At 69.5% G+C, this 109,582-nt stretch carries 115 protein-coding genes and 1 tRNA gene (1 of these 116 cut by a window edge); 34 read left to right on the top strand and 82 right to left on the bottom strand.

What is annotated here, in order from left to right:
• From VEA98_RS11215 to VEA98_RS11095, 25 genes are all read right to left on the bottom strand, one after another.
• On the bottom strand, positions 1-401 hold the 5' portion of the coding sequence (locus VEA98_RS11215; protein ID WP_324814257.1) for a phosphatidate cytidylyltransferase. Its footprint begins 412 nt before the window's first position; 401 of the gene's 813 nt are visible here — the first part of the coding sequence; the start codon lies at positions 399-401; its stop codon lies off the left edge, out of view.
• Complete coding sequence (gene uppS, locus VEA98_RS11210; RefSeq protein ID WP_324814255.1) at positions 401-1,156, bottom strand: polyprenyl diphosphate synthase; 756 nt, start codon at positions 1,154-1,156, stop codon at positions 401-403. Before uppS ends, VEA98_RS11215 begins: the two co-directional genes overlap by 1 nt.
• Before the next feature lie 32 nt (positions 1,157-1,188).
• Positions 1,189-1,746 (bottom strand): ribosome recycling factor, encoded by a 558-nt coding sequence (gene frr, locus VEA98_RS11205; protein WP_324814252.1) that lies wholly within the window; start codon positions 1,744-1,746, stop codon positions 1,189-1,191.
• Positions 1,747-1,775: 29 nt separating this feature from the next.
• The gene (pyrH, locus tag VEA98_RS11200) at positions 1,776-2,519 is read right to left on the bottom strand and encodes a UMP kinase (RefSeq protein WP_324814250.1); all 744 of its coding nucleotides are present in this window, start codon (positions 2,517-2,519) and stop codon (positions 1,776-1,778) included.
• Positions 2,520-2,571: 52 nt separating this feature from the next.
• Entirely contained in the window at positions 2,572-4,245 is a 1,674-nt protein-coding gene (locus tag VEA98_RS11195; protein WP_324814247.1) for a ribonuclease J, read from the bottom strand.
• Positions 4,242-5,024: a type III pantothenate kinase gene (locus VEA98_RS11190; protein WP_324814947.1), complete on the bottom strand. Its 783-nt coding sequence runs from the start codon at positions 5,022-5,024 to the stop codon at positions 4,242-4,244. Before VEA98_RS11190 ends, VEA98_RS11195 begins: the two co-directional genes overlap by 4 nt.
• The gene (locus VEA98_RS11185; RefSeq protein ID WP_324814245.1) at positions 5,021-5,770 is read right to left on the bottom strand and encodes a biotin--[acetyl-CoA-carboxylase] ligase; all 750 of its coding nucleotides are present in this window, start codon (positions 5,768-5,770) and stop codon (positions 5,021-5,023) included. Before VEA98_RS11185 ends, VEA98_RS11190 begins: the two co-directional genes overlap by 4 nt.
• Positions 5,771-5,777: 7 nt before the next feature.
• Positions 5,778-7,232, bottom strand: coding sequence for an NADH-quinone oxidoreductase subunit NuoN (nuoN, locus tag VEA98_RS11180; RefSeq protein ID WP_324814243.1), 1,455 nt, complete (start codon positions 7,230-7,232; stop codon positions 5,778-5,780).
• Positions 7,233-7,239: 7 nt separating this feature from the next.
• On the bottom strand, positions 7,240-8,718 hold the full coding sequence (locus tag VEA98_RS11175; protein ID WP_324814945.1) for an NADH-quinone oxidoreductase subunit M: 1,479 nt from the start codon (positions 8,716-8,718) through the stop codon (positions 7,240-7,242).
• Positions 8,719-8,729: 11 nt separating this feature from the next.
• Positions 8,730-10,808 carry an NADH-quinone oxidoreductase subunit L gene (gene nuoL / locus VEA98_RS11170; RefSeq protein ID WP_324814240.1) on the bottom strand — a complete coding sequence of 693 codons (2,079 nt, stop codon included), beginning with the start codon at positions 10,806-10,808 and terminating at the stop codon, positions 8,730-8,732.
• 2 nt (positions 10,809-10,810) lie between these two features.
• Complete coding sequence (gene nuoK / locus VEA98_RS11165; RefSeq protein ID WP_324814238.1) at positions 10,811-11,119, bottom strand: NADH-quinone oxidoreductase subunit NuoK; 309 nt, start codon at positions 11,117-11,119, stop codon at positions 10,811-10,813.
• Positions 11,119-11,745: an NADH-quinone oxidoreductase subunit J gene (locus tag VEA98_RS11160; RefSeq protein WP_324814235.1), complete on the bottom strand. Its 627-nt coding sequence runs from the start codon at positions 11,743-11,745 to the stop codon at positions 11,119-11,121. Before VEA98_RS11160 ends, nuoK begins: the two co-directional genes overlap by 1 nt.
• Positions 11,746-11,819: 74 nt before the next feature.
• Positions 11,820-12,311: an NADH-quinone oxidoreductase subunit NuoI gene (gene nuoI, locus VEA98_RS11155; RefSeq protein ID WP_324814232.1), complete on the bottom strand. Its 492-nt coding sequence runs from the start codon at positions 12,309-12,311 to the stop codon at positions 11,820-11,822.
• Entirely contained in the window at positions 12,311-12,535 is a 225-nt protein-coding gene (locus VEA98_RS11150; RefSeq protein ID WP_324814229.1) for a hypothetical protein, read from the bottom strand. The genes nuoI and VEA98_RS11150 overlap by 1 nt, the downstream gene beginning before the upstream one ends.
• Positions 12,532-13,608 (bottom strand): NADH-quinone oxidoreductase subunit NuoH, encoded by a 1,077-nt coding sequence (gene nuoH / locus VEA98_RS11145; protein ID WP_324814226.1) that lies wholly within the window; start codon positions 13,606-13,608, stop codon positions 12,532-12,534. Before nuoH ends, VEA98_RS11150 begins: the two co-directional genes overlap by 4 nt.
• Before the next feature lie 6 nt (positions 13,609-13,614).
• Entirely contained in the window at positions 13,615-15,660 is a 2,046-nt protein-coding gene (nuoG, locus tag VEA98_RS11140; protein WP_324814223.1) for an NADH-quinone oxidoreductase subunit NuoG, read from the bottom strand.
• Positions 15,660-16,157 carry a hypothetical protein gene (locus VEA98_RS11135; protein WP_324814219.1) on the bottom strand — a complete coding sequence of 166 codons (498 nt, stop codon included), beginning with the start codon at positions 16,155-16,157 and terminating at the stop codon, positions 15,660-15,662. The genes nuoG and VEA98_RS11135 overlap by 1 nt, the downstream gene beginning before the upstream one ends.
• A gap of 2 nt (positions 16,158-16,159) precedes the next feature.
• The gene (nuoF, locus tag VEA98_RS11130; protein ID WP_324814216.1) at positions 16,160-17,473 is read right to left on the bottom strand and encodes an NADH-quinone oxidoreductase subunit NuoF; all 1,314 of its coding nucleotides are present in this window, start codon (positions 17,471-17,473) and stop codon (positions 16,160-16,162) included.
• Positions 17,474-17,476: 3 nt separating this feature from the next.
• A complete protein-coding gene (locus VEA98_RS11125) occupies positions 17,477-17,743 on the bottom strand; it encodes a hypothetical protein (protein WP_324814213.1) in 267 nt (88 codons plus the stop codon).
• Positions 17,740-18,402: an NADH-quinone oxidoreductase subunit NuoE gene (gene nuoE, locus VEA98_RS11120; RefSeq protein ID WP_324814210.1), complete on the bottom strand. Its 663-nt coding sequence runs from the start codon at positions 18,400-18,402 to the stop codon at positions 17,740-17,742. The genes VEA98_RS11125 and nuoE overlap by 4 nt, the downstream gene beginning before the upstream one ends.
• On the bottom strand, positions 18,402-18,590 hold the full coding sequence (locus VEA98_RS11115; RefSeq protein ID WP_324814208.1) for a hypothetical protein: 189 nt from the start codon (positions 18,588-18,590) through the stop codon (positions 18,402-18,404). The genes nuoE and VEA98_RS11115 overlap by 1 nt, the downstream gene beginning before the upstream one ends.
• On the bottom strand, positions 18,587-19,852 hold the full coding sequence (locus VEA98_RS11110) for an NADH-quinone oxidoreductase subunit D (RefSeq protein WP_324814206.1): 1,266 nt from the start codon (positions 19,850-19,852) through the stop codon (positions 18,587-18,589). The genes VEA98_RS11115 and VEA98_RS11110 overlap by 4 nt, the downstream gene beginning before the upstream one ends.
• The gene (locus tag VEA98_RS11105; protein WP_414642176.1) at positions 19,852-20,448 is read right to left on the bottom strand and encodes an NADH-quinone oxidoreductase subunit C; all 597 of its coding nucleotides are present in this window, start codon (positions 20,446-20,448) and stop codon (positions 19,852-19,854) included. The genes VEA98_RS11110 and VEA98_RS11105 overlap by 1 nt, the downstream gene beginning before the upstream one ends.
• Before the next feature lie 23 nt (positions 20,449-20,471).
• A complete protein-coding gene (locus VEA98_RS11100; protein ID WP_414642172.1) occupies positions 20,472-21,125 on the bottom strand; it encodes a NuoB/complex I 20 kDa subunit family protein in 654 nt (217 codons plus the stop codon).
• A complete protein-coding gene (locus VEA98_RS11095) occupies positions 21,095-21,472 on the bottom strand; it encodes an NADH-quinone oxidoreductase subunit A (protein WP_324814201.1) in 378 nt (125 codons plus the stop codon). The genes VEA98_RS11100 and VEA98_RS11095 overlap by 31 nt, the downstream gene beginning before the upstream one ends.
• A gap of 262 nt (positions 21,473-21,734) precedes the next feature.
• Between VEA98_RS11095 and VEA98_RS11090 the strand changes: the two genes are divergently transcribed.
• Positions 21,735-21,811, top strand: a tRNA-Asp gene (locus tag VEA98_RS11090).
• Between the two features lie 76 nt (positions 21,812-21,887).
• Here VEA98_RS11090 and VEA98_RS11085 read toward each other — a convergent pair.
• On the bottom strand, positions 21,888-22,247 hold the full coding sequence (locus VEA98_RS11085; RefSeq protein ID WP_324814199.1) for a hypothetical protein: 360 nt from the start codon (positions 22,245-22,247) through the stop codon (positions 21,888-21,890).
• 240 nt (positions 22,248-22,487) lie between these two features.
• Between VEA98_RS11085 and VEA98_RS11080 the strand changes: the two genes are divergently transcribed.
• The 3 genes from VEA98_RS11080 (at position 22,488) to VEA98_RS11070 (ending at position 26,058) form a co-directional block, all read left to right on the top strand.
• Positions 22,488-24,071: a DEAD/DEAH box helicase gene (locus VEA98_RS11080; RefSeq protein WP_324814197.1), complete on the top strand. Its 1,584-nt coding sequence runs from the start codon at positions 22,488-22,490 to the stop codon at positions 24,069-24,071.
• A gap of 111 nt (positions 24,072-24,182) precedes the next feature.
• The gene (locus VEA98_RS11075) at positions 24,183-25,241 is read left to right on the top strand and encodes a GGDEF domain-containing protein (protein ID WP_324814195.1); all 1,059 of its coding nucleotides are present in this window, start codon (positions 24,183-24,185) and stop codon (positions 25,239-25,241) included.
• A gap of 31 nt (positions 25,242-25,272) precedes the next feature.
• On the top strand, positions 25,273-26,058 hold the full coding sequence (locus VEA98_RS11070; protein ID WP_324814193.1) for a lysophospholipid acyltransferase family protein: 786 nt from the start codon (positions 25,273-25,275) through the stop codon (positions 26,056-26,058).
• On the opposite strand, the gene VEA98_RS11065 is transcribed toward VEA98_RS11070, so the two are convergent.
• From VEA98_RS11065 to VEA98_RS11005, 13 genes are read right to left on the bottom strand one after another with little or no spacing between them, the layout of a single operon-like run.
• The gene (locus VEA98_RS11065; protein ID WP_324814191.1) at positions 26,048-26,416 is read right to left on the bottom strand and encodes a TfoX/Sxy family protein; all 369 of its coding nucleotides are present in this window, start codon (positions 26,414-26,416) and stop codon (positions 26,048-26,050) included. The two genes, VEA98_RS11070 and VEA98_RS11065, sit on opposite strands and share 11 nt — an antisense overlap.
• A gap of 3 nt (positions 26,417-26,419) precedes the next feature.
• Entirely contained in the window at positions 26,420-27,226 is an 807-nt protein-coding gene (locus VEA98_RS11060; RefSeq protein ID WP_324814189.1) for a MetQ/NlpA family ABC transporter substrate-binding protein, read from the bottom strand.
• A gap of 14 nt (positions 27,227-27,240) precedes the next feature.
• On the bottom strand, positions 27,241-27,906 hold the full coding sequence (locus VEA98_RS11055; RefSeq protein ID WP_324814187.1) for a methionine ABC transporter permease: 666 nt from the start codon (positions 27,904-27,906) through the stop codon (positions 27,241-27,243).
• Entirely contained in the window at positions 27,906-28,895 is a 990-nt protein-coding gene (locus VEA98_RS11050) for a methionine ABC transporter ATP-binding protein (RefSeq protein ID WP_324814184.1), read from the bottom strand. The genes VEA98_RS11055 and VEA98_RS11050 overlap by 1 nt, the downstream gene beginning before the upstream one ends.
• Entirely contained in the window at positions 28,895-29,290 is a 396-nt protein-coding gene (locus VEA98_RS11045) for an iron-sulfur cluster assembly accessory protein (RefSeq protein ID WP_324814181.1), read from the bottom strand. Before VEA98_RS11045 ends, VEA98_RS11050 begins: the two co-directional genes overlap by 1 nt.
• Positions 29,291-29,297: 7 nt before the next feature.
• Complete coding sequence (locus VEA98_RS11040) at positions 29,298-29,693, bottom strand: SUF system Fe-S cluster assembly protein (RefSeq protein WP_324814179.1); 396 nt, start codon at positions 29,691-29,693, stop codon at positions 29,298-29,300.
• Positions 29,690-30,928: a cysteine desulfurase gene (locus VEA98_RS11035; protein ID WP_324814176.1), complete on the bottom strand. Its 1,239-nt coding sequence runs from the start codon at positions 30,926-30,928 to the stop codon at positions 29,690-29,692. Before VEA98_RS11035 ends, VEA98_RS11040 begins: the two co-directional genes overlap by 4 nt.
• On the bottom strand, positions 30,907-31,935 hold the full coding sequence (sufD, locus tag VEA98_RS11030; protein WP_324814173.1) for a Fe-S cluster assembly protein SufD: 1,029 nt from the start codon (positions 31,933-31,935) through the stop codon (positions 30,907-30,909). The genes VEA98_RS11035 and sufD overlap by 22 nt, the downstream gene beginning before the upstream one ends.
• Complete coding sequence (gene sufC, locus VEA98_RS11025; RefSeq protein WP_324814171.1) at positions 31,932-32,681, bottom strand: Fe-S cluster assembly ATPase SufC; 750 nt, start codon at positions 32,679-32,681, stop codon at positions 31,932-31,934. The genes sufD and sufC overlap by 4 nt, the downstream gene beginning before the upstream one ends.
• A 2-nt stretch (positions 32,682-32,683) precedes the next feature.
• Complete coding sequence (locus tag VEA98_RS11020) at positions 32,684-33,067, bottom strand: hypothetical protein (RefSeq protein WP_324814167.1); 384 nt, start codon at positions 33,065-33,067, stop codon at positions 32,684-32,686.
• Positions 33,064-34,533 carry a Fe-S cluster assembly protein SufB gene (gene sufB / locus VEA98_RS11015; protein WP_324814164.1) on the bottom strand — a complete coding sequence of 490 codons (1,470 nt, stop codon included), beginning with the start codon at positions 34,531-34,533 and terminating at the stop codon, positions 33,064-33,066. The genes VEA98_RS11020 and sufB overlap by 4 nt, the downstream gene beginning before the upstream one ends.
• 3 nt (positions 34,534-34,536) lie before the next feature.
• Positions 34,537-35,676, bottom strand: a complete 1,140-nt coding sequence (locus VEA98_RS11010) for a cysteine desulfurase family protein (RefSeq protein ID WP_324814161.1) — start codon at positions 35,674-35,676, stop codon at positions 34,537-34,539.
• Complete coding sequence (locus VEA98_RS11005; protein ID WP_324814158.1) at positions 35,673-36,140, bottom strand: Rrf2 family transcriptional regulator; 468 nt, start codon at positions 36,138-36,140, stop codon at positions 35,673-35,675. The genes VEA98_RS11010 and VEA98_RS11005 overlap by 4 nt, the downstream gene beginning before the upstream one ends.
• Before the next feature lie 161 nt (positions 36,141-36,301).
• Here VEA98_RS11005 and VEA98_RS11000 point away from each other — a divergent pair, with 161 nt between their 5' ends.
• The gene (locus VEA98_RS11000; RefSeq protein WP_324814154.1) at positions 36,302-36,952 is read left to right on the top strand and encodes an alpha/beta hydrolase; all 651 of its coding nucleotides are present in this window, start codon (positions 36,302-36,304) and stop codon (positions 36,950-36,952) included.
• 4 nt (positions 36,953-36,956) lie between these two features.
• On the opposite strand, the gene VEA98_RS10995 is transcribed toward VEA98_RS11000, so the two are convergent.
• Complete coding sequence (locus tag VEA98_RS10995) at positions 36,957-38,159, bottom strand: DUF1343 domain-containing protein (RefSeq protein WP_324814151.1); 1,203 nt, start codon at positions 38,157-38,159, stop codon at positions 36,957-36,959.
• On the bottom strand, positions 38,156-38,686 hold the full coding sequence (locus VEA98_RS10990; RefSeq protein WP_324814149.1) for a DOMON-like domain-containing protein: 531 nt from the start codon (positions 38,684-38,686) through the stop codon (positions 38,156-38,158). Before VEA98_RS10990 ends, VEA98_RS10995 begins: the two co-directional genes overlap by 4 nt.
• 51 nt (positions 38,687-38,737) lie before the next feature.
• On the opposite strand from VEA98_RS10990, the gene tyrS reads away from it, so the two are divergent.
• The 4 genes from tyrS (at position 38,738) to VEA98_RS10965 (ending at position 42,798) form a co-directional block, all read left to right on the top strand.
• Complete coding sequence (gene tyrS / locus VEA98_RS10985; protein ID WP_324814147.1) at positions 38,738-39,997, top strand: tyrosine--tRNA ligase; 1,260 nt, start codon at positions 38,738-38,740, stop codon at positions 39,995-39,997.
• A 3-nt stretch (positions 39,998-40,000) separates the two neighbouring features.
• Complete coding sequence (locus VEA98_RS15255) at positions 40,001-40,894, top strand: redoxin domain-containing protein (protein WP_414642175.1); 894 nt, start codon at positions 40,001-40,003, stop codon at positions 40,892-40,894.
• A 199-nt stretch (positions 40,895-41,093) separates the two neighbouring features.
• Entirely contained in the window at positions 41,094-42,245 is a 1,152-nt protein-coding gene (locus tag VEA98_RS10970; protein WP_324814144.1) for a M23 family metallopeptidase, read from the top strand.
• Positions 42,229-42,798 carry a polymer-forming cytoskeletal protein gene (locus VEA98_RS10965; protein WP_324814141.1) on the top strand — a complete coding sequence of 190 codons (570 nt, stop codon included), beginning with the start codon at positions 42,229-42,231 and terminating at the stop codon, positions 42,796-42,798. The genes VEA98_RS10970 and VEA98_RS10965 overlap by 17 nt, the downstream gene beginning before the upstream one ends.
• Positions 42,799-42,952: 154 nt before the next feature.
• On the opposite strand, the gene prfB is transcribed toward VEA98_RS10965, so the two are convergent.
• The 4 genes from prfB to VEA98_RS10945 form a co-directional block, all read right to left on the bottom strand.
• A protein-coding gene (gene prfB, locus VEA98_RS10960) for a peptide chain release factor 2 (RefSeq protein WP_324814138.1) occupies positions 42,953-44,075 on the bottom strand; the annotation gives its coding sequence in 2 pieces (ribosomal slippage) (positions 42,953-44,005 and positions 44,007-44,075; 1,122 coding nt in all).
• Between the two features lie 159 nt (positions 44,076-44,234).
• A complete protein-coding gene (locus VEA98_RS10955; RefSeq protein WP_324814136.1) occupies positions 44,235-46,655 on the bottom strand; it encodes a penicillin-binding protein 1A in 2,421 nt (806 codons plus the stop codon).
• A 31-nt stretch (positions 46,656-46,686) separates the two neighbouring features.
• Complete coding sequence (locus VEA98_RS10950) at positions 46,687-47,427, bottom strand: exonuclease domain-containing protein (protein ID WP_324814133.1); 741 nt, start codon at positions 47,425-47,427, stop codon at positions 46,687-46,689.
• Positions 47,428-47,474: 47 nt separating this feature from the next.
• Positions 47,475-48,668: a PepSY-associated TM helix domain-containing protein gene (locus tag VEA98_RS10945; protein ID WP_324814131.1), complete on the bottom strand. Its 1,194-nt coding sequence runs from the start codon at positions 48,666-48,668 to the stop codon at positions 47,475-47,477.
• 146 nt (positions 48,669-48,814) lie between these two features.
• Here VEA98_RS10945 and VEA98_RS10940 point away from each other — a divergent pair, with 146 nt between their 5' ends.
• Positions 48,815-50,206, top strand: a complete 1,392-nt coding sequence (locus VEA98_RS10940) for a tetratricopeptide repeat protein (RefSeq protein WP_324814128.1) — start codon at positions 48,815-48,817, stop codon at positions 50,204-50,206.
• Between the two features lie 34 nt (positions 50,207-50,240).
• Here VEA98_RS10940 and VEA98_RS10935 read toward each other — a convergent pair whose 3' ends face one another.
• Entirely contained in the window at positions 50,241-51,458 is a 1,218-nt protein-coding gene (locus tag VEA98_RS10935) for an N-acetylmuramoyl-L-alanine amidase (protein ID WP_324814125.1), read from the bottom strand.
• A gap of 441 nt (positions 51,459-51,899) precedes the next feature.
• Here VEA98_RS10935 and VEA98_RS10930 point away from each other — a divergent pair, with 441 nt between their 5' ends.
• The 3 genes from VEA98_RS10930 to VEA98_RS10920 all read left to right on the top strand — a co-directional run bounded on the left by VEA98_RS10930 (position 51,900) and on the right by VEA98_RS10920 (position 56,780).
• Positions 51,900-54,485, top strand: coding sequence for an Rne/Rng family ribonuclease (locus VEA98_RS10930; RefSeq protein ID WP_324814123.1), 2,586 nt, complete (start codon positions 51,900-51,902; stop codon positions 54,483-54,485).
• Between the two features lie 61 nt (positions 54,486-54,546).
• Complete coding sequence (locus VEA98_RS10925) at positions 54,547-55,956, top strand: M48 family metalloprotease (RefSeq protein WP_324814120.1); 1,410 nt, start codon at positions 54,547-54,549, stop codon at positions 55,954-55,956.
• Positions 55,957-55,973: 17 nt separating this feature from the next.
• Positions 55,974-56,780, top strand: coding sequence for a thioredoxin domain-containing protein (locus VEA98_RS10920; RefSeq protein WP_324814117.1), 807 nt, complete (start codon positions 55,974-55,976; stop codon positions 56,778-56,780).
• On the opposite strand, the gene VEA98_RS10915 is transcribed toward VEA98_RS10920, so the two are convergent.
• On the bottom strand, positions 56,777-58,477 hold the full coding sequence (locus tag VEA98_RS10915) for a hypothetical protein (protein ID WP_324814115.1): 1,701 nt from the start codon (positions 58,475-58,477) through the stop codon (positions 56,777-56,779). The genes VEA98_RS10920 and VEA98_RS10915 overlap by 4 nt on opposite strands.
• Before the next feature lie 114 nt (positions 58,478-58,591).
• Here VEA98_RS10915 and mutL point away from each other — a divergent pair, with 114 nt between their 5' ends.
• Complete coding sequence (gene mutL / locus VEA98_RS10910; RefSeq protein ID WP_324814113.1) at positions 58,592-60,457, top strand: DNA mismatch repair endonuclease MutL; 1,866 nt, start codon at positions 58,592-58,594, stop codon at positions 60,455-60,457.
• On the opposite strand, the gene VEA98_RS10905 is transcribed toward mutL, so the two are convergent.
• Genes VEA98_RS10905 through VEA98_RS10890 form a run of 4 tightly spaced genes read right to left on the bottom strand, consistent with a single transcriptional unit; the run spans position 60,454 to position 63,778 of the window.
• Positions 60,454-61,485, bottom strand: coding sequence for a Kelch repeat-containing protein (locus VEA98_RS10905; RefSeq protein ID WP_324814111.1), 1,032 nt, complete (start codon positions 61,483-61,485; stop codon positions 60,454-60,456). The genes mutL and VEA98_RS10905 overlap by 4 nt on opposite strands.
• A 44-nt stretch (positions 61,486-61,529) precedes the next feature.
• Complete coding sequence (rsmD, locus tag VEA98_RS10900) at positions 61,530-62,102, bottom strand: 16S rRNA (guanine(966)-N(2))-methyltransferase RsmD (protein WP_324814108.1); 573 nt, start codon at positions 62,100-62,102, stop codon at positions 61,530-61,532.
• Positions 62,103-62,157: 55 nt separating this feature from the next.
• The gene (locus VEA98_RS10895; RefSeq protein WP_324814106.1) at positions 62,158-62,832 is read right to left on the bottom strand and encodes a lysophospholipid acyltransferase family protein; all 675 of its coding nucleotides are present in this window, start codon (positions 62,830-62,832) and stop codon (positions 62,158-62,160) included.
• Positions 62,813-63,778 (bottom strand): phosphatidate cytidylyltransferase, encoded by a 966-nt coding sequence (locus VEA98_RS10890; protein ID WP_324814102.1) that lies wholly within the window; start codon positions 63,776-63,778, stop codon positions 62,813-62,815. Before VEA98_RS10890 ends, VEA98_RS10895 begins: the two co-directional genes overlap by 20 nt.
• A 68-nt stretch (positions 63,779-63,846) precedes the next feature.
• Here VEA98_RS10890 and VEA98_RS10885 point away from each other — a divergent pair, with 68 nt between their 5' ends.
• Together VEA98_RS10885 and VEA98_RS10880 are read left to right on the top strand one after the other, a co-directional pair.
• Entirely contained in the window at positions 63,847-64,206 is a 360-nt protein-coding gene (locus VEA98_RS10885; protein WP_324814100.1) for a hypothetical protein, read from the top strand.
• The gene (locus VEA98_RS10880) at positions 64,203-64,862 is read left to right on the top strand and encodes a CDP-alcohol phosphatidyltransferase family protein (protein ID WP_324814098.1); all 660 of its coding nucleotides are present in this window, start codon (positions 64,203-64,205) and stop codon (positions 64,860-64,862) included. The genes VEA98_RS10885 and VEA98_RS10880 overlap by 4 nt, the downstream gene beginning before the upstream one ends.
• Here the strand turns inward: VEA98_RS10880 and VEA98_RS10875 are convergent.
• Positions 64,859-66,397: a pseudouridine synthase gene (locus tag VEA98_RS10875; RefSeq protein ID WP_324814096.1), complete on the bottom strand. Its 1,539-nt coding sequence runs from the start codon at positions 66,395-66,397 to the stop codon at positions 64,859-64,861. The two genes, VEA98_RS10880 and VEA98_RS10875, sit on opposite strands and share 4 nt — an antisense overlap.
• Here VEA98_RS10875 and tadA point away from each other — a divergent pair.
• On the top strand, positions 66,386-66,859 hold the full coding sequence (gene tadA / locus VEA98_RS10870; protein ID WP_324814093.1) for a tRNA adenosine(34) deaminase TadA: 474 nt from the start codon (positions 66,386-66,388) through the stop codon (positions 66,857-66,859). The genes VEA98_RS10875 and tadA overlap by 12 nt on opposite strands.
• Before the next feature lie 43 nt (positions 66,860-66,902).
• Positions 66,903-67,307 carry an MliC family protein gene (locus tag VEA98_RS10865; protein WP_324814090.1) on the top strand — a complete coding sequence of 135 codons (405 nt, stop codon included), beginning with the start codon at positions 66,903-66,905 and terminating at the stop codon, positions 67,305-67,307.
• On the opposite strand, the gene VEA98_RS10860 is transcribed toward VEA98_RS10865, so the two are convergent.
• From VEA98_RS10860 to VEA98_RS10850, 3 genes are read right to left on the bottom strand one after another with little or no spacing between them, the layout of a single operon-like run.
• A complete protein-coding gene (locus tag VEA98_RS10860; RefSeq protein ID WP_324814088.1) occupies positions 67,304-67,891 on the bottom strand; it encodes a GNAT family protein in 588 nt (195 codons plus the stop codon). The two genes, VEA98_RS10865 and VEA98_RS10860, sit on opposite strands and share 4 nt — an antisense overlap.
• Complete coding sequence (gene aroB / locus VEA98_RS10855) at positions 67,888-68,997, bottom strand: 3-dehydroquinate synthase (protein ID WP_324814086.1); 1,110 nt, start codon at positions 68,995-68,997, stop codon at positions 67,888-67,890. Before aroB ends, VEA98_RS10860 begins: the two co-directional genes overlap by 4 nt.
• Positions 68,994-69,572 carry a shikimate kinase gene (locus tag VEA98_RS10850; RefSeq protein WP_324814084.1) on the bottom strand — a complete coding sequence of 193 codons (579 nt, stop codon included), beginning with the start codon at positions 69,570-69,572 and terminating at the stop codon, positions 68,994-68,996. Before VEA98_RS10850 ends, aroB begins: the two co-directional genes overlap by 4 nt.
• A 110-nt stretch (positions 69,573-69,682) precedes the next feature.
• Between VEA98_RS10850 and VEA98_RS10845 the strand changes: the two genes are divergently transcribed.
• From VEA98_RS10845 to VEA98_RS10830, 4 genes are all read left to right on the top strand, one after another.
• A complete protein-coding gene (locus tag VEA98_RS10845; RefSeq protein ID WP_324814081.1) occupies positions 69,683-70,594 on the top strand; it encodes a tyrosine recombinase in 912 nt (303 codons plus the stop codon).
• 84 nt (positions 70,595-70,678) lie between these two features.
• A complete protein-coding gene (locus VEA98_RS10840) occupies positions 70,679-71,629 on the top strand; it encodes an acetyl-CoA carboxylase carboxyltransferase subunit alpha (RefSeq protein WP_324814078.1) in 951 nt (316 codons plus the stop codon).
• Between the two features lie 88 nt (positions 71,630-71,717).
• Positions 71,718-72,287, top strand: a complete 570-nt coding sequence (locus VEA98_RS10835) for a response regulator (protein WP_324814074.1) — start codon at positions 71,718-71,720, stop codon at positions 72,285-72,287.
• A complete protein-coding gene (locus VEA98_RS10830) occupies positions 72,284-72,766 on the top strand; it encodes a chemotaxis protein CheE (protein ID WP_324814073.1) in 483 nt (160 codons plus the stop codon). The genes VEA98_RS10835 and VEA98_RS10830 overlap by 4 nt, the downstream gene beginning before the upstream one ends.
• On the opposite strand, the gene VEA98_RS10825 is transcribed toward VEA98_RS10830, so the two are convergent.
• The 16 genes from VEA98_RS10825 to folE form a co-directional block, all read right to left on the bottom strand.
• On the bottom strand, positions 72,763-74,655 hold the full coding sequence (locus tag VEA98_RS10825; protein ID WP_324814070.1) for an ABC transporter ATP-binding protein/permease: 1,893 nt from the start codon (positions 74,653-74,655) through the stop codon (positions 72,763-72,765). The two genes, VEA98_RS10830 and VEA98_RS10825, sit on opposite strands and share 4 nt — an antisense overlap.
• Positions 74,656-74,699: 44 nt before the next feature.
• Positions 74,700-75,350, bottom strand: a complete 651-nt coding sequence (locus VEA98_RS10820) for a squalene/phytoene synthase family protein (RefSeq protein WP_324814069.1) — start codon at positions 75,348-75,350, stop codon at positions 74,700-74,702.
• The gene (locus VEA98_RS10815) at positions 75,343-75,966 is read right to left on the bottom strand and encodes a hypothetical protein (protein ID WP_324814066.1); all 624 of its coding nucleotides are present in this window, start codon (positions 75,964-75,966) and stop codon (positions 75,343-75,345) included. Before VEA98_RS10815 ends, VEA98_RS10820 begins: the two co-directional genes overlap by 8 nt.
• Before the next feature lie 145 nt (positions 75,967-76,111).
• Complete coding sequence (gene secF, locus VEA98_RS10810; protein ID WP_324814063.1) at positions 76,112-77,083, bottom strand: protein translocase subunit SecF; 972 nt, start codon at positions 77,081-77,083, stop codon at positions 76,112-76,114.
• On the bottom strand, positions 77,083-78,675 hold the full coding sequence (gene secD / locus VEA98_RS10805; protein WP_324814059.1) for a protein translocase subunit SecD: 1,593 nt from the start codon (positions 78,673-78,675) through the stop codon (positions 77,083-77,085). The genes secF and secD overlap by 1 nt, the downstream gene beginning before the upstream one ends.
• 32 nt (positions 78,676-78,707) lie before the next feature.
• Positions 78,708-79,013, bottom strand: a complete 306-nt coding sequence (gene yajC, locus VEA98_RS10800) for a preprotein translocase subunit YajC (protein ID WP_324814939.1) — start codon at positions 79,011-79,013, stop codon at positions 78,708-78,710.
• Positions 79,014-79,142: 129 nt separating this feature from the next.
• Positions 79,143-80,231 carry a peptidoglycan DD-metalloendopeptidase family protein gene (locus tag VEA98_RS10795; RefSeq protein ID WP_324814057.1) on the bottom strand — a complete coding sequence of 363 codons (1,089 nt, stop codon included), beginning with the start codon at positions 80,229-80,231 and terminating at the stop codon, positions 79,143-79,145.
• Between the two features lie 209 nt (positions 80,232-80,440).
• A complete protein-coding gene (locus VEA98_RS10790) occupies positions 80,441-81,085 on the bottom strand; it encodes a protein-L-isoaspartate(D-aspartate) O-methyltransferase (protein ID WP_324814054.1) in 645 nt (214 codons plus the stop codon).
• Complete coding sequence (gene surE, locus VEA98_RS10785) at positions 81,082-81,873, bottom strand: 5'/3'-nucleotidase SurE (RefSeq protein WP_324814052.1); 792 nt, start codon at positions 81,871-81,873, stop codon at positions 81,082-81,084. Before surE ends, VEA98_RS10790 begins: the two co-directional genes overlap by 4 nt.
• 10 nt (positions 81,874-81,883) lie before the next feature.
• On the bottom strand, positions 81,884-82,264 hold the full coding sequence (locus tag VEA98_RS10780; protein ID WP_324814051.1) for a hypothetical protein: 381 nt from the start codon (positions 82,262-82,264) through the stop codon (positions 81,884-81,886).
• Positions 82,265-82,452: 188 nt separating this feature from the next.
• Positions 82,453-83,955 (bottom strand): serine--tRNA ligase, encoded by a 1,503-nt coding sequence (serS, locus tag VEA98_RS10775; protein ID WP_324814050.1) that lies wholly within the window; start codon positions 83,953-83,955, stop codon positions 82,453-82,455.
• 521 nt (positions 83,956-84,476) lie between these two features.
• Positions 84,477-85,256 (bottom strand): thiazole synthase, encoded by a 780-nt coding sequence (locus VEA98_RS10770; RefSeq protein WP_324814049.1) that lies wholly within the window; start codon positions 85,254-85,256, stop codon positions 84,477-84,479.
• 64 nt (positions 85,257-85,320) lie between these two features.
• Entirely contained in the window at positions 85,321-85,761 is a 441-nt protein-coding gene (locus VEA98_RS10765; protein ID WP_324814047.1) for a DUF2231 domain-containing protein, read from the bottom strand.
• A 3-nt stretch (positions 85,762-85,764) separates the two neighbouring features.
• Entirely contained in the window at positions 85,765-86,109 is a 345-nt protein-coding gene (locus tag VEA98_RS10760) for a hypothetical protein (RefSeq protein WP_324814045.1), read from the bottom strand.
• Positions 86,110-86,185: 76 nt separating this feature from the next.
• A complete protein-coding gene (locus VEA98_RS10755; RefSeq protein WP_324814043.1) occupies positions 86,186-86,893 on the bottom strand; it encodes an RNA polymerase sigma factor in 708 nt (235 codons plus the stop codon).
• Positions 86,894-86,951: 58 nt separating this feature from the next.
• Positions 86,952-87,584, bottom strand: coding sequence for a GTP cyclohydrolase I FolE (gene folE, locus VEA98_RS10750; RefSeq protein ID WP_324814041.1), 633 nt, complete (start codon positions 87,582-87,584; stop codon positions 86,952-86,954).
• Between the two features lie 139 nt (positions 87,585-87,723).
• Between folE and VEA98_RS10745 the strand changes: the two genes are divergently transcribed.
• Entirely contained in the window at positions 87,724-89,259 is a 1,536-nt protein-coding gene (locus VEA98_RS10745; protein ID WP_324814038.1) for an FAD-dependent oxidoreductase, read from the top strand.
• Positions 89,260-89,334: 75 nt separating this feature from the next.
• On the top strand, positions 89,335-90,885 hold the full coding sequence (locus tag VEA98_RS10740) for an MFS transporter (protein WP_324814035.1): 1,551 nt from the start codon (positions 89,335-89,337) through the stop codon (positions 90,883-90,885).
• Between the two features lie 5 nt (positions 90,886-90,890).
• Here VEA98_RS10740 and thiS read toward each other — a convergent pair whose 3' ends face one another.
• The gene (gene thiS / locus VEA98_RS10735) at positions 90,891-91,088 is read right to left on the bottom strand and encodes a sulfur carrier protein ThiS (RefSeq protein WP_324814033.1); all 198 of its coding nucleotides are present in this window, start codon (positions 91,086-91,088) and stop codon (positions 90,891-90,893) included.
• A gap of 100 nt (positions 91,089-91,188) precedes the next feature.
• Between thiS and aroQ the strand changes: the two genes are divergently transcribed.
• Genes aroQ through aat form a run of 4 tightly spaced genes read left to right on the top strand, consistent with a single transcriptional unit; the run spans position 91,189 to position 94,258 of the window.
• Entirely contained in the window at positions 91,189-91,656 is a 468-nt protein-coding gene (gene aroQ / locus VEA98_RS10730; protein WP_324814030.1) for a type II 3-dehydroquinate dehydratase, read from the top strand.
• A 19-nt stretch (positions 91,657-91,675) separates the two neighbouring features.
• On the top strand, positions 91,676-92,188 hold the full coding sequence (gene accB, locus VEA98_RS10725) for an acetyl-CoA carboxylase biotin carboxyl carrier protein (RefSeq protein ID WP_324814027.1): 513 nt from the start codon (positions 91,676-91,678) through the stop codon (positions 92,186-92,188).
• Positions 92,189-92,205: 17 nt separating this feature from the next.
• Positions 92,206-93,558 (top strand): acetyl-CoA carboxylase biotin carboxylase subunit, encoded by a 1,353-nt coding sequence (gene accC, locus VEA98_RS10720; protein ID WP_324814025.1) that lies wholly within the window; start codon positions 92,206-92,208, stop codon positions 93,556-93,558.
• Positions 93,559-93,562: 4 nt separating this feature from the next.
• Complete coding sequence (gene aat / locus VEA98_RS10715; RefSeq protein WP_324814022.1) at positions 93,563-94,258, top strand: leucyl/phenylalanyl-tRNA--protein transferase; 696 nt, start codon at positions 93,563-93,565, stop codon at positions 94,256-94,258.
• Here aat and VEA98_RS10710 read toward each other — a convergent pair.
• A complete protein-coding gene (locus VEA98_RS10710) occupies positions 94,225-94,911 on the bottom strand; it encodes a DUF2155 domain-containing protein (protein ID WP_324814019.1) in 687 nt (228 codons plus the stop codon). The genes aat and VEA98_RS10710 overlap by 34 nt on opposite strands.
• A complete protein-coding gene (locus tag VEA98_RS10705; RefSeq protein ID WP_324814937.1) occupies positions 94,896-95,288 on the bottom strand; it encodes an NADH:ubiquinone oxidoreductase subunit NDUFA12 in 393 nt (130 codons plus the stop codon). The genes VEA98_RS10710 and VEA98_RS10705 overlap by 16 nt, the downstream gene beginning before the upstream one ends.
• Positions 95,289-95,489: 201 nt before the next feature.
• Between VEA98_RS10705 and VEA98_RS10700 the strand changes: the two genes are divergently transcribed.
• From VEA98_RS10700 to VEA98_RS10690, 3 genes are all read left to right on the top strand, one after another.
• Entirely contained in the window at positions 95,490-97,886 is a 2,397-nt protein-coding gene (locus tag VEA98_RS10700; protein WP_324814016.1) for a TSCPD domain-containing protein, read from the top strand.
• A gap of 64 nt (positions 97,887-97,950) precedes the next feature.
• Positions 97,951-98,442 carry a pentapeptide repeat-containing protein gene (locus VEA98_RS10695; protein ID WP_324814013.1) on the top strand — a complete coding sequence of 164 codons (492 nt, stop codon included), beginning with the start codon at positions 97,951-97,953 and terminating at the stop codon, positions 98,440-98,442.
• Positions 98,443-98,516: 74 nt separating this feature from the next.
• The gene (locus VEA98_RS10690) at positions 98,517-99,431 is read left to right on the top strand and encodes a pentapeptide repeat-containing protein (RefSeq protein ID WP_324814011.1); all 915 of its coding nucleotides are present in this window, start codon (positions 98,517-98,519) and stop codon (positions 99,429-99,431) included.
• Positions 99,432-99,464: 33 nt separating this feature from the next.
• Here VEA98_RS10690 and aspS read toward each other — a convergent pair whose 3' ends face one another.
• On the bottom strand, positions 99,465-101,246 hold the full coding sequence (gene aspS / locus VEA98_RS10685) for an aspartate--tRNA ligase (RefSeq protein ID WP_324814009.1): 1,782 nt from the start codon (positions 101,244-101,246) through the stop codon (positions 99,465-99,467).
• 486 nt (positions 101,247-101,732) lie between these two features.
• On the opposite strand from aspS, the gene VEA98_RS10680 reads away from it, so the two are divergent.
• Positions 101,733-102,416 (top strand): DnaA ATPase domain-containing protein, encoded by a 684-nt coding sequence (locus VEA98_RS10680; protein WP_324814006.1) that lies wholly within the window; start codon positions 101,733-101,735, stop codon positions 102,414-102,416.
• A gap of 70 nt (positions 102,417-102,486) precedes the next feature.
• On the opposite strand, the gene VEA98_RS10675 is transcribed toward VEA98_RS10680, so the two are convergent.
• On the bottom strand, positions 102,487-102,852 hold the full coding sequence (locus tag VEA98_RS10675; RefSeq protein ID WP_324814004.1) for a DUF7668 domain-containing protein: 366 nt from the start codon (positions 102,850-102,852) through the stop codon (positions 102,487-102,489).
• A 176-nt stretch (positions 102,853-103,028) separates the two neighbouring features.
• Between VEA98_RS10675 and VEA98_RS10670 the strand changes: the two genes are divergently transcribed.
• On the top strand, positions 103,029-103,466 hold the full coding sequence (locus VEA98_RS10670) for a hypothetical protein (RefSeq protein WP_324814002.1): 438 nt from the start codon (positions 103,029-103,031) through the stop codon (positions 103,464-103,466).
• Positions 103,467-103,514: 48 nt separating this feature from the next.
• On the opposite strand, the gene VEA98_RS10665 is transcribed toward VEA98_RS10670, so the two are convergent.
• Complete coding sequence (locus tag VEA98_RS10665; RefSeq protein ID WP_324814000.1) at positions 103,515-104,045, bottom strand: hypothetical protein; 531 nt, start codon at positions 104,043-104,045, stop codon at positions 103,515-103,517.
• Between the two features lie 10 nt (positions 104,046-104,055).
• A complete protein-coding gene (locus tag VEA98_RS10660; RefSeq protein WP_324813998.1) occupies positions 104,056-105,201 on the bottom strand; it encodes a zinc-dependent alcohol dehydrogenase in 1,146 nt (381 codons plus the stop codon).
• A 193-nt stretch (positions 105,202-105,394) separates the two neighbouring features.
• On the opposite strand from VEA98_RS10660, the gene VEA98_RS10655 reads away from it, so the two are divergent.
• Positions 105,395-105,823 carry an RcnB family protein gene (locus VEA98_RS10655; RefSeq protein WP_324813996.1) on the top strand — a complete coding sequence of 143 codons (429 nt, stop codon included), beginning with the start codon at positions 105,395-105,397 and terminating at the stop codon, positions 105,821-105,823.
• Here VEA98_RS10655 and gatB read toward each other — a convergent pair.
• The 4 genes from gatB to gatC all read right to left on the bottom strand — a co-directional run bounded on the left by gatB (position 105,820) and on the right by gatC (position 109,561).
• Positions 105,820-107,313 (bottom strand): Asp-tRNA(Asn)/Glu-tRNA(Gln) amidotransferase subunit GatB, encoded by a 1,494-nt coding sequence (gene gatB / locus VEA98_RS10650; RefSeq protein WP_324813994.1) that lies wholly within the window; start codon positions 107,311-107,313, stop codon positions 105,820-105,822. The genes VEA98_RS10655 and gatB overlap by 4 nt on opposite strands.
• Positions 107,306-107,578, bottom strand: coding sequence for a hypothetical protein (locus tag VEA98_RS10645; protein ID WP_324813992.1), 273 nt, complete (start codon positions 107,576-107,578; stop codon positions 107,306-107,308). The genes gatB and VEA98_RS10645 overlap by 8 nt, the downstream gene beginning before the upstream one ends.
• Entirely contained in the window at positions 107,578-109,053 is a 1,476-nt protein-coding gene (gene gatA, locus VEA98_RS10640; RefSeq protein WP_324813989.1) for an Asp-tRNA(Asn)/Glu-tRNA(Gln) amidotransferase subunit GatA, read from the bottom strand. The genes VEA98_RS10645 and gatA overlap by 1 nt, the downstream gene beginning before the upstream one ends.
• 220 nt (positions 109,054-109,273) lie before the next feature.
• A complete protein-coding gene (gene gatC / locus VEA98_RS10635; protein ID WP_324814936.1) occupies positions 109,274-109,561 on the bottom strand; it encodes an Asp-tRNA(Asn)/Glu-tRNA(Gln) amidotransferase subunit GatC in 288 nt (95 codons plus the stop codon).
• Positions 109,562-109,582 lie beyond the last annotated feature (21 nt).

Genomic DNA, 109,582 nt, shown 5'->3' with positions numbered 1-109,582 from the left:
AGTCCGCTCGCCTCCGTGCCGTCCCTGAGCCAGATCAGCAGCACCGCGGGCCAGCCGAGGTAGAGGACGCCATAGGCCGCGTCGAGCGCCTCCTGCCCCCGGCTGCGGGCGAACAGCCCGGCCGCGGCCGCGCAGAACACCAGCATGACGAGGGCCAGCGACAGCTGCTCGACATGGGCCGAGATCACCGCCGCGAACAGGCCGAAGGCCACGGCTCCGGCCATCAGCCGCCAGGCGCTCGCCGCGCTCATCATGGCCCATTCGACGGCGAGCAGGGCGCAGGCGACCAGCATCAGGGCGAGGAACCACAGGCCGCCGGCCCAGATACCGAGGACCGCCGCCGGCGCCAGCACCACGGCCGAGGCGGCCCTGAGGCCTATGTCGCCGGCACGCATCGCCATCAGCCGGCCGCGAGCGCGGGAGCGGGCGCCAGGCCCCCGAAGCGTCGGTCACGGTTCCGGTACTGCTCGACCACGTCCGCCAGGGCCTCGGGCCCGTAGTCCGGCCACAGGACGTTCTGGTAGACCAGCTCGGCGTAGGCGGCCTCCCACAGAAGGAAGTTCGACAGCCGCTGCTCGCCCGAAGTGCGGACGATGACGTCGACGGGCGGTCCGCCCGCGGTCGACAGGCCGAGGCCCAGAGTCTCCTCGTCCAGCGGGGCGGTCGCCTCCCCCGCCCGCACCCGGTCGACGTAGCGCTGGGCGGCGTCGACGATGTCGGCCCGGCCGCCGTAGTTGAAGGCCACCTGAAGCAGGAATTGGTCGTTGTGGGCCGTACTTGCCTCGGTGTGTTCGACGATCCGGGCGATGTCCTCCGGGAGGCCGTCGCGGCGGCCGAGGATGCGAACCCGGACGCCCTCGCGCTCCAGCCGCTTCAGGTCGCTGGCCACATAGGCCCGGACCAGCCCCATCAGATCGGAGACTTCTTCGGCCGGCCGGCGCCAGTTCTCGGTCGAGAAGCCGAACACGGTCAGGCAGCGGATGCCCAGGGCCGGCGCGGCCTGGACCGTGCGCTTCAGCGCCTGGACCCCCTCGCGATGGCCCATCGCCCGCGGCAGGCCACGCGCCTGCGCCCAGCGCCCATTGCCGTCCATGATCAGGGCGACGTGGCGGGGCCCGTCAGACGCGGGCGGCGATGAATGGGGCTCGACGGGCATGACCGGCGCGTATCCTACGGCAAAACGCGCCGTCAAACCTGCATGATCTCAACTTCCTTGGCCTTCAAGGTCTCGTCGATGCGCTTGATGGCCGCGTCGGTGTCCTTCTGGACCTCGGCCTCCATCTTCTTCTGCTCGTCCTGGCTGATCTCGGAGGCCTTCTCGGCCTTCTTGAGATCGTCGTTGGCGTCGCGACGGACGTTGCGGACCGCGATCTTCTGCTGCTCGGCGTATTTGCCGGCCAGCTTGGCCAGGTCCTTGCGGCGCTCCTCGGTCAGGGGCGGCACCGGGATGCGCAGGGTCTGGCCGTCGACGATGGGGTTGAGACCCAGGCCGGCGGCGCGGATGGCCTTCTCGACCGGCGTCACCATGCTCTTGTCCCAGACGCTGACCGAGATCATGCGGGGCTCGGGGACGCTGATCGCGGCGACGGAATGGAGCGGAGACATCGAGCCGTAGGCCTCGACCTGGACAGGTTCCAGCAGGCCGGCGTTGGCCCGGCCGGTGCGCAGGCCCGAGAACTCCTCCTTCAGCGCGCTGACCGCCTTGTCCATCCGGTCGCGGTAGGTCTTGAGATCGGGCTTTGCCATTGTCTTTTCTCTCGTTCTCGAAGGACTTGTCAGGCTGATTTAGCCTTTGAGGTGATCACCGTGAAGGTCCCCTCGCCGGTCAGGGTCTTGCGCAGCGAACCGTCCTCGCGGATCGAGAAGACCACGATCGGGATGCCGGAATCGCGCATCAGGGCGATGGCCGAGGCGTCCATGACCTTGAGGTCCTTGGCCAGAACATCGTGATAGCTGAGGGTGTCGTAGCGCGTCGCCGACGGATCTTTCTTGGGATCGGCGGTATAGACGCCGTCCACGCTGGTGCCCTTGAGCAGGGCGTCACAGCCCATTTCGGCGGCCCGCAGGGCGGCGCCGGAGTCGGTGGTGAAGAAGGGCGCGCCCACGCCGGCGGCGAAGATCACCACTCTGCCCTTCTCGAGGTGGCGCAGCGCCCGGCGGCGCACGTAGGGCTCGGCGACGGCGTTCATGGTCAGGGCGCTCTGCACCCGCGTCTGGACGCCGATCTTCTCAAGCGCCGCCTGCATGGCCAGGGCGTTCATCACCGTGGCCAGCATGCCCATGTAGTCGGCGGTGGCCCGCTCCATGTCGCCGGCGGCCTTCGACAGCCCACGGAAGATGTTGCCGCCGCCGATAACGAGGCAGATCTGGACGCCTTCGCGCGCCACGTCGGCCACCGCCTGGGCGACGGTGGCGACGGTCTTCTGGTCGATGCCGTAGGCCTGGTCGCCCATCAGCACCTCGCCGGAGACCTTGAGCAGGACGCGCTTGTAGCGGAACTCGGGCGAGGCGTCGGGCATGGGAGGTCCTTGGGCGGGGAATCGGCTCCTTATAGGAAGCCCCGCCGTCGGTTCAAAGCCTGAGGATGATCGTCTCGACAATCGGCCGCCGGTCCCAGATCTGCTGGCTGGCCTTCTTCAGGGCGCGGGCGACGGCCTGTTCGATGACCATCTCGTCCTCCAGCGCCTCGCCCTTGAGCTTCATCACCGCCGCTTCGGCGCGCTCGGCCAGATCGTCGAGGGCGTCGCCCAGCGGCGACTCCGCGTCGCCCGGCAAGCCGATGGCGCGCACGTCGATGTCGCTGACGATCTTGCCGCGCTTGTCCATGGCGAAGCTGACGATCAGCACCCCGTTGGTCGAGGCGTGGCGACGCTCATGCAGCGCCTCACCCTGTTCCGTGACCAGCCGGCCCCCGTCGACGTACAGACGCCCGCTCGGCACCTCGTCGATGATCGCGGCGGGCCCGGGCGCGAGCCGCACCATGTCGCCGTTGCGGGGCGTCACCGTCTCCGGCACGCCGATGTCCCTGGCGAGGTTGGCGTGCTCGGCGAGATGGCGGCGCATGCCGTGGGTGGGGACGGCGATCCTCGGTCGCGCCCAGGCGTACATCTGGCGCAGTTCCTCACGGCACGGGTGACCGGAAACGTGAATGCCCGGGTGGTCCCGCTCGGTGTAGATGCGCACGCCACGGTCGGACAGCTTGTCCTGCAGGCGGCCGACCGAGAGCTCGTTGCCCGGGATGACCCGCGACGAGAAGATGCAGTGGTCGCCGCGGCTCAGCTTGATGTACGGATGAGTGCCCTCGGCGACGCGCGACAGGGCCGCGCGCGGCTCGCCCTGGCTGCCGGTGCACAGGTACAGGATCTCGTCGGCGGGCCAGACGCGAGCTTCCCCCTCCGACAGGAAGGGCTGAATGCCCTCCAGCATGCCGACGGACTTGGCCGCCGCGGTGATGCGGTGCATCGACCGGCCGGCCAGAGAGACGCGACGACCCGAGGCCTCGGCGGCGCGGATGATGCTGTCCATGCGCGCCACGTTCGAAGCGAAGCAGCCGACGGCGATACGGCCCCTCAGCGAGCCGATCAGTTCCACCAGCCGGTCACGCACATCGCCCTCGGACCCCGCCACGCCCTCGACGAAGACGTTGGTGGAGTCGCACACCATCGCCAGCACGCCCTCGTCGCCGAGACGGCTGATCGCCCCGGCGTCGGTGACGCCGCCGACGATCGGATCGTCGTCGATCTTCCAGTCGCCGGTGTGCAGGACGGTGCCCAGCGGGGTGCGGATCGCCAAGCCGTTCGGCTCGGCGATCGAGTGGGTCATGGTGATGAAGTCGACCGTGAACGGGCCGAGATCGACCGTGCCCCCGAGCGGGATCTCGTGGATCTGGACCTGGTCGAGAATGCCCGCCTCGCGCAGCTTCTCGCGGATCAGGAAGGCGGTGAACGGCGTGGCGTACAGCGGCGCCTTCATCCGCGTCCAGAGCCAGCCGAGGGCGCCGATGTGGTCCTCGTGGGCATGGGTCAGGACGATGCCGCGGATGGTCTCGCCCTCAAGGAAGGCGGGGTCGGGCACGATGACATCGACGCCGGGCGTCGACAGGTCGCCGAAGGTCACGCCGACGTCGACGACGATCCATTGGCGGTCGCTCTCCGGCCCATAGCCGTAGAGGTTGAGGTTCATACCGATCTCGCCCGACCCGCCCAGCGGCAGGAAGACGAGTTCGTCAGGGGTTTGTTTTTTCATATGTCCTTGATGTGGGTATTCCGCCGCCAGATTTCGAGGAGGCCGCGGATAGTCAGGTCCGGATCAAACCGGTCGATCGAGTCTGTCGCGCCTTCGAACAGCGAGGCGACGCCGCCGGTTCCGATGACGGTCATGGGCCGGCCCCACTCCGCCTTGATGCGCGTCACCAGCCCTTCGATCAGGGCGACGTAGCCCCAGAAGACGCCGGACTGCATGTTCGAGACGGTGTCCTTGCCGATCACGCGCTCCGGCCGCTGGATGGCGATGCGCGGCAGCATGGCCGCCGCCTCGTGCAGGGCCTGCAGCGACAGGTTGATGCCCGGCGCGATCACCCCGCCCTCGAAGGCCCCGTCGGCGGCGACGACGTCGAAGGTGGTGGCCGTGCCGCTGTCGATGATGATCAGGTCGCCCGGATAGACCAGGTGCGCCCCGATGGCGTTGACCAGCCGGTCGGCCCCCGCCTCGCTGGGCTTCAGGATGCGCACGGCGATGCCGAGGTCGACATTGTCGCCGATGACCAGCGGCTCGACGCTGAGGTAGCGGCGCGACAGGTTGCGCAGGTTGAAGATCGACTGCGGCACCACGCTGGAGATGATGCAGCCGTCGAGGGCCGCCAGCTTCAGATCGTGCATCGACAACAGCTGACTGAGCCAGACCGCGTATTCGTCCGCGGTGCGGCTGCTCTCGGTGGCGGTGCGCCACTGGGCGACCCAGTCCGCTCCGTCGTGCACCGCGAACAGGGTGTTGGTGTTGCCTTGCTCGATCGCCAGAAGCATCAGGCGGCCTCCCCGAAGAATACGTCGCCGGCCGAGATCAGCCGCAGGGTGCCGTCGGCCAGCCGCAGGCGCAGCGCCCCGTCCGGCGCCACGCCCTCGGCCCGGCCCTCGACCGTCTCATGTCCCAGCCGCGCCGTCGCCGGACCGTCCAGACCCGTCGTGCGCGTCGTCCAGGCGTCCAGGACCGGCTCGAAGCCCAAGGTCGTCCAGCGCTCGAGCCAGACGGCGAAGGCCTGCGCCAAGCGCGTGGCGGCGGCCTCCGGCGAGGGTGTCGCGGCCACGTCGACCCGGAGGTGCCGGGCCAGGGCGGTCGCGGGGCGTTCGGTTCCGGCGGGCGCGTCGGCCAGGTTCACCCCGATGCCGACCGCCAGCCACAGGCCGCCCGCCGGGTGGGCGCCGGACTCGACCAGAACGCCGGAGGCCTTCTCGCCGGCCAGCATCACGTCATTCGGCCACTTGATGGCGACCAGCGACGGCGGCGCATAGGCGTCCAGCAGGTCGGCGACCGCCAGGGCGGCGACGAAGGTGATCTGGGCCGCCTCCGCCGGCGGCTTGCGGGTGGTCAGCAGCAGGGTCGCGGCCAGATTGCCGGTCTCGCTCTGCCACGTCCGCCCGCGCCGGCCCCGGCCCTCGGTCTGGCGCCGGGCGGTGATCCACAGCGGACCGGCCTCGCCGGCTTCGGCCCTGCGGCGGGCCTCCGCATTGGTGGAGTCGATCTGGTCGAGCAGCAGGAAGGGCGCGGCGGGCATGAACGCCCTACCCGGCTCCGAAACCGGCGGCGGCGGCGGCGGTCAGCGGCTGGAGCCAGGTCAGACCGATGATGACCAGCGGGAAGGCGAAGGCGGCGCAGGCCCAGGCGATGGTCTTCGCCTCGACCGGCGAGCGTTCGATCGGCTCCACGCCTTCCGGCGCCGCGTCGAACCACATCAGCTTGATGATCCGCAGATAGTAGAACCCGGCCACGACCGAGGCCACCAGGCCGGCGACCGCGGCCACCAGCAGCCAGTCGCTGTCCGCCGAGGCCGCGGCCCCGAACACGGCCCATTTGCTCCAGAAACCCGACAGCGGCGGCATGCCCAGCAGCGAAAGGCAGAGCACGGTCAGGGCGATGGACGTCACCGGCCGGTCCTTGCGCAGGCCGGCGAAGTCCTGGATGCGGCGGATCGGACGCCCGCCCCGGCTCAGCGACAGGATGACCGCGAAGAAGCCGAACTGGTCGATGACGTACAGGGTCATGAACAGCAGCATGGCGGCGACGCCGGCTTCGGTGCCCGCCGCGATGCCGAGCAGGGCGTAGCCGATGTTGGCGATCGACGAATAGGCCAGCAGGCGCTGCAGGTCGCGCTGCGCGAGGCCGCCAAAGGCGCCGACGACAAAGGAGATCAGCGAGATCAGGACCAGCACCTGGGCCCACTGGTCGTGCGAGCCGGCGAAGGCGCCTTCCAGCGTCCGCGCGATCAGCACCATGGCCGCCACCTTGGGTGCGGTCGAGAACAGCGCCACGACCGGCGTCGGCGCGCCCTCGTAGACGTCCGGCGTCCACATGTGGAACGGCGCGGCGGAGACCTTGAAGGCCAGGCCGCAGATCAGGAAGACGAGGCCGAAGATCAGGCCGGTCGAGGGGTTGGTCGTGGCGTAGGCGGCGATCTCGTCGAACCGCATCGACCCGGTGAAGCCGTAGATCAGGCTGGCGCCGTAGAGCAGCAGGCCTGACGACAGCGCCCCGAGCACGAAATACTTCAGCCCCGCCTCGGACGCCTTGAGATCGTCGCGGTGGAAGGCGGCCAGCACATAGAGGGCCAGCGAGTGCAGTTCGATGCCGACGTAGAGCGAGATCAGGTCGCCGGACGAGGCCATCATCCCCATGCCGGCCGAGGCGAGCACGATCAGGACCGGATATTCGAAACGGGCGATGCGGGTGCGCTTCATCCAGCCGTCGCCGAGCACGATGGCCACCGCGCTGGACAGGAAGATCAGGGCCTTGCCGTAGACGGCCAGAGGGTCGGCCACATAGGCGCCGTTGAAGGCCCGGCCCAGCGGGCCGGTCACGGCCAGGGCCGTGGCGCCGATCAGCAGCAGGACCGAGAGGGCGGAGACGAAACGCGCGCTCTTCTCGCCGGCGAAGGCGCCGATCATCAGCAGCACGAGGCCGCCGACCGCGAGCGCGGCTTCCGGAGCGGAGAGCTGAAGGGCGGAGGTCAAATCAGGCATCATCGTCTCACCCGCCGATCGCAAGTTGATAGGCGGAGGTCAGGGCCTCGACCGAGGCGGCGGTGTAGTCGAGCACCAGGCCGGGCTGCACGCCCAGCCAGAGGGTGCCGAGGATCAGGGGCGCGAAGATCAGGATCTCGCGCTTGTCGACGTCGGTGATGGCCTTCATCGCCGGGTTGGTGATCTCGCCGAACATGACGTTGCGGTACAGCGTCAGGGCGTAGACCGCCGAGAAGATCACGCCGGAAGCCGCGACGAAGGCCGTCCAGGTCGACACATGATAGATGCCGGTCATGGTGAGGATCTCGCCGATGAAGCCCGAGGTGCCCGGCAGGCCGACGTTGGCCATGGTGAACAGCATGAAGATGGCCGCGAACCACGGCATCCGGGCGGTCAGGCCGCCGTACAGGGCGATCTCGCGGGTGTGCATGCGGTCATAGACCACGCCGACGCAGAGGAAGAGCGCGCCCGAGATCAGGCCGTGGCTCAGCATCTGGAACACCGCGCCCTGCACGCCCTGATCGTTCCCGGCGAAGATGCCCATGGTCACGAAGCCCATGTGCGCGACCGACGAATAGGCGATCAGCTTCTTCATGTCGGTCTGCCGGAAGGCGACCAGCGAGGTGTACACGATGGCCACCGCCGACAGCACGAACACCAGCGGCGCGAACATCTGCGACGCCTGGGGGAACATCGGCAGGTTGAACAGGATGAAGCCGTAGCCCCCCAGCTTCAGCAGGATGCCGGCCAGGATGACCGAACCCGCCGTCGGGGCCTGGACGTGGGCGTCCGGAAGCCAGGTGTGGACCGGCCACATCGGCATCTTGACCGCGAAAGAGGCGAAGAAGGCCAGCCACAGCAGCGGCTGCGCATAGCCCGGGAAGGCGAAGGTCTTCAGGTCCGGGATGCTGGTCGTGCCGGCCTCGTTCGCCATCCACAGCATGGCCAGCAGCATCAGGACGGACCCGAACAGGGTGTAGAGGAAGAATTTGTAGGCCGCGTAGATGCGGTTCGCCCCGCCCCACACCCCGATGATGATGAACATCGGCACCAGGGTGCCTTCGAAGAAGATGTAGAACAGGAACAGGTCCAGCGCCGTGAACACGCCGATGCACAGCGTCTCCAGCACGAGGAAGGCGATCATGTAGTCGACCACCCGGTCCTTGATCGTGCTCCAGCTGGCCAGGATGCACAGCGGCATCAGGAAGGCCGTCAGCAGCACGAACAGGACCGAAATCCCGTCCACGCCAAGGTGATACTCGGCGCCCGCGAACCAGACGTAGCGCTCGACGAATTGATAGGCCGCGCTGGAGCTGTCGAAGCCGACCACCAGCACCGCCGAGACGGCCAGCGTGGCCAGCGTCGTGATCAGGGCGATCCAGCGCGCCGCGCCGCCCGCCCCGCCCTTGCCGAACTGGCGGGCGAGCAGGATCAGGCCTGCGCCGACCAGCGGAAGGAAGGTGACGACGCTCAGGATGAAGGGGATCTGGGGCAAGATCAGGCTCCCCACGAATAGATGGCGTAGGCGAGGAAACCGGCCACGCCGAGCAGCATCACGAACGCATAGTGGTAGACATAGCCGGACTGGAGCTTGGCCAGCCGGGCCGCGGATTTCAGCGAGGCCCAGGCCGCGCCATTGGGACCCAGCCCGTCGATGATCTTCACGTCGCCGATCTTCCAGAACAGGTCGCCGACCGCCTTGGCCCCGCGAACGAAGACGAGGTCATAGAGCTCGTCGAAATACCATTTGTTGTAAAGGAAGGCGTGGATGACGCCCCCCCTCTCGGCCATGCGGCGGGCCATGCCTTCCTTCAGGACGTAGAGCCAGAAGGCGGCGAAGGTGCCGATCAGCGACAGCACCAGCGGCGACCAGACCACCCAGGTCGGGACTTCATGGGCCTCGTGCAGGACGTGGTTGTGCGGGCCGTTGAAGATGGCCGAGCGCCAGAATTCGCCCTCGTGGTGGCCCGTGAAGAAGCCTTCGAACAGGAAGCCCGCGGCCACGGCGCCGACCGACAGCACGAGCAGCGGCACGATCATCACCCAGGGACTCTCGTGCGGCTTCAGCGGACCGTGGTGCGCATGGTCGTCGTGCGCGTGGCCGTCGTCGGCCAGCGGCTCCGAATGCGTTTCCAGCTGGGCCTGCGAGGCGTGGTCGTCGGCGTGGTGCGCCCCCTCCTCCTTCCACACCGGCTTGTTGTGGAAGGTCATGAAGATCAGCCGCCACGAATAGTAGGCGGTCAGGCCGGCGGCGACGATGCCGACGAGGAAGGCGAACAGGCCCATGGGCGAGTGGCCGCTGGCCGCCGCCGCCCAGGCGCTCTCGATGACGATGTCCTTGGAGTAGAAGCCCGCGAAGCCGCCAATGCCGGGGATGCCCAGGCCGGTGATGGCGATCGTGCCGATCATCATCACGGCGTAGGTGATCGGCAGCAGCTTCCACAGCCCGCCCATCTGCCGCATGTCCTGCTCATGGTGCATGCCGTGGATCACCGAGCCGGCGCCGAGGAACAGCAGGGCCTTGAAGAAGGCGTGGGTGAACAGGTGGAACATGGCCGCCTCATAGGCGCCCACGCCCGCGGCGAAGAACATGTAGCCGAGCTGCGAACAGGTCGAATAGGCGATGACGCGCTTGATGTCGTTCTGGGCCAGGCCGACGGTCGCGGCGAACAGGGCCGTCACCGCGCCGGTCAGGGCGATGATCTGGCTGGCGTAGGGGGCGTACTCGTAGATCGGCGACAGCAGGCAGACCATGTAGACGCCGGCCGTGACCATGGTCGCGGCGTGAATCAGGGCGGACACCGGGGTCGGCCCCTCCATGGCGTCGGGCAGCCAGGTGTGCAGGAAGAACTGGGCCGACTTGCCCATGGCGCCGATGAACAGCAGCACCCCGGCGAGATCGAGCGCCGACCAGGTGTGGCCGAGGAATTCCCAACCCGTGCCCTCGCGCGCGGCGATCATCGGGAAGAGCTCGGCGAACTCGATGGTGCCGAACATCCAGAAGACGGTGAAGATGCCGAGGGCGAAGCCGAAGTCGCCGACGCGGTTGGCCACGAAGGCCTTGATCGCGGCGGCGCTGGCGGTGGACTTCTTGTACCAGAAGCCGATCAGCAGATAGGACGCCAGCCCCACCCCTTCCCAGCCGAAGAACAGCTGCATGAAGTCGGCGGCGGTGACCAGCGCCAGCATGGCGAAGGTGAACAGCGACAGATAGGCGAAGAACCGCGGCTTGTCGGGGTCCTCCGACATATAGCCCCAGCTGTAGAGATGGACGAGCGACGACACTGTCGTGACCACGACCAGCATCACCGCCGACAGGGCGTCGATGCGGATCGACCAGTTCGACTGGAAGTCGCCGACATGGATGAAGGGCGCGACGTGGACCGTGAACGGCTCCAGATGGCCCCAGGTCCACTGGCTGAACACGATCCAGGCGATGGCGCAGGAGACGAACAGCAGACCCGTGGTGATCGACTTCGACAGCAGGTCGCCCAGCCGCCGGCCCGACAGGCCGACGATGGCCGCCCCCAACAGGGGAGCGAAGACGCCGAGAGTGACGAGAAGCTCGAGGTTCACGATCAGCCCTTCATGACCGAGGCGTCGTCGACGGCGATGTCGCCGCGATTACGGAAGAAGGTCACCAGGATGGCCAAGCCGACGGCGGCCTCGGCGGCGGCCACGGTCAGGACGAACATGGCCATGATCTGACCCGAGACGTCGTTGAGGTAGGCCGAGAAGGCGACGAAATTGATGTTCACCGCGAGCAGGATCATCTCGATCGACATCAGGATGATGATGACGTTCTTGCGGTTCACAAAAATGCCGAAGACGCCGATGGTGAACAGGATGGCGGCGACCGCCAGATAGTGCTGCAGGGTGATTTCCATCAGATCAGGTCCTCGGCGGAAACGCCCTCGCCGGTGGCCGCGCCCTTGACCTCGACGGCCGTCTTCCGGTCGCGGTTGACTTGGTCGTGGGCGTTCTGGCGCTTGATGTTGGGCTTGTGGCGCAGGGTCAGGACGATGGCGCCGATCATGGCGATCAGCAGCACGATCCCCGCCGCCTGGAAGATGTAGACATAGTCGGTGTAGAGCACCCGGCCGATCGCCTCGGCGTTGGTGGCGTCGGCCAGGGCGGTCGCGGGGGCGGTCGCGTCGGCGGCGGCCCCGCCGTTCACCACCACCAGCGAGATCATGATCATCTCGGCCAGCAGCACGCCGGCCACGATCGCCGCCAGGGGCAGGTAGCGCGCATAGCCCTCCCGCAGCCTCACGAAGTCGACGTCCAGCATCATGACCACGAACAGGAACAGCACCGCGACGGCGCCGACGTAGACCACCACCAGCAGCATCGCCAGGAACTCCGCGCCGAGCAGCACGAACAGTCCCGCCGACGAGAAGAAGGTCAGGATCAGCCACAGGACGCTGTGCACGGGGTTCTTCGCGGTGACGACCATCAGGCCGCCCGCCACGGCCACCGCCGCCAGCAGATAGAAGGCGAGTCCTTGCAACATCTGAGGCTATCGCCCCTTTCGATTATGGCCGTCGATCCCCCTCGGAATCGCCCGGCCCGTCCAGCGGTTGCGCCTTACCGGTAAGGCGCGTCGAGTTCCAGATTCTTCGCGATCAACCGCTCCCAGCGGTCGCCGTTCGAAAGCAGTTTTTCCTTGTCGTAGAGCAGCTCTTCCCGGGTCTCGACGGTGAACTCCGAGTTCGGGCCCTCGACGATGGCGTCCACCGGGCAGGCTTCCTGGCACAGGCCGCAGTAGATGCACTTCACCATGTCGATGTCGTAGCGGGTCGTGCGGCGGCTGCCGTCGGCGCGCGGTTCGGCCTCGATGGTGATGGCCTGGGCCGGGCAGATGGCCTCGCACAGCTTGCAGGCGATGCAGCGTTCCTCGCCGTTCGGATAGCGGCGCAGGGCGTGCTCGCCCCGGAAGCGCGGCGACTGCGGATTGCGCTCGAACGGGTAGTTCACGGTGGCCTTGGGCCGCGCCATGTATTTCAGCGACAGGCCGATGGCGCCGATGACGTCCAGCATCATCGCGCCTTTGGTCGCCTGGACGAGACGGGTGAACATCAGTCTTGGTCTCCGGAGACGCCGCGGCAGAGCTCGGCCTTGCGCGGGTCTTCATCCTTGGTGATGCGGCACAGCCGCTCGCGTTCGGCCATTTCCCGCTCGACGGCCTGCTGGCGCCGTTCCCACTGGTAGACCGAGACCGGCTCGGGCTCGTAGGTCGGAATGGCGCAGGCGCTCGTGGTCGCGGCGGCCAGCAGCAGGGTCAGGGTCAGAAGCCGGCTCATGCGCCCCACCCATACAGACGCGAGGCGACGCGCCAGCCCGACACGATGACCACGGCGACCAGCGACGTCGGCAGGAAGATCTTCCAGCCCAGCCGCATCAGCTGATCGTAGCGGTAGCGCGGCACGAAGGCCTTCACCATGGCGATCATGGCGAACCAGAAGATGATCTTGGCGAAGAACACCAGGAAGTAGAGCAGGTTGGCCAGGAACTCGGGCCAGTCGTTGAGGAAGTCGGTCGGGAAGCCCGGGTTCCAGCCGCCGAAGAACAGCAGGCTGATCATGGCGCACATGAAGACGATGTTGGCGTATTCGCCGATCATGAACAGCAGGTAGGGCGTCGAGCTGTATTCGACCTGATAGCCGGCCACGAGCTCCGACTCCGCCTCCGGCAGGTCGAACGGCGGGCGGTTGGTCTCGGCCAGGGCCGAGATGAAGAAGATGATCGCCATCGGGAACATGACGACGATGGTCGGCCAGGTCGCCAGTCCGCCGCCAAAGGCGAACCAGTTCCAGGCCCAGCCGCCCTGCTGGACGACGATCTGGGTCAGGTTCATCGTCCCCGACAGGATGATGACGTTGATGATCACCAGGCCGATCGACACCTCGTACGACACCATCTGCGCCGCCGATCGCAGCGAACCCAGGAACGGATACTTCGAGTTCGAAGCCCAGCCGCCCATGATGATGCCGTAGACGCCCAGCGAGCTGATGGCGAAGATGTAGAGGATGCCGACGTTCAGGTCGGAGATGACCCAGCCCGGGGCGAACGGGATCGCCGCCCAGGCGATGAAGGCCAACACGAAGGTCAGCAGCGGCGCCAGCAGGAAGATCACCTTGTCGGCGCCCGCCGGCACGACGATTTCCTTCAGCACGAATTTGAAGAAGTCGGCGAACGACTGCAGCAGGCCGAACGGACCCACGACGTTGGGGCCCTTGCGCATCTGCACGCCCGCCCAGATCTTGCGGTCGGCCAGCAGCAGGAAGGCCAGCGAGATCAGGATGCCGACGGTGACCAGCAGGATGCCGCCCGCCGTGATCAGGGTCCAGCCGAGAGGGGTGCTCCAGAAATCCATCGGGCCTTACTCCGCCGCCATCGCGACCGGGGCCACCCGCAGGGCGGACAGCTCGGCCATGGTCACGCTGGCGCGCGCGATCGGGTTGTTGAGATACGGGTCGCGGACCGCCGAGTGGAAGGCCGTGTCGCCGAGGTCGCCCTTCTTGCCGAGGCCGGCCACGTCGAACGAGGCCGCGGGCGGCAGATAGTCGATGCGGCCGAAGGTCGGATGGTCGGCCATCAGCCTGGAGCGCAGGGCGTCGAGGGTATCGTACGGCAGGGTCTGGCCGACCAGCGCCGACAGGGCGCGCAGGATGGCCCAGTCTTCCTTCGCCTGGCCCTTCGGGAAGACGGCGCGTTCGGCCATCTGAACGCGGCCCTCGGTGTTGACGTAGATCCCCGGCTTCTCGGTATAGGCCGCGCCCGGCAGGATGACGTCCGCGCCGTGCGCGCCGCGATCGCCGTGGCTGCCCAGATAGACGCGGAAGGCCTTGGACTTCGACAGGTCGATCTCGTCGGCGCCCAACAGGAACAGCAGGTCCAGCGCGCCCTTCCCGGCCATCTGCGCGGCGGTCAGGCCGCCCTCGCCCGGGACAAACCCCATGTCCAGCCCGGCGACCCTTGAAGCGGCGCTGTGCAGCACATTGAAGCCGTTCCAGCCCTCGGTCACGACGCCGACCTTCTTCGCCAGCGCGCCCAGCGCGTTCAGCACGGCCGGTCCGGTGTCCCCGGTCAGGGCGCCGGCGCCGACGATGATCGCCGGCCGCTCGGCCTTGCTGAGGAAGTCCATCGCCGCCTTGGGCAGCTTGGCCAAGGTCTTCGAGCCGGCCCCGAGCCAGCTGTAATCGAAGGTCAGATCGATCTGGTCGCCGATCACCCCCACCTGGGTCTTGCCGGTCAGCCACGCCTTGCGCAGGCGGGCGTTCAGCAGCGGCGCCTCGGTGCGCGGATTGGCTCCGACGATGAGGACGGCGTCCGCCTTTTCAACGCCTTGCAGGCCAGAGTTGAACAGCCATCCCTCGCGCGGCCCGTGGCCGAGCGCCACGCCGTCCTGGCGGCAGTCGGTGTTGGGCGAACCCAGGGCGCGGAACAGATCCAGCGCCGCCTTCATCGATTCCGCGTCCTGCAGGTCGCCGGCGACGACGCCGATCTTCTCCGGCTTCGCGGCCTTGATCCTGTCGGCGACGACGCCGAGCGCCTCCTCCCAGGAGGCCACGCGCAGCTTGCCGTTCTCGCGCACATAGGGCCGGTCGAGCCGCTGGCGCTGCAGGCCGTCGACGACATAGCGGCTGATGTCCGACAGCCACTCCTCGTTGACGCCCTCGTTGACGCGGGGCAGCACGCGCATGACCTCGGGGCCGCGGGCGTCGACGCGGATGTTGGAGCCCAGCGCGTCCATGACGTCGATCGACTCGGTCTTCTTCAGCTCCCAGGGCCGGTAGTGGAACTGCCAAGGCCGGTGCGTCAGGGCGCCGACGGGGCACAGGTCGTTGACGTTGCCCGACAGTTCGGAGTCGATGTTCTTCTCGAGGTAGGTGGTGATCTCGGCGTCCTCGCCGCGCGAGATCATGCCGATGTCCGGCACGCCGGCGACCTCGGTGATGAAGCGGACGCAACGGGTGCACTGGATGCACCGCGTCATGAAGGTCTTCACCGTCGGACCCATGTTCTTTTCTTCGACGGCGCGCTTGTTCTCCGCATAGCGGGAACCGTCGCGGCCATAGCCCATGGCCTGGTCCTGCAGGTCGCACTCGCCGCCCTGGTCGCAGATCGGGCAGTCCAGCGGGTGGTTGATGAGCAGGAACTCCATCACCCCTTCGCGGGCCTTCTTGACCATCGGCGTGTCGGTGAAGATCTCCTGGCCGTCGGCGGCCGGCAAGGCGCACGAAGCCTGCGGCTTCGGCGGTCCGGGCTTCACCTCGACCAGGCACATGCGGCAGTTGCCGGCGATCGACAGCCGCTCGTGGTAGCAGAAACGCGGAATCTCGTGGCCGGCCTTCTCGGCGACCTGGAGCACGGTCATGCCGGGCTCGAACTCGGTTTCTACGCCGTTGACCTTGGCGACGGGCATCAGCGGGCCTCTTGCTCAGCAGCCACGGCATAGGTCTCCGTGGCGGTCGTCCCATCCGGGAGCGTCGTGTTGATGGTCACGGCGCCGCCGTCAAGGACGAAGCGCGTCACCGGGTCGCCGGACTGGTTCATCCAGCGGTTCTGTTCGGGCGTCGGGGCGTCGACCGGCTTCCAGGTGATCAGGTCGCCCTCGACCCGGCACTGGGCGCGGCGGCGGCCGCCGTCGACCGGCGCGCGCCACGAGGCGTTGACGATTTCGCCGTCGAGGCCGTCGATCGCGATGTCGCCCAGTTGCTGCCCGTGGATCGCCGCCAGACCGGCCTGACAGACCCGGCGCAGGGCGGCGGCGTCCAGCACCGCGGGCGCGGCCGGCGCGACGTCGGTCTTCGCCGGCGCGGTGGAAACCACCTCGGCCGGCGTCGGCGCGCCCTCCTCCGCCCGCTCGCCGCAGGCGGCGAGGGCGAAGGGCGCCAGCATCAGGACCGCGAAAGCGCGCATCGTCACTCCGCCGCGATCGCGTGGCCGGCGAAGTTCGCGCGGCGGCTGCGGTAGCTCGCTATGCGTTCTTCGATCTCGTGGCGGAAATGCCGGATAAGGCCCTGCACCGGCCAGGCCGCGGCGTCGCCGAGGGCGCAGATGGTGTGGCCCTCGACCTGGCCGGCCACGTCCAGCAGCAGGTCGATCTCCGACGGGTCGGCCTCGCCGATCGCCATCCGCTCCAGCACCCGCCACATCCAGCCGGTCCCCTCGCGGCACGGCGTGCACTGGCCGCAGCTCTCGTGCTTGTAGAAGTACGAGATGCGGGCGATGGCGCGGACCAGGTCGGTCGACTGGTCCATGACGATCACCGCCGCCGTGCCGAGGCCCGAGCGCATCTCGCGCAGGCTGTCGAAATCCATCAGCGCCGTCTCGGACATCTCGCGGGTGATCAGCGGCACCGACGAGCCGCCGGGGATCACCGCCTTCAGATTGTCCCAGCCGCCGCGCACGCCGCCGCAGTGCTCTTCCAGCAGCTGCTTCAGCGGGATCGACATCGCCTCTTCGACATTGCACGGCCGGTTCACATGGCCGCTGATGGTCATCAGCTTGGTGCCGGTGTTGTTCGGACGGCCGAAGCCCGCGAACCAGTCCGCGCCGCGGCGCAGGATGGTGCCGACGACGGCGATCGACTCGACGTTGTTGACCGTGGTCGGGCAGCCGTAGAGGCCCGCGCCGGCCGGGAACGGCGGCTTCAGGCGCGGCTGGCCCTTCTTGCCCTCCAGGCTCTCCAGCAGGGCCGTCTCTTCACCGCAGATATAGGCCCCGGCGCCGTGGTGGATGTAGACGTCGAAGTCCCAGCCGTGGACGTTGTTCTTGCCGATGAGCCGCGCTTCATAGGCCTGCTTGACCGCGGCCTCCATGCGCTCGCGCTCCAGCACATATTCGCCGCGCAGGTAGATGTAGCAGGCGTGCGCCTGCATCGCGAAGCTGGCGATCAGGCAACCCTCGATCAGCAGTTGCGGATCGTGGCGCATGATCTCCCGGTCCTTGGCGGTCCCGGGTTCCGACTCGTCGGCGTTGACCACCAGATAGTGCGGCCGGTCCTTGAGCTCCTTGGGCATGAAGGACCACTTCAGGCCGGTCGAGAAGCCGGCGCCGCCGCGGCCGCGCAGGCCGGAGTTCTTGACGTTGGTGATGATCCAGTCGCGCCCGAGGTCGAGCATGTCCTTGGTGGCGTTCCACGCCCCACGGCTCTTCGCGCCCTCGAGGCTCCAGTCCTGGAGACCATAGAGGTTGGTGAAGATGCGATCCTTGTCTTCGAGGATTCCGACCATGATTCAGTCCATCTCCGCCATGCGGCGGCGGTGATAACGGGTGCGCAGGAAGATGGCGGCCAGCATCAGGGCCCAGCCGAACGCCAGCGCGGCGTACCCGGCCCATTGCACGGCAGGCGCGGCCGCTCCGGCATAACCGGCGGCCCAGACGGCGACGGCGCCGAGAATGACCAGGGCGAAGCCGGCCAGCCGCGGGTTGCGGCCGACCACGCGCAGCTCGGCGCGGTAGCGCGCGACGGCTTCGTCGTCGGACAGGTCGGGGCGGGTCACGCGGTCACCGGATCGCTGTTGGGCAGCTTCCTGATCGGCTTGGCGGCCGAGCCGTCATAGAGTTTCGGATCGGTCAGGGTCAGGGCCCCGCCTTCCGGCTCCGAACTGGCGCGGCCGACGCGGCTGCCCGGTTTCGGCGACTTGCCGGCGGCGAAGTCGTCGATGATCTGGGCCATGCTCTCGGCGGTCAGGTCTTCGAAATAGTAGTCGTTGATCTGAGCCATCGGCGCGTTGGCGCAGGCGCCGAGGCACTCGACCTCCTGCCAGGTGAAGCGGCCGTCGGCGCTCAGCACGTCCTTCGGACCGATCCGGTCCTTGCAGACCTTCATCAGCTCCCCTGCTCCGCGCAGCATGCACGGCGTGGTGCCGCACACCTGGATAAGCGCAGCCGATCCAACGGGTTCGAGCTGGAACATGGTGTAGAAGGTCGCCACCTCCAGCACCCGGATGAAGGGCATGCCCAGCAGTTCGCCGATGGCGCGGATAGCCGGTTCGGAGACCCAGCCCTCCTGCTTCTGGACCAGCCACAGGATCGGGATCACCGCCGACTGACGACGGTCGGCGGGATATTTGGCGATCCACCAGTCGGCCTTGGCCCGGGTCGCCTTGGAGAAGGCGAACGAGGCCGGCTGTACCTTGGCGAGACGACGAACGCTCATCAGACTTCCATCTCCGAGGACACGACGCCCTCTCCCAGCATCTTCTTGCGCACCGTCAGAACCTTGTGTTGCGCCTGCCGCCTGACGACGAAACAGTGTGTCTGGGTTCCGGAGCTGTCGGTGCCGACCGAATAATCGACGATCTCCCAGCCCTGCTTGACGAGATCGCTCAAGGGCTTGTCGCTCATCGGTCGACTTCCCCGAACACGATGTCGAGCGAGCCGAGGATGGCGCTCACGTCGGCCAGCATGTGGCCGCGGTTCATCCAGTCCATGGCTTGCAGGTGCTTGAAGCCCGGGGCGGCGATCTTCACCCGGTACGGCTTGTTGGTGCCGTCCGAGACCAGATAGACGCCGAACTCGCCCTTCGGCGCTTCGACGGCGGCGTACACCTCGCCCTCCGGCGTGCGGAAGCCCTCGGTGAACAGTTTGAAGTGGTGGATCAGCGACTCCATCGACCGCTTCATCTCGCCCCGCCGCGGCGGCACGATCTTGTTGTCCTCGGCGATGACCGGTTCGCCCGGGCAGTTGCGCAGCTTGTGGATGCACTGCTCCATGATCCGCACCGACTGCTTCATCTCCTCGATGCGGCACAGGTAGCGGTCCCAGCAGTCGCCGTTCTTGCCGACGGCGATGTCGAACTCAAGGTCGGCGTAGCATTCGTATGGCTGCGACTTGCGCAGGTCCCACGGGATGTCCGAGCCGCGCAGCATCACGCCGGTGAAGCCCCAGGCCAGCGCCTGCTCCTTCGAGACCACGCCGATGTCGACGTTGCGTTGCTTGAAGATGCGGTTCTCGGTGATCAGGGACTCGATGTCCTTGAGCGCCGCCGGGAATTCGAGGCACCAGCGGCCGATGTCGTCGATCAGGTCGGGCGACAGGTCCTGGTGCACGCCGCCGGGGCGGAAATAGTTGGCGTGCAGGCGCGACCCGGAGGCGCGCTCATAGAACACCATCAGCTTCTCGCGTTCCTCGAAGCCCCACAGCGGCGGCGTCAGGGCGCCGACGTCCATGGCCTGGGTCGTCACGTTCAGCAGGTGCGACAGGATGCGGCCGATCTCGGAATACAGCACCCGGATCAGCTGGCCGCGGTAGGGAACGTCGAGGCCCAGCAGCTTCTCGATGGCCAGGCAGAAGGCGTGCTCCTGGTTCATCGGCGCGACGTAGTCGAGCCGGTCCATGTAGGGCACGTTCTGCAGATAGGTCCGCGCCTCCATCAGCTTTTCGGTGCCGCGGTGCAGCAGACCGATATGCGGATCGACGCGCGTGACCAGTTCGCCGTCCAGCTCCAGCACGAGGCGAAGCACCCCGTGCGCAGCGGGGTGCTGGGGGCCGAAATTGATCGTGAACTTCCGGTCGTCGAGCGAGCGGGCGTGCTCGGTGCGCCGGTCGTCCTCGAACACGTCGACGGAGGCGCCCAGCGGCGCCGGAATGTGCGAACCTTCCGCCATCAGCCCTGAACCTTCTCGTCGCCCGGCAGCACCGGGGCGGGGTATTCCGCGCCTTCCCACGGCGACTGGAAGTCGAAATTGCGGAATTCCTGGGTCAGGCGCACCGGCTCGTAGACCACTCGCTTCTGCTCTTCGTCGTAGCGGACCTCGACGTAGCCCGTCATCGGGAAGTCCTTGCGCAGCGGATGCCCCTGGAAGCCGTAGTCGGTCAGCAGGCGGCGCAGGTCCGGGTGATCCGAGAACAGCATGCCGTACATGTCGAACGCCTCGCGCTCGAACCAGTCTGCGTTGGGATAGACGGTGATTACGCTGGGCACCGGCCTGTGCTCGTCGGTCGCGACCTTGACGCGGATGCGCGTGTTCCGGGTCAGCGACAGCAGGTGATAGACCACCTCGAACCGCTCTTCGCGATCGGGAAAATCCACGCCGCACAGGTCGACCAGCTGCTGGAAGCCGAAGCGGTCGCGCAGCGCGGTCAGGACGGCGACGATGCCGTCCCGGTCCGCGACCAGCGTCAGCTCGCCGAACGCCACCTGGGCCTGCACGCCCAGCGCGCCGACCATCTCGGCGCCCAGCGGCGTCAGCGCCGACTCGATCTCTTCAATGCGGGCCAGGGCGTTCATCGTTCGATCGTCCCCGTCCGCCGGATCTTCTTCTGCAGCTGCAGCAGGCCGTACAGCAGCGCCTCCGCCGTCGGCGGGCACCCCGGCACATAGGCGTCCACCGGCACCACCCGGTCACAGCCCCGAACAACGCTGTAGCTGTAGTGGTAATACCCGCCGCCGTTGGCGCACGAGCCCATGGACAGCACATACCGCGGGTCCGGCATCTGGTCGTAGACCTTGCGCAGGGCCGGGGCCATCTTGTTGGTCAGGGTGCCGGCGACGATCATCAGGTCCGACTGGCGCGGGCTGGCTCGCGGGGCCATGCCGAACCGCTCCATGTCGTAGCGCGGCATGGACGCCTGCATCATCTCCACGGCGCAGCAGGCCAGGCCGAAGGTCATCCACATCAGCGAGCCGGTCCGCGCCCAGTTGATCACGTCGTCCAGCGAGGTGGTGATGAAGCCGCGCTCCCCGAGCTCGGCGTTGACCTGCTCGAAGAATTTGTCATGCACGGCCGGATCATAGCCCTGCACGAGGGTCCGCCCCGCCTGTCCGAAAGCGACCGGCGACGACGGCGCGCCGGACGGCGACGCACCCTGATTGCCCGCCCCGATCAGGGGGAAGGTGTTATCGGTGGTCACTCCCATTCGAGCGCGCCCTTCTTCCATTCGTAGATGAAGCCGACGGTCAGAACGCCCAGGAAGACCATCATCGACCAGAAGGCGAACACCATGCCGGCGTGCGACAGGTCGAACATCGACACCGCCCACGGGAACAGGAAGGCCACTTCCAGGTCGAAGATGATGAACAGGATCGAGACCAGGTAGAAGCGCACGTCGAACTTCATGCGCGCGTCGTCGAAGGCGTTGAAGCCGCACTCATAAGCCGACAGCTTCTCGGAGTCCGGGTTCTTCGGGGCCAGCACCCAGGCGGCCAGCATGAAGCCGAGCCCGAGCGCCGTCGCGATTCCGAGGAAGACCACGATCGGCAGATATTCGAGAAGGAATGCATTCATCCGGAAGGGACCTCGTCCGCCGAAAGGGAGGGGGCGGATTCGGCGCTTTCTAGACCCGGAACCGCGCCCGTTCAAACCCATGCGGCGAAAGGTTTTTCTTGAGAATGGTTCGCAGTTTGCGAGGCCGTGACCGGGCCTGGCCGCGCCCGCGGCAAAGCGCCGAAAAACTGTCGAAGTCAGCGGCTTCCTCGCTTGACAGTGCGAGGCGCCCCCGCCTAAACGACGCCCCTCGCCGCGACGCACTGCTTCGCGGCCGGGAAACGCGGGTGTAGCTCAGTTGGTTAGAGTGCCGGCCTGTCACGCCGGAGGTCGCGGGTTCGAGCCCCGTCACTCGCGCCATTCCCTCTGATATCGCAGTCAGGGAATGGCGCTTTCCGCTCCGCGAGCGGTCCCCTCTCTCATATGTAGCAAGGCGTCAGTTGCGCCCGGCGATCAGCACGTTGCTGACGCGGCGGCCGAGAGGGTCGCGCGATTGCCAGGTCTCTCCGACATCGGCGTCGATCATCTGGGTGCAGAAGCGCGGGATCAGCATGTTGGGCCGGATGTTGGTGAGACAGACGCGCTCGCCCCTCACCGACCAGCGCGCCGACAGCCGGCGGCCGTCCGAGAACTGCGCAAGGTAGGTGCCGTCCGGGTTGAACCAGTGCTTGACCCAGCCCCCGTCCGCGTAGCGGGACAGCACCGTGTTTCCGAATGCGGCGTTGATATCGGCCCGGCCCGGGCTCGCTACCAGACAGGCGGCCAGAACGGTCGCCGCGGTAAGCGTGCGAAGCATACAGTAACCCCTACTCAGCCCTTCCCGGGGCGGACTATTAACAATCGGTTAGGGGTTGCCAACCCCTCTCGCCGTCCTCGCGAATAGTTGACTCTGGCGTGGGGGCTTCTATATGCGGCGCACGTTCGGGACAGGACTGGCGAATCCGCGCCGCCCGCTCGCCCATGGCAAGGGCGGTTCCGCGACATCGCACGACGGCCCGATGCGCGGGACGTCCTTCAGTATCTGTCCAAAGGACCCATGACCGAATTCTCCCAGCTGGGCCTCTCGCCCACGACCCTGCAAGCGGTCGCCGACACCGGCTACACGACCGCCACCCCGATCCAGGCCCAGGCCATTCCCGTGGCGCTCGCCGGACGCGACGTTCTCGGCATCGCCCAGACCGGCACCGGCAAGACCGCCGCCTTCACCCTCCCGCTCATCGACCGACTGTCCAAGGGCCGCGCCCGCGCCCGGATGCCCCGCGCCCTGGTGCTGGCGCCGACCCGCGAACTGGCCGACCAGGTCGCCTCCAGCTTCGAGAAATACGCCAAGGGCACCAAGCTGAGCTGGGTGCTGCTGATCGGCGGCGTCTCCATGGGCGACCAGGTGGCGGCGCTGAACAAGGGCGTCGATGTCCTGATCGCCACCCCCGGCCGCCTGCTGGACCTGTTCGAACGCGGCAAGATGCTGCTGACCGGTGTCGAGCTGATGGTGGTCGACGAGGCCGACCGCATGCTCGACATGGGCTTCATCCCGGACATCGAACGCATCTTCAAACTGACGCCGCCGAAGCGCCAGACGCTGTTCTTCTCGGCCACCATGCCGCCCGAGATCACCCGCCTGACCACCCAGTTCCTCAAGGACCCGACCCGGATCGAGGCTTCGCGCCCGGCGATGACGGCCGAGACCATCACCCAGTATCTGGTGCGCATCCCGTCCAGCGATCCGAAGATGAAGCGCGCCGCCCTGCGCGCCCTGATCGGCCGCTCCGACGTCCGCAACGGCATCGTCTTCTGCAATCGCAAGTCCGAGGTCGACGTCGTCGCCAAATCGCTGAAGCAGCACGGCTTCGACGCCGCGCCGATCCACGGCGACCTGGACCAGTCGCTGCGCATGAAGACCCTGGCGGCCTTCCGCTCGGGCGAGCTCAAGCTGCTGGTCGCCTCCGACGTCGCGGCGCGCGGGCTGGACATCCCCGATGTCAGCCACGTCTTCAACTACGACGTCTCGCACCACGCCGACGACTATGTGCACCGCATCGGCCGCACCGGCCGCGCCGGCAAGACCGGCCAGACCTTCATGATCGTCACGCCGGCCGACGACCGGTCGCTCGACAAGGTCCTCAAGCTCATCAAGATGAAGCCCGAGGAACTGACGCTGGACAGCGCCGATCTCGGCGGCGGCTCGGGCCGTCGTCCGGAGAAGGCCGAGCGGGCCGAGCCGGCGCGGGAGCGCAGCGACCGTCCCTCGCGCTCGCGTCGGGCTCCGGCCAGCGCCGACACGCCCGCGGCCGAGCCGGCTGAGCCGGCCGAGGCCGCCGCCCCCCTGACCCCGCCGGAGACCGAGGCCCCCGACGTCCAGCCCGCCGCGCCGTCGCGCCGGAGCCGCAGCCGCCGCGGCGCCAAGGCCGCCCCGGCCGCCGAGGCTCCTGTCGAGACGGCCGCCGCCGACCCCGCGCCCCCGACGGCCCCCCAGGAGCGGCCGGCCCAGCAGGCTCACCTGCGCCAGTCGGACCGTCGCGGGTCGCGGACGGAAGCGGAACCGCAGCGCGCCAACGGCCGTCCGTTCGGCGAAGCCGAGGTCCCGGCCTTTCTGCGCCGCGCCGTGTCGATCAAGACCTAGCCCGCTGCGATCACGGGGTTTCCGCACCGGATTTAACCCGGCGTTACGGAACCCCGGCCTAGCCTCCGGCCATCAGGTCGCCATCCGCAGGCGATCCGCCAGAGGACGTCCATGACGGAACCGGTCGAAGCCACGCTGAGGGGACCCGAAGCCTATTCCCTGGCGCGGCGGGCCGTTGAGGCGATGGAAGCCGCGTCGGTCTGGCCGACCCCGCTCAATTTCGAACTCTGGCTGCAGTATCTCGGCGACCCCGAAGGGGCGCTCGGCCGCGAAATCGAGCGCATGCTCTCGGCGGGCGAACCGTTCACCGAAGAGGTGGCCGAGGTGCTGGCCGCCGAATACCTGCCTCGCGGCCGGCTGACGGAGGAGATCCGCGACGCCGGCCGGGTGCTGGACCGTGAACTGTCCAGCGTCACCGAAGCGATCTCCCGCGCCCACAAGGCCCAGTCCGACTATGGCCGCACCCTTGAGGGCGCCGCCGGCAGCCTGGACTCCGCGCCCGGCGCGCCCCAGCTCCGCGCCATCGTCTCCGACCTGTCCGGGGCGACGCGGAAGATCAAGCTCGACAACGAGGCGCTCGAGCGGAAGCTGGAGCTGTCGACGCGCGAGATCGCCCGGCTCAGCGAACATCTCGAGCAGGTGCGCCGGGATTCCATGACGGACGCCCTGACCAATCTGGCCAACCGCAAGGCCTTCGACGAACAGCTGGAGGGCGCCTGCGAGACGGCCCTGCTCGAGGGCGCCCGCCTGTCGCTGGCCGTGCTCGACATCGACCATTTCAAGCGCTTCAACGACACTTGGGGCCATCAGACCGGCGATCAGGTGCTGCGCTACGTGGGCAGCGTGCTGGCCAAGGCCGCGAAGTCCCCCCGCATCGCGGCCCGCTACGGCGGCGAGGAGTTCGCCATCATCTTCCCGGGCGAAAGCCTGCCCGAGGTCGAGGCGGCGCTGGAAGCCGTGCGCAAGGAGATCGGCTCTCGATCGCTGCGTCGCCGTTCGACCAACGACGACCTCGGCGCCGTCACCGTCTCGATCGGCTTCGCCCACCGGCGGGCCAGCGAAACCGCCACCAGCCTGCTCGGCCGCGCCGACGCCGCCCTCTACGCCTCGAAACGCTCGGGGCGGAATCGCGTCACCTGCGCCGACTGGCTGGACGACGCAGCCGCCTAGACCCGGCGCCAAATCGCGCCATAGTCGCCCGATGCGAAGCCTGGCCTTCAATATAGTCTACTGGCTGCTGTCGATCACCTACGCCTCGGCGGCGGCCTTCGCGGCCTTGGCGCCGGGGCGCGGCGCGACCAGCTGGATCATCCGCCGATACGTGAAGCGGATGGTGCAGGCCATGCGGATCTTCGCCGGCATCCGCATCGAGGCGCGCGGTCGCGAGCGCTTGCCGCAGGGCGCCTTCATCATCGCCTCCAAGCACCAGAGTTGGGGCGACGGCTTCGCCACCTACGACCAGTTCGACGACCTCGCCTTCGTCACCGGAGATCACCTGGAAAAGTTTCCGCTGCTCGGCACGGTGCTGCGCAAGCTGGGCGCCATCGTGGTCAACAACTGCGGCGGCCGCGAAGCCCGCGAGGCGCTGAAGCACCGCGCCGCCGACGCCCATGCCGCCGGCCGCAAGATCCTGATCTACCCCGAGGGCAACCTGGCGAAGGTCGGCGAGAAATTCCGCTACCGTTCCGGCGTCTGGCACATGTACCGCGATTTCGACATGCCGGTCGTGCCGCTGGCCACCAACCTCGGCCTGTTCTGGCCGCAGGAGGCGTTCGAGAAGCATCCGGGCACGGCCACGCTGGAGTTTCTGGACCCGATCCCCACCGGCCTGCCCAAGGACGAGTTCCTCGCCCGGCTGGAGGCGGCCATCGAAGGCCGGACCGCCGAATTGGTGGCCGAGGCGACCGGCCGGGTCGTCACGCCTGCGGTGCAGGTGCCGACGCCGGACGAACTGGCGAAGGCCGCCCGCGTGGCTGCTACGGCCTAGGTTTCGGTTTGCGGGGCTTCCGGGCCGCGGCCTTGCGCAGGGCGGCGTCGATCGATCTGCGCGCCCAGTCCGCGGCTTCGTCCGGATCGTCGAGGGCGCTCTCCGGCAGCGACCAGTAGGCCATGGCCATCAACGCCCCGTCTTTGGTGGGATAGGTGAATTGCCGCGCCCCCGCTTCCACCAGCAACGGCGCATTGACCTCGTCGGCCTTCAGCCAGATCACGCCGTCGTCCAGCAAGGCGAAGATCAGCCCGTTGGCGTAGACCGCGGCGGCGCCGAACATCCGCTTGATCTCGAGGGGACCGAGCGCCGCGAGATGCTCACGCACCCATTCGCCGAAGTCGGGGTCATAGGCCATGCGTCAGGCGGCCGGAATGACGGCGCCGTCGTATTTCTGGGCGATGAAGTCCTTCACCGCCTGGCTCCGCAGCATGGCGGCCAGCGCCACAATGCGTGGATCGGTTCGGTTGTCCGGCCGCGCCACCAGATAGTTCACATACGGGCTGTCGGCGCCCTCCAGCGTCAGGGCGTCGGTCTTCGGCTTGAGACCGGCGTCGAGCGCGTAGTTGGTGTTGATCACGGCCATGTCGACCTGGTCCAGCACGCGCGGCAGGGTCGCCGATTCCAGCTCGCGGAAGCGCAGCCCCCTGGGATTGTCGACGATGTCGCGCAGGCTCTGAAGCGGATTCGTGGGGTCCTTCAGCCGCACCAGTCCCGCCTTCTGCAGCAGGATCAGCGAGCGGCCGATCGAGGAGGCGTCGTTGGGCACCGCCACCTGCGCGCCCTGGGGTAGATCGGCCAGCGACCGGTAGCGCCGCGAATAGGCGCCCAGCGGCTCGACGTGCACGCCGGCGACGGTGACCAGGTCCGACCCGCGCGAGGCGTTGAATTCGTCGAGATAGGGCTTGGTCTGGAAATAGTTCACGTCCAGCCGACGCTCGGCCAGCTGGGTGTTGGGCTGGACGTAGTCGTTGAAAACCTTGATCTCGATGTCGACGCCGTCGGCGGCCAGCAGCGGCTTGATGTGTTCGAGGATCTCGGCGTGCGGGACGGCGGTGGCGCCGACGATCAGCGGGCCGCTGGCGTCAGCGTCCCTCTCGGCGCGCGGTCCGCAGGCGGCCAGCGCAAGGGCGGCGGCGGCGAGGGTCAGGAAGGTGCGGCGGATCATCGGGGGCCTTTGGATCAGCGGTGGGAAACGGCGGCGACCATCCGGTCGCCGAGCATCTGGAGAGCCTGCACCAGCACCAGCAGCAGGACGACAGTGACCACCATGACATCGGTCTGGAAGCGCTGGTACCCGAAACGGATGGCCAGGTCGCCCAGTCCCCCCGCCCCGACCACGCCGGCCATGGCGGTGTAGCTGACCAGGGCGATGGCGGTGACCGTGGCGCCGGCGATGATTCCCGGCAGGGCCTCGGGCAGCAGCGCGCGGCTGACGATCTGGAAGGTCGAGGCTCCCATGGCCTGGGTCGCCTCGACGACGCCCTTGTCGACCTCGCGCAGCGCCGTCTCGACCAGGCGGGCATAGAAGGGCGCGGCCCCGACCACCAGCGGCGGAATGGCCCCGGCCACGCCCAGCGACGTCCCGACCATCAGCACCGTCACCGGCAGCATCACGATCAGCAGGATGATGAAGGGCACCGACCTCAGGACGTTGACGATCAGCGACAGACCGGCGTTGAGCACCGGATTGGCCGCCAGCCGCCCCTTGCCGGACAGGTACAGCAGCACGCCCAGCGGGACGCCGAAGAGCACCGTCAGCGCCATCGACCCGCCGAGCATCAGCAGGGTGTCCCACGACGCGCGGCCGATTTCCGGCCAATCCACATTGGCGAACAGCGCTTCCATCAGGCCGCCTCCACCACCACGCCGCGCGCGCTCAGCTGGGCCACCGCCGCCTCCGAATCCCCGCCGGTGAAAACCACCACCAGCTGGCCGTAGGGCTCGCCGCGAATGCGGCTGATGCGGCCCGAGAGGATCGAATAGTCCACCCCGACCGAGCGCGCGACGCGGCTCAGCTCCGGCTCGTAGGTCGAACCGCCGCGGAAGGTCAGCTTCGCCAGCCGACCGCCGACGGGAGCCAGGGAGGCGTCGAACGCCTCTTCGCCCTCGGCCAGCATGGCCCGCGTCGCGGCATGCTGCGGATGCAGAAAGACGTCGCCGGTCGCCCCCTCCTCCACCACACGGCCGTCCTGCATCACCGCCACCCGGTCGCAGACCCGGCGCACCACCTCCATCTGGTGGGTGATCAGCACGATGGTCAGCCCGAGCTCGCGGTTGAGCTGGTCCAGCAGGCTGAGGATCTCGTCCGTGGTCTCCGGGTCGAGCGCGCTGGTCGCCTCGTCGCACAGCAGCACCTTGGGCTCCGTGGCGAGGGCCCGGGCTATGCCGACCCGCTGCTTCTGCCCGCCGGACAGTTGCGCCGGATGTTTGCGCGCATGCTCCGCCAGCCCCAGCCGCTCCAGCAGTTCGGCCACGCGTTTGTCCACCTCGGCCGATGGACGCCCCTCCAGTCGCAGCGGAAAGGCCACATTCTCGGCGACCGTCTTCGCGTTCAGCAGGTTGAAATGCTGGAAGATCATCCCGATCCGCCGCCGCGCCGCCCGCAGCGCCGTCGGCGTCAGCGCGGTCATCTCCTGCCCGTCGACGATCACCTGACCGGCGTCCGGCCGCTCAAGCAGGTTGATGGCCCGGATCAGCGTTGACTTGCCCGCGCCCGAGCGACCCACCACGCCGAACACCTGCCCGGCCGCGACCGTCAGGTCGACGCCGTCCAGCGCCACGCGCTCGCCCGCCGCGCTGCGGAAGCGCTTCGTCACCCCTTCCAGCCGGATCATCAGGCGTCCAGCGCCTTCGCGGGGATGATGGTGACGCTCTCGCCGCAGCCGCAGGCGTCGGTCTGGTTGGGGTTCCGGAACACGAATTTCGAGGCCAGTTTGGTTGTCTCGTAATCGATTTCCGAGCCGATCAGGAACAGCACCGCCTTGGGATCGATCAGGATGGTGACGCCCTTGTCCTCGACCACCTCGTCCAGCGGCTCGATGCTGTCGGCATAGGCGAAGGTGTATTCCTGCCCCGCGCAGCCGCCGTTCTTCACCCCGACCCGGATGCCGACGGCGGGTTTCTCCGCATTGGCCATGATCTCACGCACCCGGTCAGCAGCCGCATCCGTCAGCGAGACGGCCTTGGGCCGGGGTCGGCGCGCGCGCGTTGTGGTCTGAAGCTCGGTCATCGCGTCCTCAGAACATGTTCAGGGCCAGCTTGGCCTCGTCGCTCATCTTCGATGGGTCCCATGGCGGGTCGAACACCAGCGCGGCCCGGGCCGACCGAATTCCCTCGACCTTCTTCACCGCGTCCTCGACCCAGCCCGGCATCTCGCCGGCGACGGGACAGCCCGGCGCGGTCAGGGTCATCTCGATGGCCACGTCGCGGTCGTCCGACAGGTCGACCTTGTAGATCAGCCCCAGCTCATAGATGTCGACCGGGATCTCCGGGTCATAGACCGACTTCAGCGCCTCGATGATGTCGTCGGTCAGCCGATCGATCTCGCCCTGCTCCAGGGCGGCCTTCTGCGGCGCGTCCCACGCCTCGGCGAAGTCCGGGCTGTCGGTGATGCGGGCGGTCTCGGACGTCATGCGAAGAACTCACGGGCCTTGATCAGGGCGTCGACGAAGGCGTCGGCGTCCTCTGTGGTGTTATATAGGGCGAAGCTGGCGCGCGCGCTCGACGTCAGGCCGAACCTTTTGGCCAGCGGCTCGGCGCAGTGCAGCCCGGCCCGCACGGCGACGCCATAGCGGTCCATCACCTGGGCGATGTCGTGGGCGTGGGCCCCGTCGACGGTGAAGGTCAGGATCGCCCCCTTCCCGTCCGCCTCGCCGACCACCCGCAGCCAGTTGACGCCCTCCAGCCGCGCCCGGGCATGGTCGTACAGCGCCTTTTCGTGGGCTGTGATCGCAGCCTTGTCGAACTGCCCCAGCCATTCGATGGCCGCGCCCAGGCCGATGGCCTCGACGATCGGCGGCGTCCCCGCCTCGAAGCGGTGCGGCGGCCTGGCGTAGGTGACCCGCTCGGCCTCGACCGTCTCGATCATTTCGCCGCCGCCCTGATACGGCGGCAGCGCCTCCAGCGCCTCGGCCGTGCCGTACAGCGCTCCGATGCCCGAGGGCCCGTACAGCTTGTGGCCGGTGAAGACGTAGAAGTCGCAGCCGATAGCCTGCACGTCCGGGGCCGCGTGAACCGCGCCCTGGCAGCCGTCGATCAGCACCCGCGCTCCGGCCGCGCGCGCCATCTCGGTGATCGCCCGCACCGGATTGATGGTGCCCAGCACATTCGACATGTGGGTCACCGCGACCATCCGCGTCTTCGGCCCCAGCAGGTCGCCATAGGCCGCCATGTCCAGCGAACCGTCGTCGCGCGTCGGGATCCATTTGATCACCGCCCCGTATCGCTCGCGCAGCATGTGCCACGGCACGATGTTGGAGTGGTGCTCCATCTCCGAGACGACGATCTCGTCGCCCGGCTGGATCGACTGGCCGATGCCGGAAGCCACCAGATTGATCGCCTCCGTCCCGCCCTTGGTCCAGACGATGTTGCTCGCCGCCTCGGCGTTGAGGAACCGCGCCACGCTCTCGCGCGCGGCCTCGAACGCCTCGGTCGTCTCGTTGGCCAGCGTATGCAGGCCACGGTGGACGTTGGCGTAGCTGCCCTCCATCGTCCGCACCATGGCGTCGATCACGGCCCGCGGCTTCTGCGCCGAGGCGGCCGAGTCCAGGTAGACCAGCGGCCTGCCGTTCACCGTCCGCGACAGGATCGGGAACTGGGCGCGCGCCGCGTGGGCGTCGAAGGTCTTCACAAGCGAGCCGTCAGCCATTCGCGCACCACGTCTCTCGCACCCTCGTGTTCGATCCGGTCCACCACCTCCATCAGGAAGGCCGCCGTCAGCAGGGCTCGCGCCTCGTCCGCCGGAATGCCGCGCTGCTGCAGATAGAACAGCGCGTTCTGGTCCAGATTCCCGACGGTGTTGCCATGCGCGCACTGCACGTCGTCGGCGTAGATGATCAGCTCCGGCTTGGCGTCGACCTCGGCCCGTTCGCCGAGGATCAGGGCGTGGTGCCCCATCCGTGCGTCGGTGCCGTCGGCCCCGCGCTCGACCACGATCCTGCCCTGGAAGACGCCCCGGGCGGTGTCGCGCACCACGCCCTTGGTCAGTTGCGAGGTCGTGCCGTCCGCGGCCACATGATCGACCACGGTCGTCAGGTCCGCCTGCCGCGCGTCCGACAGCAGGTAAAGGCCGTCCAGCCGTACGTCCGCGCCCTGCGCCCGGTGCGTCACCCCGGTCTCCAGCCGCTGCAGCTTCGCGCCGGCGGCGACAATCGTCTGGCGATAGCGGCCGCCCGGCTCGACCTTCACCTGCGCCTGGCTGATCGACAGGACGTCTGCGGGCTCGTCGGTCAGGACGATCCGCGTCACCTCGGCGCCACGCGCCACGTCCAGATCCAGCCGGTTGTGGGCGACATAGGCAGAGCCCTCGCCCTCATGGGTCTCAAGCAGCAGCAGCTTCGCCCCGGCCCGCACCGAAATTCGGGCGGCGGCGGCGTGGCCGGTGCCCTCGGCCTGCGAAATCCAGCGCAGCCGCACGGTCTGCTCGCCCGAGACCATCAGGGTGTTCACGCCCACGGCCCGACCGTTGACGAACACCATGGCCTCGCCGCCCAGCGCCTCGAACGGCCCGCCGCCGGCGACAGGCACTTCCGCCGACGGCGACGGCGCAGGCGCCTCGCGCAGATATTTGCGCAGGTCGCTGTATTTCCACGCCTCCACGCGCCGCGAGGGGAAGCTGGAGGCGTCCTTCAGGTCGATCAGCGGCAGGGCGGTCACGCCGCTTCCGGCAGGTACTGGTCGTACCCTTCCGCCTCCAGCTGCAGCGCCAGCTCCGGCCCGCCCGAGGCGACGATCCGCCCGGCGACCAGCACATGCACCCGGTCCGGTTTGATGTAGTCCAGCAGCCGCTGATAGTGGGTGATGACCAGCATGGCCCGCTCCGGCGAGCGCAGGGCGTTGACCCCGTCAGCCACGATCCGCAGGGCGTCGATGTCGAGGCCGGAATCGGTCTCGTCCAGGATCAGCAGAGACGGCTCCAGCAGGGCCATCTGCAGGATCTCCATCCGCTTCTTCTCGCCGCCCGAGAAGCCGACATTCAGCGGCCGCTTCAGCATGTCGAAATCCATCCGCAGGGCCTGCGACGCCGCCTTGACCTGCTTCAGGAAGGCCGGCGCCGAGACCTCGTCCTCGCCGCGCGCCCGCTTCTGGGCGTTCAGCGCCGTGCGCACGAAGGTCAGGGCCGGGACGCCGGGAATCTCGATGGGATACTGGAACGACAGGAACACGCCCTTCGCCGCCCGTTCGGCGGGCTCCAGCGCCAGCAGGTCCTCGTCCTTCCATGACACGGACCCATCGGCCGCCTCATAGCCCGGCCGCCCGGCCACGGCGTAGCCCAGCGTCGACTTGCCGGCCCCGTTCGGTCCCATGACGGCGTGCACCTCGCCGGCCGGAACGTCGAGCGTCAGCCCCTTGAGGATCGGCTTGTCGCCAACGGAGACATGGAGGTTGGAAATGGAAAGCATGGTCAAACAGTCTCTTCCAAAGGCCGGATCGCGCCTTCGGGCATGGTCCAATTCGCGGGGATATGGTCGAAATCTCCGCCACAGATGTTTTGTCCCTGCGGATCGAAGGCGATGAAGATCCAGCGGGGGGGATCAGGCCACCCGTGCCAAGCCCGCTCCATCAAAATCCAACTCTCGTCACCGACGTCAGCGGCAGCCACCAGAAATTCCGCGTAGGTCTTGAGCGTCCGGTGCGCTTCGAAAGATGTCTGCTCAACTTCGGTCGGGATGCGCCAAACGACAGTCCGCGCCAATCGGTCGTTGGCGCGCTGGCCATTCTGGCGGCCAGCCGAAGGCGCCTCTTTGGAAACCTTGTTCGCGAGCCCGTCGCGAGAGCGAACCGTCATCCCACGCTCCCCTCAAGCGAGATCGCCACCAGCTTCTGCGCCTCGACGGCGAACTCCATCGGCAACTCCTGCAGCACGTCGCGCACGAAGCCGTTGACCAGCAGGGCCACCGCCTCCTCCTGCGACAGGCCGCGCTGCTGGGCATAGAACAGCTGGTCATCGGACAGGCGCGTCGTCGTCGCCTCGTGCTCCAGCTGGGCCGAACCGTTGCGCGCCTCGATATAGGGCACGGTGTGCGACCCGCATTCCTTGCCGATCAGCAGGCTGTCGCACTGGGTGAAGTTGCGCACCCCCGTCGCCTTCGGATGCACCGAAACCAGCCCGCGATAGGTCGAATCCGACTTACCCGCCGACACCGCCTTGGCGATGATCCGGCTCTTCGAGTTCTTGCCCAGGTGCACCATCTTGGTGCCGGTGTCGGCCTGCTGGCGCCCATTGGTGATGGCGATCGAATAGAATTCGCCCGAGCTGTCCTCGCCCTTCAACAGGCAGGACGGGTATTTCCAGGTGATGGCCGAGCCGGTCTCGACCTGCGTCCACGACACCTTCGACCGGTCGCCGCGGCAGTCGGCGCGCTTGGTGACGAAGTTGTAGATGCCGCCCTTGCCGGTCGCCGGATCGCCCGGATACCAGTTCTGCACCGTCGAATATTTGATCTCGGCGTCATCCAGCGCCACCAGCTCGACCACGGCCGCATGCAACTGGTTCTCGTCCCGGGTCGGCGCCGTGCAGCCCTCAAGGTACGAGCAGTACGACCCCTTGTCGGCGATGATCAGCGTCCGCTCGAACTGGCCGGTCTGGCTGGCGTTGATGCGGAAATAGGTCGACAGCTCCATCGGGCAGCGCACGCCCGGCGGGATGTAGACGAACGACCCGTCCGAGAAGACCGCGCTGTTCAGGGCCGCGAAATAGTTGTCCGAGACCGGCACCACCGAGCCCAGGTATTTCCGCACCAGCTCCGGATGCTCGCGCAGCGCCTCCGAGATCGGCATGAAGATCACGCCGACCTTGGCCAGCTCGGCCTTGAAGGTGGTGACCACGCTGACGCTGTCGAACACCGCGTCCACGGCGTAGCGCGGCGCGCCCTCGACGCCGGCCAGAACCTCCTGCTCCTTCAGCGGGATGCCCAGCTTGGCGTAGACGGCCAGCAGCTCAGGATCGACCTCGTCGAGGCTCTTGGGCCCTTCCTTCTTCTTCGGTGCGGCGTAGTAGAACAGGTCCTGGTAGTCGACGGGCTCATACTTCACCGAGGCCCAGGTCGGCTCCTCCATCGCCTGCCAGCGCTCATAGGCGGCGAGGCGCCATTCCAGCATCCACTCCGGCTCGCCCTTCTTCTCCGAGATGAAGCGCACGATGTCGGCGTTCAGGCCCCGGGGCGCGTATTCGGTCTCGATGTCCGAGGTGAAGCCGTGCTCGTATTTCTCGAGGGCGACGACCGCTTCGATGGTTTCTTTAACAGCGGCCATGACTTACGCGAGTTCCTTCGCACGCTCACTGATGCGCGCGGCATGCTTCTGCCAGGCGGCGACCCAGGCGTCGGCGAACCGCTGCCAGTCGCCCTCGACGGTGCCCCAGCCGCCCGAGACGCGGACGCCGCCGGTGGCCAGGCGGTCCAGCCCCATCGCCGAGATCGCCTTCGACGGCTTGGTCTTGCCGGACGAACAGGCGCTGCCCGCCGACACCATGACGCCCACAAGATCGAGGGTGATCAGCTGCTGCGGGCTGTCCCAGCCCTCCACGGCCATGAACAGGGTGTTGGGCAGGCGCTCGACAGCGCCGCCGATGATGGTCGCGCCGGCCGCCTTGACCTTCGCCTCGGCCGCATCGCGCCACGCCCTGTGCGCCAGGGCCGACGGCAGGTCGCGCGCGGCGCACTCAGCCGCCACGCCGAAGCCGGCGATGCCCGGCACGTTCTCGGTGCCGGCGCGCAGGCCGCGCTCCTGCCCCGCCCCATGCAGCGTCCGGATGATCGGCGCGCCTTCCTTCGACACCAGCGCCCCAACGCCCTGCGGCCCGCCCAGCTTGTGCGCCGACAGGGTCAGGGTGTCCGCGTCCAGCGTGCGCATGTCGGCCGGGATCTTGCCGGCCGACTGGATGGCGTCGACGTGCAGCCAGCCGCCGGCCGCACGCACCAGCTTCGCAGCCTCCTCGATCGGCTGGATGACGCCGCTCTCGTTGTTGGCATGATGGATGGCCACCACCGCCCGGCCCGGCCGCTTCACCGCCTCAGCCAGCCAGTCCAGGTCGACAACGCCGTTCGCATCGACCGGCAGGATGTCCACCGGCCTGCCGCTGACATTGGCCGCCTCGGCCACGCACGGATGCTCGGTCGCGCCCACGATCAGCCGCTCGCAGCCCGCCGCCAACGCGCTCAGGATCGCCTGCGCGTTCGACTCCGTGCCGCCGCTGGAGAAGACCACCGCCGTCGGATCGGCCCCGACCAGATCGGCCACCTGCGCCCGCGCCGTCTCGATGCGCGCCCGGGCCCGCCGCCCGGCCGCGTGCACCGCCGAGGGGTTGCCGTTGTCGGCCAGCGCCCTGGCCATCACGTCCTGCACTTCCGGCCGGACCAGGCCCGAGGCGTTGTAATCGAGATAGACCGAACTCACGCCGCCACTCCCACGTCGTTTCCAGAACGCCGCCGTCCGGTGCGGTTCATCACCACGTCCTCCAGCGACACGCCGGCCAGATAGCGGTGAATCTCGTCGCCGAGGTCCTCCCACAGATTGTGGGTGATGCAGCGTTCGCCGGCCATCATGCAGCCCTTGGGCGACGAATGGCCGATGCAGCGCGTCGCCCGGATCGGCTCGTCGACGGCCAGCACGATCTCGGCCACCACCGTCTCGTGCGCGCCCTTGGCCAGCCGGTAGCCGCCGCCCGGCCCGCGCACGCTCTGAACCAGACCGCTCTTGCGCAGCCGCGCGAACAGCTGCTCCAGATAGCTCAGCGAAATCTCCTGGCGCGCCGCGATCTCGGCCAGCGACACCGCCCGCTGCACCCCGTCGGCCCGGCCGTTCTTGGCCAGATCGGCCATCGCCATCACGGCGTATCGTCCCTTGGTCGACAGTCGCATCGCGCACCCTCAAAAATTGCGCGCTTTTCGGGGGTCCTGTGCTAGAACCCGCGCCTTCGCAAAGGCGTCGGCACGCAGGGCGGACTTAGAAAGTCCTACCGCTGCGGTCAAGTATTACGCACCTGCGAAACGTCAGTTGAACACGGGAATTCGCGCCGCCCATGCCTGAAGTCATTCTGCCGGGGGCCTCCGGCCGCATCGAAGGCCGTTATTCGCCGGGCAAGCGCCCGAACGCCCCGATCGCCCTGATCCTGCACCCGCACCCCAAGGCGGGCGGGCACATGAACAACCCGGTCACCGTGACCCTCTACCAGCTGTTCGTGAAGCGCGGCTTCGCCACCCTGCGCTACAACAGCCGCGGCGTCGGCAAGTCGCAGGGCGAGTTCGACAGCGGCATCGGCGAACTGGCCGACGCGGCCACCGCCCTGGACTGGCTGCAGGCCAACAACCCCGGCGCCACCCAGACCTGGGTCGCCGGCTACCAGTTCGGCGCCTACATCGGCATGCAGCTGCTGATGCGCCGCCCCGAGACCGACGGCTTCATCTCGGTGTCGCCGCCGTCGAACATGTACGATTTTAGCTTCCTGGCCCCCTGCCCGGCCTCAGGCCTGTTCCTGCACGGCACCGCCGACACCATCGTCCCGCCGGTCGAGGTGGAGCGCGTCGTCAACAAGCTGCGCACCCAGAAGGGCATCGTCATCGACTACGAGCTGGAAGAAGGCGCCACCCACTTCTGGCAGGACCATATCGACGCCGTCGACCGCCGCGTCGGCCTCTATCTGGACAAGCGGCTGGAAGAGAAGCCGGCCTGACGGCTCAATAGAGCAGGAACCGCCCCCGCTCTTCCTTCCACGCCAGCTCGTCCGGCACGGTCAGCGCATCCAGCTCAGCCGCCGTCGAGCCCGGCGCATCGACCCATTCCCGCAGCGCCGGCCCGCCGTTGATCACGTCGATGGCCAGTTTCCCGAACTCGTACTCGTACGGGAAATCCCGCCACAGGTCGTAGTCCGGATACAGCCGCCGGATCGCCTTGAAGGCCAACGCCTGCACCCGCCACGGCCGGAACGCCGCATGGTCGTACCCCGGCCCGGCGACATGCATCTGCACCCCGTTGCACAGTGCGCCGACGTGCTTGTGGAAGGTCGGCTCGAACCAGATGTCGCGCAGGACGCAGCCCTCCAGCCACTCCGGCGCGAAGGCCTGCATCTCCGCGATCACCGCCCGGGCGTCGATGTCGGGCGCCCCGAACAGTTCCAGCGGCCGCGTCGTGCCGCGCCCCTCGGACAGCGTCGTCCCCTCCAGCATCACCGTCCCGGCGTAGGCCCGCGCCATCGACACGTTGGGCGCGTTGGGGCTGGGGTTGATCCACTCCCGCTCCAGCAGCGGCCAGCCGTAGCCGGGCCCGGTCTCCGGCTCCCAGCCCTCCATCGCGATGACGCGGTAATCCACATCCAGCCCGAACCGGTCGATGAACCACAGCCCCAGCTCGCCCAGCGTCATCCCGTGCCGCATCGGCATCGGCCCCGCCCCGACGAAACTCTCCCAGCCCGGCCGCAGCGTCAGGCCCTCGACCGGCCGGCCGGCGGGATTCGGCCGGTCCAGCACCCACACCGTCTTGCCGTGCTCCGCCGCCGCCTCGAGCACATAGAGCAGGGTGGTGATGAAGGTGTAGATGCGGCAGCCCAGGTCCTGCATGTCGACCAGCAGCACGTCGAACGTGCCCATCGCCTGGCCGGTCGGCCGCCGCACCTCGCCGTACAGGCTGAACACCGGAATGCCGTGCCGCGGATCGGTGAAGTCCGGCGACTCCATCATGTTGTCCTGCAGGTCGCCGCGCATGCCGTGCTGCGGCCCGAAAGCGGCCGTCAGCTTGATGTCCGGGCAGGCCGCCAGCGCGTCCATCGCGTGCGTCAGGTCCGCCGTCACCGACGCCGGATGCCCCAGCACGGCCACCCGCCGGCCCTTCAGCGGCGCCCGCAGCGCGGGATCGGACAACAGACGGTCGAGGCCGGTCTTCATGGCAGGTCCAGAACGAACGAGTCGGGGTGGTGAAAGTCCGGCTTAGCCGACGGATGGGCCAGCGCCCAATAGCTCATCGCGCCATCGACGGTCTCGATCACCGCCGACAGGCCCAGCCGCTTCGCCCCATGCGGAAGTTCGATCCGCGCCTCCAGCGCGACCATGTCCCAGGCGCCATCGAGCCCCTCGACGGTCGCTACCTCATCGGCCGCTCTCATGCCCATTCGCGGGCTGTCGAACCGGTACGACGCCCACTGGTTCGACGGCGACAGGTTGAACTCGACATAGCCGTCATCCGTCTCCACGAAGGCCTCGAAACAGGTGTGCCGCCACAGGTCGTCGGCGCGGCCCTGCGCCGCCTCGGCGGGCCAGGCGATCCGGTCGACCTCGCCCCACACCACGAAACGCACCCACAGCAGCAGCCCGTCGCGCTCGACGTGAACCTCCACGCCGGTCGCCGGCGTCTCGCCCGTCTCGGGATGCGGCTGCAGGACCGCTGTCGGAGCCGGGGCTGTTCGCGCTTCCATGACCTCGTGCTACACGCCCCTTCCCTCCCAAGCCAAGCCTGATCCCCCGCCATGACCGCCGAGCCCGCCTTCAAGTCCGACTTCCTGCGCACGCTCCGGGACCGCGGCTACATCCACCAGATCACCCATCCGGCAGAGCTCGACGAAGCCGCCGCCTGCGGCGTGATCACCGCCTACATCGGCTTCGACGCCACCGCCCCGTCCCTGCACGTCGGCAGCCTGATCCAGATCATGATGCTGCGCCGGCTGCAGCAGGCCGGCCACAAGCCCGTCGTCCTGATGGGCGGCGGCACCACCAAGGTCGGCGACCCGACCGGCAAGGACGCCTCGCGCCCCCAGCTGACCGACGAGACCATCCAGTCCAACATCGCCTCGATCCGCACCGTGTTCGAGCGCTTCCTGAGCTTCGGCGACGGCCCCACCGACGCGGTCGTGGTCGACAATGACGAATGGCTGTCAGGCTACGGCTACATCCAGTTCCTGCGCGACTACGGCACGCATTTCACCGTCAACCGGATGCTGGCCTTCGACTCGGTCAAGCTGCGGCTGGAACGCGAGCAGCCGATGACCTTCCTCGAGTTCAACTACATGCTGATGCAGTCGGTGGACTTCCTCGAGCTGAACCGCGCCCGCAACGTCACCCTGCAGATGGGCGGCTCGGACCAGTGGGGCAACATCGTCTCGGGGGTCGACCTGGTCCGCCGCGTCGACCACAAGGCCGCCTTCGGCCTGACCACGCCGCTGCTCACCACGGCCTCGGGCGGCAAGATGGGCAAGACGGCCCAGGGCGCGGTCTGGCTCAACGCCGAACAGCTGTCGCCGTACGACTACTGGCAGTTCTGGCGCAACGTCGACGACGCCGACGTCGGCAAATTCCTGCGCCTGTTCACCGACCTGCCGCTGGACGAGATCGCCCGGCTCGAGGCCCTGCCCGGCGCCGGCATCAATGACGCCAAGAAGGCCCTGGCCGACGCGGCCACGACGATGCTGCACGGCGCCGACGCCGCGGCCCACGCCCGCGGCGCCGCCGAGGCCGCCTTCGAACAGGGCAAGCTCTCCGCCGACCTGCCCACCGTCGACATCCCCCGCGACGAAGTGATCGGCGCCATGATCGCCGCCGTCACCGCCCGCGCCGGCCTGACCGCCTCCAACGGCGAGGCCCGCCGCCTCGCTCAAGGCGGCGGCCTGCGCCTCAACGACGAGGCCATCGCCGACGGCGCCCGCCTGATCGAGGCCGCCGACGTCAACGCCGACGGCGTGTTCAAGCTGGCCGCCGGCAAGAAGAAGATCGTCCTCGTCCGTCCGATGTAGTTTATCTTTCCGCTCATCCCCGCGAAGGCGGGGATCCAGAACGGACCGGGGGGTCAGGCGCTGGACTTCTTCACCTACATCGTCGCCAGTCGCAGGAACGGGACGATCTATACGGGGTCGACCGACAGTCTCCTTGTGCGAGCCGGCCAGCACAAGGCAAAGACGTTCAAGGGCTTCACCTCTCGCTACGGCGTCGCCCGCCTCGTCTGGTTCGAACGGCATGCCACGCGTGACGCGGCTTTCAGGCGCGAACGCCAGATCAAGAAATGGAACCGGCCATGGAAGCTTCGGCTGATCGAAGAGAGCAATCCTGACTGGAAGGACCTCGCGGAAGAAATCCGGCTGGGTGATCTGAAGGACGCAGAAGACTGGATCCCCGCCTTCGCGGGGATGAGCGGGAATGAGGGCTCAGAGATGACGGGAAGCGAGAACGCGCAGATTGAGGCAGGCCAACCGGCCCCCGCTTTCGACATGGCGACCAGCGACGGCGGCCGCGTCTCGTCCGCCAGCCTCAGCGGCAAGCCCTACGTCCTGTATTTCTATCCCAAGGCGGACACCCCCGGCTGCACCTCCGAGGGCCAGGACTTCTCCGCCCTCGCCGATCAGTTCGCCGCCGCCGGCGCCACCGTCGTCGGCGCCTCCCGCGACCCCGTGAAGAAGCTCGACCGGTTCAAGGCCAAATACGACCTCAAGGTCGTCCTCGCCTCCGACGAGCCCGGCGACGTCACCGCGGCCTTCGGGGTCTGGGGCGAGAAGTCGATGTACGGCCGGACCTACATGGGCGTCGAGCGGGCCACCTTCCTGATCGACGGCGCCGGCGTGGTGCGCCGCGCCTGGCGCAAGGTCAGGGTCAAGGGGCACGCCGCCGAAGTCTTGGCCGCCCTCCAGTCGCTCTGAGCGGCCGCGAATCTACGACCGGCGAGATGTCCCGGCGGCTCGGCAGAGTCGCCGATACGCCTGACAGGCGAATAATGGCGGCGAATACCGGCCATATTCAACTGATCGCCATTCAGGATGGTTAACGCAACGTAAACAGACTTGTCCCCGCCGCCATTGCTGGCGCATAACGCTTCGCCGTGCGTGGGGGCGTAGCGTAATGACCAAACAGACGACTGAAGGACGGTCTCTGATGGGTCGGTGGTTTCCGACCCGGTATGTGTATCTGAGGGACGGCGACGATGTCCGGGCCTGGGCCCTGACCCCCGCCCGTCAGTTCGTCGGCGCTCTCGGGGCGGTTCTGATCGGCGGCTGGTTCCTCGTCGCCTCGGGCGGCTTCGCCTTCGATCTCGTGATGCAGAGCCAGGCCGACCGCACCGTCGCCCGCGCCCGCGCCGCTTCCGAGCGCCTCAACGCCGACCTGCAGGCCCGGCTGGACAGCGCCGTCGTGCGCATGACCGCCACCACCGGCTCGCTCGACGAGATGGCCCAGATGGTCGAGCGTCGCCACGCCGCCCTGACCCAGGTCATGGGCATGTTCCGCGGCGTCGACGGGGCCCAGGCCGCGCTGGCGCCCGCCCCTTCCCTGGATCCCTCCGACCATACGCCGGTGCAGCGCATGCTGGCCGTGCGCATGGATCAGGAGCGGCTGATCGCCCGCGCCGAGACGGTCGCCCAGACCCGGGCCGAGCGGCTGCGTCTGGCCTTCCGCCTGGCCGGCCTCAACCCCTCCGCCTATGCGCCGACCAGCGGCGCCGGGCTCGGCGGACCGCTGGTCCAGGCCCGCGACCCGCGCGCCCTCGCCGCCGTTCTGGATGTCGACGAGCCCTTCGCCGTGCGCATCCGCAACGCGGCGGACAATCTGTCGGACATGCGCGGCCTCGCCGACGCGGCCGAGACCATGCCCTTCCATCGCCCGACGCCGGGCCAGACCACCTCGGGCTTCGGCGTGAGGTTCGACCCCTTCAACCGCCACCCCGCCCTGCACCAGGGCCAGGACTTCGCCGGCGGCCTCAACACGCCGATCCACGCCACGGCTCCCGGAATCGTGTCTTTCGTCGGCGTCCGTTCAGGGTATGGCAACACCGTCGAGATAGATCATGGGCGTGGTTTCAAGACACGATACGCCCACCTGAACTCCATGGCCGTGCGGCCAGGCCAGCGCATCGCGCTGGGCCAGCGGCTCGGGGCCATGGGCACGACCGGACGCTCCACCGGCGTTCACCTGCACTACGAAGTCTGGATGAACGGCCGCCCGCAAAACCCCGCCCGCTTCCTGAGAGCCGGAGACCAACTTGTTCAACAAGACTAAATCCCCCGCCCCGCAGCCCCGCTCCGACACCGGCTCCGCCATTCCGCCGCTGCCGGACCTGCCGATGCCGGGCGCGCCCGCCGCGGCTCAATCCTCCTCGTCGGGCGCGCGTCCCGCGCCGTCGCCGGTCAGCTCCCGCGGCCTGTCGACCCTGTCCTCGGACCTCCAGTTCGACGGCAACATCTCGGGCGGCGGCGACCTGCAGATCGACGGCGCCATCAAGGGCGACGTGCGCGTCGGCCGGCTGATCGTCGGCGAGACCGGCGCGGTCGAGGGCGGCGTCTCGGCCGACTATGTCGAGGTGCGCGGCCGCATCGTCGGCAACGTCTCGGGCAAGCAGGTCAAGCTGATCGCCACCGCCTACGTCGACGGCGACATCACCGCCGAACAGCTGTCGATCGACATCGGCGCCTATTTCCAGGGCCGCGTGCTCCAGGGCCGCCGAGAGGCGCCCGCCGCCGCCGCGCCCAAGCCTTCGACCCCCGCCGCCAGCGCTGCCCCGCCCCACGGCGACGACCGGCCGCAGATCATCGACATGAAGCCGGGGGCGTAAGACATCTCCCTCCCCCTCGGGGGAGGGTCGTCGCGCAGCGACGGGGTGGGGGCGGCTCGAAAGAGCCGCCCTTTTCCTTTGCGATTCCGTCGAGCCGTCCCCACCCGGCTTCGCTTCGCTCAGCCACCCTCCCCGAACGGGGAGGGAGAACGGCCTATTCGACAGTCGAACCGCGCGTCTCGCCCACCCGGGCCGCCAGCGCCGCGCCCATGAAGGCGTCGAGGTCTCCGTCCAGCACGCCCTGGGTGTCGGACGTCTCGACGTTGGTGCGCAGGTCCTTGACCATCTGGTACGGCTGCAGGACGTAGGACCGGATCTGGTGTCCCCAGCCGATGTCGGTCTTGGCGTCGGCCAGCGCCTGCGCCGCCGCCTCGCGCTTCTGCAGTTCCAACTCGTACAGCCGCGCGCGCAGCATCTTCCACGCCTGCTCGCGGTTCTGGTGCTGAGAACGCCCGGCCTGGCAGGCCACCACGGTGTTGGTCGGAATGTGCGTCAGGCGCACCGCCGAGTCGGTCTTGTTGATGTGCTGGCCGCCCGAGCCCGAGGCCCGGTAGGTGTCGGTGCGCACGTCGGCGGGGTTGATGTCGATCTCGATGGTGTCGTCCACCACCGGCGAGACCCCGATCGAGGCGAAGGACGTGTGCCGCTTGGCCGCCGCGTCATACGGGCTGATCCGCACCAGCCGGTGCACGCCCGATTCCGACTTCAGCCAGCCGTAGGCGTTCGGGCCCTTGACCAGGATGGTGGCCGACTTGATCCCCGCCTGTTCGCCACCTTCCTCCGCCTCGACCTCGACCTCGTAGCCGTGCGCGCGGGCCCAGCGGCTGTACATGCGCAGCAGCATGCCGGCCCAGTCGTTGGACTCGGTGCCGCCGGCGCCGGAGTTCACTTCCAGATAGGCGTCGTTGCCGTCGGCCTCGCCGGACAGCAGGGCCTCCAGCTCGGCGCGGGCGGCGCGGTCCTTGATCGCCTTCAGCGAGGCGCGGGCCTCCTCGAGGGTGGCTTCGTCGCCCTCCTCATCGGCCATCTCGGCCAGCATGACCCCGTCCTCGAGGCCCTGCTCCATCTCCCGGACGGTGCTGATCTGGGCTTCCAGCCGCGAGCGTTCGCGGCTGACGGCCTGGGCCTCGTCGGGCTTGTCCCACAGGGTCGGGTCCTCGACCCGGGCGTTCAGCTCATCGAGCTTTCGGACGGCGACATCCCAGTCAAAGACGCCTCCTGAGCAGAGCGACGCTCTGCTCGATGTCGGCCTTCATGGCCTCGACATCCGGTCTCATCGCATTCTCCGGCGATATTCAGGTGAGGCGCGGACATAGGGGAAGTTCGAGGCAGCAGGCAACAGGCAACAGGCAACAGGACAGAATACTGGCGTTTCGCAGAGCGCGGCGCGACGCCTCGCGGACCCGCCGTCGCCCTGCTGCCTGCTGCCTGCTGCCTCAGTACAGCCCGCTCAAATCCTCCGCCGGCTCCTTCTTGGCGGGCGGCGGCGTCGGCGGCGGGGTCGGGGTCGTCGTCGGCGGAAGCCCGGCGGCTTCCTCCTGCTCGCGTCGGAGGATCTCGTTGTAGTTCTGCGGTCCCGTCGGGACCTCCTGGCGCGGCTGTTCCTCTTCACGGCGGCGCTCAGTGCCGGGGCGGAAGGCCTCCTCGATGCCGTTGACGGAGCGGAACACGGCGTTGCGGGGCCGGACGAAGGGCCGCGCCGGACGCTTCTTCAGAGCCACCTGCATGAAATCGTTGAACACCGGCACCGGACCGGTCGCGCCGGTCTCGCCCGAACCCAGCGGACGGTTGTCGTCGAAGCCGATGAACACCCCGACGACGATGTCGGACGAGAAGCCGACGAACCAGGCCGAGCGGTATTCGTTGGTCGTGCCGGTCTTGCCGCCGACCCAGCGGCCGAGGCCGCGGGCGCTGGCCGCCGTGCCGCGCTGCACCACCCCCTCGAGGATCGAGCTCATCTGATAGGCGGTGATCGGGTCGATGACCTGCTCGCCGCGCGGCTCCAGCCGGGGCGACTCCTGGCCGCTGAACGGCCGGCCGCATTCGCGGCAGCGGCGCTCGTCGGCGCGGAAGATGGTCTCGCCGTCGCGGTCCTGAACCACCTCGATCAGATAGGGGTTCACCCGCCGGCCGCCGTTGACGAAGGCGGCGTAGGCGGCCGTCAGCCGGTACGGCGTGGTCTCCCCCGCCCCCAGCGACACCGACAGGTTCGGCTGCAGCTTGTCCGACACGCCCATCTTCCTGGCCAGATCGACCACGTTCTGCATGCCGATGGCCTGGGCCAGCCGCACCGTCATCACGTTGCGCGACAGCTCCAGGCCGCGACGCAGGGTGGTCGGGCCGTAGTATTCGCGGCTGTAGTTCTCCGGGCTCCAGCGCGTCCCGTTCGGTCCGCCGGCGAAGCTGATCGGCGCGTCCAGCACGATCGACGCCGGGGTGTAGTCGCCTTCCAGCGCCGTCGCATAGACGAACGGCTTGAAGGCCGAGCCCGGCTGGCGCTCCGCCTGGGTCGCCCGGTTGAAACTCGACAGGGCGTAGGAATACCCCCCGACCATGGCCAGCACCCGGCCCGATTGCGGCTCGATCGCCACCAGGGCGCCATTGACCGCCGGCACCTGTTTCAGGGCGAACTGGCCGCCCCTCGGCTCGACGAAGATCAGGTCGCCGCGCCGCAGCTGGCGGTTGGCGTTGGCCCACGCCGCGTCCTCGGCCAGCAGGGTCCCGGTCGCCCCGGTGTCGGCGCGGCGCACCCGCACGCTGTTGCCCGAGACGCTCTCGACCGCCGCCGGCCGCCAGGCCCTGCGTTCCGGCGGGCGCACGCCCTCCAGCGCCTTCTCCTGCCAGCCCTCGGCGAAGTCCGTCGTGCCCCACGGTCCGCGCCAGCCGTGGCGGCGGTCATAGGCCTCCAGCCCCTTCATCAGGGCGTCGCGCGCCGCCGACTGCAGATCGGGGTCCAGCGTCGTGCGCATATAGTAGCCGCCGCGGTTGACCTCCTCGCGGCCGAAGCGGGCGATGGCCTGGCGCCGCGCCTCCTCGACGAAGAAGTCGGCGTCGGCGTACTGGGCCCGCCGCGGCGCGTCCTGGGTCACCAGCGGCCGGGCCCGCGCCGCCGTCAGCTGCGCCTCGGTGATGAAGCCGCTGTCGCGCATCTCGCCCAGCACCCAGTCGCGCCGGCCCTTGGCCGCCTCGGGGTGCCGCTTCGGATGATAGTTGTTCGGCCCCTTGGGCAGGGCCGCCAGGAAGGCCGCCTCGTCCGGCGTCAGCTGGTCCAGCGACTTGCCGAAATAGTTGTAGGCCGCCGCCGCCACGCCGTACGAGCGATAGCCGAGGAAGATCTCGTTCAGATACAATTCGAGGATCTGCGGCTTGGTCAGGGTCGCTTCCAGCCGGTTGGCCAGGATGGCTTCCTTGACCTTGCGGTTGATGCTCGATTCGTTGGTCAGCAGCACGTTCTTGGCGACCTGCTGGGTGATGGTCGAGCCGCCCTCCAGCCGCCGTCCGGTCGCGGCGTTGAAGATGTTCTTGAACATCGCCCGGCCCAGGCCCGAGACGTCGACCCCGCCGTGGCTGAAGAAATTGCGGTCCTCGGCGGCGAGGAAGGCCTGCACCACCGGTTCGGGAATCTGGTCGTACGACACATAGATGCGCCGCTCGTCCGAGAACTCCCCGATCAGCGTCCCGTCGCCGGCGTAGACCCGCGTCGCCGTCGCCGGCCGGTAGTCGGCCAGGTCGGAGGCGTCCGGCAGGTCGTGGAACAGCCACGCCGCATAGATGGCGACCACCAGCCCGGCCAGCGCGATAGCGCCCAGCAGGCCGACGCCCGCCATCACGAACCAGCGTTCGGCAATCTTCACCATCTACTCCGCATGACGCGCCCGGTCCGCCGGTTTAGCCCGCGTCGGACGCCCCGGCTAGAGTCCCTGTGGCTGCACCGGCGCGACGGTCCAGCTCCTGTCGCGCCGCGGCCACGACATCCGCGTCCATGTCGCCCTGCCCCGCCATCCAGCGCAGGTAGTCGTCCGGCGGCTCGGCCCACGGCCGCCCCCGGTGCTTGCCGAACGGGATCCGCTCCAGCCGCCGCGGCTCGCGCGTCCATTGCAGCATCTGCTCGACGCTGGCCTCCTTCAGCAGGTCGATCAGGATGTGCGCCGTCACCCACGCGTCAGGCCCGGCTCGGTGCGCCGGATTGGCCAGCGCCGGGTCCAGCCGCAAGCCCCGCCAGTAGCGCAGCACCTGGTTGGAATGCCCCGGCGCCTGCGGCCACACGGCCTTGGCCGAGCGCACGGTGCAGATCCACGGCAGCCCCCCATGCGCCGTATCGGCGATGAAGCCCCGCTCGAAGCGGGCGCTGTGCGCCACCATCACATCCGCGGGCTCGGCCAGGAACATCTCCCGCAGCCGGTGCTCGTCGCAGTGCGGATCGTCCTCGCAGAAGTCGTCCGGCGTCAGATGATGCACCGCCATGGCGTGGAACGAGATCTCGCCGCGCGGCCGGAACAGCTTCGAGACCGGCGGCAGGGCTCGCCAGCCGCCGGCGCCGTCCGGCAGGACATCGACGATGCCGACCTCGAGGATCTCCGAGGCGCGGTCCCCGCCCGTGGTTTCCAGATCGACGACACGCAGACGCATGGGCTGCAGATAGGGCGCCCGGGCGCGCAGCGCGAGCCGGGCGGGCCTCAGCCCTCCTTTGTCGCCCGAGTGATGGCGAGACGGCGCGACCGGCGCCGCAGCCACATGACCACGCCGCTGAGGGCCAGGATCACGGGCGCGACGCCGCCGAGGACGATGATCGTCTGCCAGAGCAGGCCGGTGTCGCCGCCATCGTGGATATTGCGCATCCAGCGGGACACCGGATCGCCCCCGCCGCCGCGGTCCGGCTTCACCTCGCCGCTGCCGTCCACGACCTGCAGGGTCGCCGGCGTCGCCTGGCCGGGCTGCTCGACCTGGACGCGCCACGCCGGCTCGCGCCCGACCGTCGGAGCGCTGACGCTGATGACGCGTGCGCCGTCAGCCCGGGCCGCGGCCACCGTCACGGCCTGGTCGATGGTCAGCCGGGGCGTCGCCAGCGGCGGGGCGAACCGCCCTTGAGGCGCGCCGCCCGACGCCCGTTTGTCGGGCCCGCCGGCCTTGCCCTCCGCCCGTCCCGGCCTGCCGGCCGGGGCCCGGTCCTGGCTCTGCGGCTGCACGCCGAAGACGGCCCGGCTCGTCTGCGGGAAGGAGATATAGACGCCCGTCAGCGACAGCACCGCCAACGGCAGGCAGATCCAGAAGCCGATCGTATGGTGCAGGTTGAACAGGGTGGAGGGCCCGCGCCGCCAGCGCAGCGCCTTGAGCAGGGCGCCGTTGCGGGGCCACCAGAGCCACAGGCCGGTGGCGCAGCTGACGAACATCGCCCAGCCGATCCAGCCGACGACCTTGCGCCCGACTTCGGGGATGAGCAGCGAACCATGCAGCCGGTGCAACCACTGCATCGCCGATTGCGATGTGTCGGCCGCAGCGAGCACGCGGGCCGTCGGCGGGTCGATCCAGACGGTCAGGCTGCGCGGACGCGCGCCCGGCGCGACCTCGCCCTTCAGCCGACCCACGGCGACCACGGGGTCGCCCGCCTTCTCCGGCAGGCGCAGCTGGGTGAAATCGGCGCGCCCGGCGAAGGCTTCCCTCGCCGCCGCCACGTAACGCCCCGCGGGCAGAGCGGCCTCTCCGCTCACGGCATAGCGGTCGGCATGCATCATCCGGTCGAGAGGAGCCTTCCAGACCAGGATCGCACCCGAGGCCGAGATCGGCACGATGGCGATCAGAAGACCGACGCCGATCCACAGATGGACGTCCAGCCACAGGCGGCGCAGGCGGGCGGAAAGGCTGGAAGTCATGGCGGATCCTGTCTTGATCCACCGCCTCTAGCTGAGACTCGGTCGCAATATCAAGAAGGGACGCTCGCCGGCATCCTACGCTTTCGTCTTGGCCGGGCCGCATCTCACGTGCAATCTGAACGGATAGGTTGTCGGGGAAGACGCAGATGAAATCCGGTGTCGTCGTCACGCTGTGGGCGCTGGGCGCCCTGGCCGGCCAGGCCCACGCACAATCGCTCGGCGAACTGAATCCCGGCCAGACGGTCGACGGAACCCTCGACAGCCAGGACGACGTCACCGACGTCGGCGGCTATTTCGACTGCTTCCAGGTCAATGTCGCCCCGGGCGAGGAGATCGTGGTCACCCTGTCGTCGGCCGCCTTCACCCCGTTCCTCACAGTGACGACGGGCTGCGACGGCGAGGTCACAGACGCGGGTCGCGGCGTGAGGGGCGGATCGTCGGCGGAAGTGACCCTGCGCAAGGAGGGCGAGTTTCCGCCATTTCTGCGGGTCATGTCGCGGGGCGCGCCAGTGACGGGCGCCTACCGCCTCGTCGCCGGCGGTCAGGCCCGGCCCGCCGCGTCCGACGGGCAGATCCCCGACGCGGAGATCGAGGCCCTTGCGAGGGCCTGCATCGATAAGACCGCCGAACTGCGCCGACAGGCCATCGCGGCCTGCACCACCCTGTCAGCCGATCGCCGCTATCGCGGCGCCGGCCTCGCCGAACGCGGCCAGCGAAAGTTCGAGGGCGGAGACGCCGCGGGGGCAATGGCCGATCTGAACGAGGCCGTCACGGTTCTGCCGACGAACTTCATGGTCTGGGCTGCTCGTGGGAACGTCAAAGCCGCGCTGGAAGATTGGGCCGGCTCCCTCTCCGACTATGACGAAGCCCTTCGCCTGGCGCCGGAGGATGCTGAACTGAAGGCGCAGCGGGCAAGCGTTCGCATTGCGGCTGGCCAGTTCGACGCGGGGTTGGCGGAGGTGAACACCCTGATCGGGGCCTATCCCGGCGCGGCCCAGCTTTACCGGCTGAAGGCGGAAGCTCTCCACGGCCTGGGGCGGCTGGACGAAGCGCTCGCGAGCCAGGATCTGGCCGTGAACCTCAGTCCCGACGGGGTTCAATATCTCTATCGTTCAAGTCTGCGGCTTCAAGCGGATCGTTTCCCGGGCGCGATCGAGGACGCGGACCGGGCGGCGCAGCTCTCGCCAGACGCCTCCGAGGCTCAGAACATGCGCTGCTGGACACGCGCCGTGGCGAATACCGACCTTGCGACCGCCCGAACGGCCTGTGACCGATCGCTCGCGCTCGAGCCCGACAACGCGGCGGTGCTGGACAGCCGCGGCCTCGTCGGCCTCCGCCAGGGCCGCTTCCAGGACGCGTGGAACGACTACGCGGCCGCGGTCCGCCTGGCGCCGGACGACGGCGGATATCTGTACGGTCGCGGCCTGGCGGCCCTGAGACTGGGTCGCCGCGACGAAGGGCGGGCCGACCTGGTCACCGCCCTCGGCCTGAACCCGGAGGTCGCCAGCCAGTTCGCGGCATGGGGCTTGAGGCCCTGAGTTTTCCGGCCGCGAGTCCGACCCGTGACGGAATTCAATTCGCTCCCGCCGGGGTCCCCGCCATCTGAACCTCGCCGGCCGGCTCGCGGAAATAGCGGTCGATGCCCTCGGCCACGGCGCGCATGAGGCGGCGACGGGCGCGGCTGTCATTGAGCAGCCGCTCGTCCTCGGGATTGGTGATGAAGCCCATCTCCAGCAGCACGGCGGGAACGTCGGGGGCCAGCAGCACGGCGAGGCCGGCGTCGCGATGGCTCCGGCGCAGCAGCGGATGGTCGGCGCCCTCCAATTCGCCCAGCAGAGTCCGGGCCAATTGGGCCGAGCGGTTCTGGGTGGCGCGCTGGGTCATATCCAGCAGGATGCGGTCGACCGAAGCGTCACGCCCTGGCAGGTTCAGGCTGCGCTGCCAGTTTTCGCCGCGGGTGAACTCCCGCACGGCGCGCCCCGCGCCCTGCTCCGACAGGGTGTAGACACTGGCGCCGCGCGTGGCCGGATCGGCCCCCGCGTCGGCGTGCAGGCTGATGAACAGGTCGGCCCCGGCCTGACGGGCGATGGCCACGCGGCGATAGAGATCGACATAGGCGTCGCTGTCACGGGTCAGGCGCACCCGGTAACGGCCTGAGCGCTCCAGCTCCTGTTTCAGCGCCAGGGCGGCGGCGAGGGTCACGGCGCTCTCGCGGGAGTCGGCGCCCTGCGCCCCCGGATCGCGCCCGCCGTGGCCGGCGTCGATGTAGACCAGCGGCCGCTCGGCCGGCCGCGCCGTGCGGGCGTCGGCGCGCGGCGTGCTGCGGGTCGGGGCCCGGCCCGTGGCCTTCAGGTCGATGACATAGCGGTAGTGGGCCACCCCGTCGCCGGGCGGCAGCAGGAAGCGGCGCTCGATCTCGGCGCTGGTGGCCAGGTCCAACTCGATCCGTGAGGCGGCCCCCGCTCCGGCGACCCGGAAATCGCGGACCAGCCCATGGCCGTCGCCGCTGCGGCGGTCGGGCGGCGAAACGCCGGCCAGGCTCAGCACGACATGGCCGTCGCTCCCGGCCTGGATCACCTGGCCCCGGGTGGTGCGGTCCAGATCGATGACCACGCGGGTGCGCTCGGCGTCGCCGCCGAAGCGCACGCGCAGGATTTCACCCATCGCGCCGGACGCCAGCCCCCGCCCCGCCGCCAGCAGGGCGACGCAGAACACGACGAAGCCCGCGGCGGCCAGACACCGCTCGCGGACGCTCCACCTGGCCAGTTTGATAAGCGACAGTCCGTGCATTCGACGGAGACCCACCTTCTTGGTTGGCGGGGATCATGCCGCAACGTGGTCGCCAACGGGTTAAAGCCGGCGCGGCTTTCAATTCGAATTCGTCCTGCCTATGCTTGGGCCGCTCGCGAACGATCGCGTCCCCTGCTCCGCCAGGCCGGACGCGCCCTCCTCGCGGCATGACTTTCACCGATCCGAGAGCCGGCCGGGCCCGCCCCGCCGATTCGACGACCGGGTCTGGGACGCCCTTATCGACGGCGCGTCCGGGCCCAGGACCATATCGAACCTTCATGGGCTATCCCGCCTGCGCTCCCTTCCGGTCTGACTGGACCGACCTCGCCACCGGCCCCTGCCGCGGCGACGGGACGGCGCACGCCTTCGCCCCCACTCCCCTTCGGCGAGCCGCCTGCCCCCTTCGCGGGGATGGCCGAGCGCGCCAGAAAGAAATCTTCCATGTCAAAGACCATGTTGATCGACGCCGCCCACGCGGAGGAAACCCGCGTCGCGATCGTCGAGGGCCGTCAGATCGAGGAATTCGACTTTGAATCCCGCTCGAAGCGTCAGCTTCGGGGCAACATCTATCTCGCCAAGGTCACCCGCGTAGAGCCCAGCCTGCAGGCCGCCTTCGTCGAATACGGCGGCAACCGCCACGGCTTCCTGGCCTTCAACGAGATCCACCCGGACTACTACCAGATCCCCGTCGCCGACCGCGAAGCCATCATGGCCGAGGCACCGTCGGACGAGGACGAGCACGACGATCTCGGCCGCGAGAGCGCCGACGACGAGCACGAAGGCGGTATGGCCGAGGAAGAGCGGCTCAAGCGCCGCCTGATGCGCCGCTACAAGATCCAGGACGTCATCAAGCGCCGTCAGGTCATGCTGGTCCAGGTCGTCAAGGACGAGCGCGGCGGCAAGGGCGCGGCCCTGACCACCTGGCTGTCGCTGGCCGGCCGCTACTGCGTGCTGATGCCCAATACCGGCAAGGGCGGCGGCATTTCGCGCAAGATCACCCAGGCCACCGATCGCAAGCGCCTCAAGGCCGCCGCCGCCTCGCTGGACGTGCCGCGCGGCATGGGCCTGATCATCCGCACCGCGGGCGCCAAGCGCACCAAGGCAGAGATCAAGCGCGACTACGAATACCTGCTCCGGCTGTGGGAGACGATCCGCGAGACGACGCTGGCGTCCAACGCCCCGGCCCTGATCTATGAGGAAGAAAACCTCGTCCGCCGCGCCGTGCGCGACATGTTCGACAAGGATTTCGACGGCATCCAGGTCGAGGGCGTCGAGGGCTTCAAGGAAGCCCGCGACTTCATGCGGGTGCTGATGCCCTCGCAGTCGAAGAAGGTGCACCTGTACCAGGGCGCGCGGCCTCTGTTCGCCTCCAATGGCATCGAGGAGATGCTGACCCAGATCCACCAGCCGACCGTGCCGCTGAAGTCGGGCGGCTATCTGGTGATCAACCAGACCGAGGCCCTGGTCGCCATCGACGTCAACTCCGGCCGCGCCACCAAGGAGCGCAACGTCGAGGCCACCGCCTTCAAGACCAATATGGAAGCGGCCGTCGAGGCCGCCCGCCAGCTGCGCCTGCGCGACCTCGCCGGCCTTATCGTCATCGACTTCATCGACATGGATGAGTCGAAGAACAACCGCGCCGTCGAAAAGGCGCTGAAGGACGCGCTGGCCAAGGACCGCGCCCGCATCCAGATGGGCCGCATCTCGGGCTTCGGCCTGATGGAGATCAGCCGTCAGCGCCGCCGCCTCGGCGTCATCGAGGGGGCCACCGAGGTCTGCCCGCACTGTCAGGGCGCCGGCCGCATCCGCTCGGCCGAGAGCGCCGCCCTGATGACCCTGCGCGGCGTCGACATCGAGGCCGGCCGCCACGGAGCCGGCACGGTCAACCTGCGCGTCTGCACGGCGGTGGCCCTCTACATTCTGAACCACAAGCGCGACTACCTGCAGCGTCTGCTGGCCCAGCGCGGCCTCAACGTCATCATCCAGATCGACGACAGCCTGTCCCAGGGCGAACACGCCATCGAGCGCACCGAGACCAACGAGGACTTCACTCCGCCCGAGGGAGTCGAGGCCTTCGTCGACCTCGACGACGACTTCGACGACAGCGCCTGGGCCGACGACGAGGCCGACGACGAGGAGTTCATCGAGGACGAGGACGAGGCGGCCTTCGAGCGCGAGGACACCGACGACGACGAGCCCCGCGAACGCAGCGAACGCGCCGAGGGCGAGCGCGGCCGCGGCCGTGGCCGTCGCCGCCGCGGCGGGCGCCGTGAGGAAGGCGAGGCTCCGGTCGGCGAAACCGCCGCTGCTCCCGCCGCCGAGGACGATGACGACAGCGAGGCCGGCCGTCGCCGTCGCCGGGGCCGCCGTGGCGGACGACGCGTCCGCGAAGAAGGCGGCGAGCGCGACGGCTTCAACTGGGTGCGCGGCCGCACGCCGTCGCTGGAGGACCCCTACGTCTGGTTCGATCCGCTCAACCCGGGCGCTTCCGCGTCCCGCCCCGCCGCCGAGGCCCCGGCTGAAGGCGAAGCCCCGCGCGAACGCCTCGAGGCCGAGGCCGGCGAGACCGGCGAGCGCGCCGGCCGTTCGCGCCGCCGTCGCGGCCGTGGGCGCGGTCGGGATCGGGTCGCCGGCGACCTGACCGCCGCCGACGCCGTCGCCGCCGCGGACGAAGCGTCCGAAGCCCCGCTCCCGGCTGACGCCGCCGAAGCCCCCGCCCCCGTCGCGGCCGAGGAACCCAAGCGCCGCCGCGTGCGCCGCAAGGTCTCCGCGGACGCCGCTCCGGTCGACATCGCCGGGGCCGCCCCCGCCCTCGAGGCCCCGGAAGCCGAGACGGTCGAGGCCTCCGCTCCGGAGGCTGCGCCCGAACCCGTTCTCGAACCGATCGCCGGGCCCGAGCCTGCGGCCCCCGTGGAGGTCGAGCCCGCTCCGGCGCCGGAGGTCGACGTCGCGGCCCTGATCGCCGAGGATCCGAACCAGATCGTCGCCCCGCCCGAGAAGCCGAAGCGCGGGTGGTGGCGCCGTTGAATGGCCGCGATTAGATAGTGAGGATCGGGCCGGGGGCGATCGACGGTATCGGGAGTACGCCATGAGTTGGCTGACCAGACACGCCGCCCGCCTCGCCGGGGCCACGGCCGCGGCCGGCCTGATGCTGACCGCCGCGACGCCCGCCTCCGCCCAGAGCGCCATCCGCGACACCGAGATCGAGTCGATCATCCATGAATGGTCCGATCCGGTGTTCACGGGCATGGGCCTGGAGCCGTCCGAAATCGAGATCGTGCTGATCAACGACGAGGAGCTGAACGCCTTCGCCACCCGCGGCCGCATCCTGGGCCTGAACACCGGCCTGATCCTGCGGACCACCAGCCCGAACGAACTGCTCGGCGTCATCGCCCACGAGGCCGGCCACATCCGCAACCGCCACACCCTGCGCGACGGGGCGCAGAACGCCGGCATGCAGCCGATGCTGATGACCATGGCCCTGGGCGCCCTCGCCATCGCGGCGGGCGCGCCGGACGCGGGCGCCGTCCTGCTCGGCAACAGCCAGTATTTCGGGACCCTCAGCGCCCTGCGCTACATGAGCCACCAGGAAGGCGAGGCCGACAACACCGGGGCCCGGGCCCTGGAGAGCGCCGGCGAATCCGGCCGCGGCCTGGTCACCTTCTTTGAGAATTTCCGCTCCCAGGAAGTGTTCTCGGACGCCCGCCGCTATCCGTATTTCCGCAGCCACCCGCTGTCGTCGGACCGCATCGAGAACCTGCGCCGCTTCGTCGCCGAACAGCCCCACCACGAGCATCGCGACAGTTCGGAACGGCTGGCCCAGCACGCCCTCATGCTGGCCAAGATTCACGCCTTCATGGACCATCCGCGCGAGACCCTGCGCGACTACCCTGAAACGGATACGACCCTGCCCGCCCGCTACGCCCGGGCTATCGGCTGGTATCGCGACGGCCAGACTGACCGCGCCCTCGCCGCCGTCGACGCCCTGCTCGCCGAACAGCCGGAGAACCCGTATTTCTGGGAGCTGAAGGGCCAGATCCTGTTCGAGGAAGGCCGGCCTGAAGAGGCCATCGGGGCTCACCAGCGCTCGGTCGAGATCAGGCCGGACGCGCCCCTGCTGCGCATCAACCTCGCCCACGCCATGATCGAGACCCGCGATCCGGCCCGGCTCGATGGCGCCGTCGACCAGCTGAAGCGGGCCACCGCCCTGGAGAAGGACAACAGCATGGCCTGGCGGCTGCTGAGCCAGGCCTACGCCAGCCAGGGCAAGGAGGGCGAGGCGCGTCTGGCCTCGGCCGAGATGTATTTCGCCATCGGCGCGGAACGTGAGGCGACCCAGTTCGCCCTGCGCGCCCGCGACATGCTCGATCCCGGCTCGGCCGAATGGACCCGGGCCATGGACATCGTGTTCGCCTCCGGGGCCACCCAGGAAGACGTTGACGACGTCGACCGCCGCAACGAACGTCGCCGTCCCACCGTTCAGCCGGTCGCCGGCTGAGCCCTTCGAGAGCCTGAATGACCGAAACGCCCGACCCGAGGCCCGCGCCGTCCCTGTTCAGCCGGCTGCTGTCCGGAAACCGGGCCGGCTTCGCCGCCCTGGCGGTGTCGCTGATCGCCCTGGTCATTTCCGTAGCGCCCTACGCCACGGGCACCGACTTCGGTTCGCGGGTGAAGACCTATCTGGTCCAGAACCCGGAGGTGCTGCAGGAGGTCAGCAACGCCCTCGACGCCCGGGCCCAGCAGCAGCAGATCGCCGAGAACCGCCAGAAGACGGCCGAGATCACCGCCCGCGTTGCCGCCAATCCCGGCCTCCTGGCGGTCGACAGCCGTGACGCCGCCTTCGGACCCGCCGACGCGAAGGTGACGGTGATCGAGTTCTTCGACTTCCGCTGCCCGGGGTGCAAGGCGACCGCCCCCGAGGTGCTGCGGTTGATGCAGGCCCATCCGGACGTGCGTTTCGTGTTCAAGGACTGGCCCATCCTCGACGGCCCCTCGAACGGCGTTTCCCACTACGCCGCCCGCGCCGCCCAGGCCGCCCATCGCCAGGGCAAGTATCTCCCGGTGTTCCGCGACCTGATGGCCCAGCCGTCGCTCTCCGAAGCGGCCGTCGACGCCATCCTACAGGCCAACGGCGTCTCCATGGCCGAGGCCGGGGCGGCCATGGCCGGCCCGGATGTCGCCCGCCATCTCGCAGACATCCGGACCTCGGCGATGGCCATGGGCCTGATCGGCACCCCGACCTTCTTCGTCAACGGCAAGGCCAGCGAGTCCATCGAGCCCGCCGCCCTTGAGCGCCAGATCCGCGACGCCAAGGCCGGCTAGGCGAGCTTCAGGTCCATCGCTCCGCCGATCCATTCGAGCCGCGAGCGACGCTCCGCCTCGGCGGCGGCAGCGGGATCCCCCAGCGCCGTCTCGGCCTGCGCCAGGATGAAATAGCTATAGGGATCGTTCGGCCAGTCTTCGAGAAGTTCCAACAGCTTGTCGCGGGCCCCGGAGGCGTCGCCTGAAGCCAGCATGGCCGCCGCGAGGCTGCGCCGGGTCGGGTACCAGATCACCGGCGGGTCGCCCCCCTCGTCCCCTCCCATGGCTTGCAGGTCCGCGGCGCGGCCGAAGGCGATGAGCGCCGCTGCGGGGTCGCCGTCGATCATCGCGGCGCGGCCCTCCAGCACCCGCTGCGACAGTTCGGTGAAGGCGTCCCGCTCTTGCCGCATCGCACCGGCGGCGAACGACGGATCCTCCCTCAGCCTCGCGATGGCGGCGGCCTCGGCCCGCACCGCCCCGGCGTCGCCGGCCCGCGCCGCCGCCTCGCCCCGGGCGTAGCGCCAGCTGACCCGCAGCATCGGATGGGTCGCCGGCGGCTCCTTCAGCGCCGCCACACGCGCCGCGTCGGCGAAGCGGCCGTAGATGGCGTAGGCGTTGTTGGCCACCATCTGCCGCCACACGTTGTCCGCGGCGATGTCCGGATAGGTGGCCATGTACCAGTCGGCCAGCTTCAGTCCCTCGTCGGCGCCGCCGGCCATCAGGGCTCCGCCCATGCCGAAATGGATGTTGTGCCCGTGCAGCGGCATTCCCGGCACGCCGCCGGGCGGCCGCGCCAGCCCGTCGTAGCGGCGGTCCAGCGCCACCGCGTTGACGTTGGACATCATCGCCTCCCTGTAGCGCCCGACCCGGTAGAAGGTGTGCGACGGCATATGCACCAGGTGGCTGGCCCCCGGCGCGAGCGCCGCCAGCCGCTCGCCGTACGGGATCGCCTTGTGCGGGTCGTCGGACCATTCGGTCAGGTGGATGTAGAGATGGATCGCCGCCGGGTCGTCTGGCGCCCGGGCCAGAGTCTGCTCGAGGATGTCCATGGCCCGGGTGATGCCCGGATCGGCGGCCTTGCCTTCGTCGTCCCACCAGCGGTCGGCGTTGATCATCCAGGCGTCGGCGGTCACGGCCGCGACGGCGATGTCCGTGGGATTGCGCCGGGCGATCCGGTCCATGGCCGTGGCGAAGCGACGGGCCCGTGACGACTCTCGCCCCGAATAGCGCTGGACCAGGGCGTCGATCATCTGGCGCTGCATCGGGGTGGCGTCGCGCGCCAGCCGGCGGGCGTCGCGTGCGGCCTTCAGCGCCGCCAGCCGGGTCGCTTCACCCTCGCCGCCTCCGTTCAGATTCGGCCCCATCGCCCAGGCCTCGCCCCAGGCGCAAAGGCCGCAGGTCGGATCCAGCATCCGCGCCTTGCGGAAGGCTCGCACCGCCTCCCCGTGTTCGAAGGCCCAGCGCAGCCGCACGCCATGGTCGAACCAGGCCTGGGCCTCGGGATTCGGCGTGTCGATCTTGAAACCACCCGAGCCGAAGCCGTCGACCATGACCATGTCGGCGACCGGCGTGCCGTCCGCCTGCGTCCCGGCCGGTCCGCAGATCCGCGGCCGCTCTATCAGGTCCATGACCGCCCGATCGGCGGTGGCGTCGGCGAGCGCTGACGGCCCGATCAGGACGGTGGCCGCCGCCACGCCGCACATCAGAAGACTGCGCATCGCCCGATTTCTCCCCGTCCCGGGTTCCTGTCCCCAGACGATACTGACCTAACCCCGGAGCGAGACCAAGCGGCGCTTCTCCCGCGCGGCGGATCAGCCCATAGTTTCGCGTCCATGCCCATCCGCCGCCTCCCGCCCGAGACCGTCAACCGCATCGCCGCCGGCGAGGTGGTCGAACGCCCGGCCAGCGCCATCAAGGAACTGGTCGAGAACGCCCTCGACGCCGGCGCCACCCGGATCGAGATCCAGGCCGACGGCGGCGGCCTCAGCCGCATCCTGATCGCCGACGACGGTTGCGGCATGGCCGCCGACCAGCTGGCCCTCGCGGTCGAGCGTCACGCCACCTCCAAGCTCGAGCCCGACGACGCCGGCGACGTCGACCTGCTGCGCATCCACACGCTCGGCTTCCGCGGCGAGGCCCTGCCCTCGATCGGCTCGGTGGCCCGTCTGACCATCACCAGCCGTTCCCGGGACGGCGGCGACGCTCATCAGATCACCGTCGAGGGCGGCGACCAGCGTCCCGTCGCCCCGGCCGGCTTCCCCGGCCCGCACGGCGCCCGGGTCGAGGTCCGCGACCTCTTCTACGCCACCCCCGCCCGGCTCAAATTCATGAAGTCCGAGCGCTCCGAGGCCATGGCCATCTCGGAGGAGATCAAGCGTCAGGCCATGGCCCACGAGGCCGTCGCCTTCACCCTCGACCTCGACGGCCGCACCACCCTTCGCCTGCCCGCCGAACACCCCGGCGACCACGGCCGGCTGAAACGCCTTGCCGCCCTCCTCGGCCGCGACTTCGAGGCCAACGCCCTGCTGATCGACCAGCAACGCGACGGCGTCCGCCTCACCGGCTACGCGGGCCTGCCGACCTACAGCCGCGGCAACGCCGGCCACCAGTATCTGTTCGTCAACGGGCGCCCCGTCCGCGACCGCCTGCTGCAGGGCGCTCTGCGCGGGGCCTACGTCGACTTCCTCGCCCGCGACCGGCATCCGGCGGCGGTGCTGTTCCTCGAGGTCGACCCGCTCTACGTCGACGTCAACGTCCACCCGGCGAAGGCCGAGGTCCGCTTCCGGGACCCGCAGGGCGTGCGCGGCCTGATTGTCGGCGCCCTGCGCCATGCCCTCGCCGGCGCCGGACACCGGGCCTCGACCACCGTGGCGGCGGACGCGCTGGCGGGGTTCCGGGCGCATGAGGGCGTGGGGGGTGGGATGTGGGGTGCGGGGGAAAGGCCCCCCGCCGCCCAAGGCTGGTCCCGCTGGCAAGGCTGGGCCGCGCCCGCCACGACGATGGCGCAGGTCCTCCCCGGCCTGAACGAACCCTCCGCGCGGGTCGAGCCAGGCCACCCCCACACCCCACACCCCGCCCCCGACACCCTCGGCTCCCCCTACGCCCCCTCCGACATCGACCTCCCCCTCGGCGCCGCCCGCGCCCAGCTGCACGGCACCTATATCGTCGCCCAGACCCGCGACGGCCTCGTCGTGGTCGACCAGCACGCCGCCCACGAACGCCTCGTCTATGAGCGGATGAAGGCCCAGATGGCCGCCGGCTCGGTGACCCGTCAGGCTCTGTTGACCCCCGAGGTCGTCGAGCTCGACCCCGCCGAGGCCGAACGCGTCTCCGCCCGCGCCGACGAACTCGCCCAGCTCGGCCTGATCGTCGAACCCTTCGGCGCCGGGGCCGTGCTGGTCCGCGAGACCCCCGCCCTGCTCGGCGCTGCCGACGTCCAGGGCCTGATCCGCGACATCGCCGACGACCTGGCCGAGCACGGCGCGGCCCTGGCCCTGTCCGAGCGCCTCGGCGAGGTCTGCGGCACCATGGCCTGCCACGGCAGCGTCCGCGCCGGCCGCGTCCTCTCCGCCCCCGAGATGAACGCCCTGCTCCGCCAGATGGAGGCCACGCCCCACTCCGGCCAGTGCAACCACGGCCGCCCGACCTATGTCGAGCTGAAGCTCAACGACCTCGAAAAGCTGTTCGGGCGGCGCTAGGACCCGAACGCCTCGACCACGCTCCCCGCACGGCCGCCCGAGACCACCTCGCCGCCGGCGATGGCGTAGACCACGTCGCCCACCGCAGCCGCGGCCAGTCCGTGCCTGGGCGTGCGCATCGGCGGCCCGGCTTCCCAGCCGTCGGCCGCCGGATCGTAGATCCACGTCTCGGTGAACACGCCGCCGCCTCCGCCGCGCTGGAACCACTCCCCGCCGAAGGCGACCAGCTTGCCGCCCGCCGCCGCCATGGCCAGCCCGCCGCCGACCTGCTGCCCCGTCGTCGGCGACGGCGGGATCGGCGCCAGCGTGTCCCAGCGGTCTTCGGACGGCGTGTAGCGATCCAGCCGCCCCGTGCCGCCGCCGCTGACCGTGCGCCCGCCGGCGACCCAGATCGCCCCGTCCATCACCGTCGCCGCGGCGCTGTTGCGCGCCATCGGGCAGGGCCGTGCGATCTCCCAGCCGGGCGCCCCGGGGACCAGCACCAGATGCCGGTCGGTGTCGGCCTGATCGTTCCAGTTGCCGTTGGCCGCGCCGCCGGGGGTGCGTCCGGTGATCAGATGCAGGGTCTCGCCTAGACCCACGCCGACCGCCTCGGCCTGCGGCGACGACAGGCTCGTGACCTCCCGCCACGTCTCGCCGTCCAGCACCCAGGCGGTGGTCGTATTGGTCCACTCGCCCGCCTCCGAGCGGGCGTAGCCGCCGACGGCGTAGAGATCGCGGTCGGTGGCCATGAACATCGGATGATGTCGCGGGGCCGGCAGGCTCGGACCTGGCGTCCAGGCGTTGCTCGGCGCGTCGTAGAAGGCGGTCCTGTCCTCGATGTGCAGCGGCTGCCCCTGCCGCGCGACCAGCCCGCCGCCGGTGACGATCCGGCCCTGATGGACCGCGGCGTAGATCTCCTGCACCGGCCACGGCAGCGCCGCGCGCGGCGACCAGTTCTCCGCCGCCTCCCGCGCGCACGCTTCGAAGGGAAGGGCCGCGGACGCTCCGGCGGCGGCGAGGAAGGCGCGGCGGTCGAGGATGCTCATGGCCGTCAGCCTAACGCCGAAACCCGCGCCCGCGCCAGACGCGTTCAGCCCGTCGGCTGCGCCCTCAGAAACAGCACTCGCGCTGCGCCGTAGTCGCGCGCGTCCAGCCGTTCATACCCGGGCGTGTCGATCTCCGGCTCGTCCGAGCCGCGCTCGAACACCACCACGGCCCCCGGCTTCAGCCAATTGCCCTCCAGCAGCCGGACCAGCGTCTGCTCGCCCAACCCCTTGCGATAGGGTGGATCGAGGAAGGCCAGGTCGAACGCCTCGCCGTCCGATCCCGGCCGCACGCCCAGGTCCGTGGCGCTGCGCCGGTGCACCCGCGTCCGCCCCATCAGCCCATAGGCATCGGCGTTCTCGCGGATGGCGCCGCGGGCGTCCTCGTCGGTCTCGACGAAGAGGCAGAAGGCCGCGCCCCGGCTGATCGCCTCGAAGCCCAGCGCGCCCGACCCGGCATAGACGTCCATCACCCGCGCGCCCTGCAGCGGCTCGGCCCAGGCCGCATGCTCCAGCACATTGAACACGGCCTGGCGCGCCCGGTCCGAGGTCGGGCGCGTGCCCTGCCCCTCCGGCGCGACGATGTTGCGCCCCTTCAGGCTGCCGGCGACGATCCTCATGGCCGCTCCATCAGCGGGATTGGCGCCCCCGTCAACCGGCACGTCAACCGGCTCCTCAGTTGGCCCAGCGCTGCGGCGGGGCCTCGGCGGCCAGCGCATCCAGTCGGTCGCGCAACTCGGCCATGAATTCGCTGCGCGAGCCGGTCCACCGCAGCGGCTCGCCGACCAGCGCCGTGCAGTTCATCGGCACCGGCGCCACCGCCCCCTTGGGCAGCACCCGCCCCGCCCCCTCGATCCACACCGGGATGACCGGCACGTCCGGGAACGCCTCGGCCAGCCGCGCCACCCCGGCCTTCAGCGGGGCCAGCGCCCCGTCCTTGCTGCGCGTGCCCTCGGGAAACACCAGGATGATCTCGCCCCGCTCCAGCGCCGCCCGTGCGGGGGCCAGCACGTCCTCGCCGCGCGCCACCGAGCGCGAGATCGGCGCGATGCCGATGATCTTGCGCGAGAACCAGCTGATCGCCGGGTTGGCCAGGAAATAGTCCGCCGCCGCCACCGGCCTGACCTTGTGCAGCAGCCGCGCCGGAAACAGGCTCAGCAGCATGAAGGCGTCCATGTGGCTGTTGTGGTTGGCCACGACGATGGCCGGCCCGCCCTTGGGCAGTCGTTCCGGATTGCACACGTCCATGCCGGTCATGAAGCGCACGATCGGCCGCGCGATCAGCGTCAGGAACAGCATCCGCGTCGGCCCGAACGGCCGCGCCGCCCGCTCAGTACTTGTCGAGGGCATAATAGGCCATCAGGTGGAAATAGAGCGGTGCCGTGAAGGTCAGGCTGTCGATCCGGTCCAGCAGCCCGCCGTGGCCCGGGATCAGCCGGCTGGTGTCCTTGACCCCCAGATCGCGCTTCACCGCGCTCATCGTCACATCGCCCGCGAACCCGGCCACGGGCAGCAGCGCCGCGAGGATCGCCACCGGCCAGCCGGTCATCGGCGTGAACACGGGAGCCAGGAACCAGATCAGGGCGCCGGTCAGGACCCAGCCGCCGATGAAGCCTTCCCACGTCTTGTTGGGACTGACGGCGGGCGTGATCTTGCGGCGTCCGAACAGTTTGCCGCAGCAGTACTGCAGCACGTCGTTGGCCTCGGTGGCGAACAGCAGCAGGAAGACCATCCCCGCCGCTCCGGCCGCCCCGCCCTCGTCCGGCGCCCGCATCAGCAGCGGGATGACCCCCAGATTGTAGACGCAGACGATGACCGCCCAGGTGATGGTCGCCACCGTCGCCAGATAGGCCTTCGTCTGTCCCGCCATCGCCATCAGGAACGGCGTCGTCAGCAGAAACCACACCGGAATGGCGACCAGATAGACGCCGTACCACCCCGCCGCGACGAGGCCGAAGGACAGCGGCGCCGACAGATAGGCGAACAGCACCACCAGCCGGTCCTCGCGGCGCAGCGGAGCCAGCGACAGGAACTCCCTCAGGGCGATGAAGGCGATGGCCGCGAACAGCACCGTCACGGCGATCCAGCCGAGGGCCAGCGCGCCGGCCAGCAGGGCGACCATGACCCACCACGACCACACCCTCAGCCGCAGCTCGCGCCAGTCGCCCGCCGGCTTCACGACCGGCAGGATCAGCACCAGCGCCGTGGCGACGGCCAGCACGCAGAACACCGCGCCGAAGCCCCACAGCAGCGGCGGCCGCACCTGGTCCAGCCCCGCTGTCAGCGCTTCGATCATGCCCTAGAGTGCCCTCGGGAATCGGTATCGGGGGCAGTATGGCGCCGTTGGCTCAAAACACGCATCCCTTGCGCTCGACGGCCCTGCACGTGGGTTTCGCCTTCGTCGCCATGGGCGGTTGGGCGGCCTTCGCCAACCGCGATCACGGCGCCGCCGCCATGCTGCTCGCCTTCGTCGTCCAGGGCGCGCTGTCGGGCCTGATCACCCTGGTGATGAAGCGCGGGCTCGAGGCGGGCCACGCCCGGCTGACCGGCCTGTCCGCCCGTCTCGTCCCGCCCCTGATCAGCTGCGCGGCCATCGCGGTCCTCCTGTACGGCGTCCATACCCTCGCCGGCACGCCCGAGGTGATCCGCACCATCGCCCTGCCGTGGACGGTCTCGACCCTCTACGCCTTCACCTATGTCGCCAGCCTGGAGCACGTCCGATGACCGACAGCCGCAGGCCTCTGAAATCCCGCGGCGCCGGCTGGGCCCGTGCCCTGGCCGCGGGTCTGGCCCGCACCGGCGCCCGGCCGGACCTGATCTCGGCCTCCAGCGTGGCTTTCGCCCTCGCCGGCGCGACGGCCTTCTGGCTGTCGGCCGACGCCGCGGGCTGGTGCAGGTTCGCCCTGCTGATCGGCGCGGGCCTCTGCATCCAGCTCAGGCTGCTGGCCAATCTGCTGGACGGCATGGTGGCGGTCGAGCATGGCCGCGGCGGGCCGCTGGGGCCGGTCTGGAACGAGCTTCCCGACCGCATCGCCGACGCCCTGTTCCTCGTCGGCGCCGGCTATGCCCTGCGCCATCTGGATCAGGACCTGGGCCCCGCCCTCGGCTGGCTGGCGGCCGTCCTGGCCGTGCTGACGGCCTACATTCGCGAGCTCGGCCGCGCCCTCGGCTTCGAGGCCGACTTCGCCGGCCCCGGGGCCAAGCCGCACCGCATGGCCGTTCTGACCGCCGGGGCCCTGCTCGCTGCGGTCGGGCCGCTGTGGCCGATGGGGCCGTCGGTGCTGCTGCTGACGCTCGGACTCATCGTCGTCCTCGCCGTCATCACCGTGGTCAGACGGACCCTGCGGCTGGCGGCCCGGCTGCGCGCGGCCTCAGCCTAGGGCTTGCGCGGCCGCGGGCTGCCCCGGCCGCCCGCCGGACCCGCACCGGGACGAGGCGGGCGCGACCCTCCGGGCGGATTGCTCCGCGTTCCGCCGCCGCGCTTGAAGCCGCCCGCCGACGCCTCGCCGCGCGGTCCCGCCGATCCCTCGCGCGGCTTGAACGGACGCTTCGGCCGGTCGCCGTCGGCTGCCGGCTTGCCGCCGAACGACCGACCGCCCTCCGTGCGTGGTCCGCGAGGCTTGTCGATGAACTGGTCGTCGCGCGGCTTGAACGTGCGCTTCGGACGATCCCCCCCGGCGGCGGCCTCGCCCTCCGGCCGGGCGCGCGGCGTGAAGGCCTTCTTCGGATGCTCGAACTTCGGCGAGGCCTTGGCCCAGCCGGGTTTCTTCTGCGGGCGGGCGGCGCGCTCGGCCGCGGCGTCGGCGGCCGCTCCCGCCGCCCGGACCCGGCTTGGCTTGCGCGACGGGTCGGAGATGGCCGAGCCCGACGCGCCCTTGACGATCGGGGTCGAGATGCGCCGCCCGGGGATCGGCGCCGGCGTCGCTACCGTATTGCCGGTCGGCAGGTTCTCCGGCCGGATGTGTTCGGCCAACAGTTCGCGGATCACCCGCGGCCCGACCTCCTCCACGGATCCCACCGGCAGCGTCCCCAGCTGGAACGGCCCGTAGGCCAGGCGGATCAGCCGATTCACGGTCAGGCCGAGGTGCTCCAGCACCTTGCGGACCTCGCGGTTCTTGCCCTCGGTGATCGAGACGCTGATCCACAGGTTGGCTGAAGCCTTCTCGCCCTCGCCCCGGTCCTTGACCTTGTCCAGCGTCGCCTCGATCGGGCCGTAGCGGACGCCGTCGACGGTCACCCCGTCTTTCAGCGTGTCCAGCTGGGACTGCGTCACCCGCCCGCGCGCCCGCGCCCGGTACTGGCGCACCAGCTCGGTCTGCGGCAGCTCCAGCGCCCGGCTCAGTTCGCCGTCGTTGGTCAGCAGCAGCAGACCTTCGGTGTTGAGGTCCAGCCGCCCGACCGAGATCACCCGCGGCAGGCCGCTGGGCAGGGCGTCGAACACCGTCGGCCGCCCGGCCGGATCGGTGTGCGAGGTCAGCAGGCCGGCGGGCTTGTGATAGCGCCAGACCCGCGTCGCCTGCGCCGAACCGATCGGCTTCCCGTCCATGGTGATGACGTCGTCGCGCGTCACCAGCGTCGCCGGCGTGTCGAGGATCTTGCCGTTGACCGCCACCTTGCCCAGGCCGATCAGCCGCTCCACCTCGCGGCGCGAAGCGATTCCCGCCCGGGCCATGGCCTTGGCGATGCGCTCGCTGCGCTTCGGGCCCTCGTCGGCCTTGGCGGCCGGCTTGCCGTCCTTGCTGAACGGCTTGCCGCCGGGCTTTCCGCCGCCCCTGCCGAAGGATTTTCCGCCCTTGGGCGGCCCCCGGTCGTCGGCGCCCTCGGCGCGTTTGACATAGGGTTTGCGGGGGCCGTCGCGGTCGCCGTCTTGACGCGGGCGCGGCTTCTTGTCGTTGTCTCGGGGATGGCTGGCCATGATGAGCGGTTCATGCACATGGCCTTGGCCTGTGCGCAAGCGGCGGCGGACGCCGGAGAGACTCCGGTCGGCTGCGTGATCGTCGATGAAACCTCCGGCGAAGTCGTCGCCGAGGGCCGCAACGGCCCCATCGGCGCCCACGATCCGACCGCCCACGCCGAGATCGTCGCCCTGCGCGCGGCGGCGGCGAAGCTGGGCAACTACCGCCTCACCGGCTTGACCCTCTATGTCACGCTTGAGCCGTGCGCCATGTGCGCCGGAGCCATCAGCCACGCCCGCATCGGGCGGGTGGTCTGGGGCGCCGATGACCCCAAGGGCGGAGCGGTGGCGCACGGCCCGCGCTTCTTCGACCAGCCCACCTGCCACTGGCGGCCGCAGACCAGCCGCGGCGTGCTGGCGGATCAGGGCGCGGACCTGCTGCGCGCCTTCTTCCGCGCCCGGCGCAAGGGAACGGCCGCTTGAAAGGCGCGTTCCACCGGCCACCTCCCACGGCAAGGCTTGTTCCATGCGTCTGATGCCCCTCGCCGTCGTCTCCGTCCTCGTCCTGACCGCCTGCGGCCCGAAACCGGCCGAGGCGCCGACCGATGGCGAAGCGGTGCGCGAGCGCGCCCGGGACGCCCAGACCGCCCGCCGCCGGACCGGGGCCGAGGTCCAGCAGCGCGCGCTGAACCGCGTCATCCGCACGATCTATCTGTGCAACAACGGCGAGCGTCTGACGGTCGACTTCGACAATCCGCGCGAAATGGCCACGGTCCGCAACTCCAATGGCGAGGCCGTCGATCTGTTTCAGGAACACGCCGCCTCGGGCCTCTGGTACCGCGCCTCGGGCTATGAGCTGCGCGGTGAAGGCGTCATGGCGCGCTGGACCGGCGATGGCCGCGAGCCCACCGACTGCCGCGCGATCGACTAGCCGAACGCCGCCAGCCGCTCATCCAGCCGCGTCCGCACCGTGGGCCAGTCCTGGTCGGTGATCGAGAACATCACCGTGTCGCGCACGCGCCCGGTGTGGGTGATCTTGTGACGGCGCAGGACGCCCTCCCGCACCGCGCCCAGCTTGGCGATGGCGGCCTGGCTGCGGGCGTTGATCCCGTCGGTGATGATCTCCACCCGGATGATGCCGCTGTCGAACGCATGCTGCAGAAGCAACCGCTTGCTGGCCGGGTTGACCACCCCGGCGCGGGCGACAGGATGATAGAAGGTCGAGCCCAGTTCCACGCGCCGGTGCTGGGGAAACAGGTCGTGCAGGCTGCTCGTCCCGACGATCCGCCCGTCCGACAGCCGGCGCACCGCATAGGGCGTGTCCCGCCCGGCCGCCATCCGCTCGACGAAACCGTCCCACCACGGATCGAAATTCTCGCCGTAGGCGGTCGAGACCATGATCGACCACGCCGCCTCGTCCACATCCAGGGCGGCGCGGACGTCCTCCCTGAGCGCGGGCGCGAACGGCTCCAGCCTGACCCAGCGGTTCTCCAGCACGAGCGGCGCGATCTTCATCCGGCGGCGATCTCCCGCTCCAGAAAGGCCGTCAGGGCGGCGGCGTCGACATCCTTGGCGGTGAAGGCGTCGCCGATCCCGCGGGCGAGGATCAGGGTCAGCCGCCCGCCCTCGGCCTTCTTGTCCCCGGCCATGCGCCTGACCAACGCCGCCGCGCGCAACGGTCCGGCCTGTCCCGGGCGAGTCGGCAGACCCGCCGCCTCCAGCACCGTTCCGACCCGCTTCGCCTCGTCCGGCGGGCACAATCCCGTCTCCGCCGAAAACCGGAAGGCCAGCGCGCACCCCAGCGCGACCGCCTCGCCATGGGTCAGCCTCGTCTCGTCGAACCCCAGCTCGGCCTCGATGGCGTGGCCGAAGGTGTGGCCGAGGTTCAGCAGGGCGCGCCGCCCCGCTTCCTTCTCGTCCTCGCCGACGACGGCGCTCTTGATCTGAACCGACCGCACCACGGCGCGCTCCAGGGCCGCCGGATCGCCCGCGCCCCCCGCGGCGCCCTCCCCGGCCAGCCAGTCGAAGAAGCCGGCGTCGCAGATCAGCCCATGTTTGAGCACCTCGGCCCAGCCCGAGCGCCGCTGCCGTTCCGGCAGGGTCGCCAGCACGTCGATGTCGGCCAGCACCAGCCGCGGCTGATGGAAGGCGCCGACCAGATTCTTGCCGCGCGGCGTGTCGATCGCCGTCTTGCCGCCGACCGAGGAGTCGACCTGGGCCAGCAGGGTCGTCGGGACCTGCACGAAGTCGATGCCGCGCATGAACAGGGCCGCGGCCAGACCCGCGAGATCGCCGACCACGCCCCCGCCCAGCGCCACCACCACGTCGGTCCGGTCAAGCTTGAACGCCAGCATCCGGTCGATGACCCGTTCCAGTTCGGCGAACGACTTGGAACCCTCGCCCGGCGGGACGGTCAGCAGCCGGCCGGTGACGCCCGCCGCCTTCAGCGACGCCAGGGCCGCCTTGCCGTGCAGGCCAGCCACGATCTCGTCCGTGACCACCACGGTGCGGCCCTGGGCCAGCGGCGCCACCCGCGCCCCGAGTTCCGCCAGCAGGCCCCGTCCGACGATCACGTCATGGGGCCGGAAGCCGACGCCCGAGACCGGCACGATCGTGGTCACGCCTTCACCTCCGGCTGATGGGCCGCGAAATGGGCCTGCAGGGCGTCGTGAATGGCCTCGACCGCCTGGGCGTGCGCCCCGCCGGCCACGTCCACCGTTAGATCGGCGGTCGCATAGACGGGGTAGCGCACCTCGGCCATGGCCTGCAGGGCGGTCAGCGGATCGCGCCCGCGCAGCAGGGGACGGGTGTCGCGCCGCTGCACCCGCTGCGCCACCGTCTCCAGGTCCGCCCGCATCCAGACCGTCACCGCCCGCTCCTTCAGCAGAGCCCGCGTCTCCGGGTTCAGGATGGCGCCGCCGCCGGTGGCCAGCACCATGCGCGGCCCCTCCAGCAGGCGTTTCATGACCCGCGCCTCCCCGGCCCGGAATTCCGACTCGCCCAGCTCGGCGAAGATGTCGGACACGGTCATCGCCGCCGCGGCCTCGATCTCGATGTCGCCGTCGGCGAACGGCAGGTTCAGCCGTCTGGCCAGCCGCCGCCCCACGGTCGATTTCCCCACCCCCATCAGCCCGACCAGCGCTATGCTGCGGCGATGAACAGGAATCGGGCCGGTCGCCGGCGCGCCCTCGCTCACGACCGGCTCTCCGGGCGGCGTGGCGGCGGCGAATGGGGCGGCGGCAGGCGAGGCGTCATGACCCGACCACCCTTTACACCAGGCGCCGCCGTCGCAAAGCGGTCCGGCGCATGACCCCGCCGCCCAGGACCCACCAGGTCGAGGCCTTTCTCGAGATGATGGCCGTCGAGCGCGACGCCTCGCCCCACACCCTGTCCGCCTACGGGCGCGATCTGGCCGACGCCGAGGCCGCCCTGCCGGACGGACTCATGGGCGCCGACGAAGCCGCCGTCGAGGCCTGGTACGCCGGCCTCGGCGCGCGCGGCCTGTCCGCCGCCACCCAGGCCCGCCGCCGCTCCGCCGTGCGCCAGTTCTACCGCTTCGCCCTCGGCGAGGGCTGGCGCCAGGACGACCCCTCCCGCCGTCTCGACGCCCCCAAACAGGGCCGCAGCCTGCCGAAAACCCTCAGCCGGGACGAGGTCGAGCGCCTGCTCGCCGCCGCCTCGGCCCGCGACGGCGCCACCGGCCTGCGCCTCGTGGCCCTCGTCGAACTGGCCTACGCCTCGGGTCTGCGGGTCTCCGAACTGCTGGGCCTGAAGGTCGAGGCGGTTCGCCGCGACCCCGCCTTCCTGATCGTGCGCGGCAAGGGCGGCAAGGAACGCCTCGCCCCCCTCAACGCCTCCGCCCGCGAGGCCGTGAAGGCCTGGCTCCTCGCCCGCGACGCCGCCCGCCCCGAGAAGGCCCCCGACAGCCCGTGGCTGTTCCCCTCGTCCTCGGCCAAGGGCTGCCTCACCCCGCGCCGCTTCGCCCAGCTGCTCGACCAGGCCGCCATCGACGCCGGCATCGACCCCGCCCGCGTCAGCCCCCACGTCCTGCGCCACGCCTTCGCCACCCATCTGCTGGAAGGCGGCGCCGACCTGCGCGTGGTCCAGACCCTGCTCGGCCACGCCGACATCGCCACCACCCAGATCTACACTCATGTCGCCGTCGACCGCCTCGCCCAGGTCGTCCGCGACAAGCATCCGCTCGCCCGTGACGACTGAACCCCGCTTGCCCCCCGGCGTTGACCCCACTAGGTTCCGCCGCCTCCCGATGCGCCGCGTGGCGCGCCTGTTCCGGACGCCTTGATGGCCGTGCACTACCTCGAATTCGAAAAGCCGATCGCCGATCTGGAGGCGAAGATCGAGGAGCTGAACCTGCTCTCCTCGACCTCCGGCTCGTTCGACGCCGAGGTCGAGGGCCTGCGCAAGAAGGCCGAGCAGCTCAGAAAGAAGACCTACGCCGACCTCGACCCGTGGATGAAGACCCAGGTCGCCCGCCACCCGCAGCGGCCCCACTTCGTCGACTATGTCGAAGGCCTGTTCACCGACTTCGTCGAACTGAAGGGCGACCGTCAGTTCGGCGACGACCAGGCCATCCTCGGCGGCCTCGCCCGCTTCCGCGGCGAACCGGTCGTGGTCATGGGCCACGAGAAGGGCCACGACACCCAGACCCGCCTGACCCACAATTTCGGCATGGCCCGGCCCGAGGGCTACCGCAAGGCCGTGCGCCTGATGGACCTGGCCGAGCAGTACGGCCTGCCGGTGCTGACCTTCGTCGACACCGCCGGCGCCTATCCCGGCCTCGGCGCCGAGGAGCGCGGCCAGGCCGAAGCCATCGCTCGCTCGACGGAGCGCTGCCTGACCCTCGGCGTGCCCTCCATCGCCACAGTCACCGGCGAGGGCGGCTCCGGCGGAGCCATCGCCATCGCCGCCGCCGGCCGGGTGCTGATGCTGGAGCACTCGATCTATTCGGTCATCTCGCCCGAGGGCGCCGCCGGCATCCTGTGGCGCGACGGGGCCCGCGCCCGCGACGCCGCCATGGCCATGAAGATCACCGGCCCCGACCTGCTCGAGCTGAAGATCGTCGACCGCATCATCCCCGAGCCGGTCGGCGGCGCCCACGCCGACCCGGCCGCGGCCATCGCCAACGTCGGCGACGTCCTGGCCGAGGAGCTCGCCGCCCTCTCCGCCCTGTCGCCCGACCAGATCCGCAAGGCCCGCGCCGACCGCTTCTACGCCATCGGCCGCATCGGCTGAGGAGTTTGTTAACCCTTCGGCGAGGGTTGTCAGGCAAGCCTGTCTCCATGCTGAGTTGCGGTGGGCGACTCGGTGAGGATGAGTTGTAATGGGCGTCGTCGGCGAGACCTTGCGCGAGAGCGCCATCATCAACCTCACCGGCGCAGTGACCATGGTCGTGGATGATTCCGCCTTCGCCGCGGAAATCACCTCCAGCGCCCTGCTCGGTTTCGGCATCAAGACCCGCTATTCGCTGCGCAGCGCCGCCGAGGCCATCGAGGTCCTGCGCGAGGCCGAGATCGACCTGCTGGTCGTGGATTGCGAAATGCCCGGCATGGACGGTTTCGAGCTGGTCCACTGGCTGCGCCGCTCCGGCCCGCCCAACGCCTTCGTCCCGGTGATCATGACGGCCGGCCACATCCGCCGTTCGATGGTCGCCAAGGGCCGCGACTGCGGGGCCAACTTCATCATCACCAAGCCGTTCAGCGCCTCCAGCCTGCTGGAGCGGATCGTCTGGGTGGCCCGCGACGGCCGGCCCTTCCTCGAGGTCGGCGAGTATTTCGGCCCCGACCGGCGCTTCCGCGAATCCGAGCCGCCCGGCAAGGAGCGCCGCAGCGACGTGCTTCGCCGCGCCCGGTTCGAGGCCGAGAAGGCGGCCGCAGCGGAGACCAGCCAGTGACCGTCATCACCCATGCCCGGCGCAAGTCCCGCCTTGCGAAGATGATCGACAGCGCCGGCGGCATCACCGTCGGCGTCGCCCTCACCCGCGCCCGCAAGAACATCGCCGCCCTGCGCGAGCGCGGCGTGGCCGAGGTCACCCGCCACATTGACGATCTGGTCGCCATCGAAAAGCCGGGCGACGACGAGGCGACGATCCGCACCCTCCAGCAGATCTACCGCTCGGCCAACCACGTCATCGATTCCGCCCACCCGTTCGACATGGACGACGTCTGCGCCGTGGCCATCAGCGTGTGCGACATGGTCGACCGCGCCTCGGCCGACGCCGCCGCCTTCGACTGGCGCATCATGACCGTGCACATCCAGTCGCTGCGGCTGCTGAACGCCCTGCCCGCCGACGCCGCCGCCGAACGCGCCCAGGTCACCACCCACCTGTCGCAGATGGTGGCCAAGAAGTTCGGCAAGCCCGATTCGTCCTAGGCCGGCTGGCGCTCGGTCCGGGCGCCGCGCGTCTGCTTGCGCCACAGCGCCGCGTATTCCCCGCCCTGGCGCGCCACCAGCTCGTGGTGCGCGCCGCGCTCGACGATGCGCCCGGCCTTGAGCACCAGGATCTGGTCGGCGTCCGCGATGGTCGACAGCCGGTGCGCCACGACCAGCGTCGTCCGCCCGGTCCGCGCCCGCCGCAGGGTCTTCTGGATCGCCGCCTCCGTGCGGCTGTCCAGGGCGCTGGTCGCCTCGTCGAGGATCAGGATGCACGGGTCGGCCAGCAGCGCCCGGGCGATGCCCACCCGCTGGCGTTCGCCGCCGGACAGCTTCAGCCCGCGCTCGCCGACCATGGTGTCCATGCCCTGCGGCAGGGCGCGGATGAAGTCGTCCAGCTCGGCCGCATCGGCCGCGGCCCAGATCGCCGCCTCGTCCGCGTCGGGGCGGGCGAAGCCGATGTTGGCCCGCAGCGTGTCGTTGAACAGGGCCACGTCCTGCGGCACCAGCGCCACCGCCGCGCGCAGCGATTCCTGGGTCACCTGGCGCGCATCGACGCCGTCGATCAGCACCCGGCCCTCCTGCGGGTCGAGCAGGCGCAGGGCCAGTTTGACGATGGTCGACTTGCCTGACCCGGACGGTCCCACCAGCGCCGTGGTCGTGCCCGGCGACGCGACGAAGCTGACGTCCTCCAGCCCGTTCGCGCGGGCGTCGTGCCGGAACCCGACCCGCTCGAAGGCCAGCGCCGCCCCCCGCGCGTCGGCGGGACGCGGCAGGGGCGCGGCGTCGGGCGCGTCGGCGACCTGCGGTGTCTGACGCGTCACCTTCAGCATCTCCTCCATGTCGATGAAAGACTGGCGGATTTCCCTATAGGCGAAGCCGAGAATGTTCAGCGGCGCATACAGGGAGATCATGATCAGCACCGCGGCCATCACGTCGCCCGGACCCATCCGGCCGGCGGCGGCTTCGAACCCGGCCATCACCGCCATGACGGCCAGGCCCAGGTTCATGATCACCGCCTGGATGATGTTCAGCAGGGCCAGCGAGCTGTTGGCCTTCAGCGCCGCCCGGGTGTAGTCGCCCAGCGCCTGGTCATAGCTGCGCGCCGCCCGCGCCTCGGCCCCGAACGACTTGACGGTCTCGTAGTTGAGCAGGGCGTCGACCGAGACCCCGGCCGCCTCGGTGTCGGCGGCGTTCATCTCGCGCCGGTGCTCGATCCGCCAGTTCGACAGCGCGAAGGTGCAGACGGCGTAGATCGCCACGACGGCCACGGCCACCGCCCCGAAGCGCCAGTCGTACTTGCCGGCCAGCACCCCGGCGGCCAGCACCAGCTCGACGGCGGTCGGGATCAGGTTGAAGGCGAGGATGCGCAGCAGGAAATCGACCGCCCGCGCACCCCGGTCCATGGTTCGCGACAGCGAGCCGGACCGCTTGGTCTGGTGGAAATCGAGCGACAGGCTCAGGGCGTGGGCGAAGGTCTCGGTCGCCGCCGTGCGCTGGGCCGCCGACCGCACCGGGGCGAACACCACGTCCGAGGCGTTGGGCGCGACGGCCGACAGCAGGCGCACGAAGGCCCAGCCGATGGCGAAGGCGCCGAAACCCCAGGCGACGCTGACCGCGGCCCCCTGCCCGGCCGCCAGACGGTTGACGGCCGCGCCGAGCACCAGCGGGGCCAGAACGCCCAACCCCTTCCCGCCCAGCGTCATGCCGATCGCGCCGATCAGGCGCAGGGGCAACTGCGGCGCGTTCGACCGGCGCACCAGCTGGACGAGGTCCAGCAGCGCCCGGCCCGTCGGCGGCCCCTTCGGCGGTTCGGCCGGAGGCGCGCCCTGCGCCGCTTTCGCCACCGAATCGCCCCGCCGTCCCGTCCGTTCACCCAGTCTCGCCATGCGGCCCATATGGCCTCGCCTCGATGGCTTCGCAAAGGCCGGCGTCAGATACGTCCGGTCAGCGACGCCCAGACCAGCCGCAGCCGCTTGATCGGCTCCGCCTCATCCGTCTTGCGCAGCGCCGCATGGGCCGCGGCGGGAAAGCCGGCCACCGGCAGGGCCTTCAGGGCCTTCCTCGCGTCCGGTCGGGCGGCGGCGGCCTCGTCCAGCCGCCCCGTCTGCGTCAGTCCCCAGACCCGGCCGGCCCCGGCCACGGCGGCCTCATGGCCCGGCCCGGCCAGGATCCGCGCCGCCGTCTGCATCGGCCCGACGTAGAAGGCGTCGAGGTCATGGGCCTCGCCGTGCACCCGGCCGATGTGCGCCTCGATCAGGGCGTCGAACGGGGTGCGGTCCAGACCGCGCCGCGCCACGATCTCGGTCAGCGCCTCCAGCACCGGATGGCCCTTGCGGGGGACGCCGGCGAAGACCCCGTCCAGCTGCTCGCGCCACCAGGCGTAGCGCATCTCGGCCAGAAGCGGCTGGGTCACCCGCGTCGGGATCGCCAGCAGCTCGGCCTCGAAGGCGTAGAGGGCGACCAGGTCGGCCCGCGCCCGCGCGTCGGCCACGAACCGGCTGGACAGCCAGCGGTCCGGGTCGGCCGCGCGGACCTGCTCGTCCAGCGATGCGCCGGGCAGCGATGCGCCGGGATCAGCCAAACAGCGTCTGGTACATGGCCATGGCGGTCAGCATCGGCAGCGACAGCAGCATGTTGATGCGGCTCGCCAGCATGGCCAGGCGACCGGCCTTGGCCTTGGCGTCGTCGTCGACGACGATCATGCCCAGCGCCCGCTTCTGGTTCGGCCAGATCACGCCCCAGACGTTGAGGAACATGATGATGGCCAGCCAGACGCCGACGCCCATCAGGGTGTAGCCCTTCTGGTCCTCGGTCAGGCCTCCGGCCATCCCGAAGCTCAGCACCTCGATGGCGTAGGCGTGGCCCCGGCTGAAGGCCAGCGCCAGACCGGCCAGCACCGTCGCCAGCGCCGACCAGCGGAACCAGAACAGGGCCTCGGGGGCGATGTGCTTGCCGATGGCGGGCTTCAGCTCGGCCGGGATCGATGGCATGACCCGGATCTGGACGAAGTTGAAATACCACAGCAGCCCGATCCACAGGATGCCGGCGAACACGTGGGTCCAGCGGAAGATGGCCTGCCAGACCGTCATGTCGCTCCACTCGCGCCCGGACACCTGGACGAAGGCGAAGATCATCAGGCCCGCCAGCACCAGGCTCAGCAGCACGGTGGAGCGGAAGTTGGAAAGCAGCTTGCCCATGTCGATCGCCCCTCCCCGGGCGAGAATCGTTGAAGCGCGACCATAGCGCCGCTTGCACCCGACAAACACCGAAAGACTGTGGGGCCTTTCAGCGCTCGCGTGCGCCCGCGCAACACGTCCCTCCCCCGCAAGGGGGAAGGAATGTTCAGGGTTGGCTGGCCATGCCCAGCTTGATCGGCTTGGCGTCGTCGTCCCGGCGGTCGCCGCGCTTGACGCCCCACAGCAGGATGATCGGCGCGCCGACGTAGATCGACGAATAGGTGCCGATGATGATGCCGGCCATCAGGGCGATGGAGAATCCGAACAGGGCCTCGCCGCCGAAGATCGCCAGCGCCGCCAGCACCATGATTGCGGTGATGCCGGTGATGACGGTCCGCGAGAGCGTCTCGTTGATCGACAGGTCGATGACCTCGCGCAGCGGCATGGTCTTGTATTTGCGCAGGTTCTCGCGGAGGCGGTCGAACACGACGACGGTGTCGTTCATCGAATAGCCGATCACGGTCAGGATGGCCGCGACCATGTTCAAGCTGAACTCCAGTCGCATCAGTACGATCAGGCCGAAGACGAGGATCACGTCGTGCATCAGGCCGGCCACGGCGCCGAGGCCGAACTGCGGCTCGAAGCGGAACCAGATGTAGGCGAACATCAGCGCGATCGCGAGGCCGAGCGCGATCAGGCCCGACGTGAACAGCTCGCCGGAAACCTTGGAGCCAACGACGCTGACGCCGGAATACTCCACCTCGCCCACGGCCGAGGAGATCGCCTGCTCGACGCGCTGGACCACGACCGTCTGGTCCTGGCCATCCGGGACCTGGAAGCGGACGATGGCCGAGCTTTCGGTGTCGATGCCCTGCACGCCGACGTCGCCGAGTCCGAGCTCGCCCACCGCCTCACGGACGGCGCCGAGGTCCAGCGCCTGTCCGCCGGGCTTGGTCAGCTCCATCGAGGCGCCGCCGCGAAAGTCGATGCCCATGTTCAGGCCGGGATAGAAGATGCCGACCAGGGACGCGATCACCAGCACCGCCGAAAGCGCGGCCGCGTATTTGGCGAACGAGACGAAATGCAGGTCGGTCTTGACCGGCAGCAGTTTGATGAGGGGCCATCCACGCATCGCCATCACTCCGCGATCGGCAGTTTTTTGGGCTTGGCGAGCTTCAGCCACCAGGCCAGTCCGACCTGCGCGACCAGCACGGCCGACAGCATCGAGGTGAAGACGCCGATGGTCAGCGTCCAGGCGAAGCCCCGCACGGGACCTGCGCCGAACACGAACATGATCAGCGCCGCGACCAGGGTGGTCAGGTTGGCGTCGACGATGGTGCCCATGGCCTTGTTGAAGCCGGCGTCCAGCGACGCGATCACCGACCGCCCGGCCCGCGCCTCATCGCGCATCCGCTCGTAGATCAGCACGTTGGCGTCCACGGCGACGGCGAAGGTCAGCACCAGACCGGCGATGCCGGGCAGGGTCAGGGCCGCGCCGGTCATCGACATGGCCGCGATGATCAGCAGGCCGTTCAGCACCAGGCCGATGATCGAGATGCCCCCGAACAGCCAGCCGTAGGCCAGCAGCATGAAGACGACGATGATCACCGCGCCGATGGCGGTCGACAGCGCGCCGGCGGCGACGGCGTCGGCCCCCAGTTCGGCGGTGACGACGCGGCGCTCCTGCACCTTCAGCGGCGCCGGCAGGGCCCCGCCGTTCAGCAGGTTGACCATCTCCGAGGCTTCCTGGATCGAGAAGCTGCCCTCGATGATGCCCGAACCGCCGGTGATGGCGCTCTTGATGTTCGGGGCCGAGATGACCTTGCCGTCGAGGATGATGGCGAACGGCTTGCCGATGTTGGCGGCGGTCGCCTCGCCGAAGCGGCGCGCGCCGGCGCCGTCGAAGCGGAAGCCGATGGCGGTCTGGTTGTTCTGGTCGACGGTGACCTCGGCCTTGGTCAGGTTCTCGCCCGAGACCAGCACCCGCTTCTTGACCAGATAGGGGACGCCGTTCTCGTCGGGGATGACCTCGGCGTCCGGGGGCGGGAAGCCGGCGATGGCCTCCTCGACCGAATTCTCGACATCGACGAGCTGGAAGGTCAGCTGCGCGGTCTGGCCCAGCACGCGCTCCAGCTGGGCCGGATCGCTTTCGCCCGGGGCCTGGACCACGATCCGCTCGGTGCCCTGGCGGGTGATCGAAGGTTCGCGGGTGCCGAGGCTGTCGATGCGGCGGCGCACCACCTCGATCGACTGGCTGACCGCGTCGGCCGCCATCGAGTCCGCGGCCTGGCGGGTGAAGGCGTAGCGGATGCGGCCGTCGCCCTGCCGCTGGACGGTGCGGTCCGCGACCGTTCCCGCCCCGCCGCCGGCGGCCAGCGGACGCATCGCCGTCAGGGCCCGGTCCGTGTCCGCCGGATTCTCCAGGGTGACGACCACGCCGGCGTCGTCCCGCGCGATGTTGGAGATGTCGACCTGGGCCTCTTCCAGCACCGTGCGGGCGTCCTCGCCCAGGTTGGTCAGCCGCTTCTCGCGCATCGCCGGCACGTCGACTTCCAGCAGCAGGTAGGACCCGCCCTGCAGGTCGAGACCGAGATTGACCCCGCTATGCGGCAGCCAGGCCGGCATCGCCGCCTTCTGCTCGGCCGTCAGCAGGTTCGGCAGGGTGAACAGCACCCCGAATACGAACGACAGGGCGAGAAGGATGACCTTCCAGCGCGACAGATGGATCATGCGGGCTTCCCCGACCTTTCAGAGCGCCGAGATCAGGCCTTGGAGACTTGCTTGGTGTCGTTGGCGGCGACGCCGGTGCGGTCGCGCACCTGGGTGATCATCGCCTTGACCACGCGGACGTTCACGCCCTGGGCGATCTCGACCATGGCCTCGTCGTTCTCGACGCGGGTGACCTTGCCGATCATGCCGTTCGACAGCACCACCGTGTCGCTGCGCTTCAGGCCGGCGACCATGTCGCGGTGCGCCTTCATCTGCTTCTGCTGCGGGCGGATCATCATGAAGTAGAACAGGATGATGATCGGGACGAAGAAGATCAGGGTCCCGAACGGCCCCGCCATGAGTTCCTGCACGATAGTCTCCGCATGCGCCGGAGCGGCCCGCGGGCGCCCCTCGAAAATGAGGCGCGGAACCTAGGGCGCGCCGTAGCACTTTGCAACGCGCCGTGAAGGCGGAAGCCGTCGCCTGCGTTACCGCGGCAACACGCTCAGCGGATCGACGGCCGTCGGCTCGTCGCCGCGCATGCGCCAGGTCTCGAAATGAATCGAGGGCCGCCCGTCGCCGGCGGTGGTCCCCACCGTGCCGATCGCCTGCCCCGCCTGCACGTCGTCGCCGTCGCGCACCGTGGCCGAGCCCAGGTGGCCATAGACCGAGCGCCATCCGTCGCGGTGCACGATCAGCACCGTCAGCCCCTGACCGGCCAGGTCGTCGCCGACATAGCCGACCCGGCCCGCGGCCGAGGCCCGCACCTCGGTCCCCTGCGGCGCGCCGATGTTCACGCCGTTGTTGCGCTCGCCCATGCCCACCGGCCCGAAGCGGCGCAGGATGTCGCCGCGCACCGGCCAGTCCAGCGTCACCGTGGTCGAGGCGGGCGGCGCTCCGGCAGGGGCGGCGGTGGCGGCCGGCTCGCGCGCCGGCGGCAGGGGCGGCTGGGCCGCGGTGGGCAGCGGCGGCGGCGGCGGCGGCGGAACCCCGGCGTCGGGGACATAGACTCCGGTCGGCGACGGCCCGGTGGCGTAGGGATCGCCGCCGATGTCCACGGCATTGGCCGGCAGCACGATCCGCTGGCCCGGCGACACATCCGCCCGCGGCCCGAGGCCGTTCAGGTCGATCAGCGTCTGCACCGGCGTCTGGAAGCGCCGCCCGATGCCCGAGATCGTGTCGCCCGGCTGGATCTCATAGGCCGCCCCGGCCGTCACCGCCGCGCCCGAGGCGGGCGGCGGCGGGCTGGCGAAGCCTTCCGAGGCCGGCCCGGCCGCGGGCGTGGCGTCGTAGCGCGGGATCGTTCCCACCGGGGCGTCCAGCGCCCCGCCCTCGATGTCGGCGGTCGGCGCGGTCGCCGGCGGCGGCGCCTCATAGGCCGGATTGGTCGGTCCCCGCACGCCCTCGCCGCTCGGCGCCGGCGCGGCCGGCGTGGCCGGATAGGCGGGTTGGCGCGCGGGCGGGGGCTCGGCGTAGATCGAATAGCGCGGCTCGGCCGGATAGCTCGCGCAGGCCGCCGTCAGGCTCATCGCCCCCAGCACCGCCAGCGCCTTCAGCCCCGTCCTGATCCCGATCATACGCCCGCTCCTCGACTCGACTCCGCCCCTTCGGACCAGACCCGCCAAACCGCGCCAAAGTTGGGCGCGAAGGTTAACAGAAAGGGAACAGGCAGCAGGCAGCAGGCAGTGAGTGCTGACGGGATAGGCAGCCCTCCCGCCGCCGAGGCCTCCTCCGCTGCCTGCTGCCTGCTGCCTGCTGCCTGCTGCCTGCTGCCTGCTCCCTACCCTCACCCCTCCTTCGCCGTCCCCTCGACCAGAGGCACGAACCGGACCTCGGCCAGGCTCTCGCGCCGGAACGAGCCGTCCTCAAGGCTGATGTAGCGGTGCAGCCGCTGCACCGAGCTCCGTCCGACCGGGCACACCAGGATCCCACCCGGCTTCAGCTGGTGCAGCAGTTCGGTCGGCTCCCCCGGCGACGCCGCCGTGACCATGATCCGGTCGAACGGCGCCTGCTCCGGCCAGCCCAGCCCGCCGTCGCCGTGCCGCGTGATGACGTTGTCGATTTTCAGTTCCTTCAGCCGCCGCTCGGCCTCGGTCAGCAGGCTCCGGTACCGCTCCACCGAATAGACATAGCGCGCCAGCCGGCTCAGCACCGCGGCCTGGTAGCCCGACCCCGTGCCGATCTCCAGCACCCGGTGGCGCGGCTGCACGTCCAGCGCCTGCGTCATCAGCCCGACGATATAGGGCTGGGAAATGGTCTGGGCGCAGTCGATCGGCAGGGCCTGGTCCTCCCACGCCTGATCGAGGAATTTCTCGTGCACGAAGACGGCGCGGTCGATCGACTCCATCGCCTGCAGCACCTTGGGCTCGGTCACCCCCTGCTGCCGCAGCCCCAGGATCAGCCGCCCCGCGCGATCGTCGTTCAGCTTCATTCCGCCGCCACCGCCTTCGGCGGCGCCCCGCCCAGCACGCCCTTCAGGTCGTGCACGCTCGGCATGTGGGTCAGGTCGATGTGCAGCGGCGTCACGGAAATCTTCCCCTCGTCCATGGCCCGCAGGTCCGTCCCCGCCGCATGCTCCTGCTTGGCTCCGCGGAAGCTCATCCAGTAATAGTCCCGCCCCCTCAGGTCCGTCCGCCGCACCGCATGCATCTCGCCGATGTCGCGGAAGCCCTGCCGCGTCACCTCGACCTGGGTCACCTCCTCCGGCGGCCGGGCCGGGAAGTTCAGGTTCATCACCACCCCCGCTTGCCACGGCTGCTCCAGCAGCCGGGCGATGATCGCCGGGGCGTAGGCCTCCGCCGTCTCCCAGTGCGCTGTCACTGCGTCGTGGAACCGCTCCAGCGACTGGCTCAGGGCGATCGAGCGGATGCCGAAGGCCATGCCCTGCAGCGCCCCCGCCACCGTCCCGGAGTAGGAGCAGTCCTCGCCGACGTTGTGCCCCCGGTTGACCCCCGACAGCACCAGATCGGGCCGCTCCGGCATCAGGTCGTTGACCGCCAGCACCACGCAGTCGGTCGGCGTCCCCGTCACCGCGAACCGCTTCCCGCCCATCGCATTGACCCGCAGCGGCTCGGTCAGGGTGATGCCCCGCCCCTTGCCCGACTGCTCGACCTGCGGCGCAACCGTCCAGATGTCGTCCGACAGCGTCCGGGCTATCCGTTCAAGACATTCAAGACCTTCCGCCTCTATGCCATCGTCATTGGTGAGGAGGATGCGCATCAGACTCCGATCAGTTCGCCGGCCGGATGTCGTCGGCCAGGATGACGAACGCCCCGCCGCAGTCGTTGCGGATGGCCGAACCCTCGTGGGAGATCCGGTTGCCCGGCAGCCCCGACGACCACGCCGCCGTGCGCCCGGTTACGGTCACCTTCTGGCCGCCGAGATCGCGCACCGCCTGCTCCATCTCCGGCTTGGACGCCGCGCCGGACACGCACGGCCGAGAGAACGGCTGCAGCACCTGGTCGCGGTCGGCGTACAGCTGGAACTCCTCGCCGCTGAACCGCACCCAGCCGGTGAAGCTGGCATCGGTCGCCGAATACTGCGGCGTCGCCGGGCCGGTGGCGCAGGCCGTCAGGGCCAGCGCCGAAAGACCGATCAGATATTTCGTCATCAGACGCTCCTTGCTTCGATTCCCCTTCTCCCCTTGCGGGAGAAGGTGGCCCCGCGCAGCGGGGTCGGATGAGGGGTCGCACCGGCGGCGATCATGATGAAAGGGCCCGCCGGCACCATCCCGTCGACCCCTCATCCGTCATGCTTCGCATGCCACCTTCTCCCGCAAGGGGAGAAGGACGGCGGGGCTCACCCCACATGAGTCACCCCGCCCATATAGGGTTGCAACGCGTCCGGCACGGCGATCCGTCCGGCCTCGTCCTGATAGTTCTCCATGATCGCCACCAGCGTCCGCCCGACGGCCAGGCCCGAGCCGTTCAGCGTGTGCACGAACTCGGTCTTCTTCTCCCCGGCCCGCTTGAACCGCGCATCCATCCGCCGGGCCTGGAAGTCCCCGCAGTTGGAGCACGAGCTGATCTCGCGATAGGTCCCCTGCGACGGCAGCCACACCTCCAGATCGAAGGTCTTGCGCGCCGAAAAGCCCATGTCGCCCTTGCACAGCAGCATCCGGCGATACGGCAGCCCCAGCTTCTCCAGCACCGTCTCGGCGCAGCGCACCATCCGCTCGTGCTCGGCCTCGGAGTCCTCCGGCCGGGTGATCGAGACCAGCTCGACCTTGTGGAACTGGTGCTGCCGGATCAGCCCGCGCGTATCCCGCCCCGCCGACCCCGCCTCGGCCCGGAAGCACGGCGTCAGGGCGGTCAGCCGCATCGGCTCGGCCAGCTGCTCCTCGGGCAGAATCTGCTCGCGGACGAGGTTGGTCAGGGAGACTTCGGCCGTGGGGATGAGCCAACGCTGCGGGCGATCAAAGAGCAACTCTTCGAAAATCGGCTCGGGAAGGTGGGGCGAAAGTCCAATCAGGTCGGCAAAATCGTCGATCGAGTCAGCCGCGACGCCAGTGGACTCCGCATCAGCATTGTCCTTCGGAAGGACCCACCCACTGCGCTTCCACTCTCCGATCGCCTTTCGGAAGCCCGTCAGATAGGCTTCCCGGAGCATTTCCGAGTTCGTACCGGCTTGGGCACCAAACAGATCGTCAGTGAACTTCGGAAGCTGCCCCGTCCCGAACATCGCCTCGTCGCGCACCAGATACGGCGGATTGACCTCCAGATAGCCGTGCTCGGCCGTCTGCACGTCCAGCATGAACTGGCCCACGGCCCTTTCCAGCCGCGCCAGCCCGCCCTTCAGCACCGCGAAGCGCGCGCCCGACATCCGCGCCGCCGCCTCGAAGTCCAGCAGCCCCAGCGCCTCGCCCAAATCGGCGTGATCCTTGGCCGGCCCCGTCTTCCTCGGCTCGCCCCACGTCGAGACCTCGACGTTGCCCGCCTCGTCCTCGCCTTCTGGCACATCGTCCGCCGCCAGATTCTTCTGCGCCGCCAGCAGGTCGCGCAGCGCCTTGCCGGCCTCGGCCTCGACGGCCTCCTGCGCCGCGATCTCGCCTTTCAGGCTCTCGGCCTCGGCCTTCAGCCGCTCGGCCTCGGCCATGTCCTTCCTGGCCATCGCCGCGCCGATCAGCTTCGACGCCGCATTGCGCTTCGCCAGCGCCTCCTGCCCCGCCGTCTGCGCCGCGCGCAGCTGCCGATCCAGCTCCAGCGCCCGATCCACGATGGCCTGCGCATCCTCCACCCCGCGCGACGACCACCCGGCCACATAGTCGGCGGGATTGTCACGGATGGCGCGGATGTCGTGCATGGTCGGTCTCGGTTCGGGGAGCGCCTGCTCTAACCCCCGCCGCAGATTCCGCCAACCCGCCCACCTCTTCCTTCTCCCCTTGCGGGAGAAGGTGGCCCGCGCAGCGGGTCGGATGAGGGGTCTCGCCAGCCGATGGGGTTTGGCGGACCATCATTTCGCCGCCGTGCGACCCCTCATCCGTCAGCCCTGCGGGCTGCCACCTTCTCCCGCAAGGGGAGAAGGGGCGGTGAGCCATGACGCTGTGCTGGCGATTCCGCGATCCATAGTCGGGTTCAGCCGAAAAACTCCCGCCTTTTCCGCTGCATCCCCTGTTCTCGACCCGATCTTCCCGCCGCAGCAGGCCGGCGGCGCATACTGGCGGCTGCGACCCCCTCGCCTGCCGGTCTTTGACAACTGAACGCCAACCCACGGGGCCGATGAGCCGACCGCCCCGTTTCCGCACGCTACGGACTCTACGGACGCAGTGGACTCTACGGACGCTTCGGACGCGTTTTTCGGTATTTTACCCGGGTGAAACCCGCCTAGATCAGCCCCGCCATCGGCGAACTGGCGCTGGCGTACATCCGCCGCGGCATCCGCCCCGCCAGATAGGCTTCCCGCCCCGCGATGACCGCGTGCTTCATGGCCGAGGCCATCAGGATAGGGTCCTTGGCGCCGGCGATGGCCGTGTTCATCAGCACCGCGTCGCAGCCCAGCTCCATGGCGATGGTCGCGTCCGAGGCCGTGCCGACGCCCGCGTCGACCAGCACCGGCACCTTCGCCTGCTCGACGATCAGCCGGATGTTGACCCGGTTCTGGATGCCCAGGCCCGAGCCGATCGGCGCCGCGGCCGGCATGATCGCCGCCGCCCCGGCCTCCTCCAGCCGCCGGGCCATCACCACGTCGTCGGTGCAGTAGACCATGACGTCGAAGCCGTCCTTGACCAGCAGGTCCAGCGCACGCAGCGTCTCGACCATGTCCGGATACAGGTGCGCCGTGTCCGACAGCACCTCCAGCTTGACCAGGCCCCAGCCCCCCGCCTCGCGCGCCAGCCGCAGGGTGCGCACCGCGTCCTCGCCGGTGAAACAGCCCGCCGTATTGGGCAGGAAGGTGAACCGGTCCGGCTTCACATGGTCGACCAGCATCGGCTGCGACGGATCGCTCAGGTTCACCCGCCGCAGGGCCACGGTGACGATCTCGGCCCCCGCCGCCTCGGCCGCCGCCGCGTTCTGGGCGTAGTCGGCGTATTTGCCGGTGCCGACGATCAAGCGGCTGCTGAACGTCCGTCCGGCGACGGTCCAGGTGTCCTGAGGCGTGGTCATGGCGGCGGGATAGCGCGTCTCCCCGACCGCGAGAAGGCGCCGCGTGGTCGCGCCGGTCCCGGCCTCAGTCTCCCGGCGGGTCCTCGCGGCGGACCCCGACGCCCAGCCGGTAGACCAGCTGGCCGCCGTGGGCCGCTCCGGCGACCAGCAGCAGGAAGCCCGCCAGCCCGACGGCCATGGCGGCGGGGGCCGGCTCGGCCCGCACCGCCAGCCCGTCGCTGCGCATCATCACCGCCGCCAGATAGGCCGACCACGACAGCCCCATCAGCACCATGTGCCGCGTCGCCGTCGCCACCGCCCGGTCCGGCAGGCTCGCGAAGTCGAGCAGCCCCGCCCCCATCGCCGGCAGGGCCAGCACGAGGCCGAGGGCCATGCACAGGCCGCCCAGCGGCCAGGCCTCCGCCACGCCCGCCAGGGTCAGCCCGTCGCAGGCCGTCCCCAGCGTCCACAGCGCGATCGGCAGGTGCACCAGCATTGGGTGCACCGGATGCCCGAACAGCCGCATCGCTCAGATCAGCGAGAAGGCGGCGCCGGCCAGCACCACGACCCCGGTCACGGCCGCCAGCGCATGGACGACCACCACGGCCCTGGGTCCGGGCTTGCCGCGCAGGTGGACCGAGGCGAGGTAGAAGCCGACCAGGGCCACGACCAGCAGGATGGCGAGGGCGATCTGCGCCGGCCGCCCGCCGCCCTGCATCACCGCCCCGATGAGCAGGATCAGGCCCAGCGCGCCCAGGGCGGCGTGGACCAGCGACAGGCTCCACGGGGCCAGCTTGCCGCGCAGCACCGAGGCGGCGAGGATCAGGCCGCCGACCGCGGCGACGGCGAATGAGATGAGTGCGTAGGTGAGCATGGTCTTCCCCCTGTGCCCGGCGGGATCGCCGGCGGTTGCAGGGATTGGATGAGGCTCGCCGGCAAAGGTTCCCGGCTCAGACCGCCTCGGCGATCCGCCCCTCGGCGGCCAGCCGGGCCAGCACCGCCTCGGTGATCCGGTTGCAGCGCGCGCCCATGAACGGGAAGGCCTCGGCCATGGTGCTGGCCAGCCGGGCGTCCAGCGCCTCGCGCAGCAGCCGCCGGGCCCGGTGCAGCCGGGTCTTCACCGTCTCCGGCCTGAGCTCGAGGTTGGCCGCCGTCTCCTCGATGCTGCATTCCTCGATGTCGCGCATGATGAAGACGATCCGGAAGGCTTCCGGGAGGTCGTCCACCGCATGCTCGATCAGGCCGCGGATCTGGGCCCGGGCCGCGTCCGCCTCGGGACTGGCGCTGCCGAAGGCGTTGGGAAAGGGGATCACCTGGGCTCCATCCATCTGCGCCGCCTCGATCTGCTCCAGCCCGACCATCGGCCGCCGCTTGCGCAGCCGCCCCCGCGCCTCGTTCAGCACGATCCGGGTCAGCCAGGTCATCACCCCGGCCTCGCCGCGAAAGCCGCCGATCGCCGCGAAGGCCCGGACATAGGCCTCCTGCAGCACGTCCTCGGCCTCGGCGTCGTCGCGGACCACGCCCCGGGCCACGCGGAACAGGCGCTGGTTGCCGCGCTGCATGATGACCCGAAACGCCTCGCCGTCGCCGGCCTGCGCCAGGCGCACCAGCTCCGCGTCGTCGAGCCCCGCGTGATCGGCTTGTCTCAGTTCCCGCATGGCGTGCTCCTGGCCCATCTATCGGTTGGATGCAGGTCCCGGCGCAAGGTTCCCGCCCTCACCCCGCCAGCGCCGCCAGCACCTCGCGCCGCGCCTCGCCCGTCTCGAACACTCCCGTGAAGCGCCGCGTGACCAGCGAGGCGCCGTGCTTGTGCACCCCCCGCGACGACATGCACTCGTGGCTCGCCTCGATGATCACCGCCACGCCCCGCGGCTGCAGCGTCCGCTCCAATTCGTCAGCGATCTCGGCGGTCAGCCGCTCCTGGATCTGCAGCCGCCGCGCGTAGGCGTCGACCAGCCGGGCCAGCTTGGAGATGCCCACCACCCGCTCGCGCGGCAGGTAGGCGACATGCGCCACCCCCCGGATCGCCGCCATGTGGTGCTCGCAGGTCGACTGCACCGGAATGTCGCGCAGCAGCACCATCTCGTCGTAACCCGCCACCTCGCCGAAGGTCCGCTCGAGGATCGCCGCCGGATCCTGGCCATAGCCCGCGAACCATTCCTCATAGGCGCGCACCACCCGCCCCGGCGTGGCCTGCAGCCCCTCGCGGCGCGGATCGTCCCCGGCCCAGCCGATCAGCGTCCGCACCGCCGCCTCGGCCTCGGCCCGGCTGGGCCGCCGGTATGGCAGGCAGGTCGGTTCGGCGAACTCGTCGTGCGTCTCGGCGGCGGTCGGGCTGAGTGCGAGCATCAGAAGTCCTCTCGGTGGCTACGTGACCGTTGGATGCGGCAGGCCCGGCCGGGTTCCCGGGCTTGTCGCCGGGAACATCCGGGCCCCTGCTCCATCCAAGGGAGGGGCGGTCCTCGCCCGGCGACAGGAGCAGCACGCCATGGGCGCGACACAGGCGGACCCCTCAGGTCCCGATTTCTCCCTGGGCATGCCGTTGGCGGACATCCCTGCGACCGGGGTGGTGTCCGGCCACGTCGCGGGCGAGCCCGTGCTGCTGATGCGCCGGGCCGATGGCCTGTTCGCCGTCTCCGGGGCCTGCACCCATTACGGCGGGCCGCTGGGCGAAGGGCTGGTGGTGGGCGACACCGTGCGCTGCCCTTGGCACCACGCCTGCTTCGACCTGCGCAGCGGCGAGGCCCTGGCCGCCCCCGCCTTCGACGCGCTCGACCGCTGGGAGGTGGAGACCGAGGGCGACCGGGTGGTTATCCGCCGCCGACTGGCCGCCGCCCCTGCCCGGACCGCCGACGCGTCGGCCCATCCCGCCCGCATAGTCATCGTCGGCGGCGGCGCCGCCGGCTTCGCGGCCGCCGAGATGCTGCGCCGGCGTGGTTACGCGGGCAGTCTGACGATGCTCAGCGCCGACTCCGCCCCGCCCTGCGACCGCCCCAACCTGTCCAAGGATTATCTGGCTGGAACCGCGCCCGAAGACTGGATTCCGCTCAAGCCGCCGGCGTTCTACGCCGAGCACGCCATCGACCTCCGCCTCGGCGTCGAGGCCGCCCGGATCGACCTCTCGGCCCGGTCGGTCATCTCCACGACCGGCGAAAGCTTCGCCTATGACGCCCTGCTCCTCGCCACAGGCGCCGAGCCGATCCGGCTCAACGGTCCGGGATTCGACCGTCCCGAGGTTCATCTGCTGCGCTCCCTCGCCGACGCCCGGGCCATCATCTCCGCCGTCGAAGGGGCGCGATCCGTCGCCGTCGTCGGCGCCAGCTTCATCGGCCTGGAGGTCGCCGCCGCCCTCCGTGAACGCGGGATTGAAGTGGATGTGGTCGCCCCCGACGCCGTGCCGCTGGAGCGCGTCATGGGCGCCGACCTCGGCCGCTTCGTCCAGGCTCTGCACGAAGCGCGGGGCGTCCGCTTCCACCTCGGCCGGTCGGTCGAGGCCTGGGACGGTGTCCGGCTGACCGCCTCGGACGGCCCGCCGATCGAGGCGGACCTGGTCATTCTCGGCGTCGGAGTCCGCCCGCGCCTGGCTCTCGTTGAAGCCGCTGGTCTGGCCGTCGACAACGGCGTCCTGGTCGACCGCGGCATGCGCACCAGCGCCCCGGGCGTCTTCGCCGCGGGAGATATCGCCCGCTACCCCGGCCCGCACGGCGAGCCGGTCCGGATCGAGCACTGGGTCGCGGCCGAGCGTCAGGGCCAGGTCGCCGCCCTGTCCATGCTCGGCGAGACCACCCGACTGACGGACCCGCCCTTCTTCTGGAGCCTGCACTACGGCACGGCCATCCGGTACGTCGGCCACGCGGCCGACTGGGACAAAGCCTGCATCGACGGTTCGCTGGAAGCCCACGACGCCACGGTGCGCTATCTGAAAGCGGGCCGGCTGCTCGCGGCCGCCTCGGTGGGGCGGGATCGGGAGAATCTGGAGATCGGCGTTTCGCTTCGCCTCGCCGCCGATGGATTGCACGCCTGACCATTGACCCTCGACGCACCCGCTCCCGGTCGCTAGGTCGGGCAGGCCGACCACGTCGGAGAGGGGGACGACAGCTTGACCATCGCCAGAGTCTTCGGCGACCGCCGCCACGCCTGGGCTTTCTGGCTGGGTTGCCTCGTGGTCACTGCCGGGGTCGCCCTTCACCTGCCCATGTACTGGATGGGCCGCGACATGGGCTTCCGCCTCGTCGGCATGCCTATGGACGCCGGCATGATGTGGGGCATGGCCCTGATCCTCGTCGGGCTCGGACTCGCCGCCTTCGGCCTGCTGCCGGCCCACCAGGGCGACGACACCCCGGTCGAGGTGCTGGCCCCGCCCGAGGATGCGCCGCTGACCGGAGCCCACTGGGCGATGTGCGGCCTGCTGTCGGTCGCCTTGATCGTCGACATCATGAAGCCGGCCAGCCTCGGTTTCGTCACGCCGGGCATGCGGGAAGAGTACGGCCTCTCCGGCGCCCTGGTCGCCCTGCTGCCGTTCGCGGCGCTCAGCGGCACCGTGGTCGGCTCCTTCGTCTGGGGCTGGCTGGCCGACATCTACGGCCGCCGGGCCTCGATCCTGCTGTCCTCGGTGATGTTCGTCGGCACGTCGATCTGCGGCGCCATGCCGGACTTCTGGTGGAACATTGGCATGTGTTTCCTGATGGGCGCGGCCGCCGGCGGCATGCTGCCGGTCGCCTACGCCCTGCTCGCCGAGATCATGCCGACGAAGCACCGGGGCTGGGCCCTGGTCCTGGTCGGAGGCATTGGCGCGATCGGGGGCTATTTCGCCGCAAGCGCCCTGTCCGCCTGGCTTCAGCCCTTCTGGAGCTGGCGGGTCATGTGGTTCCTGAACCTGCCGACCGGCCTGATCCTGATCGCCCTCAGCCCGTTCCTTCCCGAGTCGGCCCGGTTCCTCCAGCATGTCGGCCGTGGCGGGGAGGCGCGGGCGATGCTCGCCCGCTTCGGCGCGAAGGTGCTGACGGTCGCCATTGAGCCTGTCGCCGAGAGCCACTCCCACCTCCCGCCGGTCGACCGCCGCCATCTGGGCATCACCACCGCACTGACGCTCGCCGCCCTGGCCTGGGGCCTGGTGAATTTCGGCGTCCTGTTGTGGCTGCCCAGCGCCCTCGTCGCCGAGGGCCGCAGCGTCGAGGCCGCCTCGGCCCTGATCGCGAAATCGACCCTGATCGCGGCCCCGACGATCCTCCTGTCCGTCTGGCTGTACAGCGCGTGGAGCACCCGGGGCGCCCTGGCCCTGATGCTGGGAATTACGGCGGCTGGCCTGTTCGGCCTGCTGCTGCGCGGCCTCGGCGTCGAACTGCTGGCCGACCCCGTCGTCTCCGTGGCGCTGCTGATCGTCGGGTCCAGCGGCGTCATCGCGATCATCCTGCCCTACACAGCGGAGAACTATCCCCTGCGCATCCGCGGGCGCGCCACCGGCTGGGTCGCCGGCTGCAGCAAACTCGGAGGTCTGGCCGCCCAAGGCCTCAGCGTGCTGGCGATAGCGCCCCCTCTGGGCGCCGCCGCGGCGGCCGTAGGGGCCCTGGCGGTCGTTTCGCTGGGCCTTATCTCAGTGCTGGGGCGCGAGACGCGCGGCCGGGATCTGCGTGACCTCGAGGACCGCTGACGCGGTCAGCCGCCGCCCACGAACTGGACGACCTCGATCCTGTCCCCGTCCGCGACCGGCGTGGCCCCATGCAGCGACCGCGGCACGATCTCCAGATTGCGCTCCACGGCCACCTTGCGCACGTCCAGCCCCAACTCCTCGACCAGCGCCAGAACCGTCGTCGCCGCAACTTCCCGGGGTTCGCCATTGACCTGAATATGCATGCCGCTACGTCAATCTCCCGGGCGATGGTTTGATTACCGCCACGCCTCGGCTAAAAGGCCGCTCCGAATCCGCGCGGCCGGATGTCATAACCCCGAGCGAATGCCCGAAACCCCCGTCCTCTACGTCCTGAACGGCCCGAACCTCAACCTGCTTGGGGTCCGCGAGCCGGATATCTATGGTCGAGAGACGCTGGATGACATCCGCGCCCTGTGCGAACGCGCCGTCGACGGCGCTTCGGTCGTCTTTCGCCAGACAAACCACGAGGGCGAGCTGATCGACTGGGTCCAGGAGGCCCGCGAAAACGCCTCGGCCCTGGTCCTCAACCCCGCCGGCTACGGCCATACCTCCGTGGCCCTGCTCGACGCCCTGAAGGCCCTGACCATCCCCGTCGTCGAGTGCCACCTGTCCAATCCCGCGGCGCGCGAACGCTTCCGCCACCGCTCCTATGTTTCGCCGGTCGCCGCCGGCGTGGTTTCGGGCTTCGGCCCGTTCAGCTACGAACTGGCCGTCAAGGCCGCTCTCCGGCTCGCGCAGGAACACCGCGCCGCCGCCGACCGTTCGGTTTAGAAGGTAACACGAGGCTCCCATGGCCGATTCCAAGACGTCCGCGCCCAAGCTCAAGAACGACGAGATCGACACCGCGCTGGTGCGGTCGCTCGCCGACATCCTGAACGACACCGACCTGACCGAGATCGAGGTCGAGCGCGGCGATCTGAAGATCCGCGTCGCGCGTGAAGTCACCATGGCCGCGCCGGTGCAGTACGCCGCCGCGCCCGCGCCGATGGCCGCCCCGGCCCCGGCCGCCGCCGCTCCGGCGCCCGCCTCCATGCCGTCCGATCCCGCCGCCATCGTCGCCAAATCTGGCGAAGAGGTGAAGTCGCCGATGGTCGGCACCGCCTATCTGCAGGCCTCGCCCGAAGCGCCGCCGTTCGTCCAGCCGGGCGACAAGGTCAAGAAGGGCCAGACGTTGCTGATCGTCGAAGCCATGAAGACGATGAACCCGATCCAGTCCCCCCGCGACGGCGTCGTGAAGGAAGTCCTGGTCGGCGACGCCCAGCCGGTCGAGTTCGGCGAGCCGCTCGTCCTGCTCGAGGCGTAAGCCCAAGGGATCCTGACATGTTCACCAAGGTCCTCATCGCCAACCGCGGCGAAATCGCCCTGCGGATTCACCGCGCCTGCAAAGAGATGGGCATCTCCACCGTCGCCGTGCACTCCGAGGCCGACCGCGGGGCCATGTGGGTGCGCCTGGCCGACGAGAGCGTCTGCATCGGCCCGGCCCCGGCGGCCAAGAGCTATCTGAACATCCCGTCGATCATCGCGGCGGCCGAGATCACCGGCGCCCAGGCGATCCACCCCGGCTACGGCTTCCTGTCCGAGAACGCCCGCTTCGCCGAGATCGTCGAAGCCCACGGCATGACCTTCATCGGCCCCAAGGCCGAGCACATCCGGGTTATGGGCGACAAGATCACCGCCAAACAGACCGTGCTCGAGGCCGGCATCCCCTGCGTCCCCGGCTCGGCCGGCGAGGTCGAGACCGTCGATGCCGCCATCAAGGCCTCCAAGGCCATCGGCTTCCCCCTGATCGTCAAGGCCGCGGCCGGCGGTGGCGGGCGGGGCATGAAGGTGGCCCTGACCGCCGATGACCTCGTCGAGGCCGTGCAGACCGCCCAGTCCGAGGCCCAGGCCGCCTTCGGCAACGGCGCCATCTACATGGAGCGCTACCTCCAGAAGCCGCGCCACATCGAGCTGCAGGTCATCGCCGACAGCCACGGCAACGTCGTCCACCTCGGCGAGCGCGACTGCTCGCTCCAGCGCCGTCACCAGAAGGTGCTGGAGGAAGCCCCCTCGCCCGCCCTCTCGGCCGTCGAACGCGCCGCCATCGGCCGCACCGTCAACGAGGCCATCGGCAAGATCGGCTACCTCGGCGTCGGAACCATCGAATTCCTCTGGGAAGACGGGGAGTTTTTCTTCATCGAGATGAACACCCGGCTGCAGGTCGAGCATCCGGTGACGGAGATGATCACCGGCGTCGATCTCGTGCGCGAGCAGATCCGCATCGCCGCCGGCCTGCCCCTTTCGTTCACCCAGGAGGACGTGCATTTCGAAGGCCACGCCATCGAATGCCGGATCAATGCCGAGAACGCCGAGACCTTCACCCCCTCGCCCGGCACGATCACCGATTTCCACGCCCCCGGGGGTCTCGGCGTGCGGCTGGATAGCGCCATCTACGCCGGCTATTCGATCCCGCCCTATTACGACAGCCTGATCGGCAAGCTGATCGTCCACGGCCGCGATCGCGAGGAATGCATCGCCCGCCTGCGCCGGTCGCTGAACGAGATGGTTGTCGGCGGCATCGACACCACCATTCCCCTGTTCCAGAAGCTGCTGCAGGAACCCGATATCCTATCCGGCGACTACGACATCCACTGGCTGGAGAACTGGGCGAAGCGCCAGAAGGGCGACGCCTGACGCGGTGGAAGAGCCCGGCTTCAGCGCCAGCGGCCCGTTCGGCGGTTTCGGTCCCGACGAACTTCTGAACTGCTACGCCACCGGGGTTTTCCCGATGGGCGAGGCTCGTGACGACCCCCGCGTCTTCCTGGTCGAGCCGGAACAGCGGGGCGTCATTCCCCTGGACGGTTTTCGCATCCCGACCCGCCTGAGGCGGACTGTCCGGAGCGACGTGTTCGAGGTGCGGATCGACACGGCTTTCGACGCCGTCCTGGACGCCTGCGCCGCCCCCGCCCCTGGACGGGAGGACAGCTGGATCAACGCCCCGATCCGCCGCCTGTATGCCGAGCTGAACGCCCGAGGCCACGCCCATTCCGTCGAATGCTGGCGAGACGAGCGCCTCGTCGGCGGGCTCTACGGCGTGACGCTGGGCGGCGCCTTCTTCGGTGAAAGCATGTTCAGCCGCGAGCGGGACGCGTCGAAGGTCGCCCTCGTGCATCTGGTGGCGCGGCTCAAGCGCGGCGGATGGCGGCTGCTGGACGCCCAGTTCCTGACCGCCCATCTGAGCCAGTTCGGAGCCGCCGAGACGCCCCAGGCGACTTATCTGAGGCTGCTGAGGGCCGCCCTAACGGTTCGTCCGAACACGCGATCGCTGTACGAGCCGATGAGCGGCGCGGAGGCGGTGTTCTACGCCTTACAGCCGACCACCCAGGCGTCGTAGATCGGGTGCTGCAGGCCGTTCACGGCCGGGGCCGAAGCGAACATCCAGCCACGGAAGATCTGCCGCGGTTCGGACGCCTGCAGCACGCCGCGGGGCTGCAGGCTGACTTCGAGATAGGCGATCGAGTCCTCGACCAGTTCGTCCGGGGCCGAGACCTCGCAGGCGCGGGCGGTGAAGATCAGCGTCTTCTGGAAGCGAACCGGGCGGCCGCCCACCTCGACCTCGAATCTCATGGTCTCGGCGGTGATCTTGTCGACGGCCTCGACGATGGCCACCCGCCGGCGCTGACGCCGGCCCGGCGGAGGTGCGGGTTCGGCGGCGACCTGGACCGCGGCTTCTTCCGCCTCCTCGGTCTCCTCGGGCCCGTCCTCGGCCTCGGGTGCCTCGGGCACGACGACAATGACGGGCGCGGGCGGCGTGATGGCGATGGGGGCGGCCGGCGCTGGCGCGGCCTCGGGCGCCGGTTCCTGCGGCACGGACTGGGCGGGCGGGGTCGGCTGGCGGTTCAGGTCCGCCGTGGGGTTGCGGGGCGCCGGCTGGGCGTCCTGAGGAACGTCGTTGAGCGCCGCGGCGACGACGGCGCCGGACGCCAGCAGCGCCACGGCGGTCGCGCCTCCAAGGATCAACCCCTTGCGGTTCATTCCGGTCGCCATGCCTCGTAGTCGCCCGTGGCGGCGGGCCGCCGCCCTTCGGCGGCAAGCGAACCCTGCGGCCTCCAGGCCATCGGCGTGCCGGTCAGGTTCGGCAGGTGATCCTTTTCCCAGGCCCGACGGGGCAGCGGACGCTCGGTCGGCGGCTCGTCGAACGTGTAGTGCAGCCAGCCATGCCAGTCCGGCGGCACCTTCGAGGCGTCGGCATAGCCATTGTAGACCACCCAGCGTCGGCGTCGGCCGTCATAGCTGCTGGTGTCTTTCGACTGAAAATAGCGATTGCCGAACTCGTCCGTGCCGACCGGCAGGCCACGCTTGGCGATGGTGAACAGCGTGCCGATGGTCGCGCCGCTGGTCCAGCCGAAGATCTTGCCTAGCACGTCGGGAATCCACTCGTTCAGGTCGCTCGGGGAGGCCGGCGACGTCGGCGCGATCATAGAAACCTCCGCGCGCTCCGTCCAGCACGACGGCGGGCGTGTGCAACTCAACATCTTGGGGGTAACCCCGCAGGCACACGCCAGATTTATTGCGAAACTCGCACCGACGGTTAGCATCGGCTCCAGCTCCGTCGAGACTGTCGCATGCGCCCGCCGTTCCGCTTCGCCCCGCTTGCCGCCTTGGCCCGCCGATCCCGGCGCGAGATCGAGCGTCCGGACCGGATCGTGACGGTGCGCGCGCCCGACGACTGGCCTGACGTGCAGGTCGAGGCCTGGCTGGACTGGGCGGACACCCAAGGCTTCGAACCGGAGAGCGAGGACCCGCTTGCAGACGCCGCGTTCCAGTTCGCGGAGCGGCTCGGACTCGATGACACAGCCGCCGACGAACTGGCGGCCACCCTGTTACTGGGTGTCGCCACGCCGGCGGAGTCCAAGGCGATCCGGCCGGGTCGTCTTGACCTGTCTGACCCCGCCGCCGGGAAGCGGCTCGCCGCGGAGATGGCCGAACGCCGCGCCGCCCGTCTCACAGCAGGCGCGGTCCAGGCTGTCTCGGCGGCGCTGTGCGCCGTCGCCGACGCGGTGAGCCGCTGCGAGGGACCGGCGGGGGATTGCGCCGATCCGCTCCGGAACCCGGCCCTGGCGCGAGCCGCTCTGGCCGCCCGCCGCACCGGCGCCACGGACGCCGACATCCTTCGAGCCGTCTCCGGCGAACCCTGCGAGGCCAGCCCCCTCGCCAGTGCGACCTTCCCTCCGATGGTGGCCCTCGCCGACCGTGATCTGGTCGCAGCGGGCGCGCCAGTCGCACTGCTGGCCGCGGAAGCGGCCATGGACGGCGACCTCATCCTGACCTTCGACGCCCAGACGGCTGACAGGCTCGCCGAAAGCTCGACCGCGCCGGCCGTGCTGTTGTCCCTGCCGGCCCTGCACGACTTGGCGGGTGATCAGGTCGGGGCCGCTCTGTCCGCGATCGTCGCCCTCTGGTCGGACGCCCGGGCCGACGCTCGCCCCGTGATCGGTCTCGGCGGTCTGGCCGACCTGGCGGCGACCGGCGACCTCGCCGAGGCAGAGGCCCTTGCCAGCGACCTGGCCGAGCTGGCCGTCGAGGCCGGCGCCCCGGCCGGACTCTTCGTCGATGACGCCGAGGCGGACTTGCGTCTCGGGCTGTCGCCCCTAACGGCGGCTGACGTGTTCGAAACCGGTGACGGCGAGGTCGACCGTCGGCTGCGGCCGTCGCTGGCGGCGGCGATCTCAAGGGCGGGGGGCGACGCCGAATCGGCCGAACGGCATCTGCTTGGACGCCGGACCCTCGCCGGCGCACCCGGCATCGATCATCCGGCGCTACGGGCGCGGGGGCTGACGGATCTGGAGCTGGAGGCCGTCGAAAGGGCTCTGGCCGAAACATCTCGTCTGGAGGAGGCCTTCCGCGCCCCGGTGCTGGACGCGGGCTTTGTGCGCGACGTGCTGGGGGTCGAGGATCGCGGCGAGGGCGATTTGCTGATCCGCCTCGGGTTCACGCACGAAGCCGTGGCGGCGGCCGAGGCGTGGGCTTTCGGGCACGGCGACCTCTGCGCCTGGCCCGAGGCGCCCGAGGCCATCCGGTCCCTGCTGGCGGATACCGCCGCCTTCGAAGCGCGGCTGCGGGGCGCGCTCGAGCGCTACAGCCTCGTGCCGGACACGCGCCCGCTAGAGCTCGACTGGCGAGCCACGCCTGCCCAGGTCGTGCGCCTGCTCGGGGACGAAGCGCGGGCAGGCCGCCGTGCGGTTCGGGTCAGGCGCGCCCCCGCCCCCGCCGGACGATGGTTGGACCTGCCGGAGACCGAGACGCCGCGCGAACGGCGTTGGGAACCGGAGACCCGGGCCGTGGAACGTGTGGTGGAAAAGGTCGTCGAACGCGATCGCACCCGCCGCAAACTGCCGGACCGCCGCAAGGGCTACATCCAGAAGGCCGCGGTCGGGGGTCACAAGGTCTACATCCACACTGGCGAGTATGACGACGGCGAGTTGGGCGAGATCTTCATCGACATGCACAAGGAAGGCGCGGCCTTCCGTTCGCTGATGAACAATTTCGCCATCGCGATCTCGATCGGCCTTCAGTACGGCGTACCGCTGGAGGAGTTCGTCGACGCTTTCGTCTTCACCCGCTTTGAGCCGGCGGGCCGCGTCACCGGCAACGATTCGATTCGCTCGGCGACCTCGATTCTGGACTACATCTTCCGCGAACTGGGCGTGTCCTATCTGGAGCGGCATGAACTGGCCAACGCCGATCCCGAAGGGCTCAACGCCGACGGCCTAGGCGGCGGAGGCGGCGACGATGCCGAGGCGGTGCCGGCGGCGCGCTTCATCTCCAAGGGATTCGCCCGGGGCGCCGCGCCCGACAACCTCGTCGTCCTGCCCTTCGGCCAGAAACGCGACTCCCCGCCGACCGCGTCGGCCACCGGCGAGGCGACCGCCTGCCCGTCCTGCGGCGACTTCACCCTGCAGCATCGCGGCGGGGGCTGGATCTGCGACACCTGCGGGGCCGCGCCGTCCATGCAGGGATAATCAACGATTATCCGCCAGGATGGCGTGGGACTTGCATCCACGGGTGCGAGACACGGAGCCCGCCATGAAGCCGATCCTCACTGCCGCCCTTGCCTTGGTCGCCGCCGCGGCGGCCCTGCCCGCCACGGCTCAGAACGCGGGGCAGATCGCCCGCGTCCAGGGCGGCGCCAGCTGCGCCGGTTGCAACCTGTTCCAGGGGAATTTCTCCGGCCTGCAGGCCCGCGGTCTGAACCTGAGCGGAGCCCGTCTTCGTCAGGCCGATCTCAGCCTCAGCGTGATGAACCGGACCCGCTTCTCCAACGCGGACCTGCGCGACGTCGAAGCCTATGGCGGCGTCTTCTCGAGTTCTAGCTTCGCCGGGGCCAATCTGACCAATGCAAGCTTCGTCGGGGCTTATCTGGATGGCGCCAACTTCAGCGGGGCCACGCTGGCCGGCGCCAATTTCGCTGGCGCGTCGCTCGAGCGGGCGACAGGTCTCAGTCAGGCCCGACTGAACCAGGCCTGCGGCGACGAGGCGACCCAGTTGCCGCCGGGGCTGAGCATCCCGCGCTGCTGAACCACCCGGCCCGCGCCCCGCACCTTACCGCGATTTAAGTAGGGTTTGCCGGGCATCGGGGGCAAAAACGGAGCGTGACCCAGATCGCCCCGCACCTGATCCGCCGCCTCACCACCGCCAGTCTGGCCGCGGGCGCAGCCATGGCCGCCTTGATGGCCACGCCGGCCGCTGCGGATATCCGGCTCCAGTTCGGTTTTCAGGACCGCGACGTGGCCCGCATGGTCTCGCTGGGCGGAACGTGCAACCGCTGCGAACTGTCCGGCCGCGATTTGACCGGAGCCGCATTTCACGGCGCGACCTTCCTCAACGCGACCCTGGTCGGCGCCGATTTGCGGGGATCGGAGTTGATGGGCTCCAACTTCTCGGGCAGCGATTTCAGTCGGGCCGATCTCGACGGCGCCGTTCTCGCTTTCGCGAACTTCACGGGGGCCAGCTTCAACGCGGCCAGCCTGTCGGGCGTCGACGCCTCGGGCGCGACCCTGGTGCGGGCCCAGTTCGCCAATGCCGACCTGTCGGGCGCCCAGCTGTCCCACGTCAATATGAACGGGGCCGTCCTTGCGGGCGCTGACGCGAGCGGCGCGGAAATGGTCGCCTCGACTCTGGCCAATGTGCGGGCCCGCGGCGCGGACTTTTCCGGGTCAGACATCAGCATGTCCAACCTGTCGAACGGCGACTTCCGCGGAGTCGATTTCTCGGAAACGACGCTCAATGGCGCGCGGTTGACCGGCGGCTCGTTCGCTGGAGCGGATTTCGAGGGCGCCGAGATGAACCGCACCGATATCCGGGGCGCGGACCTGTCGCGCGCCCGCAACCTGTCTCAGGAGCAGGTCGGCCGCGCCTGCGGAGACGCCAGCACCCGCCTGCCGGGCAACCTCAGCCCCCGCGCTTGCCGAAGCGTCCTGAACCTGCGGGTCGCGCCGCCGCGGCCGCCGGCGCCGCCGGTGCCGCCCCGCAGCCGAAACCTCGTGATCGCCAGCGGCGGTAACTGATCCAAGGCCCCGCTCCGGCGGGGCCTTTTCAATTCAGCCCTTCAGCGGCAGGGCCGGACGGATGTGCAGTTCCTTGTACTGCCGCTCGGCCGCGTCGGAGGGCGCGCTCATCAGCAGGTCCTGGCCCTGCTGGTTGAGCGGGAAGGCGATGACCTCGCGGATGGCCGTCTCGCCGGCCAGCAGCATGACGATGCGGTCGATGCCCGGGGCCAGGCCGCCGTGCGGAGGCGCGCCGTAGCGGAAGGCGTTGAGCATGCCGCCGAACTGGTCCTCGACCACCGAGGCGTCATAGCCGGCGATCTCGAAGGCCTTGAGCATGATCTCGGCCTTGTGGTTCCGGATCGCGCCCGAGCACAGTTCATAGCCGTTGCAGACGATGTCGTACTGGTAGGCGAGGATATCCAGCGGATTCTTCGTCTCCAGCGCTTCCAGCTCGCCCTGCGGCATCGAGAAGGGGTTGTGGGAGAAGTCGACCTTCTTCTCTTCCTCGCTCCACTCGAACATCGGGAAGTCGACGATCCAGCAGAAGCGGAATTCGTCGTCAGCGATCAGGTTGAGGTCCTGACCCAGCTTGATGCGGGCATTGGCGGCGAATTTCGAGAACACGGCCGGGTCGCCGGCGGCGAAGAAGGCGGCGTCGCCCTGCCCCATGCCCAGCGCCTTCATCAGGCCGGCGGTGGCGTCCTCGCCCAGGTTCTTGGCGATCGGACCGCCCCAGGCGTTGTTGTCGTCCGACCAGAAGATGTAGCCGAGGCCCGGCTGGCCCTCGCCCTGGGCCCAGGAGTTCATGCGGTCGCAGAAGGCGCGCGAGCCGCCCTTGGGCGCGGGGATGCCCCACACCGCGTTCTTCACGTCGGCGCCGAGGATCTTGTTGAACAGGCCGAAGCCGCCGTCGCGGAAATGCTCCGAGACGTCCTGCATCTCGATCGGGTTGCGCAGGTCCGGCTTGTCGGTGCCGTATTTGGCGATGCTCTCGCGGTACGGGATGCGGATGAAGGGATAGGGATCGACCTTCTTGCCGTCGGCAAACTCCTCGAACACGCCGTGCATGACGGGCTCAATCGCAGCAAAAACATCCTCTTGCGTGACGAAGCTCATCTCGACGTCGAGCTGGTAGAACTCCAGCGAGCGGTCGGCGCGCAGGTCCTCGTCGCGGAAGCAGGGCGCGATCTGGAAATAGCGATCGAAGCCCGAGACCATCAGCAACTGCTTGAACTGCTGCGGGGCCTGCGGGAGGGCGTAGAACTTGCCCGGATGCAGGCGCGACGGGACGAGGAAGTCGCGGGCCCCTTCCGGCGAGGAGGCGGTCAGGATCGGGGTCTGGTACTCAAGGAAGCCCTGGTCGACCATGCGGCGACGGATCGAGTGGATTACCCTGGAGCGCAGCACGATGTTGCGGTGGAGGGTCTCGCGACGCAGGTCGAGATAGCGGTGCTTGAGACGGATTTCCTCGGGGTATTCCGGCTCGCCGAACACCGGCAGCGGCAGTTCGGCGGCTTCCGACAGGACCTCGACGGACTGAACGCGAATCTCGACCTCCCCGGTGGGCAGGTTGGGGTTCACCACCGAGGCCTCGCGGGCCACGACCTCGCCGTCGATGCGGATGACGCTTTCGGCGCGGAGGCGCTCGACGGCCTCGAACCCGGGTGTCTCGGGGTGCAGCACCAGCTGGGTCAGGCCGTAGTGGTCGCGCAGGTCGACGAACAGCAGGCCTCCGTGGTCGCGCTTGCGGTGCACCCAGCCGGACAGGCGGACATTGGAGCCGGCGTCGGACAGACGGAGGGCGCCGCAGGTGTGGGAGCGGTAGGCGTGCATGGTCGGTTCGTCTTGGAATACGGGCCGGGGAGGCCTCAAATCGGGAGGCCGGAAGGGCGCATTATCCCCCCCGAAAGTCAAGGTTTGCCGGGCCCGCAGTGCACGGGATGGCAGGGTTGACGTCAAAAAATGCAAACCCGTTCAGTTGACGATGTCAAAGACCGCAACGCTGTAGCTGCAAAGACCGTATCAACCGGCTGCGTCAGCTTCGGACGTGTCGGGCGCGGGGCCGGCGTCAGCAGCCGAAGTGCTTGGGGAGCCGGCGGATTTCGGGGGCCTCCGGTCCGGGCGACGGTTGTCCGGCGCCCGGCAGTCCGGGAAGCGTGGCGACCTCCGGGCGGCCTGCAGACGGTCGGGATGGCAGGCCCTGGCCGGGATGACAGGGTACGGGAGTGTCGGACGACAGCGGTTCCGGCGTCCACAGGCGCGGCCGCTTGTCCACGGGCGGGGACGGAACCGGGGCGCGCATCTGCTATGGTGAACCCGATGACCGCCCGCCCCTCGCCTCCCGACCAGATGCGCCTGCCGCTGCAACGCGACCTGCCGGAGGGCGAGCAAGGCTTCGTGGTGTCGGACAGCAACCGGGCGGCGCACGAGGCCCTCGCCGACTGGCCCAACCTGATCGGCGGGGTGATGGCGGTGTGCGGACCGGCCGGCAGCGGCAAGAGCCGGCTGGCGCAGATCTGGGCCGAACGGGTCGGGGCCGTCGCCCTGCATGGCGCGGAGGCCGCGCTGATCGACCCGCTGGAGCTGGAAGGCCGGCCGGTCCTGCTCGACGACGCCATGGAGGCGGACGACGAGACCCTGTTCCATCTGATCAACCTGGCCCAGGCGCCCGGCGGAGCCCTGCTGATGGTGGCGCGGGAGCCGCCGTCGGCGTGGGCGGCCACCCTGCCCGACCTGCGCTCGCGGCTCGACTCGGCGCTCAGCGTGCCGGTCGAGGCCCCGGACGACCCAGTGCTGGCGGCGATGCTGGAGGCGCGCTTCGCCGAACGCGGCATCCGGCCGGCGAAGGACGTCATCCCCTATCTGCTGCGTCGCATCGACCGCTCGGCCGCGGCGGCGTCCGAACTCGTCCAGCGGCTGGATGCGATGCACCGGCCGGTGACGCGGGCCCTGGCGCGAGACGTGGTCGAGGGGGGCGACGAGAGCGGCGAGTTGTTCGATTAGCCGCGCGGCTCCACGAGGGCGAGTTCCTCACGGGAACCTGATGGATGTCGCCTAAAGGTGGATTGCAGACTCAGGGTACGTGCACGGACCAGACCTCGATTTGACCTTCCTCATCATCCAGAAGCCGAGCATGGAGGACCAGATCGCTGACGGACTCTTCGGTGGTGGTCAGATCGATCAGGAACTGCCAGTTCGGGCCGTCCCAGACGTAGATTGACCGTTGCCAAACCTCGTCGCTTAGCGGGGCGAGCTTGGCCCCGTAGGCATCTATCTGTTCGGCGATGAAGTCAGCTAAGCGCGCGTCGATAGGCGCGACCCCGTTGAGCCTGTGGGTCGAAAGTTGAAAATCCCCGACGACCAGTGCTGCCACCAGTTCCCGAAATCGAGGACGAAGGCCTTCCGGTATCGGATGTTCCTTGTCGTCTCGTGCAAGCATGAGCTCGACGATGGAGGGGGAAGTCGAGGTCGGCAATGGGTCGGGACACGACAGTCGCCAAAGGACGCAAGGCGGACTGCAGCCCGACAGGGCTAGCGGACAGGTCTGAGGCGGGGTCAGGCTGGGAAGCTGCGCGTTGACTGGAGAGGGCCGATGGGCGCCAATGGCGAATGCTCTTGCCGCTGCTCCTCGCGCTGTCGGTTCAGACCGCCCCCTCTCTCGAGACGCCGGGCATCATCCTGACGAGGAGCGGCGATACCGTTTTCCTGGCTCCGACGAAAAGTATCGGTCGAGACGGCGCTATCCGGGGCGCGGTGCTGGTGGAGATTTATCCCGCAGCATTGGAAGAATGGGAGACCGTGCGGCGGGACAGCATTGTCCAAATGGATTGCGCCGCGTCGCGCATCCGGGTGCTCGCCGCGCAGGCCTTTGACGGCAGGGACCTCAAGAGGGGCAGCCCCCAGCCAGGCCCCGGCGAATGGGCCAGACTGAATCCTGCCGATTTCCCGCGCGCCATTCTTTTCTCGATGACGTGCAGCGACGCCGATCTGGGCGGCATTTCGTATGCGAACCTCGCGGACGAGATTCCCCGGCTCCGGAATGGCTTGCGATAGGGTCTGCCACCGGTTGGATGCGGCCGGCCCTGTCGCGGCAGTTCGCGCCTAGCGTCGGCGGCGCAGGAACAGCAGGCCCGCGACGAGGCCGACCGCGAACAGGGCGGCGGTTCCGGCGGCCGCCTCGCGCGAGCGGGACTGCGGGACGACCCCCATCTCGACCAGCGGATTGGGCATGCGGCCGCGGCGGACGTCCTGGGCCAGGCCTTCGACGGTGTTGATGCGGTCGGCGAGGATGAGCAGGAGCCAGTGGCCCCACTGGCTCTCGCTGAAGCGGAACGCCTGACGGCGCAGGGCGCCGCTGAGACCGGCCGGGGTTGTGGAGGTTCCGATCGTGGCCGGCTGGCGCTTGTGCTCGACGGACTGGAGAATCTCGACGTCGGCGTCCTGCACCGGCGGGCGGGCCCAGTTCATGCCCGGGCCGTCGTCCTTCGAGCGGTCGCGCATCGGCCAGGTGGGGTCGTTCTCGGGATCGGCGTCGACGCCCCAGCCGACCACCGTGGTCGGATCGATGCGGGGCGTGGCGGCGGGCGGAGCCTTGTCGGCGGCGGCGTCGGCCTTGTCGCTCTGGGTCAGCATGACGTCCTCCTCACGCCGCGTTGGGGATCAGGACCGGCTTGATGCAGCCGTCCAGCTTGGACGAGAACAGGTGGTAGGCCTCGGCGACCTCCTCCAGCGGCATGCGATGGGTGATGATCGCCTTGGGGTCGATCCGGCCCTCCTTCACGTGCTCGATCAGGCGCGGCAGCAGCCGCTTCACCGAGGCCTGGTTGGCGCGGATGGTGATGCCCTTGTTCACGACATTGCCGATGGGGACCATGTTGCCGGTCGGGCCGTAGACGCCGACGATCGAGACCACCCCGCCCTTCTTCACCGAATTGATGGCCCAGTGCAGCGGCACGGCCGAGCCGGCCTCCAGCTTCAGCTTCTTGCCCAGCACGGTGTGCCAGCCGTTGCCGGAGGCGTCGGCGCCAACCGCGTCGATACAGACGTCGGCCCCGATGTCGGTGATCTTCTTGAGGAAGACGACCGGGTCGCCGATCTCGCGGAAGTCATAGACCTCGGCCGGGCAGTAGGTGCGGGCGAAGTCGAGCCGGTATTCGAGATGGTCGATGACGATCACCCGGCCGGCGCCGAACAGCCAGGCGCTGCGGGCGGCGAGCAGGCCGACGGGGCCGGCGCCGAAGACCACGACGGTGTCGCCCTTCTGGATGCCGCCCATCTCGGCGGCCTGGTAGCCGGTGGGGACCACGTCGGTCAGCAGGACGGCGTCGTCGGGGTCCATCCAGTCGGGGATGATGGTGGGGCCGAAGTCGGCGTAGGGCACGCGGACGTATTCGGCCTGGCCGCCGTCGTAGCCGCCGGCGGTGTGGGAGTAGCCGAAGATGCCGCCGACGGCGGTCGCCTGGGCGTTGGACTCGTGGCAGTTGCCGAACAGGCCCTGTTTGCAGAAGTGGCACTGGCCGCAGGCGATGTTGAAGGGGACGAGGACGCGGTCGCCCTTCTTGAGATTGTCGACGTCGCCGCCAACCTCCTCGACCACGCCGCAGAACTCGTGGCCGAAGGTCATGCCGACCCGGGTGTCGGGCACCATGCCGTGGTAGAGGTGAAGGTCGGAGCCGCAGATGCAGGAGCGCGTCACCCGCACGATGGCGTCGCGGGGATGCTGGATCGTCGGCATCGGCTTTTCCTCGATGCGGACCCGTCGCGGTCCCCGGTAGTCCATCGCCAGCATGTTTCGCTCCCTTCGGCCTGAGGCAGCGAAACCGGGAGGGGTCCGGATGGTTCCGGCGCGGGGTCGGGGGAGTCTTAACGACTTGTTCAGCATGGGTTCAGGCGGCCGGGCGCAAGGGTTTTCGCCTTGTCGGGTCTCACGTCGCGGACTCCGATGAAAGGCGACCGCGGCTCCAGACGAAGGAGACGTTCAGATGATGAAACCCCTGATGATCGGCGCCCTGTCGCTGGTCCTGGCGACGCCCACGATCGCCGAGGCGCAATCCTGGCGCGGCGACCGCGACCGGGACGGGCGTTACGAGCGCTGGGAACGGCGCGCTGACCAGAACCGCCGGGATGGCCGGGGCTATACGCGGCGCGAGCGCGAGCGTGACTGGCGGCGCTATCAGCGCGACCAGCGGCGTGACTGGCGCCAGGACCGCCGTGAATACCGGCGCGAGATGCGTCGCTGGCGCCGCGGGGCGGTGATCCCCTACGACTATCGCCGCAACTGGTACGTGCGCGACTACCACCGCTACGGCTGGGCCCCTCCGCCGCGCGGCTACGGCTACTACCGGACGGATACCGGCGACATCGTGCTCGCCGCGATCGCGACCGGGGTGATCCTGTCGCTGCTGGACTAGAGGCCCAGCTTCGACTTCAGGATGTCGTTGACGGCGGCAGGGTTGGCCTTGCCGCCGGTGGCCTTCATGACCTGGCCGACGAACCAGCCGATGGCCTGGGGCTTTTCGGCCACCGCCGCCGCCTTGTCGGGGTTGGCGGCGATGATCTCGTCGACGGCCTTCTCGATGGCGCCCGTGTCGGTGACCTGTTTGAGGCCGTGCTTCTCGACGACCTCGGCCGGGCTGCCCTCACCGTTCCAGACGTGGTCGAAGACTTCCTTGGCGATCTTCGAGGAGATGACGTTCGTCTCGATCAGCTCGACCAGTTGGGCGACATGGGCGGCCGGCAGCGGGCATTCGGAGAAGTCCTTGCCGTCGGCGGTCAGGCGGGCTGACAGTTCGTTGGTGACCCAGTTGGCGACCAGTTTGGCGTCGCGTCCCTTGGCCGCCGCTTCGAAATAGTCGGCCTTGGCCTGTTCCGAGATCAGCACCACGGCGTCGTACTGCGACAGGCCGTAGTCGGCCATCAGCCGGCGGCGCTTGTCATCGGGCAGTTCCGGCAGCGAGGCCTTGATGCCGTCGATCCAGGCCTGCTCCAGCTCCAGCGGCAGCAGGTCGGGGTCGGGGAAGTAGCGATAGTCCATCGCCTCTTCCTTGGAGCGCATCGAGCGGGTCTCGCCCGCGGTCGGGTCGTAGAGCCGGGTTTCCTGATCGACCTTGCCGCCGTCCTCGAGGATCTCGATCTGGCGCCGGGCCTCGTAGTTGATGGCCTGGTTGATGAAACGGAACGAGTTGACGTTCTTGATCTCGCAGCGCGTGCCGAGGTGGCTGAACTCGCCGGTGGCCTTGAACTTCTCGTACTGGCCGGGGCGGCAGACCGAGACGTTGACGTCGGCGCGCAGGTTGCCCTTCTCCATGTCGCCGTCGCAGGTGCCGAGGTAGATCAGGATGGTGCGTATCTTCTTGACGTAGGCGACCGCCTCTTCCGGCGAGCGGATGTCGGGGCGCGAGACGATCTCCATCAGGGCGGTGCCGGCGCGGTTGAGGTCGACGAAGGACTCGGTCGGCGACAGGTCGTGGATCAGCTTGCCCGCGTCCTGTTCGAGGTGCAGGCGCTCGATACCGACGTTGAAGAAGGAGCCGTCCTCGGCCTCGACCTCGACGACGCCCTCGCCGACGATCGGGTAGAACAGCTGGCTGATCTGATAGCCGGTCGGCAGGTCGGGGTAGAAGTAGTTCTTCCTGTCGAACTGGCTGCGTTTGTTGATCTTCGCATTGAGGCCGAGGCCGGTGCGGACGGCCTGTTCGACGCAGAATTTGTTGAGCACGGGCAGCATGCCGGGGAAGCCCGCGTCGACCAGCGACACCTGTTCGTTCGGCCCGGCTCCGAAACCGACGGCGGCGCCGGAGAACAGCTTGGCGCGCGACGCCACCTGGGCGTGGATCTCCAGCCCCATGACGAGTTCCCAGGGGCCGGTGCGGCCCTGGATGGTGAAGGTGGTGTCAGTCATCGTTGGTTCTCGAAGCCTCATTCGAGGATGAAGCGTGTTCCCGGGCAGATCGACGGGCCCGTTCATGGGTCCAGAGCCTCCAGACGATAAGGAGGGTCAGGATGATGGAAGCCGCGAACGATACCCACAGCGGAACAACCAAGCTCGCGCTTTGTGAGGCACTCGGAGCAAGCATAAGCCAGCCCAGGCCGATCATAATCAGCGCGGCAAAAGGCAGGGCGACCCAGTAGATGACCAAAAAGCCCGTGCTGAGCGCGCGCTTCATCACCACCACTTCTCCGGCCGGGCCGTGAACCCCGCGCTCTGCTCCAGCACGTCCGCCACCTGGAACACCGTCGCCTCGTCCAGGGCCTTGCCGATGACCTGCAGGCCGAGCGGGAGGCCGCCCTTGTCGAGGCCGGCGGGGACGGAGATGCCCGGCAGGCCGGCGAGGTTGGCGGTGACGGTGAAGATGTCGTTCAGATACATCTGCAGCGGGTCGATCTGCCTGTCGCCGATGGCGAAGGCGGCCGACGGCGTAGACGGCGTCAGGATGGCGTCGACGCGGTCGCAGACGGCGTCGAAATCCATGGCGATGCGGCGGCGGACCTTGAGGGCGCGGACGTAGTAGGCGTCGTAGAATCCGGCCGACAGGACGTAGGCGCCGATGGTCAGGCGGCGCTGGACCTCCTTGCCGAAGCCCTCGGCGCGGCTGGTCTCGTAGAGGTCGGTCAGGCTGGAGGCGGTCTCCGCCCGGTGGCCGAAGCGCATGCCGTCGTAACGAGCCAGGTTGGACGAGGCCTCGGCCGGGGCGATGATGTAGTAGGCCGGCAGGGCGTATTTTGTATGCGGCAGGCTGATCTCGACGATCTCGGCCCCGGCGGCCTTGAGCCACTGGACGCCCTGGTCCCACAGCGCCTGGATCTCGGCGGGCATGCCGTCGACGACGTATTCCTTCGGCACGCCGATGCGCAGGCCCTTCACGCCCTTGCCGAGGCTTTGCGTCCAGTCGGGGGTGTCGACATCGAGGCTGGTGGAGTCCTTCGGGTCGAAGGAGCACATCGAGCGCAGCAGGATGGCGGCGTCCTCGACGGTCTTCGCGATCGGCCCGGCCTGATCGAGCGAGCTGGCGAAGGCGACCATGCCGAAGCGGCTGGCGCGGCCGTAGGTCGGCTTGACGCCGACGGTGCCGGTGAAGGCGGCGGGCTGGCGGATCGAGCCGCCGGTGTCGGAGGCGGTGGCGGCGAGGCAGAGGTCGCCGGCCACGGCCGAGGCCGAGCCGCCGGAGCTGCCGCCCGGGGTCAGGTCGGCGTTGGAGGCGCCGGACTTCCACGGGTTGACGACGGGGCCGAAGGCGCTGGTCTCGTTGGACGAGCCCATGGCGAACTCGTCCATGTTCAGCTTACCCAGCATCACCGCCCCATCCCGCCACAGGTTGGCGGTGACCGAGCTCTCGTAGGTCGGGACGAAGTTGCCGATGATGTTGGAGCAGGCCGTAGACCGCACCCCCTCGGTGCAGAACAGGTCCTTGATCCCCAGCGGCGCGCCTTCCAGCCGCCCGGCATGGCCCTTGGCCCGCCGCCCATCCGAGGCCCGCGCCATCTCCAGCGCCTTCTCCGGCGTCTCCAGCACATAGGCGTTCAGCGAACGCGCCTTCTCGATGGCGGCGATATGCTCGCGCGTGATTTCCTCGGAAGAGAAGGCTTTGGATGCAAGACCGTCGAGCGCGGCCTTCAGGGTGAGTTGGGTCAGCTCAGACATAGGACCTCACGAGCCCCTTCCCCTCGATGGGGAAGGGGTTGGGGATGGGGCGCGGGCTCGAACCTCAACGAGCGAGCGCTTAAGGGACAGTCGAAAACCGCCTTCGCCTTAAGCGCCTTCTGCCGACGGGTCAGCGCGATCACCCCAATCCCCAACCCTTTCCCCATCGAGGGGAAAGGGAGTTGGCGTGGGGCGGCCTGACCGCAAGGCGCCCCCAACATCACTCCACCACCTTCGGCACCACATAGAATCCGCGCACCGATTTCGGCGCATTCGCCAGCACCTTCTCCGGATCGCCCCCGTCGGTGACCACGTCCTCGCGCATCGGCAGCGCGGCGGCCACCGCCGAGGTCATCGGCTCGACGTCGTCGGTGTCGACCTCGCCCAGCTGCTCGATCCACGCCAGGATCGCCGACAGCTCCTTGGCGAGCGGCTCCAGCTTGTCGTCCGGCTCGTCGATGCGCGCCAGCCTGGCGACCTTCTTGACGGTCGCCGCGTCGATGGCCATCGGGCCCTCCTTCACACGTCG

It is taken from the genome of Brevundimonas sp. (assembly GCF_035627055.1).
Classification (GTDB): Bacteria; Pseudomonadota; Alphaproteobacteria; order Caulobacterales; family Caulobacteraceae; genus Brevundimonas.
Note: the sequence above shows the minus strand (reverse complement) of the source record. Positions and strands in the feature narration are given on the sequence as shown.

Coding starts and splice junctions, on each gene's coding strand:
- uppS (WP_324814255.1), bottom strand. CDS start 1,156: ATGCCCGTCGAGCCCCATTCATCGCCGCCCGCGTCTGACGGGCCCCGC.
- frr (WP_324814252.1), bottom strand. CDS start 1,746: ATGGCAAAGCCCGATCTCAAGACCTACCGCGACCGGATGGACAAGGCG.
- pyrH (WP_324814250.1), bottom strand. CDS start 2,519: ATGCCCGACGCCTCGCCCGAGTTCCGCTACAAGCGCGTCCTGCTCAAG.
- VEA98_RS11195 (WP_324814247.1), bottom strand. CDS start 4,245: ATGAAAAAACAAACCCCTGACGAACTCGTCTTCCTGCCGCTGGGCGGG.
- VEA98_RS11185 (WP_324814245.1), bottom strand. CDS start 5,770: ATGCCCGCCGCGCCCTTCCTGCTGCTCGACCAGATCGACTCCACCAAT.
- nuoN (WP_324814243.1), bottom strand. CDS start 7,232: ATGCCTGATTTGACCTCCGCCCTTCAGCTCTCCGCTCCGGAAGCCGCG.
- nuoK (WP_324814238.1), bottom strand. CDS start 11,119: ATGGAAATCACCCTGCAGCACTATCTGGCGGTCGCCGCCATCCTGTTC.
- VEA98_RS11160 (WP_324814235.1), bottom strand. CDS start 11,745: ATGTTGCAAGGACTCGCCTTCTATCTGCTGGCGGCGGTGGCCGTGGCG.
- nuoI (WP_324814232.1), bottom strand. CDS start 12,311: ATGTTCACCCGTCTCGTCCAGGCGACCAAAGGCGCGATGATGCTGGAC.
- VEA98_RS11150 (WP_324814229.1), bottom strand. CDS start 12,535: ATGAGCCGGCTTCTGACCCTGACCCTGCTGCTGGCCGCCGCGACCACG.
- nuoH (WP_324814226.1), bottom strand. CDS start 13,608: ATGGATTTCTGGAGCACCCCTCTCGGCTGGACCCTGATCACGGCGGGC.
- nuoG (WP_324814223.1), bottom strand. CDS start 15,660: ATGCCCGTCGCCAAGGTCAACGGCGTAGAAACCGAGTTCGAGCCCGGC.
- VEA98_RS11135 (WP_324814219.1), bottom strand. CDS start 16,157: ATGCGCGCTTTCGCGGTCCTGATGCTGGCGCCCTTCGCCCTCGCCGCC.
- nuoF (WP_324814216.1), bottom strand. CDS start 17,473: ATGGTCGGAATCCTCGAAGACAAGGATCGCATCTTCACCAACCTCTAT.
- nuoE (WP_324814210.1), bottom strand. CDS start 18,402: ATGAGCGTTCGTCGTCTCGCCAAGGTACAGCCGGCCTCGTTCGCCTTC.
- VEA98_RS11115 (WP_324814208.1), bottom strand. CDS start 18,590: ATGAGCGACAAGCCCTTGAGCGATCTCGTCAAGCAGGGCTGGGAGATC.
- VEA98_RS11110 (WP_324814206.1), bottom strand. CDS start 19,852: ATGGCGGAAGGTTCGCACATTCCGGCGCCGCTGGGCGCCTCCGTCGAC.
- VEA98_RS11100 (WP_414642172.1), bottom strand. CDS start 21,125: ATGGAAGAAGGGCGCGCTCGAATGGGAGTGACCACCGATAACACCTTC.
- VEA98_RS11095 (WP_324814201.1), bottom strand. CDS start 21,472: ATGAATGCATTCCTTCTCGAATATCTGCCGATCGTGGTCTTCCTCGGA.
- VEA98_RS11085 (WP_324814199.1), bottom strand. CDS start 22,247: ATGCTTCGCACGCTTACCGCGGCGACCGTTCTGGCCGCCTGTCTGGTA.
- VEA98_RS11080 (WP_324814197.1), top strand. CDS start 22,488: ATGACCGAATTCTCCCAGCTGGGCCTCTCGCCCACGACCCTGCAAGCG.
- VEA98_RS11075 (WP_324814195.1), top strand. CDS start 24,183: ATGACGGAACCGGTCGAAGCCACGCTGAGGGGACCCGAAGCCTATTCC.
- VEA98_RS11070 (WP_324814193.1), top strand. CDS start 25,273: ATGCGAAGCCTGGCCTTCAATATAGTCTACTGGCTGCTGTCGATCACC.
- VEA98_RS11065 (WP_324814191.1), bottom strand. CDS start 26,416: ATGGCCTATGACCCCGACTTCGGCGAATGGGTGCGTGAGCATCTCGCG.
- VEA98_RS11060 (WP_324814189.1), bottom strand. CDS start 27,226: ATGATCCGCCGCACCTTCCTGACCCTCGCCGCCGCCGCCCTTGCGCTG.
- VEA98_RS11055 (WP_324814187.1), bottom strand. CDS start 27,906: ATGGAAGCGCTGTTCGCCAATGTGGATTGGCCGGAAATCGGCCGCGCG.
- VEA98_RS11050 (WP_324814184.1), bottom strand. CDS start 28,895: ATGATCCGGCTGGAAGGGGTGACGAAGCGCTTCCGCAGCGCGGCGGGC.
- VEA98_RS11045 (WP_324814181.1), bottom strand. CDS start 29,290: ATGACCGAGCTTCAGACCACAACGCGCGCGCGCCGACCCCGGCCCAAG.
- VEA98_RS11040 (WP_324814179.1), bottom strand. CDS start 29,693: ATGACGTCCGAGACCGCCCGCATCACCGACAGCCCGGACTTCGCCGAG.
- VEA98_RS11035 (WP_324814176.1), bottom strand. CDS start 30,928: ATGGCTGACGGCTCGCTTGTGAAGACCTTCGACGCCCACGCGGCGCGC.
- sufC (WP_324814171.1), bottom strand. CDS start 32,681: ATGCTTTCCATTTCCAACCTCCATGTCTCCGTTGGCGACAAGCCGATC.
- VEA98_RS11020 (WP_324814167.1), bottom strand. CDS start 33,067: ATGACGGTTCGCTCTCGCGACGGGCTCGCGAACAAGGTTTCCAAAGAG.
- sufB (WP_324814164.1), bottom strand. CDS start 34,533: ATGGCCGCTGTTAAAGAAACCATCGAAGCGGTCGTCGCCCTCGAGAAA.
- VEA98_RS11005 (WP_324814158.1), bottom strand. CDS start 36,140: ATGCGACTGTCGACCAAGGGACGATACGCCGTGATGGCGATGGCCGAT.
- VEA98_RS11000 (WP_324814154.1), top strand. CDS start 36,302: ATGCCTGAAGTCATTCTGCCGGGGGCCTCCGGCCGCATCGAAGGCCGT.
- VEA98_RS10995 (WP_324814151.1), bottom strand. CDS start 38,159: ATGAAGACCGGCCTCGACCGTCTGTTGTCCGATCCCGCGCTGCGGGCG.
- VEA98_RS10990 (WP_324814149.1), bottom strand. CDS start 38,686: ATGGAAGCGCGAACAGCCCCGGCTCCGACAGCGGTCCTGCAGCCGCAT.
- tyrS (WP_324814147.1), top strand. CDS start 38,738: ATGACCGCCGAGCCCGCCTTCAAGTCCGACTTCCTGCGCACGCTCCGG.
- VEA98_RS10970 (WP_324814144.1), top strand. CDS start 41,094: ATGACCAAACAGACGACTGAAGGACGGTCTCTGATGGGTCGGTGGTTT.
- VEA98_RS10955 (WP_324814136.1), bottom strand. CDS start 46,655: ATGGTGAAGATTGCCGAACGCTGGTTCGTGATGGCGGGCGTCGGCCTG.
- VEA98_RS10950 (WP_324814133.1), bottom strand. CDS start 47,427: ATGCGTCTGCGTGTCGTCGATCTGGAAACCACGGGCGGGGACCGCGCC.
- VEA98_RS10945 (WP_324814131.1), bottom strand. CDS start 48,668: ATGACTTCCAGCCTTTCCGCCCGCCTGCGCCGCCTGTGGCTGGACGTC.
- VEA98_RS10940 (WP_324814128.1), top strand. CDS start 48,815: ATGAAATCCGGTGTCGTCGTCACGCTGTGGGCGCTGGGCGCCCTGGCC.
- VEA98_RS10935 (WP_324814125.1), bottom strand. CDS start 51,458: ATGCACGGACTGTCGCTTATCAAACTGGCCAGGTGGAGCGTCCGCGAG.
- VEA98_RS10930 (WP_324814123.1), top strand. CDS start 51,900: ATGTCAAAGACCATGTTGATCGACGCCGCCCACGCGGAGGAAACCCGC.
- VEA98_RS10925 (WP_324814120.1), top strand. CDS start 54,547: ATGAGTTGGCTGACCAGACACGCCGCCCGCCTCGCCGGGGCCACGGCC.
- VEA98_RS10920 (WP_324814117.1), top strand. CDS start 55,974: ATGACCGAAACGCCCGACCCGAGGCCCGCGCCGTCCCTGTTCAGCCGG.
- VEA98_RS10915 (WP_324814115.1), bottom strand. CDS start 58,477: ATGCGCAGTCTTCTGATGTGCGGCGTGGCGGCGGCCACCGTCCTGATC.
- mutL (WP_324814113.1), top strand. CDS start 58,592: ATGCCCATCCGCCGCCTCCCGCCCGAGACCGTCAACCGCATCGCCGCC.
- VEA98_RS10905 (WP_324814111.1), bottom strand. CDS start 61,485: ATGAGCATCCTCGACCGCCGCGCCTTCCTCGCCGCCGCCGGAGCGTCC.
- rsmD (WP_324814108.1), bottom strand. CDS start 62,102: ATGAGGATCGTCGCCGGCAGCCTGAAGGGGCGCAACATCGTCGCGCCG.
- VEA98_RS10895 (WP_324814106.1), bottom strand. CDS start 62,832: ATGCCCTCGACAAGTACTGAGCGGGCGGCGCGGCCGTTCGGGCCGACG.
- VEA98_RS10890 (WP_324814102.1), bottom strand. CDS start 63,778: ATGATCGAAGCGCTGACAGCGGGGCTGGACCAGGTGCGGCCGCCGCTG.
- VEA98_RS10880 (WP_324814098.1), top strand. CDS start 64,203: ATGACCGACAGCCGCAGGCCTCTGAAATCCCGCGGCGCCGGCTGGGCC.
- tadA (WP_324814093.1), top strand. CDS start 66,386: ATGGCTGGCCATGATGAGCGGTTCATGCACATGGCCTTGGCCTGTGCG.
- VEA98_RS10875 (WP_324814096.1), bottom strand. CDS start 66,397: ATGGCCAGCCATCCCCGAGACAACGACAAGAAGCCGCGCCCGCGTCAA.
- VEA98_RS10865 (WP_324814090.1), top strand. CDS start 66,903: ATGCGTCTGATGCCCCTCGCCGTCGTCTCCGTCCTCGTCCTGACCGCC.
- VEA98_RS10860 (WP_324814088.1), bottom strand. CDS start 67,891: ATGAAGATCGCGCCGCTCGTGCTGGAGAACCGCTGGGTCAGGCTGGAG.
- VEA98_RS10845 (WP_324814081.1), top strand. CDS start 69,683: ATGACCCCGCCGCCCAGGACCCACCAGGTCGAGGCCTTTCTCGAGATG.
- VEA98_RS10840 (WP_324814078.1), top strand. CDS start 70,679: ATGGCCGTGCACTACCTCGAATTCGAAAAGCCGATCGCCGATCTGGAG.
- VEA98_RS10835 (WP_324814074.1), top strand. CDS start 71,718: ATGGGCGTCGTCGGCGAGACCTTGCGCGAGAGCGCCATCATCAACCTC.
- VEA98_RS10825 (WP_324814070.1), bottom strand. CDS start 74,655: ATGGCGAGACTGGGTGAACGGACGGGACGGCGGGGCGATTCGGTGGCG.
- VEA98_RS10815 (WP_324814066.1), bottom strand. CDS start 75,966: ATGGGCAAGCTGCTTTCCAACTTCCGCTCCACCGTGCTGCTGAGCCTG.
- secF (WP_324814063.1), bottom strand. CDS start 77,083: ATGGCGATGCGTGGATGGCCCCTCATCAAACTGCTGCCGGTCAAGACC.
- secD (WP_324814059.1), bottom strand. CDS start 78,675: ATGATCCATCTGTCGCGCTGGAAGGTCATCCTTCTCGCCCTGTCGTTC.
- yajC (WP_324814939.1), bottom strand. CDS start 79,013: ATGGCGGGGCCGTTCGGGACCCTGATCTTCTTCGTCCCGATCATCATC.
- VEA98_RS10795 (WP_324814057.1), bottom strand. CDS start 80,231: ATGATCGGGATCAGGACGGGGCTGAAGGCGCTGGCGGTGCTGGGGGCG.
- VEA98_RS10790 (WP_324814054.1), bottom strand. CDS start 81,085: ATGAAGCTGAACGACGATCGCGCGGGGCGGCTGATCCTGGGGCTGCGG.
- surE (WP_324814052.1), bottom strand. CDS start 81,873: ATGCGCATCCTCCTCACCAATGACGATGGCATAGAGGCGGAAGGTCTT.
- VEA98_RS10780 (WP_324814051.1), bottom strand. CDS start 82,264: ATGACGAAATATCTGATCGGTCTTTCGGCGCTGGCCCTGACGGCCTGC.
- serS (WP_324814050.1), bottom strand. CDS start 83,955: ATGCACGACATCCGCGCCATCCGTGACAATCCCGCCGACTATGTGGCC.
- VEA98_RS10770 (WP_324814049.1), bottom strand. CDS start 85,256: ATGACCACGCCTCAGGACACCTGGACCGTCGCCGGACGGACGTTCAGC.
- VEA98_RS10765 (WP_324814047.1), bottom strand. CDS start 85,761: ATGCGGCTGTTCGGGCATCCGGTGCACCCAATGCTGGTGCACCTGCCG.
- VEA98_RS10760 (WP_324814045.1), bottom strand. CDS start 86,109: ATGCTCACCTACGCACTCATCTCATTCGCCGTCGCCGCGGTCGGCGGC.
- VEA98_RS10755 (WP_324814043.1), bottom strand. CDS start 86,893: ATGCGGGAACTGAGACAAGCCGATCACGCGGGGCTCGACGACGCGGAG.
- folE (WP_324814041.1), bottom strand. CDS start 87,584: ATGCTCGCACTCAGCCCGACCGCCGCCGAGACGCACGACGAGTTCGCC.
- VEA98_RS10745 (WP_324814038.1), top strand. CDS start 87,724: ATGGGCGCGACACAGGCGGACCCCTCAGGTCCCGATTTCTCCCTGGGC.
- thiS (WP_324814033.1), bottom strand. CDS start 91,088: ATGCATATTCAGGTCAATGGCGAACCCCGGGAAGTTGCGGCGACGACG.
- aroQ (WP_324814030.1), top strand. CDS start 91,189: ATGCCCGAAACCCCCGTCCTCTACGTCCTGAACGGCCCGAACCTCAAC.
- accB (WP_324814027.1), top strand. CDS start 91,676: ATGGCCGATTCCAAGACGTCCGCGCCCAAGCTCAAGAACGACGAGATC.
- accC (WP_324814025.1), top strand. CDS start 92,206: ATGTTCACCAAGGTCCTCATCGCCAACCGCGGCGAAATCGCCCTGCGG.
- VEA98_RS10710 (WP_324814019.1), bottom strand. CDS start 94,911: ATGGCGACCGGAATGAACCGCAAGGGGTTGATCCTTGGAGGCGCGACC.
- VEA98_RS10700 (WP_324814016.1), top strand. CDS start 95,490: ATGCGCCCGCCGTTCCGCTTCGCCCCGCTTGCCGCCTTGGCCCGCCGA.
- VEA98_RS10695 (WP_324814013.1), top strand. CDS start 97,951: ATGAAGCCGATCCTCACTGCCGCCCTTGCCTTGGTCGCCGCCGCGGCG.
- aspS (WP_324814009.1), bottom strand. CDS start 101,246: ATGCACGCCTACCGCTCCCACACCTGCGGCGCCCTCCGTCTGTCCGAC.
- VEA98_RS10680 (WP_324814006.1), top strand. CDS start 101,733: ATGACCGCCCGCCCCTCGCCTCCCGACCAGATGCGCCTGCCGCTGCAA.
- VEA98_RS10675 (WP_324814004.1), bottom strand. CDS start 102,852: ATGCTTGCACGAGACGACAAGGAACATCCGATACCGGAAGGCCTTCGT.
- VEA98_RS10665 (WP_324814000.1), bottom strand. CDS start 104,045: ATGCTGACCCAGAGCGACAAGGCCGACGCCGCCGCCGACAAGGCTCCG.
- VEA98_RS10660 (WP_324813998.1), bottom strand. CDS start 105,201: ATGCTGGCGATGGACTACCGGGGACCGCGACGGGTCCGCATCGAGGAA.
- VEA98_RS10655 (WP_324813996.1), top strand. CDS start 105,395: ATGATGAAACCCCTGATGATCGGCGCCCTGTCGCTGGTCCTGGCGACG.
- gatB (WP_324813994.1), bottom strand. CDS start 107,313: ATGACTGACACCACCTTCACCATCCAGGGCCGCACCGGCCCCTGGGAA.
- VEA98_RS10645 (WP_324813992.1), bottom strand. CDS start 107,578: ATGAAGCGCGCGCTCAGCACGGGCTTTTTGGTCATCTACTGGGTCGCC.
- gatA (WP_324813989.1), bottom strand. CDS start 109,053: ATGTCTGAGCTGACCCAACTCACCCTGAAGGCCGCGCTCGACGGTCTT.
- gatC (WP_324814936.1), bottom strand. CDS start 109,561: ATGGCCATCGACGCGGCGACCGTCAAGAAGGTCGCCAGGCTGGCGCGC.